Annotated in this window: 85 protein-coding genes and 1 riboswitch (1 of these 86 cut by a window edge); of the genes, 34 read left to right on the forward strand and 51 right to left on the reverse strand. The window is 71.5% G+C overall.

Features of this window, described 5'->3' with window-relative positions:
* From ACWEVP_RS30545 to ACWEVP_RS30560, 4 genes are all read right to left on the reverse strand, one after another.
* Positions 1 to 1,047 carry the 5' portion of a hypothetical protein gene (locus ACWEVP_RS30545; RefSeq protein ID WP_452066016.1) on the reverse strand. It extends 48 nt beyond the left edge of the window, so the window shows 1,047 of its 1,095 coding nt (coding positions 1–1,047); it begins with the start codon at positions 1,045 to 1,047; its stop codon lies off the left edge, out of view.
* Positions 1,031 to 1,252: a Trm112 family protein gene (locus tag ACWEVP_RS30550; protein WP_452066017.1), complete on the reverse strand. Its 222-nt coding sequence runs from the start codon at positions 1,250 to 1,252 to the stop codon at positions 1,031 to 1,033. Before ACWEVP_RS30550 ends, ACWEVP_RS30545 begins: the two co-directional genes overlap by 17 nt.
* 78 nt (positions 1,253 to 1,330) lie before the next feature.
* Positions 1,331 to 2,686 (reverse strand): phosphomannomutase/phosphoglucomutase, encoded by a 1,356-nt coding sequence (locus ACWEVP_RS30555; protein WP_452066018.1) that lies wholly within the window; start codon positions 2,684 to 2,686, stop codon positions 1,331 to 1,333.
* A gap of 80 nt (positions 2,687 to 2,766) precedes the next feature.
* The gene (locus ACWEVP_RS30560) at positions 2,767 to 3,120 is read right to left on the reverse strand and encodes a DUF3499 domain-containing protein (RefSeq protein ID WP_086677666.1); all 354 of its coding nucleotides are present in this window, start codon (positions 3,118 to 3,120) and stop codon (positions 2,767 to 2,769) included.
* Between the two features lie 79 nt (positions 3,121 to 3,199).
* Here ACWEVP_RS30560 and ACWEVP_RS30565 point away from each other — a divergent pair, with 79 nt between their 5' ends.
* Positions 3,200 to 3,664, forward strand: a complete 465-nt coding sequence (locus ACWEVP_RS30565) for a metallopeptidase family protein (RefSeq protein WP_167379605.1) — start codon at positions 3,200 to 3,202, stop codon at positions 3,662 to 3,664.
* A 120-nt stretch (positions 3,665 to 3,784) separates the two neighbouring features.
* On the opposite strand, the gene ACWEVP_RS30570 is transcribed toward ACWEVP_RS30565, so the two are convergent.
* Together ACWEVP_RS30570 and ACWEVP_RS30575 are read right to left on the reverse strand one after the other, a co-directional pair.
* On the reverse strand, positions 3,785 to 7,078 hold the full coding sequence (locus ACWEVP_RS30570; protein WP_452066019.1) for a glycosyltransferase: 3,294 nt from the start codon (positions 7,076 to 7,078) through the stop codon (positions 3,785 to 3,787).
* A gap of 262 nt (positions 7,079 to 7,340) precedes the next feature.
* Positions 7,341 to 7,628, reverse strand: coding sequence for a WhiB family transcriptional regulator (locus ACWEVP_RS30575; protein ID WP_257918562.1), 288 nt, complete (start codon positions 7,626 to 7,628; stop codon positions 7,341 to 7,343).
* A 263-nt stretch (positions 7,629 to 7,891) separates the two neighbouring features.
* Between ACWEVP_RS30575 and ACWEVP_RS30580 the strand changes: the two genes are divergently transcribed.
* Entirely contained in the window at positions 7,892 to 8,653 is a 762-nt protein-coding gene (locus ACWEVP_RS30580) for a site-2 protease family protein (RefSeq protein ID WP_452066095.1), read from the forward strand.
* A gap of 28 nt (positions 8,654 to 8,681) precedes the next feature.
* Here the strand turns inward: ACWEVP_RS30580 and ACWEVP_RS30585 are convergent, their stop codons facing one another.
* From ACWEVP_RS30585 to mshB, 3 genes are read right to left on the reverse strand one after another with little or no spacing between them, the layout of a single operon-like run.
* Positions 8,682 to 9,461, reverse strand: a complete 780-nt coding sequence (locus ACWEVP_RS30585; protein WP_452066020.1) for a hypothetical protein — start codon at positions 9,459 to 9,461, stop codon at positions 8,682 to 8,684.
* Positions 9,454 to 9,846 (reverse strand): hypothetical protein, encoded by a 393-nt coding sequence (locus ACWEVP_RS30590; RefSeq protein WP_452066021.1) that lies wholly within the window; start codon positions 9,844 to 9,846, stop codon positions 9,454 to 9,456. Before ACWEVP_RS30590 ends, ACWEVP_RS30585 begins: the two co-directional genes overlap by 8 nt.
* Positions 9,843 to 10,688, reverse strand: a complete 846-nt coding sequence (gene mshB / locus ACWEVP_RS30595) for an N-acetyl-1-D-myo-inositol-2-amino-2-deoxy-alpha-D-glucopyranoside deacetylase (protein ID WP_452066022.1) — start codon at positions 10,686 to 10,688, stop codon at positions 9,843 to 9,845. Before mshB ends, ACWEVP_RS30590 begins: the two co-directional genes overlap by 4 nt.
* A 113-nt stretch (positions 10,689 to 10,801) precedes the next feature.
* Between mshB and ACWEVP_RS30600 the strand changes: the two genes are divergently transcribed.
* Positions 10,802 to 12,583, forward strand: coding sequence for an ABC transporter ATP-binding protein (locus ACWEVP_RS30600; RefSeq protein WP_452066023.1), 1,782 nt, complete (start codon positions 10,802 to 10,804; stop codon positions 12,581 to 12,583).
* 66 nt (positions 12,584 to 12,649) lie between these two features.
* Here the strand turns inward: ACWEVP_RS30600 and ACWEVP_RS30605 are convergent, their stop codons facing one another.
* Positions 12,650 to 12,832 (reverse strand): hypothetical protein, encoded by a 183-nt coding sequence (locus ACWEVP_RS30605; RefSeq protein ID WP_452066024.1) that lies wholly within the window; start codon positions 12,830 to 12,832, stop codon positions 12,650 to 12,652.
* Positions 12,833 to 12,966: 134 nt separating this feature from the next.
* Here ACWEVP_RS30605 and ACWEVP_RS30610 point away from each other — a divergent pair, with 134 nt between their 5' ends.
* Positions 12,967 to 13,680, forward strand: a complete 714-nt coding sequence (locus ACWEVP_RS30610; protein ID WP_452066025.1) for a helix-turn-helix domain-containing protein — start codon at positions 12,967 to 12,969, stop codon at positions 13,678 to 13,680.
* Between the two features lie 28 nt (positions 13,681 to 13,708).
* On the opposite strand, the gene ACWEVP_RS30615 is transcribed toward ACWEVP_RS30610, so the two are convergent.
* The 6 genes from ACWEVP_RS30615 to typA all read right to left on the reverse strand — a co-directional run bounded on the left by ACWEVP_RS30615 (position 13,709) and on the right by typA (position 23,059).
* On the reverse strand, positions 13,709 to 14,725 hold the full coding sequence (locus ACWEVP_RS30615) for an ABC transporter permease (RefSeq protein ID WP_452066026.1): 1,017 nt from the start codon (positions 14,723 to 14,725) through the stop codon (positions 13,709 to 13,711).
* A gap of 80 nt (positions 14,726 to 14,805) precedes the next feature.
* On the reverse strand, positions 14,806 to 15,735 hold the full coding sequence (locus tag ACWEVP_RS30620) for an ABC transporter permease (RefSeq protein WP_452066027.1): 930 nt from the start codon (positions 15,733 to 15,735) through the stop codon (positions 14,806 to 14,808).
* Positions 15,728 to 16,744, reverse strand: coding sequence for an ABC transporter permease (locus ACWEVP_RS30625; RefSeq protein WP_331662135.1), 1,017 nt, complete (start codon positions 16,742 to 16,744; stop codon positions 15,728 to 15,730). The genes ACWEVP_RS30620 and ACWEVP_RS30625 overlap by 8 nt, the downstream gene beginning before the upstream one ends.
* A 186-nt stretch (positions 16,745 to 16,930) precedes the next feature.
* A complete protein-coding gene (locus ACWEVP_RS30630) occupies positions 16,931 to 18,742 on the reverse strand; it encodes an ABC transporter family substrate-binding protein (RefSeq protein ID WP_452066028.1) in 1,812 nt (603 codons plus the stop codon).
* 285 nt (positions 18,743 to 19,027) lie between these two features.
* Positions 19,028 to 20,764: an ABC transporter family substrate-binding protein gene (locus ACWEVP_RS30635; protein ID WP_452066029.1), complete on the reverse strand. Its 1,737-nt coding sequence runs from the start codon at positions 20,762 to 20,764 to the stop codon at positions 19,028 to 19,030.
* A 369-nt stretch (positions 20,765 to 21,133) separates the two neighbouring features.
* Positions 21,134 to 23,059: a translational GTPase TypA gene (typA, locus tag ACWEVP_RS30640; protein ID WP_364453303.1), complete on the reverse strand. Its 1,926-nt coding sequence runs from the start codon at positions 23,057 to 23,059 to the stop codon at positions 21,134 to 21,136.
* A 194-nt stretch (positions 23,060 to 23,253) separates the two neighbouring features.
* On the opposite strand from typA, the gene ACWEVP_RS30645 reads away from it, so the two are divergent.
* Positions 23,254 to 23,403, forward strand: coding sequence for a hypothetical protein (locus ACWEVP_RS30645; RefSeq protein ID WP_452066030.1), 150 nt, complete (start codon positions 23,254 to 23,256; stop codon positions 23,401 to 23,403).
* On the opposite strand, the gene ACWEVP_RS30650 is transcribed toward ACWEVP_RS30645, so the two are convergent.
* Positions 23,400 to 23,699 carry a YciI family protein gene (locus ACWEVP_RS30650; protein ID WP_086677642.1) on the reverse strand — a complete coding sequence of 100 codons (300 nt, stop codon included), beginning with the start codon at positions 23,697 to 23,699 and terminating at the stop codon, positions 23,400 to 23,402. The two genes, ACWEVP_RS30645 and ACWEVP_RS30650, sit on opposite strands and share 4 nt — an antisense overlap.
* A gap of 180 nt (positions 23,700 to 23,879) precedes the next feature.
* Here ACWEVP_RS30650 and trpS point away from each other — a divergent pair, with 180 nt between their 5' ends.
* Positions 23,880 to 24,845: a tryptophan--tRNA ligase gene (gene trpS / locus ACWEVP_RS30655; protein ID WP_452066031.1), complete on the forward strand. Its 966-nt coding sequence runs from the start codon at positions 23,880 to 23,882 to the stop codon at positions 24,843 to 24,845.
* Here the strand turns inward: trpS and ACWEVP_RS30660 are convergent.
* From ACWEVP_RS30660 to ACWEVP_RS30670, 3 genes are read right to left on the reverse strand one after another with little or no spacing between them, the layout of a single operon-like run.
* On the reverse strand, positions 24,838 to 25,227 hold the full coding sequence (locus ACWEVP_RS30660) for a (deoxy)nucleoside triphosphate pyrophosphohydrolase (protein ID WP_452066032.1): 390 nt from the start codon (positions 25,225 to 25,227) through the stop codon (positions 24,838 to 24,840). The genes trpS and ACWEVP_RS30660 overlap by 8 nt on opposite strands.
* Before the next feature lie 11 nt (positions 25,228 to 25,238).
* Positions 25,239 to 26,579, reverse strand: coding sequence for a sensor histidine kinase (locus tag ACWEVP_RS30665; RefSeq protein ID WP_452066033.1), 1,341 nt, complete (start codon positions 26,577 to 26,579; stop codon positions 25,239 to 25,241).
* A complete protein-coding gene (locus ACWEVP_RS30670; RefSeq protein WP_285476454.1) occupies positions 26,576 to 27,292 on the reverse strand; it encodes a response regulator transcription factor in 717 nt (238 codons plus the stop codon). The genes ACWEVP_RS30665 and ACWEVP_RS30670 overlap by 4 nt, the downstream gene beginning before the upstream one ends.
* Before the next feature lie 148 nt (positions 27,293 to 27,440).
* Between ACWEVP_RS30670 and ACWEVP_RS30675 the strand changes: the two genes are divergently transcribed.
* The 3 genes from ACWEVP_RS30675 to ACWEVP_RS30685 are packed head-to-tail and all read left to right on the forward strand — an operon-like array spanning position 27,441 to position 30,378.
* Positions 27,441 to 28,538: a LolA family protein gene (locus tag ACWEVP_RS30675; protein ID WP_452066034.1), complete on the forward strand. Its 1,098-nt coding sequence runs from the start codon at positions 27,441 to 27,443 to the stop codon at positions 28,536 to 28,538.
* A complete protein-coding gene (locus tag ACWEVP_RS30680) occupies positions 28,535 to 29,509 on the forward strand; it encodes an ABC transporter ATP-binding protein (RefSeq protein ID WP_452066035.1) in 975 nt (324 codons plus the stop codon). The genes ACWEVP_RS30675 and ACWEVP_RS30680 overlap by 4 nt, the downstream gene beginning before the upstream one ends.
* Positions 29,506 to 30,378 (forward strand): ABC transporter permease, encoded by an 873-nt coding sequence (locus ACWEVP_RS30685; RefSeq protein ID WP_452066036.1) that lies wholly within the window; start codon positions 29,506 to 29,508, stop codon positions 30,376 to 30,378. The genes ACWEVP_RS30680 and ACWEVP_RS30685 overlap by 4 nt, the downstream gene beginning before the upstream one ends.
* A 19-nt stretch (positions 30,379 to 30,397) precedes the next feature.
* Here ACWEVP_RS30685 and ACWEVP_RS30690 read toward each other — a convergent pair whose 3' ends face one another.
* The 3 genes from ACWEVP_RS30690 to ACWEVP_RS30700 form a co-directional block, all read right to left on the reverse strand.
* Positions 30,398 to 31,405 (reverse strand): ABC transporter ATP-binding protein, encoded by a 1,008-nt coding sequence (locus ACWEVP_RS30690; protein WP_452066037.1) that lies wholly within the window; start codon positions 31,403 to 31,405, stop codon positions 30,398 to 30,400.
* Positions 31,405 to 32,961 (reverse strand): ABC transporter permease, encoded by a 1,557-nt coding sequence (locus ACWEVP_RS30695; RefSeq protein WP_452066096.1) that lies wholly within the window; start codon positions 32,959 to 32,961, stop codon positions 31,405 to 31,407. The genes ACWEVP_RS30690 and ACWEVP_RS30695 overlap by 1 nt, the downstream gene beginning before the upstream one ends.
* A gap of 107 nt (positions 32,962 to 33,068) precedes the next feature.
* A complete protein-coding gene (locus tag ACWEVP_RS30700) occupies positions 33,069 to 34,121 on the reverse strand; it encodes a thiamine ABC transporter substrate-binding protein (protein ID WP_452066038.1) in 1,053 nt (350 codons plus the stop codon).
* Between the two features lie 21 nt (positions 34,122 to 34,142).
* A riboswitch (TPP riboswitch) is annotated at positions 34,143 to 34,250 on the reverse strand.
* Between the two features lie 32 nt (positions 34,251 to 34,282).
* Between ACWEVP_RS30700 and ACWEVP_RS30705 the strand changes: the two genes are divergently transcribed.
* Together ACWEVP_RS30705 and ACWEVP_RS30710 are read left to right on the forward strand one after the other, a co-directional pair.
* Entirely contained in the window at positions 34,283 to 34,567 is a 285-nt protein-coding gene (locus ACWEVP_RS30705; RefSeq protein WP_452066039.1) for a 4a-hydroxytetrahydrobiopterin dehydratase, read from the forward strand.
* Between the two features lie 76 nt (positions 34,568 to 34,643).
* On the forward strand, positions 34,644 to 34,772 hold the full coding sequence (locus tag ACWEVP_RS30710; protein ID WP_451968128.1) for a hypothetical protein: 129 nt from the start codon (positions 34,644 to 34,646) through the stop codon (positions 34,770 to 34,772).
* Between the two features lie 212 nt (positions 34,773 to 34,984).
* Here the strand turns inward: ACWEVP_RS30710 and ACWEVP_RS30715 are convergent, their stop codons facing one another.
* From ACWEVP_RS30715 to ychF, 3 genes are read right to left on the reverse strand one after another with little or no spacing between them, the layout of a single operon-like run.
* The gene (locus ACWEVP_RS30715) at positions 34,985 to 35,452 is read right to left on the reverse strand and encodes a hypothetical protein (RefSeq protein ID WP_436393416.1); all 468 of its coding nucleotides are present in this window, start codon (positions 35,450 to 35,452) and stop codon (positions 34,985 to 34,987) included.
* On the reverse strand, positions 35,452 to 36,042 hold the full coding sequence (locus ACWEVP_RS30720) for an ArsR family transcriptional regulator (protein ID WP_452066040.1): 591 nt from the start codon (positions 36,040 to 36,042) through the stop codon (positions 35,452 to 35,454). The genes ACWEVP_RS30715 and ACWEVP_RS30720 overlap by 1 nt, the downstream gene beginning before the upstream one ends.
* Before the next feature lie 49 nt (positions 36,043 to 36,091).
* Positions 36,092 to 37,174: a redox-regulated ATPase YchF gene (gene ychF, locus ACWEVP_RS30725; protein WP_004558846.1), complete on the reverse strand. Its 1,083-nt coding sequence runs from the start codon at positions 37,172 to 37,174 to the stop codon at positions 36,092 to 36,094.
* 102 nt (positions 37,175 to 37,276) lie between these two features.
* Here ychF and ACWEVP_RS30730 point away from each other — a divergent pair, with 102 nt between their 5' ends.
* Entirely contained in the window at positions 37,277 to 38,659 is a 1,383-nt protein-coding gene (locus ACWEVP_RS30730) for a bifunctional transcriptional activator/DNA repair enzyme AdaA (protein ID WP_452066041.1), read from the forward strand.
* Here the strand turns inward: ACWEVP_RS30730 and ACWEVP_RS30735 are convergent.
* The 3 genes from ACWEVP_RS30735 to ACWEVP_RS30745 are packed head-to-tail and all read right to left on the reverse strand — an operon-like array spanning position 38,656 to position 42,968.
* A complete protein-coding gene (locus ACWEVP_RS30735) occupies positions 38,656 to 38,847 on the reverse strand; it encodes a DUF1737 domain-containing protein (RefSeq protein WP_452066042.1) in 192 nt (63 codons plus the stop codon). The genes ACWEVP_RS30730 and ACWEVP_RS30735 overlap by 4 nt on opposite strands.
* A gap of 21 nt (positions 38,848 to 38,868) precedes the next feature.
* A complete protein-coding gene (locus ACWEVP_RS30740; RefSeq protein WP_452066043.1) occupies positions 38,869 to 41,820 on the reverse strand; it encodes an AAA family ATPase in 2,952 nt (983 codons plus the stop codon).
* Positions 41,817 to 42,968, reverse strand: a complete 1,152-nt coding sequence (locus ACWEVP_RS30745) for an exonuclease SbcCD subunit D (protein ID WP_452066044.1) — start codon at positions 42,966 to 42,968, stop codon at positions 41,817 to 41,819. The genes ACWEVP_RS30740 and ACWEVP_RS30745 overlap by 4 nt, the downstream gene beginning before the upstream one ends.
* A 227-nt stretch (positions 42,969 to 43,195) precedes the next feature.
* Between ACWEVP_RS30745 and ACWEVP_RS30750 the strand changes: the two genes are divergently transcribed.
* Both ACWEVP_RS30750 and ACWEVP_RS30755 read left to right on the forward strand, forming a co-directional pair.
* The gene (locus ACWEVP_RS30750; RefSeq protein ID WP_452066045.1) at positions 43,196 to 44,110 is read left to right on the forward strand and encodes a DNA recombination protein RmuC; all 915 of its coding nucleotides are present in this window, start codon (positions 43,196 to 43,198) and stop codon (positions 44,108 to 44,110) included.
* Positions 44,111 to 44,515: 405 nt separating this feature from the next.
* Positions 44,516 to 45,433, forward strand: a complete 918-nt coding sequence (locus ACWEVP_RS30755; RefSeq protein WP_452066046.1) for a DUF6542 domain-containing protein — start codon at positions 44,516 to 44,518, stop codon at positions 45,431 to 45,433.
* A gap of 414 nt (positions 45,434 to 45,847) precedes the next feature.
* On the opposite strand, the gene ACWEVP_RS30760 is transcribed toward ACWEVP_RS30755, so the two are convergent.
* Positions 45,848 to 46,843, reverse strand: a complete 996-nt coding sequence (locus ACWEVP_RS30760; protein ID WP_452066047.1) for a 4-hydroxy-3-methylbut-2-enyl diphosphate reductase — start codon at positions 46,841 to 46,843, stop codon at positions 45,848 to 45,850.
* A gap of 142 nt (positions 46,844 to 46,985) precedes the next feature.
* Between ACWEVP_RS30760 and ACWEVP_RS30765 the strand changes: the two genes are divergently transcribed.
* From ACWEVP_RS30765 to ACWEVP_RS30790, 6 genes are all read left to right on the forward strand, one after another.
* The gene (locus tag ACWEVP_RS30765) at positions 46,986 to 47,708 is read left to right on the forward strand and encodes a lipid droplet-associated protein (RefSeq protein WP_452066048.1); all 723 of its coding nucleotides are present in this window, start codon (positions 46,986 to 46,988) and stop codon (positions 47,706 to 47,708) included.
* Positions 47,705 to 48,940 carry an exodeoxyribonuclease VII large subunit gene (xseA, locus tag ACWEVP_RS30770; protein WP_452066049.1) on the forward strand — a complete coding sequence of 412 codons (1,236 nt, stop codon included), beginning with the start codon at positions 47,705 to 47,707 and terminating at the stop codon, positions 48,938 to 48,940. The genes ACWEVP_RS30765 and xseA overlap by 4 nt, the downstream gene beginning before the upstream one ends.
* Positions 48,937 to 49,335 (forward strand): hypothetical protein, encoded by a 399-nt coding sequence (locus ACWEVP_RS30775; RefSeq protein WP_452066050.1) that lies wholly within the window; start codon positions 48,937 to 48,939, stop codon positions 49,333 to 49,335. Before xseA ends, ACWEVP_RS30775 begins: the two co-directional genes overlap by 4 nt.
* The gene (locus ACWEVP_RS30780) at positions 49,332 to 49,559 is read left to right on the forward strand and encodes an exodeoxyribonuclease VII small subunit (RefSeq protein WP_452066051.1); all 228 of its coding nucleotides are present in this window, start codon (positions 49,332 to 49,334) and stop codon (positions 49,557 to 49,559) included. The genes ACWEVP_RS30775 and ACWEVP_RS30780 overlap by 4 nt, the downstream gene beginning before the upstream one ends.
* Positions 49,560 to 49,644: 85 nt before the next feature.
* On the forward strand, positions 49,645 to 50,694 hold the full coding sequence (glpX, locus tag ACWEVP_RS30785; protein ID WP_452066052.1) for a class II fructose-bisphosphatase: 1,050 nt from the start codon (positions 49,645 to 49,647) through the stop codon (positions 50,692 to 50,694).
* 8 nt (positions 50,695 to 50,702) lie between these two features.
* Positions 50,703 to 51,455: a S1 family peptidase gene (locus ACWEVP_RS30790; RefSeq protein ID WP_452066053.1), complete on the forward strand. Its 753-nt coding sequence runs from the start codon at positions 50,703 to 50,705 to the stop codon at positions 51,453 to 51,455.
* Between the two features lies 1 nt (position 51,456).
* Here ACWEVP_RS30790 and ACWEVP_RS30795 read toward each other — a convergent pair whose 3' ends face one another.
* The 3 genes from ACWEVP_RS30795 to ACWEVP_RS30805 form a co-directional block, all read right to left on the reverse strand.
* Entirely contained in the window at positions 51,457 to 52,446 is a 990-nt protein-coding gene (locus tag ACWEVP_RS30795) for an NAD(P)/FAD-dependent oxidoreductase (protein WP_452066054.1), read from the reverse strand.
* 67 nt (positions 52,447 to 52,513) lie between these two features.
* On the reverse strand, positions 52,514 to 53,161 hold the full coding sequence (locus ACWEVP_RS30800; RefSeq protein ID WP_452066055.1) for a TetR/AcrR family transcriptional regulator: 648 nt from the start codon (positions 53,159 to 53,161) through the stop codon (positions 52,514 to 52,516).
* Positions 53,162 to 53,217: 56 nt separating this feature from the next.
* Complete coding sequence (locus tag ACWEVP_RS30805) at positions 53,218 to 54,516, reverse strand: lipase family protein (protein WP_452066056.1); 1,299 nt, start codon at positions 54,514 to 54,516, stop codon at positions 53,218 to 53,220.
* Positions 54,517 to 54,725: 209 nt separating this feature from the next.
* Here ACWEVP_RS30805 and ACWEVP_RS30810 point away from each other — a divergent pair, with 209 nt between their 5' ends.
* Positions 54,726 to 56,123 (forward strand): class II fumarate hydratase, encoded by a 1,398-nt coding sequence (locus ACWEVP_RS30810; protein WP_452066057.1) that lies wholly within the window; start codon positions 54,726 to 54,728, stop codon positions 56,121 to 56,123.
* Positions 56,124 to 56,127: 4 nt separating this feature from the next.
* On the opposite strand, the gene ACWEVP_RS30815 is transcribed toward ACWEVP_RS30810, so the two are convergent.
* A complete protein-coding gene (locus ACWEVP_RS30815; RefSeq protein WP_452066058.1) occupies positions 56,128 to 57,153 on the reverse strand; it encodes an aldo/keto reductase in 1,026 nt (341 codons plus the stop codon).
* 100 nt (positions 57,154 to 57,253) lie between these two features.
* Between ACWEVP_RS30815 and ACWEVP_RS30820 the strand changes: the two genes are divergently transcribed.
* The 3 genes from ACWEVP_RS30820 to ACWEVP_RS30830 all read left to right on the forward strand — a co-directional run bounded on the left by ACWEVP_RS30820 (position 57,254) and on the right by ACWEVP_RS30830 (position 60,343).
* Complete coding sequence (locus ACWEVP_RS30820) at positions 57,254 to 58,117, forward strand: helix-turn-helix transcriptional regulator (protein ID WP_452066059.1); 864 nt, start codon at positions 57,254 to 57,256, stop codon at positions 58,115 to 58,117.
* A 91-nt stretch (positions 58,118 to 58,208) separates the two neighbouring features.
* Positions 58,209 to 59,741, forward strand: a complete 1,533-nt coding sequence (locus ACWEVP_RS30825; protein WP_452066060.1) for an ATP-dependent DNA ligase — start codon at positions 58,209 to 58,211, stop codon at positions 59,739 to 59,741.
* Between the two features lie 161 nt (positions 59,742 to 59,902).
* Positions 59,903 to 60,343: a hypothetical protein gene (locus tag ACWEVP_RS30830; protein ID WP_452066061.1), complete on the forward strand. Its 441-nt coding sequence runs from the start codon at positions 59,903 to 59,905 to the stop codon at positions 60,341 to 60,343.
* Positions 60,344 to 60,388: 45 nt separating this feature from the next.
* Here ACWEVP_RS30830 and ACWEVP_RS30835 read toward each other — a convergent pair whose 3' ends face one another.
* From ACWEVP_RS30835 to ACWEVP_RS30845, 3 genes are all read right to left on the reverse strand, one after another.
* Complete coding sequence (locus ACWEVP_RS30835; protein WP_452066062.1) at positions 60,389 to 60,760, reverse strand: hypothetical protein; 372 nt, start codon at positions 60,758 to 60,760, stop codon at positions 60,389 to 60,391.
* Positions 60,760 to 61,107, reverse strand: a complete 348-nt coding sequence (locus ACWEVP_RS30840) for a hypothetical protein (RefSeq protein ID WP_452066063.1) — start codon at positions 61,105 to 61,107, stop codon at positions 60,760 to 60,762. The genes ACWEVP_RS30835 and ACWEVP_RS30840 overlap by 1 nt, the downstream gene beginning before the upstream one ends.
* Before the next feature lie 169 nt (positions 61,108 to 61,276).
* Positions 61,277 to 62,299, reverse strand: a complete 1,023-nt coding sequence (locus ACWEVP_RS30845; RefSeq protein WP_452066064.1) for an NBR1-Ig-like domain-containing protein — start codon at positions 62,297 to 62,299, stop codon at positions 61,277 to 61,279.
* Positions 62,300 to 62,391: 92 nt separating this feature from the next.
* Here ACWEVP_RS30845 and ACWEVP_RS30850 point away from each other — a divergent pair, with 92 nt between their 5' ends.
* Entirely contained in the window at positions 62,392 to 63,012 is a 621-nt protein-coding gene (locus ACWEVP_RS30850) for a Pr6Pr family membrane protein (RefSeq protein ID WP_452066065.1), read from the forward strand.
* Here ACWEVP_RS30850 and ACWEVP_RS30855 read toward each other — a convergent pair.
* Positions 62,984 to 64,192: an NADH:flavin oxidoreductase/NADH oxidase family protein gene (locus ACWEVP_RS30855; RefSeq protein ID WP_452066066.1), complete on the reverse strand. Its 1,209-nt coding sequence runs from the start codon at positions 64,190 to 64,192 to the stop codon at positions 62,984 to 62,986. The genes ACWEVP_RS30850 and ACWEVP_RS30855 overlap by 29 nt on opposite strands.
* 96 nt (positions 64,193 to 64,288) lie before the next feature.
* On the opposite strand from ACWEVP_RS30855, the gene ACWEVP_RS30860 reads away from it, so the two are divergent.
* Entirely contained in the window at positions 64,289 to 64,912 is a 624-nt protein-coding gene (locus tag ACWEVP_RS30860) for an MBL fold metallo-hydrolase (RefSeq protein WP_452066067.1), read from the forward strand.
* Here the strand turns inward: ACWEVP_RS30860 and ACWEVP_RS30865 are convergent.
* Complete coding sequence (locus ACWEVP_RS30865; RefSeq protein WP_452066068.1) at positions 64,909 to 65,424, reverse strand: hypothetical protein; 516 nt, start codon at positions 65,422 to 65,424, stop codon at positions 64,909 to 64,911. The genes ACWEVP_RS30860 and ACWEVP_RS30865 overlap by 4 nt on opposite strands.
* The gene (locus ACWEVP_RS30870) at positions 65,418 to 65,885 is read right to left on the reverse strand and encodes a DUF309 domain-containing protein (protein WP_452066069.1); all 468 of its coding nucleotides are present in this window, start codon (positions 65,883 to 65,885) and stop codon (positions 65,418 to 65,420) included. Before ACWEVP_RS30870 ends, ACWEVP_RS30865 begins: the two co-directional genes overlap by 7 nt.
* A 43-nt stretch (positions 65,886 to 65,928) precedes the next feature.
* Between ACWEVP_RS30870 and guaB1 the strand changes: the two genes are divergently transcribed.
* The gene (guaB1, locus tag ACWEVP_RS30875; RefSeq protein ID WP_452066070.1) at positions 65,929 to 67,368 is read left to right on the forward strand and encodes a GMP reductase; all 1,440 of its coding nucleotides are present in this window, start codon (positions 65,929 to 65,931) and stop codon (positions 67,366 to 67,368) included.
* Between the two features lie 40 nt (positions 67,369 to 67,408).
* Here guaB1 and ACWEVP_RS30880 read toward each other — a convergent pair whose 3' ends face one another.
* On the reverse strand, positions 67,409 to 68,701 hold the full coding sequence (locus ACWEVP_RS30880) for a PhoH family protein (RefSeq protein WP_452066071.1): 1,293 nt from the start codon (positions 68,699 to 68,701) through the stop codon (positions 67,409 to 67,411).
* A gap of 722 nt (positions 68,702 to 69,423) precedes the next feature.
* Between ACWEVP_RS30880 and ACWEVP_RS30885 the strand changes: the two genes are divergently transcribed.
* Positions 69,424 to 69,672, forward strand: coding sequence for a hypothetical protein (locus ACWEVP_RS30885; protein WP_086683841.1), 249 nt, complete (start codon positions 69,424 to 69,426; stop codon positions 69,670 to 69,672).
* 60 nt (positions 69,673 to 69,732) lie between these two features.
* On the opposite strand, the gene ACWEVP_RS30890 is transcribed toward ACWEVP_RS30885, so the two are convergent.
* Positions 69,733 to 70,509, reverse strand: coding sequence for an isoprenyl transferase (locus ACWEVP_RS30890; protein WP_452066072.1), 777 nt, complete (start codon positions 70,507 to 70,509; stop codon positions 69,733 to 69,735).
* A gap of 113 nt (positions 70,510 to 70,622) precedes the next feature.
* Here ACWEVP_RS30890 and trhA point away from each other — a divergent pair, with 113 nt between their 5' ends.
* Entirely contained in the window at positions 70,623 to 71,264 is a 642-nt protein-coding gene (gene trhA, locus ACWEVP_RS30895) for a PAQR family membrane homeostasis protein TrhA (protein WP_452066097.1), read from the forward strand.
* A 282-nt stretch (positions 71,265 to 71,546) separates the two neighbouring features.
* Here trhA and ACWEVP_RS30900 read toward each other — a convergent pair whose 3' ends face one another.
* From ACWEVP_RS30900 to ACWEVP_RS30915, 4 genes are all read right to left on the reverse strand, one after another.
* Positions 71,547 to 72,887 (reverse strand): M20/M25/M40 family metallo-hydrolase, encoded by a 1,341-nt coding sequence (locus ACWEVP_RS30900; RefSeq protein WP_452066073.1) that lies wholly within the window; start codon positions 72,885 to 72,887, stop codon positions 71,547 to 71,549.
* Positions 72,884 to 73,309 carry a hypothetical protein gene (locus ACWEVP_RS30905; protein ID WP_452066074.1) on the reverse strand — a complete coding sequence of 142 codons (426 nt, stop codon included), beginning with the start codon at positions 73,307 to 73,309 and terminating at the stop codon, positions 72,884 to 72,886. Before ACWEVP_RS30905 ends, ACWEVP_RS30900 begins: the two co-directional genes overlap by 4 nt.
* The gene (locus tag ACWEVP_RS30910) at positions 73,306 to 74,733 is read right to left on the reverse strand and encodes an APC family permease (protein ID WP_452066075.1); all 1,428 of its coding nucleotides are present in this window, start codon (positions 74,731 to 74,733) and stop codon (positions 73,306 to 73,308) included. Before ACWEVP_RS30910 ends, ACWEVP_RS30905 begins: the two co-directional genes overlap by 4 nt.
* 143 nt (positions 74,734 to 74,876) lie before the next feature.
* Positions 74,877 to 75,350, reverse strand: coding sequence for a carboxymuconolactone decarboxylase family protein (locus ACWEVP_RS30915; protein WP_452066076.1), 474 nt, complete (start codon positions 75,348 to 75,350; stop codon positions 74,877 to 74,879).
* A gap of 292 nt (positions 75,351 to 75,642) precedes the next feature.
* On the opposite strand from ACWEVP_RS30915, the gene ACWEVP_RS30920 reads away from it, so the two are divergent.
* Positions 75,643 to 76,428 carry a DUF2382 domain-containing protein gene (locus tag ACWEVP_RS30920; RefSeq protein ID WP_452066077.1) on the forward strand — a complete coding sequence of 262 codons (786 nt, stop codon included), beginning with the start codon at positions 75,643 to 75,645 and terminating at the stop codon, positions 76,426 to 76,428.
* Positions 76,429 to 76,473: 45 nt separating this feature from the next.
* Here ACWEVP_RS30920 and ACWEVP_RS30925 read toward each other — a convergent pair whose 3' ends face one another.
* The 3 genes from ACWEVP_RS30925 to ACWEVP_RS30935 all read right to left on the reverse strand — a co-directional run bounded on the left by ACWEVP_RS30925 (position 76,474) and on the right by ACWEVP_RS30935 (position 80,377).
* Positions 76,474 to 76,932, reverse strand: a complete 459-nt coding sequence (locus tag ACWEVP_RS30925; RefSeq protein ID WP_452066078.1) for a hypothetical protein — start codon at positions 76,930 to 76,932, stop codon at positions 76,474 to 76,476.
* A 104-nt stretch (positions 76,933 to 77,036) separates the two neighbouring features.
* Positions 77,037 to 78,926 carry an acyl-CoA dehydrogenase family protein gene (locus tag ACWEVP_RS30930; protein WP_452066079.1) on the reverse strand — a complete coding sequence of 630 codons (1,890 nt, stop codon included), beginning with the start codon at positions 78,924 to 78,926 and terminating at the stop codon, positions 77,037 to 77,039.
* An 80-nt stretch (positions 78,927 to 79,006) separates the two neighbouring features.
* Positions 79,007 to 80,377: a glycoside hydrolase family 28 protein gene (locus ACWEVP_RS30935; protein ID WP_452066080.1), complete on the reverse strand. Its 1,371-nt coding sequence runs from the start codon at positions 80,375 to 80,377 to the stop codon at positions 79,007 to 79,009.
* A 172-nt stretch (positions 80,378 to 80,549) separates the two neighbouring features.
* On the opposite strand from ACWEVP_RS30935, the gene ACWEVP_RS30940 reads away from it, so the two are divergent.
* Together ACWEVP_RS30940 and ACWEVP_RS30945 are read left to right on the forward strand one after the other, a co-directional pair.
* Positions 80,550 to 81,704 (forward strand): DUF6745 domain-containing protein, encoded by a 1,155-nt coding sequence (locus ACWEVP_RS30940; protein ID WP_452066081.1) that lies wholly within the window; start codon positions 80,550 to 80,552, stop codon positions 81,702 to 81,704.
* Between the two features lie 18 nt (positions 81,705 to 81,722).
* On the forward strand, positions 81,723 to 82,166 hold the full coding sequence (locus ACWEVP_RS30945) for a hypothetical protein (protein WP_452066082.1): 444 nt from the start codon (positions 81,723 to 81,725) through the stop codon (positions 82,164 to 82,166).
* 46 nt (positions 82,167 to 82,212) lie between these two features.
* On the opposite strand, the gene ACWEVP_RS30950 is transcribed toward ACWEVP_RS30945, so the two are convergent.
* Both ACWEVP_RS30950 and ACWEVP_RS30955 read right to left on the reverse strand, forming a co-directional pair.
* Complete coding sequence (locus ACWEVP_RS30950) at positions 82,213 to 82,770, reverse strand: hypothetical protein (RefSeq protein ID WP_452066083.1); 558 nt, start codon at positions 82,768 to 82,770, stop codon at positions 82,213 to 82,215.
* 78 nt (positions 82,771 to 82,848) lie between these two features.
* Positions 82,849 to 84,813: a thioredoxin domain-containing protein gene (locus tag ACWEVP_RS30955; protein WP_452066084.1), complete on the reverse strand. Its 1,965-nt coding sequence runs from the start codon at positions 84,811 to 84,813 to the stop codon at positions 82,849 to 82,851.
* Positions 84,814 to 84,878: 65 nt separating this feature from the next.
* Between ACWEVP_RS30955 and ACWEVP_RS30960 the strand changes: the two genes are divergently transcribed.
* Together ACWEVP_RS30960 and ACWEVP_RS30965 are read left to right on the forward strand one after the other, a co-directional pair.
* Positions 84,879 to 86,246 carry a 3' terminal RNA ribose 2'-O-methyltransferase Hen1 gene (locus ACWEVP_RS30960; protein WP_452066085.1) on the forward strand — a complete coding sequence of 456 codons (1,368 nt, stop codon included), beginning with the start codon at positions 84,879 to 84,881 and terminating at the stop codon, positions 86,244 to 86,246.
* The gene (locus ACWEVP_RS30965; RefSeq protein WP_452066086.1) at positions 86,243 to 88,729 is read left to right on the forward strand and encodes a polynucleotide kinase-phosphatase; all 2,487 of its coding nucleotides are present in this window, start codon (positions 86,243 to 86,245) and stop codon (positions 88,727 to 88,729) included. The genes ACWEVP_RS30960 and ACWEVP_RS30965 overlap by 4 nt, the downstream gene beginning before the upstream one ends.
* The last annotated feature ends 231 nt before the right edge of the window (positions 88,730 to 88,960 follow it).

The raw sequence follows: 88,960 nt of genomic DNA on the forward strand, positions 1-88,960 counted from the left end.
CGCCAGCCCGAGATAGACCGCCGCCAGTTCGAACCGCAGCGCCAGCACCGCGGCTCGCACGATTTCGTCCGCCTCGATCTCCTCGGCGGGTGCGATGACGTCCGCACCGGGCAGCAGATCCTCGGCTTGGTAGCGCGCCGCGTCCGTGGCCGGACCGGTCCGCACCGAGAGGAGCAGCACCCGGGTCGGGATGTCACCTGATGGATCGTCCGGATCGGCGAAGATGTCACGCTCCGCGCCACTCGATTGCGCGGCCCGCCGCAGTGCGGGACGCGCAAGAGCCTGACGATAGTCCTCGACGTCGCACACCGTAGCCGCATGGGCGGCGAACGCGTGCGCAGCGTGTTCACCGACGGCGACCGCGACCGGGTCCAGCCCCCACAGCAGCGGCACGCGGTCGGCGACCCGCAGCGCGAGCGCCTTGGCCGGGTTCGCGAACGACTCCCGGGCCAGGTAGTCCTTCTCGGCTTCCAGGTCGAGCTGGTCGGCCAGCACCTGGACGTCGGAGATCAGCAGGCCCAGCGCGTTCGCGGTGAGCAGCCCGGCGGCCAGGCCGCGCGGGAACGCCAGTTCCGGCGGCACCGGGATCCGCGGCGCCAGCAGCACGCCCTTGCCGGCGACGGCGGCCGCCACCGGGCCTTCCGCCGGCGCCGAGAGCACGACGGAGGCGCCGTAGCGCGCGGCGCGCTCGAGCGACGCGGCGAGCTCGCGGTCGCCGGGGTCGTCGGTGTGCGCGAAGACGACGTCGAGCGCGCCGATCCAGCTCGGCACCACCTCGGCGACGACGACCGGCACCGGGCACGACGGCGTCAGCAGGGCCGCCAGCAGCCGCGTGAGCGTGCGGCTCACGCCCGGCCGGTCGATCAGCACGAGGGCGCGCGGGCGGCCCATGTCGAGCCGCTCGGACAGCTCCAGCTCGGCGGCCAGCTCGGCGGTCGCGCGCACCTGGGCGCCCGCCATCGCCGCGGCTCGGAGCAGCCCCGCGCTGTCGGCCTCGGCCAGCCGCGCGGGGTCGTCCAGCAGGGTGTCGTCAAGCACTGTCGGCATCGGACTTCCCGTTGTCCCCGGGCAGGGTCGCCTCGTCCAGGAGCAGCACCGGGATGCCGTCACGGACCGGGTACACCCGGCCGCACTCCGTGCACGTCAGCGCGTCGGCCTCGGGGTCGCCCGGCGCGCCGGGACGCAGCGGGGCGTGATCGGGCGACGGGCACGCCAGGATCTCGAGGAGCTGGGCGTCGAGCGTGATGGCCATGGTTCCTCCATACCACGCAGAGGGGTGTGGTGAAGGGCACCTTCCGGACACGGTTGCGGCGCCCTCCACCGGGGACGGTCAGTTGCGGATGATCGCGAGTACCTCGTCCACCAGCCCTTGCACGGCCTCGGCGTTCGCGGCTTCGACGTTCAGCCGGAGCAGCGGTTCGGTGTTCGACGGGCGCAGGTTGAACCAGGCGCCGCCCGGCAGCTGCACGGTGAGGCCGTCCAGCTCGTCGACCTCGACGCCGGAGCGGGTGCCGAAGGTGTCCTTGACGGCCATCATCTTGGCGACCTGGTCGTCGACCGTGGAGTTGATCTCCCCCGAAGCCGCGTAGCGCGAGTACGCGCTGGTCAGCTCGGACAGCGGACCGGTCTGCTCGCCGAGCGCGGCGAGGACGTGCAGCGCGGCCAGCATGCCGGTGTCGGCGCGCCAGAAGTCGCGGAAGTAGTAGTGCGCGGAGTGCTCGCCGCCGAAGATGGCGCCGGTGCGGGCCATCTCGGCCTTGATGAACGAGTGGCCGACGCGGGTGCGGACCGGCTTGCCGCCGTGCTCGGCGACGATCTCCGGCACGCCCTTGGACGTGATCAGGTTGTGGATGATCGTGCCGCCCGGGTCCTTCGCCAGCTCGCGCACGGCGACCAGCGCGGTGATCGCGCTCGGCGAAACCGGCTCGCCGCGCTCGTCGACGATGAAGCAGCGGTCGGCGTCGCCGTCGAACGCGACGCCGGCGTCCGCGCCGACCTCGCGCACCTTGGCCTGCAGGTCGACGATGTTCGCCGGGTCCAGCGGGTTGGCCTCGTGGTTGGGGAAGCTGCCGTCGAGCTCGAAGTACATCGGCACGACCTCGATCGGCAGACCGTCGAAGACGGTGGGGACGGTGTGCCCGCCCATGCCGTTGCCGGCGTCGACCACGATCTTCAGCGGCCGGCTGCCCGACAGGTCGACGAGGTTGCGCAGGTAAGCGGCGTAGTCGGCGAGGACGTCCCGCTCGCTGACGGTGCCGCGCTGGCCCTCGAACTCGGGCACGCCCTGCTCGACGGTGTCGCGGATCTCGGCGAGGCCGGTGTCCTGGCCGACCGGCGACGCGCCCGCGCGGCACATCTTGATGCCGTTGTACTTGGCCGGGTTGTGGCTCGCGGTGAACATCGCGCCCGGCAGGTTCAGCGAACCCGAGGCGAAGTACAGCTGGTCGGTGCTGGCCAGCCCGATGCTCACGACGTCGAGGCCCTGCGAGGTGACGCCCTCGGCGAAGGCCGCCGACAGCCCCGGCGACGAGTCCCGCATGTCGTGCCCGATCACCACGGCCGGCGCTTCCGGCTTGATGAGCAGGGCGAACGCGGCGCCGAAGTCGCGGACGAGGTCCGCGTCGAGCTGCTCGCCGACCACGCCGCGAATGTCGTAGGCCTTCACGATGCCCGAAAGGTCTGGCACGCCGTCTCCCCGCGAATAGTCGTCCCGGCGCCCGCTGCGCCGCGCGGAAAGCCTACCGGCGGGGTGGGTGGGTTACGCGTTCAGGCGCGACCGGGGAGGACCCGCAGGTGGCCGCGGCGCCCGGACGGGCCCTCCGGCTCGGGAGCGGGGGCCGGTTTGCCGGGGCGGCCGGCCTCGCGCACGGCTTCGGCCAGCGCCGTCAGCTCGTCGGCCGACGGGTCCGGCGCGGCGAAGGCGCCTTCGTGCCGGACAACTTCCCAGCCCTTGGGGACGGTCAGCCGCAGCGCGTGGGCTTCGCAGAGGTCGTAGGAGTGCGGCTCGGAAGCGGTGGCCAGAGGACCGACGACGGCGGTGGAGTCGCTGTAGGCATACGTCAGCGTGGCCACAGCCGGCTCGAGGCAGCCGGTACGCGAACACTTCCGTACGTTCCGCACGATCGGAAACGATAGCGCGTCGCCGCAAGGTAGGAGGAGCGACACGCGCTGGGACGCGCCGACCGCATAGACTTCCGGGGTGGCGACGGCTCGTGACTACCGACAGCGGCGGCGTTCGCGACGGGACCGGCACGGCCGGGGCCTGCGCGGGACGCTGTACCCGGCGACCCTGCCCGCCGCCGCGAGCCGCGCGGAACGGTTCGACGCGCTGGTGCTCGACGCGCTCGAGCCGATCGAAGCCCGCTGGCGCCACGAGCTGACGAAGCTGGACGTGGCGGTCGACGACGTGCCCGAGGTCCGCGAGAACGGCCGGGCGCCATCGGACGGCGTGCTGCACGACGGCGCGGTGCCGCTGTCGCGCCTGGTCCCGGCGGGGGTGGACCGGACGGGCATGCCGACGCGGGCCCGGATCGTGTTGTACCGGCGGCCGCTGGAGGCGCGGGCGAAGGACCCGTCGGAACTGGCGGACCTGGTGCACGACGTGCTGGTGGAGCAGGTGGCGGGGTATCTCGGCGTGGAGCCGGACGTCATCGAAGGCGAGTAGCGGCGGGCTGAGGCTCGCTGCGCACCGCCGGCCGGCAACGCAAGCTCTGCCGCGGCAGAAGGCAAAGACTGTCCTCGCCGGACGGGCAGGCTCTGGGATGACCCGGGCTTCCGAGTCTCGTCACGTTGTCGAGGTGGGCCGCTGGGGCAAGCGCCGCCGGCCTGGGACCGCCGTCAACAGCGTGAACAGCACCGCCGCCAGCTGGGCCAGCAGCAGCAGGTTCCGTTCCGTGCCCGGGAACTCCACCGTCACCTCCGACGACGCCGGTGGTACCGACACCGCCACCTGGTGCCCCCACGCCGGCACGATCGGCACGCTCTTGCCGCCCACCGAGGCCTTCCAGCCCGCCTCCTGCTCCGCCGCCAGGACCAGCAGCCGCCCGGTCGGGCCGTCGGACACCCGGACCCGCACGTCCGGCAGCCCCGCCTGGACCGGTGCCACGCCCGGTGCGTTCCCCGGCGCCCCGCCGCCCGTCACCGCCGCCTTGGCCTGTTCCGGGGAGATCAGGATCACCTGACCGGCCGGTGGGAGCAGGCGCAGCACGCCGCGGCCGTCGGACGTCGGCGCGGTCACCGAGACCAGGTCCTTCGCCAGCGGCGGGTACGCCTGCGGGTCGACGCCCGCCGGGAGGACCACGAACTGCACTCCCGCGGCCGCCGCGGCGGCGAATGTCCGCTGGACCGCCGCCGCGTCGCCCTGGCCGAGGTCTCGGCGCCAGGTCGCCAGCCGCGTCGGCGTGCCGGGTGTCGGCGCGAGGTCGTCGTCGCCGTAGTGGGGCAGGCGGCCGCCGATCTGGCGGGTCGCGTCGGCCGCCAGGTCCAGCACCGACCGGCCGGACACCGCGAGCTCGGCGGACACCTCCGGCGCGAGCGCGGGCCGTTCGCCCGCCCGGAGCGGACCCTGGCCGCCGACGACGACCGCGCCCGCCGCGAGCGCGAGGAACACCACGACCCCGGCGACCGCGAACACCTTCGGCAGCCACGGCGACGGCACCCCGGCCGAGCCGCCGCGCTGCCACGAACCGAGCACCACCCACAGCAGCCCGGCGCCGACGATCAGCAGCGGCACGCCGGCGTAGCCGTGCGCGGGTGAGCCACCCTGCATCGGCGTCGCCGCCACCAGCCGCACCAGGACCAGCCCGCCCGCGCCCAGCGCGGCCAGCGCGAGCCCGCCCGCGGCGAGCTTCGTCGGGCGGACGACGATCGCGATCAGGGCCGCCGCGATCACCGCGACGCCGATCGGCCACGCGCCGGGGCCGCCGGGGTCGAGGCCGGCCAGGTCGGTGCCGGACACCGTCGCCGCCGCGCCGCCGAGGCCCTGCACCAGCAGCTCCGGGTGCCGCAGCAGCACCGTCGGCCACGGCAGCAGCAGCGCCAGCGGCAGCAGTACGACGATGCCGACCGACGCGATGCGCCGCGCGAGCCCGGTCGGCGCCGGCAGCACGACGAAGCCGATCAGCAGCCCGGCGAGCGCGAGCCCGTGCGCGAGCGGGGAGAACGCGCCGAGTACCGCCACCCCGATCGCCGACAGCGCGGAGACGTGCAGCCAGCGCGTGTCCGCGCGGACCAGCAGCCCGGCGATGCCCGCGGCCACCAGCGGCAGCGCGAGGTGCACCACGACGACGTCGAGCCGGCCCTGCGCGACGCCGGCGGTCGCGGCGGGCAGCAGCGCGTACGTCGCGGCGACGACCGCGCGGACCCAGCGGCGCACACGCAGCCGCCGAGTCGCGACATACGCCGCCATCGCCGACAAGGGGATGTCGCCGAGGAGCAGGATCGCCACGAACGCGGCCGGACCGCCGATCGGGGCGAACACCGCGCCGAGCGCGCCGAGCACCGGGAGCGTCGCCGACGCGGGCGCGCCGGTGCCGCCCGCGATCGCGTGCCACGGCGTCAGGTACGACGACCAGAGCTCGCCCAGGCCGCCGACCGGGAGCAGCTTGCCGCCGAAGAGGTCGAGCCCGAGCCGGGCGCGGTTGACGACCAGGCCCAGCGCGGTCATCACGACGAGCAGCACGACCGGCGGCGCGAAGACCGTCGCCGCGAGCACGCGCCGCCGGTTCACCTCGACGAAGACGATCTCGGGCTCGGGTTCTTCGGCGGGTTCTTCGGTCTCGGCGACCGCTTCGGGCGCCGGGGTTTCCGGCAGCGTGACGGCGACGAGCGTGCCCGGCTTGCGCAGCCCGTTGCCCCGCGAGCTGAGCCCGCGCAACGCGCCCGCCGGCAGCGCGTCCGGCCCGACCGGACGGGTCTCACGCGCGTCGAGCGCCTCCGGCGTCACCCACGCGGACTCGGTTTCGACGGTCTCGGGCACGCGGCCGAGCGCGACGTCTTCCTCGACGCCGCGGCGGACCAGCCCGACGACCCCGGCGCGCACGGCGTTGCGCAGCCGCGTCCCGCGGCCGGTGAAGAGCCCGCGAACCGTGCCCGGCCGCGGATTCCGCCGTCGGCGCGCCCGGGCGGCGCGCAATCCGCCGCGTCCACTGAGGAGGTACGTCGCCGCCGCGAATTCCGCGCGGGCTTCGCCGGTGCGGCGCAGCAGGACGAAGGCGAGCGCGCGCAGCAGGGAGAGCAGCGGGAGCCGGATCATGCCCAGCCAGAAGGAAAACGGCGAGCAGTTCACCAGGAACACGCGCAGCCCGTGGGCGCGGTTCGCGGTCGCGAGCGGGGTGGCGACGGCGTCGGCCGCGCGCTGCCCGGTGGTGACGGCGCGCGCGTGCCGCACCCGCGCGGTCGGCACCGAGAGGACGAGCCCGCCGGCGGCGTTGGCGCGCCAGCCGAAGTCGAGATCCTCGCGCAGCAACGGGAAATCGGGGTCGAAGCCGCCGAGGTCGTCCCAGGCGTCGCGGCGCACGAGCGAGCCGGCGCTGGGCACGGCGAGCACCTCGGCGGGTTCCTCGCCGAGCGCGGCGATCTGCTGGCGGTGGCCGGAGGCGTCGGTGGACAGGCCCGCTTCGACGATCAGCCGCGGGTCGGTCCAGTCGAGGCCCAGCGCGCCGAGCACGGTCGCCGACGGGGTTTTGGTGGCGACGCGCAGGAGTTCGTCGAGGCAGTCGGGCTCGGGGGCGCAGTCGTCGTGGAGCAGCCACAGCCACGAACCGGGGTCGCCCCAGCGTTCGGTGGCGTGCGCGACGGCTTCGGCGACCGCGGCGGCGAAGCCGGTATCGCTCGAAAGTGTGATGACCCCGGAGAGCACGGGCGAAGAATCCGGGCCGGGATCGGCGGCCGCTTCGGCGAGCAAGCGCGGGGTGGCGTCGGTCGATCCGGTGTCGACGGCGAGCACGTGCCGGGGCCGGACGGTGCTGCGGCGCAACGAGGAAAGCGCCAGCGGTAGCCAGTTTTCGCCGTTGTGACAGACCACAATGGCCAGAACGGGCGCGGTGCGCAGGACGGGCGGCGCGGCGGTTCGGGGCAACGAACACTCCGGTTCAGGCGGCGGATCGGTGCGGCCACCCTACGGCCCCGGTCCGTCACCCGGTGGTGAACCCACGCCGTGCGCCCACGCAGTGGTACTGCGTGGGCGCACGATCAAGACAACTGCCGGTCGAAGCCGCACGCTCAACGCGAGCACGGCGGGGGTCCGGGGGCTTGCCCCCGGGCGGGGTCTGGGGGTTGCACCCCCAGAAGACACTGAAACGAGCGATCGTGGTTCGCGCGTTCCGCGAACACACCCCTCCCTAAATCGCTCGTTTCTTCAGCTTCCGGCGCTCCCGCTCGGACAGACCACCCCAGATGCCGAAGCGCTCGTCGTGGGCCAGCGCGTACTCAAGGCACTCGTCCTTGACCTCGCAGCCCAGGCAGATCCGCTTGGCTTCGCGGGTGGAGCCGCCCTTCTCGGGGAAGAACGCCTCCGGGTCCGTCTGCGCGCACAGGGCGCGTTCCTGCCAATCCTGCTCTTCTTCGGTGGCATCGATGAGCTCGGTGAGATCTCCCAGAGCTTGCTCCGGGATCTCGCCCCAACCCATGACGTGCCCCCATTCCTTCCCATCGGCTTCCAACCGCACGTCCGCCTCCTCGCTCCCTAGCACTCCCCAGGCTGGCGGTGGTGAAACGACACCCGCCGTCCCCTCTAGGCGGCGAATGACATCACTGTGATTACACCCGTGTAGTGCGGTCAGGTCAAGCGGAGTAGCGAGTTCGGGGGACGTTCGGGCCCGATCGCGCAAGGGGACACGCCGGTAACTTCACACCGGGCATACGGAAGACTGGAAGCGTGCAGAAGTCAGCAGTGCGCCCCAGCCCGGTCTTCCTCGGCATCCTCGCGCTCACCGTCGCCGGCGGCGCGATGGCCGCGTTCGGCGACGTGAGCAGCATCCTGCTCCGCGATCGCGACCCGCTCTTGATCGCCGGCGTGGTGATCTTCGTCGCCGCCGGCTGGGTGGCGTCGTTGTCGCTGCACGAGTTCGGCCACGCGATGGTCGCTTACCGCGGCGGTGACTACAGCGTCGCCCACAAGGGTTACCTCACGCTCGACGTGCGGAAGTACACCGACCCGGTGCTGTCGATCGTGCTCCCGCTCGTCTTCCTCATCATCGGCGGCATCCCGCTGCCGGGCGGCGCGGTGTGGATCAACCGCGGTGCCCTGCGTTCGCGCGGGACGTCGACGTGGGTGTCGCTGGCCGGGCCGCTGAGCAACCTCGCGGTCGGGGCGGCGCTGGCGTTGGTCGTCGCGCTGGTCCCGATGTCAGGTGGCCTGGTCGCCGCGATGTCCTACCTCGCGCTGCTGCAGGTGGTGACGTTCATCCTCAACATCCTGCCGATCCCCGGCCTCGACGGCTGGGGCGCGATCGAGCCGTACCTGCCGCCCCAGGCGCGTGCCTTCGGCGCGCAGATCCGCCCCTGGGCCCCGATCATCCTGTTCGCGATCTTGTGGTTCTTCAAGCCGGCCAACGCCGCGCTGTGGGACGGCGCCTACTCGATCTTCGACGCTCTCGGCGGCAACAGGTTCGGCGCCAGCGCCGGAGCGAGCCTGTTCCGGTTCTGGGACTGAGGTTTGGACCGGGCGCCGCGCGGGAAGATCACGTGCGGTGCTCGGTCAGCCAGACGTGCGCTCGTTTCCAGACCTCACGCAACCCCGACCGCTCCCCGAGGTAGTCCCCCGCCGCGCCCACGACCGGCAGCATGCCCAGCGCTCGGTGGAAGAAGTTTCCCCGCGGGCGCTTCTCCAGCTCCTCGGTGATCCCGAGCAGTCCGCGCCCCAGCCGCCACAGCGTCCGGCCGGCCGCCTTGATCGTCGCCTTGCCGTGCTTCTTCTCCGACGCCGTCAGGTCCTCGGTCAGGCGAGCCGCTTCGTCGGCCTCCGCCGCTTCGTCGTGCTCCGGGTGCTTGCCCGCCGCCAGGTCCGCGTCGATGGCGCGCTCGAACAGCACCCACGCGATCAGCCGGACCCTCGTACCGACGTCCGTCACGCCGTACTCGCCCGCGATCGCGCACAGCAGCAGCCCCTGCGACGCCGCTCCCAGCGTGTCCTGCACCGGGAGCCGGTCGGCCAGTGCGCCGCCCAGGCCCGGGATCGACGTCAGCAACGCCGTGAAGCGGCCGACGCGGTTCATCCACCAGCTCGACCGGTCGTAGCCCGTCATCCGGGCCCACGCCGCCGTGCCCGGCACCTTCACCGACGTCACGCCGTGGATCAGCTTCGCCTTGAGACCGGACTCGACCTCGGCGAGGTCTTCCTTCGCCCGGGCCTGCAGGCCGAACGGGTCGGACTCGCGCAGGGCGTCGAGCATCGGCCCGCACGCCCGCACGAACGGCCGCAGCACGGCCACGACCTGCTTGTCGGAGATCGCCTCAGCCACGTCCCGGTTTCCTTCCCGCCACCTGGCCCAGCCCGCCGCCCAGCACCAACGCGCCCGGCAGCGCGCTCGCGCCGAGCAGCACCAGCGCTCGCCAGTCCTGGATCAGCACCAGATCGCCGCCCGGGCCCAGCAGGCCGAGCCCGAACACGACGACCACCCACACCGCCAGGGGTACCCACGAAAGCCCGGGCCGCACCAGCTTCGCCGTCGTCGACACCAGCCACGGCGTGGTGACGGCGCCGACGACGACCGTCACCGGCAGCGGCACGACACCGATCCGCAGCGGCAGGAAGAACAGCTCCAGCACGGCCAGCAGCACCGTGTCGAAGACGAGCAGCACCAGGAGCAGCCGCTGGTCCAGGGTGAGGGGCTCCGGCACGGTCACAGCCCGCCGAACAGGTCGTCCGCCGCACCCTCGGCCGGCCCGTGCGCCAGCACGAACGAGTCGCGCGCCGGGATCGGCTGGGCGACTTCGTTCGTCAGCGCGAAGTACGGGACGGCGCCTTCGACCACCGCCAGCTGCGTCGCGTGCGCGCGCAGTGCCGCCAGCTTCGCGGGGACGTACGCGGCGACGTCGAGCGTCGTCGTGATCTCCTCGTCCGGTGTCGCGGGCAGCTCGTCGTCCGGCGGCACCGTGAACGCCGTGTCGCCGAGGGAACGCAGCTCGGCCAGACCGGTGCGGACGGCGTCACGCGAAGTAACGGTGTGGAACACCCGCGCCACCGACTCCGCGCGCGGCGCCGCGGCCATCGTGATCTCGTGGGCGCGGATGTGGTCGGGGTGGCCGTAGCCGCCGAAGGCGTCGTAGGTGACGACGACCTGCGGCCGGACCTCGTCGAGGACCTCCGCCAGCTGCGCGGCCTGCTCTTCGGCGCTGCCGCCGGTGAAGGCCCGCGGGTGCGACGCCGACGGCGTGCCCGCCATGCCCGAATCGCGCCACCGGCCGATGCCGCCCAGATAACGATGTCGTGACACCCCGAGCGCGGCGCACGCGCGCTGCAGCTCCGCGACGCGGTAGCCGCCCAGCTGGTCGGCGGCCCACGCGCCCAGCCCGGCCAGCTCGGGCAGGCCTGCCATGACCTCGCCTTCCTCACCGAGTGTGCAGGTCACCACGGTCACCTCGGCGCCTTCGGCGGCGTATCGTGCGATCGTGGCGCCGGTGGTGATGCTCTCGTCGTCGGGATGGGCGTGGACGAGCAGCAGCCTGCGCGGTACCGGGGAGATCACGGGTTGAGCGTAATTCCCGTGCTCCGACCTTAGTCGGGGACACCCTCGGTTATCCTCGCGCGAGTCGCGACCGCCGCGTCGCGATCGTCTGTACCCCCACGAAGGGCATCTTGGTGAGCACTGAAGCAACTTCGGCGGACGTCGCCGGCGTGTCCGGATCCGTTCTGTCGATCTCCGACCTCAACGTGTCGTTCCGGACCGAAGACGGCATCGTCAACGCCGTCAAGGGCATCGGCTTCGACGTCAAGCCCGGCGAGATCGTCGCCGTGGTCGGGGAGTCGGGATCCGGCAAGTCCGTCACGTCGATGTCGGTGCTGGGCCTGCTGCCCAAGACCAGCAAGATCGCCGGCGAGCTGCGCCTCGGCGAGCGCAACCTGGCGGATCTCAAAGAGAAGGACATGCAGAAGATCCGCGGCAACCAGGTCGCGATGATCTTCCAGGAGCCGATGACGGCCCTGAACCCGGTCTACACGGTGGGCTGGCAGCTGCGCGAGGCCCTGCGCTCGCACCTCGACATCTCCAAGGCCGCCGCGGACAAGCGCGCGGTCGAGCTGCTGGACATGGTCGGCATCCCGAACCCGCCGCTGCGGTTCAAGCAGTACCCGCACCAGCTCTCCGGCGGGCTGCGCCAGCGCGTCGTCATCGCGATGGCGATCGCCTGCGACCCGAAGGTCATCATCGCCGACGAGCCGACCACCGCGCTCGACGTCACCGTGCAGGCCGAGATCCTGGGCCTGCTGCGCAAGCTGCGCGACACCCTCGACACCGCGATCGTGCTGATCACCCACGACATGGGCGTCGTCGCCGACATGGCCGACCGCGTAATCGTGATGTACCAGGGCGAGATCGTCGAAGAGGCGCCGGTGCGCGAGCTGTTCGCCTCGCCCAAGGAGGACTACACCCGGCGGCTGCTCGCCGCGGTGCCGGTGCTCGGCCAGCGCCCCGAGGGCCGTCGCCTGCTCGACGACGCCGGGATCGCCACCGACAGCACCGAGGCGGCCAAGATCGCCGAGGAGATCCGGCTGGCCGACGAGGAGCTCGAGGCGGTGATCGAGGAGACCGCGCCCGCCCTCGAGATCAAGAACCTGGTGCTCGAGTACCCGGGCCGCCGCGGCCAGGGCAAGAACCGCGCGGTCGACGACGTCTCCCTGACCATCGCCAAGGGCGAGATCGTCGGCCTGGTCGGCGAATCCGGCTCGGGCAAGACGACGGTCGGCCGCTGCGCCATCCGCCTGCTCGACCCGACGTCGGGCACGGTGTCGATCGCGGGCAAGGACATCACGAAGATGTCGGCGAAGGAGCTTCGCCCGCTTCGCCGGTACTTCTCGATCGTGTTCCAGGACCCGGCGTCGACGCTGGACCCGAAGATGACGATCGGCGAGTCGATCGCCGAGCCGATGGTGCTGCACAAGGTGCTGTCCGGCAAGGAGCTGTCGGCGCGCGTGCGCTCGCTGCTCGACAAGGTCGAGCTGGGCGGGCACTACATGAACCGCTACCCGCACGAGCTGTCCGGCGGCCAGCGCCAGCGCGTGGCGATCGCCCGCGCCCTGTCGCTCGACCCGGCGCTGCTGATCGCGGACGAGCCGACGTCGGCGCTGGACGTGTCGGTGCAGGCCCGCGTGCTGGACCTGTTCCTGGACCTGCAGCAGTCGCTGCAGTTCGCGTGCCTGTTCATCAGCCACGACCTCGCGGTGGTCGACCTGCTGGCCGACCGCGTCGCGGTGATGCAGCACGGCAAGCTCGTCGAGGTCGGCACGCGTGACCAGGTGCTGCACTCGCCGCAGCAGGACTACACGCGCCGGCTCCTGTCGGCGGCCCCGGTGGCCGACCCGGTGCTGCAAGCCGAGCGCCGCGCGGCCTGGGAGGCCGGCAAGCTGGCCCCGGTCGCCGACTGACCCAGACGCGCCGAAGGGCCCGCACCCGCTCGGGTGTGGGCCCTTCGCCGTTCCCGGACCCGGGCGTCAGTGCCCCAGGACCTGGTACAGGAGGCCACAAACCGCGAGCCCGGTGCCGAGGCCGGCGAGGGGGCCGCCAAGCGACCCAGCGAGAACGCCGACCCCGACCGCGATCGCGAGGATCACGCCCCAGCGCAGCGGAAGGCGTTCATCTCCGTCCGATCCGCCGGTGCCGTTCTTGGTTGCCACGTGACCGCTCTCCTTCGGAAGTGATGCCGCTCCGGGCGGCCTTGACCCCACAGAAGCAGGAGCCGGAGCCGCGTTCAATCGGCACGCTACAAAGCGCTACTATGTTCACATTGCGCGCTACAAAGGAGGACGGGATGCCTCGCAGGCCTCGCCCGCTCAGTCCCGATGACGGCCCGCTGGCCGTCTTCGCCATCGAACTCAGGGCCCTGCGAGACAGCTGCGGACCGACGGCGCCCACCCCGGACGATATCGCCGGCAAGGAGAACATCCACCGCACGACGGTCTATGCCGCCTTGTCCGGCAAACGCGTCCCGAGTCGCGACGTGCTCGCCGCGATCGTCAAGCACTGGCGGGGTGACCAACCCGAATGGGCCGCCAAGCGCACCGCGCTCGAAAACGCGCTCAGCACGGCACGCCAACTCCAGGACCGAGGCGACCGTTCGACCGGAACGCCACGTCCCTCCGGCACCCCGGTCACCTGGGGCGACCTCGAGCGAACCGGAGTCACCTGGGGTGAACTGTCGAGCGGGCGCCCCACGCGCTCGACCGAAGACACCTCGGCTCTGCTCAGAGACTTCCAGGACGCCCTGAGGAAACTACGATATGCCTCTGGCATGACGATCCGTGAGATCGAGCGTGTGACCGCGCAGAATCACCACCCGGTACCGAAAAGCACCATTGCGCACCTGCTGAGCGGCAACGGTGTTCCACGCTGGGAAACCGTCGCCCAAGTGCTCAAGGCCCTGGGAGCCGAAGACGAGTTGGCCGAATGGCAGAGGCGGTGGGTCGATCTTCGGGGCTACAGCGATCCCGCGCGCCGGCTACGCGAGCTGCGCGACTCGTTCTGACCGAAACCGGACGAGGACCTCGGCGACCTCAGCCCACGCGGATGCGGGGGTCCAGGATGCCGTACATCAGGTCGGCCACCAGGTTCGCGATCACCACGCTCGCCGCGATCACCACCAGCCAGCCCATCAGCACCTGCGGGTCGTTCTTGTTGACCGCCTCCACCAGCAGCGTGCCCATGCCGTGCCAGTTGAACACCGTCTCGGTGATGATCGCGCCCGTCACCGTGGCGCCGAAGTTGACCGAGAACAGCGTCATCACCGGGATCAGCGCGTTGCGGAACGCGTGCCGCCAGATCACGCGGCTGTTCGAGACGCCCTTCGCCCGCGCTGTGCGGACGTAGTCGGCGCCCAGGACCTCCAGCATCGACGCCCGCTGGAAGCGGCTGTACGCGGCGAACGTGATGGCCATGATCGACAGCGTCGGCAGCAGGAACGCGCCGACGTACTTCGCGAGCGCGTCACCCACTCCGGTCGCCGAGAGGCTCTCCGGGCTCGTCGTGCGCAGCCACGGGTCGCCGAGGACGTCGGACAGGCCCAGGTCCCGCACCCAGCCGTTCAGGCGGATCGCGTAGCCCTTCAGGACGATCGCGATGCAGAAGATCGGCATCGAGAACATCAGGAACGCCAGCGTCGTCGCCAGGTAGTCCCAGATCGAGTACTGCTTGACCGCCGCGAGCACCCCGACCAGCACGCCGAAGACCAACGCCAGGATCGACGCGGCCAGCACCAGCTCGAGCGTCACGCGGAATGCCGCCATCACCTTGGGCGCCACCGGCTGGAACGCGTTGCCCTGCGCGATGGAGATGCCCCAGTCGCCGGTGAGGAAGTGGCCGAGCCAGGTGAAGTACCGCGCGACCACGCCCTGGTCCAGGCCGAGCTTGTGCTCGGTGTCGGCGATCGCCTGGAGGTTGATCCCCGGCTTGCTGCGCAGCTCGCCGAGCGGGTCGCCGGTGTTGGCCACCATGACGAAGCAGAGGAACGTGCCGACCAGCAGGACCGGAACGGAGATCGCCAGCCTGCGGAGCACGTAGAGCACGAGATTCATCCGAAACCCCCAGTTCCGGCGATCGTCGCGCGAAAACGGACGCGGGGGCGACCGGAACCCGGTCACCCCCGCGTCGGCGTTCAGGCCTTCATTCTCCGCTGCCGCGGGTCGAAGGCGTCGCGAAGACCGTCACCGATGAAGTTGATCGTCAGTGAAATCAGCACGAGCACGATGAACGGCCCGAAGAACAGCGCCGGCCGCGTCTGCAGCTGGGCGTAGTTCTCCAGGATGACGCGGCCGAGCGAGGTGTCCGGCAGCTGCACACCGAGGCCGATGAACGACAGCGCGGCTTCCGCCAGCACGGCCTGCGCGACCGCGAGGGTCGCGTTGACCGTGATGCTGCCGACCATGTTCGGCACCAGGTGCTTGAAGATGATCCGGAACGTGCCGGCACCCGAAGCGCGAGCCGCGTCGACGAACTCGCGCTGGGACAGCGACATCGCTTCGGCGCGGGTGATCCGGGCGATCTGCATCCAGCCGAACGCCGCCAGCACCAGCGCGACGATGTACCAGGAGCCGCTCCCGAACACCTTCGCCAGGATGGCCGCCGCGGCGATCTGCGGGATGATCAGGAACAGGTCCGTCACCCGCGAGACCGCGGAGTCGGTGAACCGGCGCAGGTAGCCCGCGAGCGCGCCGAGCACGACACCGACCACGGTCGACAGGATCGACACCGTGAGCGCGATGAGCAGCGAGAACTGGGTGCCGCGCAGGATCTGCGACACCATGTCCTTGCCGACCTGCGTGGTGCCCAGCGGGAAGTCGGCGCTCGGCTTCGCGAAGGACGGGAAGGAGCTGTCCTCGTAGCTGTGCTTCCAGAAGAGCGGCAGGATGATGCTGAGCAGCACGATCAGCACCAGCACCGCGGTCGACGCCATGGCCAGCTTGTGGTGCAGGAACTTCCGGAGCACCAGCTTGCCCTGGCTCCGGGGTTCGGGCAGCGCTTCCGGCGGGAGCGTGCCGTCCTTGGTCGCGGTTTCGCTCGCCAGGAGGGAGTTCAAGTCAGCCAACGCGAATCCTCGGGTCCAGGATGCCGTACACCAGGTCGGCGATCAGGTTGGCGACGATCACGCTGGTGGCGATGACCACGAGCCAGCCCATCATCACCTGAGTGTCGTTCTTCGAGACGGCTTCCACCAGCAATGTGCCCATACCGTGCCAGTTGAACACCGTTTCGGTGATGATGGCGCCGGCGAGGACCGAGCCGAAGTTCACCGAGAACAGCGTCGTCACCGGGATCAGGGCGTTGCGGAACGCGTGCCGGAAGATGACCCGGCCGTTGCCGAGGCCCTTGGCGCGCGCGGTGCGGACGTAGTCCGAGCCCATCACCTCGAGCATCGACGCCCGTTGGAACCGGCTGTACGCGGCGAAGCTGATCGCCATGATCGACAGCGTCGGGAGCAGGTAGGCGCCGATGGTGCTGGTTATGAAGTCGCCGACGCCGTCCGTTTTCAGCTGTTCCGGGCTGGTCGTGCGTAGCCACGGGTTGCCGAGGACGTCTTGCAGGCCGAGGTCGCGGACCCAGCCGTTGATCTCGATGGCGTAGTTCTTCAGCACGATCGCGACGCAGAAGATCGGCATGGAGAACAGCAGGAAGGCCAGCGTGGTGGCCAGGTAGTCGATGATCGAGTACTGCTTCACCGCGGCGAGCACGCCGACGATGATGCCGATGACCAGCGCGAGGATCTCGGCTCCGACGACCAGCTTGAACGTGACACCGAACGCGGCCATCACCTTCGGCGCGACCGGCTGCAGCGCGTTGCCCTGCGCGATGGACGTGCCCCAGTCACCCGACAGGAAGTCGCCGAGCCAGTTGAAGTACCGCGGGACGACGCCCTGGTCCAGGCCCAGCTTGTGGGAGAGCGCGTCGATCGCGTCCTTGCTCAGCTGCGGGTTGTTGCGGAGCTCGCCGAGCGGGTCACCGGTGGCGGCGACCATCACGAACGACAAAAAGGTCCCGACCAGCAGGACGGGAATCGATATCGCCAGACGGCGAAGGATGTAGATCACCAGGTTCAACGAACTGCTCCTCATCCGGGCCTGGTCGTCAGAAGTGCGCTGGACCGCTACCCGGTTGTCTACCGTAGTGGGGGTAACCCTACGGTCAACAGCTACTTCCGGTGGGTACCGGGGCCCGGCTCGTGGCCGGACCCCGGTACCTCCCAGGTCATCTGGAACGAGGGGAAAGAAGAGGCGGGACGAGCCCTACTTCTTCTGCTCCCACTCGCCGGCGTTCCACAGGACACCGTTGTAGGACTGCATGTACACGCGGTCGATGCCCTTGAACGCCCACATGCTCGGCGTCTGGAACAGCGGGAGCGTCGCGTACTTGTCCGCGATGGCCTTGTCGGCGGCCTGGTAGCTCTGGAGCTTGACCTGCTCGTCCGTCGCCTTCACGGCCTCGGTGAAGGCCGCGTCGATCTTCGGGTCGCACAGGTTCTGGTAGTTCTGGTCGCCGCCGTTGTCCTTGCAGACGTAGATGGAACGCGACTGCGACTTGAACGGAGCCGACGACCAGCCGAACAGCGCGATGTCGTAGTCACCGGTCGAAACGCGGCCACCCTTGAGGAAGTTGGCGTCGGTCTCGTCCTTGACCTCGATACCGGCCGCCTTGGCCTGCGAGATGATGATCTCGACGGTCTGGCTGCGGCGGGCGTTCTGGTTGTGCGTGATCTTGAACGAAGCCCGCTGGCCGCCCTTGGCGAAGATGCCGTCGGCACCCTTCGCCCAGCCCGCGTCGGTCAGCGTCTTCGCCGCCGCCTCGGCGCCCAGGCCGGCCTTGCTGCCGTACAGGTCGGTGTAGCCCTCTTCACCCTGGAAGAACACGATCGAGTTCAGCGGGGCCGCGTCGGCCTGGACTTCCTTGAGCAGCTTGTCGGTGATCGCCTTGCGGTCGACGACCTCGAAGAACGCCTTGCGGAGCGCGTCGTCCTTGAACATGCGGTTGAACTGCAGGTCAAGGTGCTCGTAGGTCAGCTGCGGGGCCGAACCGTAGGTCACGCCCTGCGCCGCGAGGCCCTTCATCGTGTTGGCCGCGGTGGCGTCCGGCTGGGTCGACGCCGCGACGTCGATCTCACCGTTCTGCAGCGCGGTCGCCATGGCCTTGGTGTCTTCCATGGCGCGGACCACGATCTTGGCCGGGCCGCCCTTGCCGCCCGCCCAGTTCGGGTTCTTCACCAGCGTGACGGACTTCTGGTTCGCGTCGAACGCGTCGATCATGTACGGCCCGGAAGCCGGCATGAGGGCCTTGTCGAAGCCCTTCCACTTGTTCGTCCAGAAGTCACCGGCCTTGGACAGCAGAGCCGGGTCGCCGGTCGGCGCCAGCTTGGTGATGTCCGGGATGCCGGTCTGCTTCTCGAGGATGTGCGCCGGGAGGATCGAGACGCCGGAGAACAGGCCCTTGTAGTCGAGGTACGGCTCGCTGTAGTCCGTCTCGAAGGTCAGGTTGTCCTTGCAGGTGGCGGTCTTGATCTTGTCGTAGCCCGTGGTCGAAGCGGCGTTGAACGGGTTCTTGCCGTCCGTGCCCTTCGCCTGGCCGCTCTGCGACAGCCAGTTCAGGTACAGGTCCTTGCAGTCGAAGGCCTCGTTGTCCGACCACTTGAGGTTCGGCCGGATCTTGTAGGTGACGACCTGCGGGTCCTTGGAGGTCACGTCGACCGAGTCGAACATGTCCTTGTTGAGCAGGATCTTGTTGTTGCCGTCGAGGACGAAGGAGTCTTCGAGGACGGCGGTCAAGATGTAGGTGTTGTACGAGCTGTTGGTGTCCGGGGTGTTGTTGTTGTACCCGGAGTACCCGTCGTCGATCCCGACCGTGACCGTGCCGTCCCAGCCCTTGACGTCCGCGAGCTTGAACGTGTCACCCTGCTCGGCCTTGCCGACCGCCATCGCCTTGACGTCGGTCGACGACCCGTTCTGGTCGGTGCTGCCCGAGCCCGAGTCGCCACCGCTGCAGGCGCTCAGCAGCAGCGAGGCGCCTGCGACGAGCGACAAGGCGGAGACTGCTTTGGTTCTCCTCATGAAGTGTGCCCTCCTAGCACTGAGCCCTTGAATTGTGACAAGGACCCACACCGCTCCGGTTTGGTGCCGGAGCCTACGACACGCCAAGCGACACTCAACTGGCGCACTGCGGGAGCACGCTAGAAAGGAAAAGCACCGACAGTCACCAGTTCAGGGTCGATCGTGACCAAAGGGTGACTTCCAGCCGACATCCAGAAATACGACGGTTACCTCACGGATTCACGGAGTCCCACTCGAAGGCGTGCGTCAAGATCACCCGGTAGTACTGAATGCGTAGCCGAGCGATTACTTCGGGCCGCGAGTCCAGTTCACGGCGGACCCGAACGGGCCCACCATCGGAGGACCCGGCGTTACGCCGGAGATGCCCGAACCGATCGCCAGGGTGTCAGCCGATTGGAACAGCGGAATCACCACGTTCTGCCGCCAAAGTTCAGGCTCAAGGGTGGTCAGCGCTTCGGTGATCGGCGTCGATCCGGACAGCGCCGCGTCGATCGACGGCTGCAGCGCCGGATCGCAGAAGCCCGCCGAATTGCCCGGAACGACGGGTTTCGTCCGGTCGGCACCGGTGGCCGTCTGCTCGGGGCGGCAGCCGAAGGTCGAGGCGAGGACCGACGCCGTGTCGCCGCCGACCGCCTGCGGCACGACCGCGATGTCGACACCCACGTTGCCCGCCGAGTCGCCGGTCGGCTGCTGGACCCCGGAGACGACCGGCATCGCGAGCAGGCCGGCGAACAGGTCGCGCGGCTGCGGCGTGATCGCGTTGACCTCGATGCCCTGCGCGGCCAGCTGGCCGGTGAGCTCCTTGGCGATCGTCGCGTACGGCTCCTGGGTGCCCGGCGAGGCGATGACCAGCGAGAGCGCCTTGCCGTTCTTGCGCCAGGTGCCCGCGGTCTTGGTGTAGCCGGCCGCCTTCAGCGACTCCTCGGCCTTCGCCACGTCGGGCGCGGTGGGCGGGCCGGGCGGGATGGTCGCGGCGTAGCCCTTCACCGACGGCGCCGTCACCTGCGCGTCGGCGTGCAGCTGCGACGACGGGCCGCCGTTGACGCCTTCGGTGATCAGCTTGGCCCGGTCGATCAGCGCGGCGATCCCGGCCCGCACCTGGGTGTCCTGCAGGGTGGCGCTGACCGGGCGCAGGAGCACGTCGGCCACCAGCGGCCGGGCCACGGTGTGCAGCTTGACGGCCGGGCCGAGGTCGCCGAGCCGCTTGAGCTGGTCGCCGGTGGTCCTGGCCAGCGCGAACTGGTCGTTGCCGCTCTGCAGCGCGGCCAGCAGGGTCTGCGGGTCCGACCGGCGCAGCACGATCCGGTCGATCGCGGCGGGCTTCTCCCAGTAGCGCTCGTTGCGCTCGAGGATGACCTCGCCGCGGGCGGTGTCGAGGCTCTTGATCGAGAACGGGCCGGCGATGGCCGGGAAGTTCGAGGCCAGCGCCCCGCGCCAGCCGTCGGGCGCGTCCTTGAGCAGGTGGGCGGGCAGCAGGTCGGAGAAGAGCGTCTGCCAGCCGGGGTAGGGCTTGGCGAAGGTGACCTCGACGCGCTTGCCGCCTTCGCGGGACTGCAGGTCGGTGATCTGCCGGTAGCCGGCGGGCTCGATCACGCCGGGCTGGTCGCGCAGCTGGGTGCGCAGGTAGTCGAAGTCCTCGGCGGCGATGGGCGCGCCGTCGGACCAGGACGCGTCCGGCCGGATCTCGTAGGCGACCACGAACGGCTGCTGCGAGACGACCTCGGCGGACTTCATCAGGTTCTTGTCGAGCTGGACGCTGCCGTCGTCCTTCTGGCGGAACACCGAGGGCAGCAGCAGCTGCGACAGCGCCGAGGTGACCTGCGAGGAGTCGGCGAGGTTGTGCGGGTTGTACCCGCCGAGCACGTCGTCGACGCCGACGACGATCTGCGACGGCGTCTTCCCGGTGGTCGAGGCGGGCGGCACCGACGACGACACCACCGGTGGCGGCGGGGTGTTCGAGCAGGCGGTGACCAGCACGGTCGCGAGCGCCAGTACCGGCACCGCCTTGCGATTCACCCGCACGCCCCGTTCCTCCCCAGATTCCGCCGATCGGGTCAGCCATGCTCCCACGGCCGCGTCCGCGGCCGGAACCGAGATTCCCACACCCGGATCGGCCGGGTCCGGCACCCCTGGGTGCCGCTATGGGAAAGGACGCGCGGAGAGCCGTCCGGGTTCCCGGACCGTTCCGGAACGGCGGAACGAACACGCGCCGGACACGGTGCGGTATTCACGCGGTGGTGAACACCAGCCATCGACCCCTATAAAGATATAAGGAGAAGAACGGCGGAATTCGTGACGTCCCGTCGGCCTATTCTCCACCCAGGGTGACGGATGGGCAACGCAAAAACCTCCCGGCGCGGAACGCCGGGAGGTTTTTGCGCTATTCGCCGATCAGGCGTTGTCGCGGCTCTTCGCGCGCGAACGCTCCTTCGCGCGGGTATTGACGTCCAAAGTCACCTTCCGGACGCGGACGACATCGGGCGCGACTTCGACGCACTCGTCGACCGAGCAGAACTCCAGCGCCTCTTCCAGGCCCATCTTGCGCGGCCGGGCCAGCGTCTCCATCACGTCGGCGGAGGACTGACGCATGTTCGTCAGCTTCTTCTCCTTGGTGATGTTGATGTCGAGGTCCTCGAAGCGCGGGTTCTCGCCCACGACCATGCCCTCGTACACCTCGGCGCCCGGCTCGACGAAGAACGTGCCGCGGTCGGCCAGCTGGATCATCGCGTACGCGGTGACCGGGCCGGTGCGGTCGGCGACCAGCGAGCCGCTGTGGCGGGTGCGGATCTCGCCCGCCCACGGGAAGTAGCCCTCGAACACGTGGTTCGCGATGCCGGTGCCGCGGGTCTCGGTGAGGAAGTCGGTGCGGAAGCTGATCAGGCCGCGCGACGGGAGCACGTACTCCAGCTTGATCCGGCCGGTGCCGTTGCCGCTCATGTCCTCCATGCGGCCCTTGCGGGCGGCCAGGAGCTGGGTGATCGCGCCGAGGTGCTCCTCCGGCGAGTCGATGTAGAGGCGCTCGAACGGCTCGTGCAGCTTGCCGTCGATCGTGCGCAGGACCACCTGCGGCTTGCCGACGGTCAGCTCGAAGCCCTCGCGGCGCATCTGCTCGACCAGGATGGCCAGCGCCAGCTCGCCACGGCCCTGGACCTCCCAGGTGTCCGGGCGCTCGGTCGGCAGGACGCGGATCGAGACGTTACCGATCAGCTCCTGGTCCAGGCGGGCCTTGACCAGGCGCGCGGTGACCTTGTCGCCGCCGTTGCGCCCCGCCAGCGGCGAGGTGTTGACGCCGATGGTCATCGAGATCGCGGGCTCGTCGACGGTGATCCGGGGCAGCGCCACCGGGTTGTCGACGTCGGCGAGCGTGTCGCCGATCGTGATGTCCGGGATGCCCGCGATGGCGACGAGCTCGCCCGCGCTGGCCTCGGTCGCCGGGACGCGGGTGAGCGCCTCGGTGACCAGCAGCTCGGAGATGCGGACGTTCTGCGTCGTGCCGTCCTCGCGCATCCAGGCCACGGTCTGGCCCTTGCGCAGCTTGCCGGCGTGGATGCGGATCAGCGCGATGCGGCCGAGGAAGTTGGACGCGTCGAGGTTGGTGACCAGCGCCTGCAGCGGCGCGTCGAGGTCGGCGGCCGGCGGCGGCACGTGGCGCAGCAGCGTGTCGAACAGCGGGTCGAGGTTCTCGCTCTCGGGGATCTCCCCGTCGGCGGGCTGCTCCAGGCTCGCCTTGCCGGCGCGCGCGGAGGCGTAGACGACCGGGAGGTCGAGGATCGCGTCGTGGTCGGCGTCCTCGATGTCGCTGGCCAGCTCGAGCAGCAGGTCGTGGGTCTCCTCGACGACCTCGGCGATCCGGGCGTCCGGCCGGTCGGTCTTGTTGACCAGCAGGATCACCGGCAGGCCGGCTTCGAGGGTCTTGCGCAGCACGAACCGGGTCTGCGGCAGCGGGCCCTCGGACGCGTCGACCAGCAGCACGACGCCGTCGACCATGGCCAGGCCGCGCTCGACCTCGCCGCCGAAGTCGGCGTGGCCGGGGGTGTCGATGACGTTGATCGTCACCTGGCCCTCGGGCGTCTGGCGGTGGATCGAGGTGTTCTTCGCGAGGATGGTGATGCCCTTTTCGCGCTCCAGCTCCCCGGAGTCCATGACGCGGTCGACGACCTCGGCGCGCTCGGCGAAGGCGCCGGACTGGCGCAGCATCGCGTCGACGAGGGTGGTCTTGCCGTGGTCGACGTGGGCGACGATCGCGACGTTGCGCAGGTCGGGCCGGGTCTTACCGGTCGGCCGGCCGGTTTCGACGGTAGCGCTGGCTGCGGGCACGCGAGAACTCCTGAACTTCAAGGGGTGGGTGGCCGCGCAAGCCGTTCAGGCATCCCGTGACCGGCTCTGGTCACACGCGGACCTCACCCAGGATACCTGCCACCCCATTGTGAGCGGCCCCACGCCCCCGTGACGGTTAGGCTGACCTAACGTGGAAACCCGGTGAAGGTCGCCGATCCGGAAGGTGCGTGCGCGTGGGCAAGAAGCCGAAAGACCCGCGGAAGGTCGTGCGCAAGCTCATGAAGGCCGGCAAGGTCAAGAAGAAGTGCTGCCGGTCGAAGCCGCGCTGCAAGAAGTGCCCGGTATTGGCTCTGAAGAGGGCGAAGGAAGACCTGGCCGCCTAATGCGGTACCGCCTCGTTGAGCAAGCGCAGCTCCGGGGCGGTCTTGGTCGGCGAGAACTCGATCACCTCGTACTGCGCCAGGTGCTTCACGCAGAAGGGGTCGGACGCCAGGATCGCGTCCAGCTTCCCGCGGGACATGGGGCGCGTGATGATCACGCCGCCGGTGCGCGGGTTCCGCCGTCCCGACGCCAGGAAGTGGCCGTGCTCGTACTGCTTGTTCAGCCACTCGGCGTGGTCCGGGAGCGCGTAGTCGATTTCCTCGATGGGTGCTGTGTAGTTCAGCAGGACGACATACATGGTTAGACGGTAGACCCGCACGCCGCTTCGCGCCTATGCTCGCCGTATGCGCATGCAGACGTCCAGCTGGTGGCCGCCCTCGGCGGCCGTCCCAGTCCTGCGCTGATCACCAGCGGCCGCCCCGGACGGGCGGCCTTTTTCGTGCCTTCTCCGGGGTGGCCCCACCTCGGAGGGAATCCCATGAGCAAGCTGTCCGGCATCACCCCGTCCGGCCACGTCCACCTCGGCAACTACCTCGGCGCGGTGCGCCGCTGGGCTCGCGAGGGCGGCGCGGACGACCTGTACTTCGTCGCCGACCTGCACGGCATGACGACGCCGCACAACCCGGCGAAACTCCGATCACTGGCGCGCGAACAGCTGGCGGTGCTGATCGCCGCCGGCATCGATCCCGAGCGGGTGTTCGTCCAATCCGACCTGGCCCGCGAGCTGGGCGCGCTGACCTGGGTCCTGGAGTGCACCTGCAACTACGGCGAAGCCGCGCGCATGATCCAGTTCAAGGAGAAGTCGAAGGGACAGGCGGGCGTCCGGCTGTCGCTGCTGACGTACCCGGCGCTGATGGCCGCGGACATCCTGCTGCAGGGCGCGGACGAGGTGCCGGTCGGCGAGGACCAGCGCCAGCACGTCGAGCTGACGCGCACGCTGGCCAAGCGCTTCAACGGCACGTACGGCGACGTGTTCACCATCCCGCGGGCGGTGCTGCCGCCGGCGGGCGCGCGGGTGAAGGACCTGGCCGACCCGACGCGCAAGATGTCGAAGTCGGCGCGGGACGCGGCGGGCGTGGTGTTCGCGCTGGACGAGCCCGACCAGATCCGCCGCAAGATCCGCCGTGCCGTCACCGACGGCGGGACGGTGCCGGTGCACGCGCCGGACACCCGGCCCGGGATGGCGAACCTGCTGGAGATCCTGGCCGCGTGCCGGGGCGGCTCGCCTGCCGACCTGGCCGAGGAGTTCACCTCGTACGGAGCGGTGAAGGACGCGGTCGCGGACGCGGTGATCGAGGAGCTGCGCCCGCTGCGTTCGCGGGCGGTGACGCTGCTGGAGGACGTCGCGGAGCTGGACCGGGTCCGCAAGGCGGGCGCGGAGCGGGCTCGCGAGCGCGGCTCCCACCGGCTCGACGCGGCCCTGCGGATGATCGGGGCTAACTGAGGAGCGCGCGCAGGGCCGGGAGCAGGATCCGGTCGGCGGGCAGCCAGTCGACGTCGTCGAGGTCGTCGGGCCCGAGCCACCGCACGGCGGTGTGCTCGACGGCCCGCGGCTCCTCGCCGGGCGAAACCAGCGTCGCGGCGTAGATGCGCAGGACCTTCTCGCCGGGCAGCGGGACGTCTTCCCCGACGCGCTCGCCGACCTCGATGACGACGTCGAGCTCCTCGCTGCACTCGCGGGCCAGTGCGAAGGCTTCGGACTCGCCGTCCTCGACCCGGCCACCGGGCAGTTCCCACTGCCCGGTGTGCTTCGGCGGCCAGGCCCGCTGCTGGGCGAGCAGCTTGCCGTCCCGCACCAGGGCGGCACCCACGATCACACCGTTCACAGCCCCGGAATCTACCCGGAAGCCCCGCGGCGGGCCGTCTCGCCGCCGCCGTCCGCGCGCCAGACGACGACGAACCGCGCGCCGCCGTCCGGGGACTCGCCCACCTGGACCCGGCCCCCGCGGCGCCGGACCGTCTCCGCCACCATCGCCAGCCCCAGACCCGTCCCGCCGGAGGACCGGGCCCGGTCGTCGGCGATCCGGTAGAACCGGTCGAACACCTTCTCGCGGTGCTCCGGCGCGATGCCCGGGCCGTCGTCGTCGACCACCACCCGGACCGACGACCGCGACGCCAGCACCGACACCACGATCTCCCCGCGCGCGTAGCGGCACGCGTTGCGCAGCAGGTTGTCCAGCACCAGCTCCACCTCGGCGTGCGCCGCCGACGCCCAGGCCTGCGCGACCGCGTTGCTCACCCGCGTCTCCGGCGCCCCCGCCGGCAGCCGCGCGACCGCCGCACGCACCTCGCTGACCAGCTCGACCGGCTCCGCCGCGGGCACCTCCCCCGCGTCCGAACGGGCCAGTGACAACAGCCCGTCCAGCAGCGACGACAGCCGTTCGGCCTCGGTCAGGATGTCCGACAGCGTCTCCTGGGCCAGCTCGGGATCCGGGTTGGTCACCGCGACCTCGGCCTGCACGCGGATCGACGCGACCGGCGACCGCAGTTCGTGCGCCGCGTCGCCGGTGAACCGCCGGAGCCGGTCGCTCGCCTGCTCCTGCCGCTCCAGCAGCGCGTTGAACTCCTCCGCCAGCGCGCGCAGCTCGTCGTGCGAGTCCGGCAGCGCCAGCCTCGCCCCCGGCGGCAGCGCGCGCACCGAACCCCGCATGCGCGCGACCGGCCGCAGTGACAGCCGCACCACCAGCCACGTCGCGAACCCGGCGACCAGCGCCCCCACCGACGCGACGACCACCAGCCACACCCCGCCGTAGTGCACCGCCGCGGAGAACCCGACCAGCCCGGCCCCGGCGACGACCAGCCGCTGCGACCCGTCGGGCGCGCTGACGACCGTGCCCAGGAACCGCGCCCCGTCGCGCTGCACCGGCTGCCCCGCCTTGAGCGTCGAGATGTCGGGCGACGCGAGACCGGTCGGATTGCCGCCGTCGACCGGCGTGCCCGCGATGTCGAGCACCCGCAGCGTCACCGGCGCCGCGCCGGACAGCGGGCGGCCCGCGCTCACCTCCGCGCTCGCCGGGCCGAGCGCGGCCGAAAGCTCGCGGTCGACCGAGCCGATGAGCAGCGGGGAGAGGTTCGACGCGGCCAGCGCGGCCAGCCCGAGCAGGCAGGCCAGGGTGATCGTCGCGGCCAGCAGGGTGATCCGGACCTGCAGGGACCGGCCCCGCCACCAGGAGTTCACGGGGTGATGACCTCGTCGAGCTGCGCGTCGGAGGCCAGGTAGCCGTGCCCGCGCACGGTCCGCAGCAGCGCGCCCGCGCCGACGGCGTCCAGCTTGCGTCGCACGTATCCGACGTACACCTCGACGAGGTTGCGGGTGACGGCCTGCTCCTCGCCCCAGACCGCGCGCAGCAGCTCGTCCTTCGTGACGACCGTGCCGGCGCGACCGACGAGCACCTCGAGCAGCGCGAACTCGCGCGGGCTGAGCCCGACCTCTTCGCCGTTCCAGTGCACCTGCCGCAGCCCGCGGTCGACCTCCAGCGCGCCCAGCCGCAGCGTGCCGCGGCCCGCTTCCGGCCCGGCGCGGCGCAGGGTCGCGCGGACCTGCGCGACCAGCACGACGAAGGAGAACGGCTTGACGAGGTAGCCGTCGGCGCCGAGGTCCAGGCCGTCGGCCTGGTCGATCTCGCCGTCCTTGGCCGAGACGAGCAGCACCGGCGTCATCACGCCGTCCTTGCGCAGGCGCTCCAGCACGCGGTAGCCGGACAGGCCCGGCAGCATGATGTCGAGCAGGATGACGTCGAACGAGCCCGTGCTCGCCAGCTGCAGGCCGGTGGGGCCGTCCGCGGCGGTGACCACGTCCATGTCCTCCGCCCGCAGCCCGCGTTGCAGTGCTTTCCGCACGCCCGGTTCGTCGTCGACCACCAGCACCCGAGGTTTCACGAGGTTCATCATGGCCGGTTTCCGCAGGTCGTGCGTCAGCTCTCAGCACGATCTCAGCCGGAGAGGGAGAACCTTCAGGGGTATCTCAGTCTCGAGAGGGAAGCGTCGGTGCCGGGAAGCCGGGCACACTCGAGCCCGGGAACACCACAGGGAGAGACGCATGAAACCGAAGACGAAGGGCATCACCGCCGCGGTCGTCGGCACCGCGCTCGGTGCGGGCGGGCTCGCGTTCATCGCGATGCCGGCCAGCGCCGACGACAAGCCGGCGCTGCCGCAGGTGAGCGCCGAGGACCTGGTGCAGTCGGTCATGACGGCCAAGCCGGGCGCGTTCGACGGCACGGTGAAGATCAGCAACGACCTGGGGCTGCCGTCGGTGGGGAGCGCGCTGCCGGGGGCGTCGGCGCTGAACATCGACTCGGCGCACATCTTCAGCGACGGCGCCGGCAAGAGCCGCCTGGCCGCCACGCAGGGCGCGAGCCAGGAGACCGTGGTCCACGACGGCACGACGGTCTGGGACTACAGCTCCAAGACGAACACCGCGACGAAGGTGACCATCCCGGCCGACGTGGCCAAGCAGAAGGGCGCGGGCAGCGAGAAGCTGGCCGACCCGGTCGCGGCGTCGACCGAGCTGCTGGCGAAGGTCCGCGAGAGCAGCACGGTGTCGGTCGACGGCACCGCCACCGTCGCCGACCGCCCGGCCTACGAGCTGGTCCTGACGCCGAAGCCGAGCGAGCGGACGCTGCTGCGCGAGATCCGCGTCGCGGTCGACTCGCAGACGCGGATGCCGCTGCGGGTGTCGGTGCTGAGCAACGGCACGTCGACGCCGGCGCTCGAGGTCGCCTTCAGCGAGATCCAGTTCACGCAGCAGCCGGCCGACCTCTTCACCTTCACCCCGCCGAAGGGCGCCAAGGTGCAGGAGAAGACGCCGACGGTCGACCAGGAGCACAAGGACCTGGCCGAGCAGGCCAAGCAGGACACCAAGATCGTCGGTGACGGCTGGGACACCGTCGTCACCGGCAAGGTCCCGGCGGACGCGCTGAACGCGGCGCCGAAGCAGCAGTCCGGCCGTGAAGGCCGGGGCGGCAACGCCGACCCGAAGGCGCTGCTCGAGCGGTTCGCCAAGAAGGTCAACGGTGCGTGGGGCAGCGGCTACCTCGTCACCACGAAGGTGGGCAGCGCGGTGCTGACCGACGACGGCCGCTTCGCCGCCGGCGCGGTGCCGGAGCAGGTCCTGTACGAAGCGCTGGGTCAGAAGTGACCAGCACGGCCATCGAGTCCGGGGCGGACGTCTCTTCGGAGGCGTCCGCCCCGGCGGTCCCGCTGGCCGCGCGCACGCGGGGGTTGCGCAAGGTCTACGGCAGCACCGTCGCGGTCGACCACGTCGACCTCGACATCCCGGAGGGCGCGGTCGTCGGGATGCTCGGGCCGAACGGCTCGGGCAAGACGACCACCATCCGGATGCTGCTCGGCCTGGTCCGGCCGACCGAGGGCGAGGTCGAGCTGCTCGGCCGGCCGATGCCGGACGCGGCGGCGCACGCGCTGCCGGACGTCGGCGCGCTGGTCGAGGGGCCGGGCTTCCACCCGTTCCTGTCCGGGCGCGACAACCTGCTGCGCTTCGCCGCGGCGGAACCGCGGCTGACGTCGGCGGGGATCCCGGCGGCGGTGGACGCCGCGCTGGAGCGCGTCGGGCTGACCGGCGCGGCGCGGCGCCGCTACAAGGGCTATTCGCTCGGCATGAAGCAGCGGCTCGGGCTCGCTTCGGCGTTGCTCGTGCCGCGGAAGATGGTCGTGCTCGACGAGCCGACCAACGGCCTCGATCCTGCGGGTACCAGGGAGATCCGCAGGATCGTGGCCGAGCTGCACGCGGCCGGCGTCACGGTGCTGGTGTCGTCGCACCTGCTGGCCGAGGTGGAGGCGACGTGCACGCACGTGGCCGTGCTGCAGGCCGGCAACGTCGTCGCGCAGGGCGAGCTGGCCGAGCTGCTGGAGTCCGGCAACGCGGCGCTGCTGGTCCGCACGCCGGACGCGGAGCAGGCGGTGGAGGTGCTGCGGGAGCAGCGGATCGGCGTCCGGCTGACCCCGGACGGCGTCCGCGCGGACCTGACGGCGACCGAGGCACCGCGCGTGCTGCAGGTCCTGGTGGGCGCGGGGGTCGCGGTCCACGAGGCGACGCGGGCCCGCACCGGGCTCGAAGACCTGTTCGCGCGGCTGACGGAGGGGGCGGAATGACAGCGGTCCTCGAGGCACCGGCGGCCCGCACGGGGCACGACACGGTGCCGTTGCCGCGGCTGCTGGCCGCGGAACTGCGCTGGATCTTCCGGCGGCCGCGCACGCTGGCCGTGCTGGGGCTGCTGGCGCTGATCCCGGTGGTGATCGGCATCGGCCTGACGCTGGTCAGCGGGACGCCCGACGCCGGTGGCCCGAACCCCGACGGAGCGCTGCTGGCGTCCGCGGTGAACAACGCGTTCGTGCTGCCGATCGCGGCGATCGTGATGTCCCTGGCGTTGCTGCTGCCCTTGGCGTCGGCGATGGCGGGCGCGGACGCGATCGCGGGCGAGACGGCGCACGGAACCCTGCGCGGCTGGCTGATCGCCCCGGTCGGGCGAGGCCGCCTGCTGGCGGTCAAGGCGTTCGGCGTCGCGACGGTGTCGGTGGTCTCGGTGCTGGCGATGTGCGTGACGGGCGTGGTGACCGGCCTGATCATCAACGGGACGGATTCGCTGTTCACGCTGTCGGGCACGACGCTGTCCCTGGGCGGCGCGCTGGCCCGCATCCTGCTGGTGGCGGGCTGGGTGGTGCTGCAGCTGTGGGCGGTCGGCGCGGTGGCGCTGGCGATCTCCAGCTGGACGGAGCACCCGATGCTGGTGGTGGCGTCGGTGCTGGCGGGCGACATCGTGTTCACGATCCTCGGGTTCCTGACGTCGCTGGACTGGCTGCACCCGTTCCTGCTGACGCAGAACTGGTCGATGGCCCCGGCGGAGGTGCTGCAGGACCCGATGGGCGGGCAGCTGCTGGGCGAAGGCGCGCTGCGCGCGGCGTGCTACATCGTGATCGGGCTGTCGCTGGCCTACGCCCGGCTGTCCACCCGCGACGGCTGAGGGTTCTTCCCGGACGGCGTCAGCCGACCAGCGCGACGCCGTCCGGGTCGAACTCCAGCTTCACCGCGTCACCGGCCCGAAGGTCCGACGCCGCCGGGGCGACCGCGTCCACAGTGGACTCCTCGAGTTTCACGACGAGCCGCACGTGCTCCCGGCGGTGCACGGCCGCCACGACCTCGCCCGGCACCCCTTCGGCCGCCACCCGCAGCGCGTGCGGCCGCAATCCCAGCCGCACCGGGCCGTCCTTCACCTCCGGCAAGACGACGTCGCCCAGCGCCGTGTGCGCGACGCCGCCGGCCGCGGTACCCGCCACGAACGTCGTCACCCCCAGGAAGCGGGCCACGTCGTCGTCCGCCGGGTTGCGCCACACCCGCCGGACCGCGCCCTCCTGGCGCACTTCGCCCGCGTCGAGCACCGCGACCCGGTCGGCCAGCGTGAACGCCTCTTCCTGGTCGTGCGTCACCAGCAGTGCCGTGATCTTGCTGCGCCGCAACAGGTCCGCCAGGTCGATCGCCAGCTGCTCGCGCAACCCCGCGTCCAAACCGGACAGTGGCTCGTCCAGCAGCAGCAACCGCGGCTTCGGCGCCAACGCGCGCGCCAACGCCACTCGCTGGGCCTGCCCGCCGGACAGCTCCGTCACCCGCCGCTTCTCGAAACCCGCCAGGCCGACCAGTTCCAGCAGCTCGGCGACGCGCGGGGCCCACTGCGCCCGCGGCACACCGTGCATCCGCAGGCCGAACGCGATGTTCGCCGCGACGTCCCGGTGGGTGAACAGCTGGCCGTCCTGGAACACCAGGCCGAAGCCGCGTTTGTGCACCGGGACCGCGCCGAGGTCGTCGCCGTCCCAGCTCACCGTGCCGCGCGCCGACGGCTCCAGCCCGGTGATCGCGCGCAGCAGCGTCGACTTCCCCGAGCCCGACGGGCCGAGCAGCGCCAGCACTTCGCCGTCGGCGATGTCCAGCCGGACGTCGCGGACGGCCGCGAAGTCTCCGTAGTGGACAGTCAGGTCCCGCACCGACAGCGCCATCAGAACTCCCCCACCCGGCCGCGCCCGAGCCGGTCGATCAGCGCGACCGCCAGCACCGTCACGAGCATCAGCAGCGCGCACGCGGCGTACGCCATCTGGTTGTTCAGCTCCCCCGGGCGGCCCATCAGGGACGCGATCGCGACCGGCAGCGTCGGCGCGGTCGGCCGGGCGAGGAAGCTCGTCGCGCCGAACTCGCCGAGCGCGACGACGAACCCGAAGCCCGCGGCCGCGACCAGCGGCCGCAGCGCCAGCGGCAGGTCGATCTCCCGCCACACGCGCAGCGGGCTCGCGCCGAGGGTCGACGCGGCCTGCCGCAACCGGACGTCGACCGAGCGCAGCACCGGCAGCACTATCCGCACGATCAGCGGGATGATCACCAGCGCCTGCGCGAGCGGCACGAGGTAGGGCGACGTCCGGAGGTCGCCGGGCAGCGCGTCGAGCGTCACCAGGTAGCCGAACCCGACCGTCACCGCGGACACGCCGAGCGGCAGCATCAGGACGGCGTCCATGGTCTCGCCGAGCCCCCGCGCGGCTTTCGCGGGCGAGCGGCGCAGCGCCACCAGCACGACGGACGCGAGCACGCCGACGACCATCGCGAGCAGCGTCGCGTCGATCGCCACCTTCAGCGAGTTCACCGCGGCGTCCCAGCCGGACACCTGGAGTGCGCCCTTCTCGCCGGTCCCGCTCAGCGCGCGGTACCCGGCCAGGCTCCAGCCGTCCTCAGTGGACACCGATTCGGCGAGCAGCGCGACGATCGGCGTCACGAGCAACGCCAGGACGACCCCCGCGGCGCCGGCGACCCACCATTCGCCGCCCCGCGGCCGCCGTGGCCCGCCGGCCCCGATCCGCGCGCCGTCCCTGCGCCGGCGCGCCAGGCCGCCGAGCACCAGCGCGGCGACCACGGCCGCGAACTGGATCAGGGAAAGCGCCGCCGCGCCCGAAAGATCCAGGAGGTCCACCGTCCGCAGGTAGATCTCGGTTTCCAGGGTCCGGTAGCGCGCCCCGCCCAGGATCAGGACGACGCCGAAACTGGTGGCGCAGAACAGGAACACGACGGCCGCGGCGGACGCGATCGCCGGCGCCAGCGCGGGCAGCGTCACCGAGCGGAACGCGCGCCACGGCGACGCGCCGAGCGCGCGGGCGGCGTCGGTCGTCCGGGAGTCGAGCCGCGCCCACAGCCCGGCGACGGTCCGCGCGACGACGGCGACGTTGAAGAACGCGTTGGCCAGCACGATCGGCAGCACGCCGCCGTCCGGCCAGAGCGCCCGGAACGCCAGGCCGACGACGACGGTCGGCAGCACGAACGGCACCAGCACGAGCGTCCGCGCGAGGCCGACACCGGGCAGCCGCACCCGCGCGAGCAGGAACGCCACCGGCAGCCCGGCGACCACCGCGACCACGGTCGACGCGGCCGCGCTGGCGACGGTGAACCCGGCCAGCTGCCAGGTCCGCGCGTCGCCGAGGACGACGTCGAGCCCGCCCGCGGCGAACCCCCGGCCGATGATCGCCAGCACCGGCCAGGCGAAGAAGACGACCAGGAAGCCGATCGGGGCCAGGCCGAGCAGGGCCAGGCCGAAGCCGCGGGTTGTACTCGGCGGGGTTACGGCTTTCTTTTGGGGGCTCCGGGTGGCGAAGCCCCCGGCCCGAGGCGGAGCCTCGGATGTCACTGCTGCACGAGCGTGCGCCATTCGCCGATCCACTTCTCGCGCCCGGCCTGCACCTGGTCCGCCGTGAGCGACTGCGGCTTCTGCGGCAGCGGCGCGACCTGCGCCCAGCCCGCCGGCAGGTCGACACCCTGGCGCGCCGGGTACACGTACATGTTCGCCGCGACCGTCGCCTGGAACTGCTGCGACAGCAGGAAGTCGACGACCTTGCGCGCGCTCTCGGTCTGCTTGCCGTTCGCCAGCACGCCGGCGTACTCCACCTGCCGGTAGCAGGTGTCGAGCAGTGCCTTGGTGCGCGGCTTGCCGTCGTCGCCGACCTCGGCGGCGGGCGAAGACGCGTACGAGACGACGATCGGGCGCGGTCCCTTGCCGGACGAGCCGGAGAAGTCCTTGGTGTAGGCCTCTTCCCAGCCGCTGACGACCTTGAGCCCGTTGGCCTTCAGCTTCGTCCAGTAGTCCTTCCAGCCGGCTTCGCCGTACTTCGCGATGGTGCCGAGGAGGAACGCCAGCCCGGGCGAGGCCGTCGCCGGGTCCTCGGCGACCAGCAGGTCCTTGTACTTCGGGTCGGCGAGGTCGTCGTAGGACTCCGGCGCCGGGATGCCCTTGCTCGTGAAGTAGTTCGTGTCGACGTTGACGCAGACGTCGCCGACGTCGACCGCGGAGAGCCGGTGCTCGGGGTCGACGGCGTAGCGCTGCGGCCCGCGGTCGGCCTCCGGGCTGGTGTAGGGCTCGAAGACGCCCTCCTGCAGGGCGCGGGAGGCGAAGGTCGAGTCGACGCCGTACGCGACGTCGCCGATCGGGTTGGCCTTGGTCAGCACGAGCTTGTTGGTCAGCGAACCGGCGTCGCCCTGCTTGAGCACGGAGATCTTGATGCCCGACTGCTTCTGGAAGGCGTCGAGCACCTCCTGCGGTGCCAGGAAGGAGTCGTGCGTCACGAGGGTGACGGTGGGCGTCTGCTGCGTGCCACCGTCACCGTCGGACAGCGAGCACCCCGCGGCGACGACGCTGACGGCGACGACGGCCGTCGCGGCGCGAACAGCCCTGTGTTTCATCTACCCTCCTGCACTTCGCCGGACGAGGAGGGGAAGCCCTCCCTTCGCCGGCATGATCCGGTCAGGTGCGAACGGTCGCGGGGTGACCCGCCTCTCAGCCCGGCTGACCGGACTCCCGTGGCAACCGTGCAGCGTAGTCCAGGACGTACGACCATGGAGGCATGACGGAAATCTTGAGCGACGCCGAGGCCGACGAACGGCTGGGCGCCGGCTGGACGCGGTCCGGCGCGGTGATCTCGCGCGAGGCCGAGCTGGCGAGCTTCCCGCAGGCGATCGAGGTGGTGGACCGCGTCGCGGTGCTGGCCGAAGCGGCCGACCACCACCCGGACATCGACATCCGCTGGCGCACGCTGACGTTCCGGCTCTCGACCCATTCGGCGGGCGGCCTGACGGCGAAGGACTTCGACCTGGCGGCGCAGATCGACTCGGTGCTCGGCTCGGTGTGATCTCGGTTACTCAGAGTGCACTTTCTCGCGGGTTCGACGTCTCTCGGTAAACGGCTTCTGCTAACGGAGGGATGGCATGACCCAGGCGATCGTGGTCGGTACGGCGGCATTCGCGGCGATGGTGGCAGCGGCGGGCGGCGTGCTCTGGTTCACCGCGCGGGGACGTCGTCACCCGGATGCCGGTGAATTCGATCACAGCCGCTAACGAAGGACATGATCAGCGCGCTGAGCAGGGCGGAAGCATCGATTTCGGCCCTAGGAAACGCCATGAACAGCACCGCCGCTCTCACCCCCGCCCAGCGCGCCTGGATCAACGCCCTCGCCCCCGCGGTGGTGCTGATCGCGATCGCCCTGATGGGCCTGCTCGGCTGAGCCGGCCGCCGGCCTGGCTTCCGGGCCGGGCCGGCTCCCCGCCGCTCAGTAACGCGGCATGTTCGGAATGGCTTTTTCGGCCACCTCGATGAGCGCGAGCACCTTCGGCACGTCGGCCGCGACGTCCTCGGCGGTCATCGACGGAGCCTCGGAAGACCGGTAGGCGACTTCGTTGCGCCGGGCCCGCATCCGGTTGAAGGGCCGCAAGACCGGCCCCAGCGGCGGATCCAGCTGGGCGAGGACCGCCTCGTAGACGGTCACGTGCCCACCCCGGCTCGTCACCCGCAGGCCCTGGTTCTGCAGGACGGCCGCCAGTGCCCGGCGAGCGCTGTCGTAGGCCAGCGTGTAGGCGCCTTCCGGATCCGTGTCCTGCAGCTGCCGCGCCGAAGCTAGGTGGGTGCGGGCCCGGACCAGTTCGGCCTCGGCGGCCTCCCGCGACGCGGGAACGTGCTCGATGGCACCGCGCGCGATGAAGGCGTCGATCCGCTCCCGCCCTTGGTTCCACTGGGGCATCAGGACTCCTGGTCGAGGTTCAGCCGGGCCAGCGGACGGTCGCGAACGCTGGTGAGGAACGGATCCGCCGTGTCCGCGGTCGCCCACGCCTCGGGCGAAATCCGGTGCACGTTGACCTCGCGGCCCAGCCGCCGCGACACGCGCTCGGCCCGGTCGAAGAGCTCGTCCGGATCGGGCGAACCGACGACGAGGACGTCGACGTCACCGGGCGGCGGCCCTGGTTCGCCGCTGTAGCGCGCGGCCCAGGACCCGTAGATGTAGGCCTCGCGCACGCCCGCCAGCCCGGCCAGGGCTTCGGCGAGCAGGGACATCGGCCCGAACGTGACCGCGATGACGTCGCTCAGCGGGCGGTAGAGCGGGGTGTCGGTGCGGGCTTTGACGAGCCGGCTCCGGCCCACCCGCCGGTCTTCCAGGATGCCGCCACCGACGAGCCGCTCGGCTTCGCGCAGCACGGTCGTCGCCGAGACGCCGAACGACTCGGCGAGCTCGGTGATGCTGTACTCGCGCTCCGGGTGCAGCAGGACCAGCGCGAGCAGCTCGCCCTGCAGGCGCGAACGCAGCAGGGGCAGCAAGCTCGGCGAAGCTTTCATTGGACGCAGCATATCCTGCGTCCAATGAAAGTAACAACCAGTAGCCGACTCAGACGTTGAAGCGAAACTCGACCACGTCGCCGTCGGCCATGACGTAGTCCTTGCCCTCCATGCGGACCTTGCCCGCCGCCCGGGCCGCGGCCATCGTGCCCGCCTCCATCAGGTCGTCGTAGGAGACGATCTCCGCCTTGATGAAGCCGCGCTCGAAGTCCGTGTGGATCACGCCCGCCGCCTGGGGGGCCGTCGCGCCCTGGGGGATCGTCCAGGCGCGGGACTCCTTCGGGCCCGCCGTCAGGTACGTCTGCAGCCCGAGGGTGTGGAAGCCCGCGCGGGCCAGCGAGTACAGCCCCGGCTCCGGCTGGCCCACCGACTCGAGCAGCTCGCGCACCGACTCCTCGTCGTCCAGCTCGAGCAGCTCCGCCTCGACCTTCGCGTCGAGGAACACCGCGTCCGCCGGCGCGACCAGCTTGGTCAGCTCCTCGCGGCGGGCCTCGTCGGTGAGCACCGACTCGTCGGCGTTGAAGACGTACAGGAACGGCTTCGTCGTCAGCAGGCTCAGCTCGCGCAGCGCGTCGAAGTCGACTTCCTTCTGCGCCTGGAAGAGCGTGCGCCCGGCGTCGAGGATCTCCTTCGCCTTCTGCGCGTTGTCGAGCGCGGGCTTGTTCTCCTTCTTCGTCCGCGCTTCCTTCTCCAGCCGCGGCAGCGCCTTGTCCAGGGTCTGCAGGTCGGCGAGGATCAGCTCGGTGTTGATCGTCTCGATGTCGCTCGACGGGTCGATCCGGCCGTCGACGTGCACCACGTCGGGGTCGTCGAACACGCGGATGACCTGGCAGATCGCGTTGGCCTCGCGGATGTTCGCGAGGAACTTGTTGCCCAGCCCGGCACCCTCGGACGCGCCCTTCACGATGCCCGCGATGTCCACAAAGGACACCACGGCGGGGACGGTCTTCTCCGACTTGTACAGCTCGGCCAGCTTGTCCAGCCGGGGGTCCGGCAGCGGCACGACGCCGACGTTCGGCTCGATCGTGGCGAACGGGTAGTTCGCGGCGAGCACGTCGTTGCGGGTCAGCGCGTTGAACAGGGTGGACTTGCCGACGTTGGGCAGGCCGACGATACCGAGGGTGAGACTCACGATCCCGCAGTCTACGTGGGCCGCCCGGCCGGGGCCCACGCGCCCAACGCGGCGTCGGATTCTTGCCAGCGACGGCTCTGACCTGCTGGCATGCTCGGATCCATGGTCACATCGACGGAGGCACCGGCGCTCTGGCGCGACGCCGAGCGCTGCTACCGCGTGGTCACCGCCCGCGATTCGCGCTTCGACGGCCAGTTCATCATGGCGGTCCGCACCACCGGCATCTACTGCCGGCCGTCGTGCCCGGCGTCGACACCGAAGGAGCGCAACGTCCGCTTCTTCCCGACGTCGGCGGCCGCGCAGGCCAACGGCTTCCGCGCCTGCCGCCGCTGCCTGCCCGACGCGGTGCCCGGCTCGCCGGACTGGAACGTGCGCGCCGACCTCGCCGCGCGGGCGATGCGGCTGATCTCCGACGGGACGGTGGAGCGTGAAGGCGTCCCCGGCCTGGCGCGCCGGCTCGGCTATTCGGAACGCCAGCTCGGCCGGGTGCTCACCGCCGAGCTGGGCGCGGGCCCGCTCGCGCTGGCCCGGGCGCACCGCGCGCACTCGGCGCGGCTGCTGATCGAGATGTCGGGGCTGCCGCTGACGGACGTCGCGTTCGCGGCGGGCTTCTCCAGCGTGCGGCAGTTCAACGAGACGATCCGCGAAGTCTTCGCGACGACCCCGTCACAGCTTCGCGCCTTCGCCGCGTCACGACGTCGGCACGACGTGAGCGGAACCCGGCTCAGTCTCCGGTTGCCGTTGAGGCCGCCTTTCGACGCTCTCGGGCTGCTTCGCTTCTTCGCGGCGCATGCGGTTCCGGGGGTCGAGGAAGTCACCTCGGAGTCTTACGCCCGGACGCTGCGGCTCGCGCACGGCACCGGCGTCGTCCGGCTGACGCCCTCGTCCGACCATGTGCGCTGCGAGCTGCTGCTCACCGACCTGCGCGACCTCGGCAGCGCGGTCAGCCGGGTGCGCCGGGTGCTCGACCTGGACGCCGACCCGGCGGCGGTCACCCGGGTGCTCGGCGCCGACCCGGTGCTGGCCCCGGTGGTGGCGGCCGTGCCGGGGATCCGGGTGCCGGGCGCGGTGGACGGCGAGGAGCTGCTGCTGCGGGCGTTGCCCGACGTTGCGCTGCCGCCCGGCGAGGAGGTGCCGGGCGAGTGGGGTGTGAGGCAGCTGTTCCCGACGGCGGCCCAGGTCGCCGCGGCCGTGCCGGGCCACGCCGGGGTCCTCGCGCTGGCGGAGGGCCGGCTGGACGTGCACGTCGGCCGGGACGCGGCGGAACTGCGGGCGGAGCTGCTGGCGTACGTCGACCTGCCGACCGCGGACCACGTGGTGATGCGAGTCCTCGGCGCCCCGGACGTGCTGCTGGCCGACGACGCGGGTGTCCGCCGCGGTGCCGAGGTGCTGGGCATCCCGCCGGATTCGCTCGGCGAACGGGCCCGCGCCTGGACGCCGTGGTGTTCCTACGCCGGGATGTACCTCCGGCGCGCCGCTGCTTAGCCTTGCTCGCCGTGCCAGAGGAGCGCCTGCGCGACGATCACCTGGTTGCCGTCGAACGTCGCCGCCGGCGAGCCGTGGAGCCGGTAGCCCAGCTCGAGCGCCTCGCTGACCCGGTGGCAGAACTTCGCGTCGTCCGGGCCGGTCAGCAGGCGGTAGCGGGGCAGGCCGTTCGGCGGTTGGTCCGTCATGGCTTCATCTTGTCCGCATCGTCAACCGGCGCGCACCTCCACTGTCGAGCCCGTGCGGGACTTCCGGACCCGCAGCCTCGTCGGGATGCGCTGCCGCAGTTCCTCCACGTGGGACACCAGGCCGACCACCCGGCCGCCCGCGCGGAGCTCGTCGAGGATGTTCATCACCACGTCGAGGGTTTCGGCGTCCAGCGTGCCGAACCCTTCGTCGACGAACAGCGTGTCCAGCAGCGCGCCGCCCGTCTCGCCCGCCACCACGTCGGCCAGCCCGAGCGCCAGGGCCAGCGACGCCAGGAACGACTCGCCCCCGGACAGCGTCTTCGCCGGGCGGATCGTGCCCGAGTAGTCGTCCAGCACGTCGATGCCCAGCCCGCCGCGGGTGCCGCGCGCCCCGGCCGCGTCCGAGTGCACGAACGAGTACCGCCCCTGGCTCATCGTGCGCAGCCGGTGGGTGGCGGCGACCGCCACCTCTTCGAGCCGCGCCGCCAGCACGTACGAGCGCAACGACATCTTCCGGCTGTTCTGCCCGCGTCCGTTGACGACGTCCGCGAGCGCACGTAGCTCCGCATACGCCGCTTCGGCCGGGGCGAGGCCGGCAAGCGCTTCGCGCAGCAAGACGGCCAGCCGCGTCAGCTCTTCGTGCTGGGCGGTCGCCACCCGAAGCGCCGCGTACGCGGAGTCGGCCCTTGCCCGCGCCAGCTGGGCCGCGTCGGCCGCGCGGTCGACGTCCGCGACGTCGTCCGGCGAGATCCCGAACAGATCCGGCTCGGACAGCAGTGCCCGCGCTCCGGCCGCGGCGGCTTCGGCCTCGGCGATGCCCTGTTCCAGCTTGTCGATCTGCTCGTCCGGCAGCATCGCGGCCCGCGCCTTCTTCAGCGACGTGAACCCCTTCGCCTTGACCGCGGCCTCGACCAGCGCGCGCTGCTGGGCGACGCGCTCCCGGGCGCCCGCGACGGCCGTCCGCGCCTCGGCGACCCCTTCCAGCGCCTCCGCCAGCCCGACCAGGTGCTCCCGCCGGGCCGTGACGTCCGCGAACTCGCCCCGCCCGGCGACGAGCCGGCGTTCGCGCTCGGCCAGCCGTTCCTCGATGGCCCGGACGTCGGTCGTGGCCTCGGTCGCCGCCTGTTCGGCCTGGCGGCGACGTTCGGTCCGCACCTCCAGATCGCGTTCCAGGAGGACGACCTGCTCGCCGAGCTTCGCCTTCGCGGCGGCTCGTTCGGTCAGGCCGGCGACCGCGGACCGGGCTTCCGCCAGCTCCGCCGTGATCGACTCGGCCGTGCGCCCGGCCAGCCGTTCGAGCAGCCCGGCCAGCCGCGCCTTCGCCTCTTCCAGCGCAACGACCACCCGCTGCCGCACCGCGTCCGCCGCCTGCTCGGCTTCCTCGGCGGCGCGTTCCTCGGCCGGGTCGACCAGTTCGGCGTCCCGGTTCGCCGGCGCCGGGTGCTCGGCCGAACCGCAGACCGGGCAGGGCGCGCCGGCCGGCAGCGCGGCGGCCAGCTCGGCCGCCATCCCATCGAGCCGCCGCTCGCGCAGATCGAGCCGCCGTTGCCGGGCCGCCTGGTGCGCGTCGACGACCTCGCGCAGTTTCGCTTCGCCTCGCGCGACTTTCGCCTGCGCTTCGGGGAGTTCCGCGGCGTCACGCGCGAACCCCCGCAGCTCGTCCACCCTGGCGCGCGCGCCGTCGAGCTTCGCCTCGGCTTCGGCCGCCGCGAGGGCGTCCGCCCGCAGCTTGGCCAGCTGCCCCGGGATGGCGGCCAGCTCGGTGGTCAGCGCTTCGGCCTGTTGCTGTGCCGTGACGGCGGCCAGCTTCCGGTCGTCCCGCCGCATGACGTCGAGCTGCTGCTGCTCGGCCTCGGCGACGAGTTCCGCGACGGCGCCGGCTTCCTCCCGGGCGGTGGCGGCCCGTGCCTTGAGGTCGCCGGTCGCCCGCGTGCCGTACTCCCGCAGGCGGGCGCCGCGCTCCTTCTCCGCCTGCTCGGCTTCGGTCAGTTCCGCGGTCCGCCGGTCCAGCAGGTCCGCCTCCATCGCGACCCCGGCCGCCCGCCGCGCGGCCGCGACCTCCCGCGCCCACTCGGCGCGTTGCGGCGCCTGCTCGGTGATCTCGACCAGCCGCAGGTGCGCCGTGCGGACCCGGCGGATCTTCTCCGCGCCGGACCGTTCCTCCTGCAGGTAGACATCGGCGCGCTGGGCGGCCGACCGCGCTCGCAGCTCCTCCGCGGTGACCTGCCCGACGCGGTCGGCGGACGCCGCCAGCACGGCGTCGACCCACTCCGCGACGTCGTTCTCGGGCGGGTCCTCCTGGGCTTCCTGCGCGTACCGGGCCAGCAGCTCGCGCACTTTCCCTTGCCGCTGCTCGAGTGCCCGGCCGCGCTCGGCCCGCAGGTCGGCGAACCAGCGTTCGACGTCGGCGAAGCGTTCGGTGCCGAACAGCCTCTCCAGCAGCTTCTCGCGCTCGGCGGTGTCGGACCGCAGGAACCGCGCGAACTCGCCCTGCGGCAGCAGCACCACCTGGAAGAACTGGGCCGCGGTCATCCCGAGCAGCCGCTCGACGGTGCGCGCGACCTCCTCGATCCGGATCAGGCCCTCCGGCGGCAACCCGGCGGGCGCGGCGCCGACCCAGCTCAGCGACACCTTCGCCTGCTGGGTCGTCGTGCCCTCGCCGCGCCGCTTGGGCCGCTGGTACTCCGGGTTGCGCAGAATCTTCAGCCGGTGGCCCTGCACGGTCAGCTCCAGCGCGACCTCGGTGACCTGGTCGGGCTCGGCCAGGTCGCAGCGCAGCCGCTTGGCCTCGTTGCGCGCCCCGGGAACCACGCCGAACAGGGCGAACGCGATCGCGTCGAGCAACGTGGTCTTGCCCGCGCCGGTTTCGCCGTGCAGGAGGAAGAGACCGTCGGCGCCGAGCACGTCGAAGTCGACCACTTCGCGGGCGCAGTACGGCCCGAAGGCTTCGACCTCCAGCCTGTGCAGCCTCATTTCGCGAGTGCCCCCCGGTCGGCCGCCTCGAGGGCCCGGAACAGGAGCTGTTCTTCGCTCTTGGTGGGCGGCGCACCGCGGCAGTCGTCGAGGAAGCTGCGCGAGACCTCGATGTCCGACCGGCCGCGGACGGCGTCGGAGTACCGCAGCGGGGCACCGCTGTACCCGCCTTCGGGTTCCCACTCCAGGTGCACCGCGAACGGGAACCGCTCGCGCAGCCGCCGCATCGCGTCCACCGGGCGGACCGGGTCGGTGACCGTGACCGACAGGAAGTGGTCGAGGAACCGGTCGTGTTCCGGCGCCACCAGCAGCTCTTCGAGTTCGCCGCGCAGGGTGGCGAGCGCTCTCGGTACCGGCAGCTCGTGCCGGCGGACGTCGCCGAGCCCGCCCGCGTCGAAGTCGACCAGCCAGACCGATTTGCGTTGCCGCGCTTCGGAAAACGAGTACGCCAGCGGGCTGCCGGAATACCGCAGGTGCTCGGCGAGCGTCTGTGGCCCGTGGAGATGGCCGAGCGCCACGTAGTCGACGCCGTCGAAGACCGAGCCGGGCACCTGCTCGACACCGCCGACCGCGATCGTGCGCTCGGAATCGGCAGGCTCCCCGCCGGTGACGAACGCGTGCGCCAGCACGACCGAGCGGACCCCGGGCCGGGCTTCGAGATCCGCGCGGATCCGGCGCATGGCCTCGGTGAGCACGCCGGTGTGGCCGCGCGCCTCCGGCACGCCCAGCGCGTGGCGCGCCGGTTCCGGCTCCAGGTAAGGGATTCCGTAGACGGCGACCGGGCCGTGGTCGTCTTCGAGGAGCACCGGCTCGGCCAGCCCGCCGACGGTGGTGCGCAGGTGCAGCCCGCCCGCCGCGGCGAACTCCGCGAACGCGCCGAGCCGCGGCGCGGAGTCGTGGTTCCCCGGCGTGACAACGAGTTGCGCGCCCGCCGCGCGGATCCGCGCGACCGCGGCGGTGGCCACCCGGACGGCCTCGGCCGACGGCACCGCGCGGTCGTAGATGTCGCCTGCCACCAGGACGGCGTCGATCGCCTCACCGGCCACGAGGTCGGCGAGGTGCCCGAGCACCGCTTCTTGTTCCGCGAGCAGGTCGGCACCGTGGAAGGTGCGGCCGACGTGCCAGTCGGAGGTGTGCAGGAATCTCACGGGGGCCAAGGTACGACCCGGCCCCGACGAAAAGGCGCAGGCTCGCCGACTCCTCACTCGAACGTGTGTACTAACACGAGCGTGCCGGACCGGACACGCCCTGCGTGGATTCGATTTGTTCGCAGGTCAGCTACCCAGAGCGACGGATCGGGCGCGGTTTTTGTCGGTGGGGTCCGCCATGATGTCTGCGCGGTCCGAACCAGGCGGCCCGGAGGGAGGAGGCGGAAGTGGCGACAGTGCTGACCACCGCGGCGATCGTGCTCGCGGTCCTGCTGCTGTTCGCCGTCGCGGTGCTGTGGCGGCTGTACAACGACGGGATGCGCCGGGCGGACGCGGCGACCCGGCAGGTGGCGGCCGAGCGGGCGAAGTCGGACCAGCAGCAGCTGGCGTTGCGGCGCTACGAGGTCGCGTTCGCCTCGATCAGCGGTCGCGGCGAACTGGGCGAGCAGGTGTTGGTGGAAACCGCGCGGGCACTGGGGCTGCGCGAGAACCTGCACTTCACGCTGCAGACGGACGTGGGCGGCGGCGGTTCGGCGAAGCCGGACATGGTGCTGCGGGTGGGCGGCGACCGCACGGTGCCGGTGGACGCGAAGGCGAGCATGGCGATCTGGGCGGAGGCGGTGGAGACCGACGACCCGGAGGAGCGGATCGACGCGTTGCGCGCGCACGTCCGGCAGATCCGGTCGCGGGCGGCGGAGCTGGCGGGCAAGGGCTACCAGCGCTGGGCCGACGCGATCTACGGCACGATCATGTTCGTCCCGTCCGACGCGGCCGTGGTCGCGGCGCTGGACACCGACCCGGAGCTGCTGCGCTGGCTCATCGACCGGCGGGTGTTCCTGTGCGGCCCGACCGGGTTCGGGGTGCTGGCGTCGGCGGCGTTGTTCGCGGCGAGCGACCGGACGCTGGAAGCCGACGTCGAGCAGGTGCGCGCCGGGGCGGCGGCCGCGCACCGGGCGGCGGGCGGCGCGGTGGACGCGCTGAACCTGTCGAGCACGCACCTGCAGCGGTTCCTGTCGGCGCGACGGCGGGAACTGGAGGCGCTCGAAGCCTTCCGGGCGACGGTCGCACCGCTGACGGACGCGGCGGGGAGCCCGGCTCCGGTTCCCCAGGTGCGGAAGGGGGACGAGCTGGCGGCCAGCTGAGCGAACCGGGTCGCGGCGGTGGCGAGCCGGCGCGCTGCCGGAGCCGAGATGACTGAACGTCGACAAGACGGGTACCCCAGTCCGTCGACGGCCTCGACCGAGACGGCTTCGCGAGTTGGCGCACACCGAGCGTCGTCTGTCGTCGGAGCCAGTTGTCCGATATGTCCTGTCGGCCGGCTGACCCGCCCGCACCGGGCGCCTGCCTTGACCGCAGGCCTCTCACCTGCGACGACCTGAAACGCACGGCCACGGAAAGGAGACAAACCGGCAGCGCGAGCGAGGGACCGGGCCGCAGCACAGCAGCACCCGGCGGGGCCACTCGGCTCACGCCGCCGGGTGGCGATACACCCACGTCGGCGGCGGTGCTGGCAAGATCTTCACAACCACGAGATACGGTGTTGTCTCGTGACCGCGATTCGCGATCGCCAGAGCGATCCAGATGCCGACGACGCCTCCGTACCGTGGGACGAGCGTCCTGTCGTCGGTTCGAGGCGCGGGCTGCCGTGGTGGGCGGCGGTGCTCGTCGGCTTCGGCCTGGCGATCGTAGGCGCTCTCATCGGCAAACCCAGCCAGGGCAGCATCCCGGTGATCTTCACCGTCTGCTACATCGCCGGGGCCGTCATCGCGGTCTGCGCGGTGCGGCGGCGAGGGCTGTTCGGGCCGATGGTGATGCCGCCGCTGGTGCTGGCCGTCGTCGTGCCCGGCGTGATCCTGCTGACCTCGGGGTCCCAGGGCGACGACATGCTGTCCAAGGCCCTGAACATCGGCACGCCGCTGATCAACGGCTTCCCGACCATGGCGATCACCACCGGCATCACGCTGCTGATCGGGTTCGTCCGGATCTTCCGCGAACGCGACCCCGACGCCCCGAAGAAGGGCAAGGCGGCCGACCGCCGCCGGGCGGACGAAGACGACGAGAAGCCGTCGGCGCGCGCCGCGGCGACCTCGGCCGGGGGCCGTCCGCGGCCGCCCGGGTCGAGCCGCACCGGCCAGACTCCGGTGCCCCCGCGACGCGGCCGTGACGGCGAACCACCGCGGCGGCCCCGCCCGCCCGCGGACGGCGAACGCCGAGCCTCGGGCGACGCCGAGCGCCGGACGTCGCGCGGTGGCGCCCCCGCCGAACGTGACCGGGGCGCGCGCAAGCCGCCGCCGGCCGGCCGGCGGACCCCACCCCCGGCGGACAGGCGTGGCGACGCGGCTCCCCGCCGGCGCCCGCGCCCGCCGGCGGAAGACGGCCGTGACACGCCGCCGCCCCGCCGCCCGTCCGGAGGACGGGGTGCGCCCCCGCGCCGCAACCGTCCCTGGGACGACGAGGAGCGCTGACGACCAGCCGAAAGGGCCGGTCACCTTCCGCGGAGGGTGACCGGCCTTTCGCATGAGCGGCTCGGCCCTGGCTCGGCTCGGCCCTGGCTCGGCTCGGCCCTGGCTCGGCTCGGCCCTGGCTCGGCCCGGCTCGGCTCGGCCCTGGCTCGGCTCGGCTCGGCCCTGGCTCGGCTCGGCTCGGCTCGGCCCTGGCTTGGCTCGGCTCGGCTCGGCTCGGCTCGGCTCGGCTCGGCTCGGCTCGGCTCGGCTCGGCTCGGCTCGGCTCGGCTCGGCTCGGCTCGGCTCGGCAAACCGAACCACTCCGCGGCGCCTGGGCGCACCGCCCGCTCAGTGCCGCGGCACGCGAACCGCTCCCGCCCCGCAACGCAAGCCGGCGGCGGGCCGCGAACGCGACCCGCCGCCGGACGGACCCGCTCAGACCTTCCGCAGCTCCTTGGGCGGCGCGAAGGTGATCTTCTCGTTGGCCGTCGTCACCTCGTTGACATCGCCGTAGCCGCGCTCGGCCAGCCAGTCCAGCAGCTGCATGACCAGCTCGTCCGGGACCGACGCACCCGAGGTCACCCCGACCGTCGTCACGCCGGAGAGCCACGCCTCGTCGACCTCGTGCGCGAAGTCGACCAGGTACGACGCCCGCGCGCCCGCCTTCAGGGCCACCTCCACCAGGCGCTTCGAGTTGGACGAGTTCGTCGACCCGACCACCAGCACCAGGTCGCACTCCGCGGCCATCGCCTTGACCGCCACCTGGCGGTTCGTCGTCGCGTAGCAGATGTCGTCGCTCGGCGGGTCCGCCAGACCCGGGAAGCGCTCGCGGAGCTGGTCGACGCGCTCCATCGTCTCGTCGACCGACAGCGTCGTCTGGGACAGCCAGATCACCTTCGACGGGTCGCGGACCTCGACCTTGTCGACGTCCTCGGCCTTGTCGACCAGCTGGACCTTGTCCGGCGCCTCGCCGGCCGTGCCCTCGACCTCCTCGTGGCCTTCGTGGCCGATCAGCAGGATGTCGTAGTCGTCCTTCGCGAACCGGTTGACCTCCTTGTGCACCTTCGTCACCAGGGGGCAGGTCGCGTCGATCGTGCGCAGGTTCCGGTCCGCGGCCTCCTGGTGCACCATCGGCGAGACGCCGTGGGCGGAGAACACCACCAGCGCGCCCTCGGGCACCTCGGACGTCTCGTCGACGAAGATCGCGCCGCGCTCGCGCAGCGTCTCGACCACGTGCTTGTTGTGGACGATCTCCTTGCGGACGTACACCGGGGCGCCGTAGACCTCGAGGGCCTTCTCGACGGCGATCACCGCGCGGTCGACGCCCGCGCAGTAACCACGGGGTTTGGCGAGCAGGACCCGCTTGCCGGAAGCGGTTCCGGTGATCGTCGGGGTACCCGCGGGCTCGATTCCGGGACTCGCTGAACTCATGGCACCCAGGGTACGGGCAGGTCCGAGACGAACTCGAAGTCCCTTTCGGGTGAGCTTCGTCCCGCCACGGGAGTGTGCCGGCGGTCACGCACCGCGCACTTCCGGTTGGGCACGGACGGCGGTCATGCGGCAGGCTGGACGCATGAAGCCATTCCCGCTCCCCCTCCGGGTCGCCGCGGGCCTCGCCGTCTCCACCGCCGAGCGGGTTCGTGAGCTTCCCCGGCAGCTCGCCGGGCTTCCGGTGACCGTGGTCAGCCAGGTGCTGCAGGCCTCCATGCGCGTCCAGCAGCACGTCACCGAGCTGGCGATCAAGGGCGACAACGCCCTCTCCGGCCTGCGGCCCGTCGAGGACGCGCCCAGCTGGGCGACCTTCGACGAAGACCTCGACGTCCCGCCCGCGCGGCCGAACCTTTCGACGGTCGCCGAAGTGCCCGAGCCCCGTTCGGAGACCAACGGTCACGTTCCGTCAGCGGCCGAACTCGAAGCGGAGCTGGGCGACCCCTGGGCCGACGAGGAGCGCGCGCTCGCCGAGGACCACGCCGACGGCGAGAACGACGCCCCGGACGAGGGCACCAAGCCCAAGCCCGGCACGCCCGCGATCGACAAGAAGACCAAGAGCGAGACGCCGCGGACCAGCGCCGCCGGATACGAGGGTCCCGCCGGGCTGACCGGCTACGACCAGCTCACCCTCCCGCAGCTGCGCGCCCGGCTGCGCCAGCTGTCGATCCCGCAGCTCGAGACGATCCTCGAGTACGAGCGCGCGCACGCCGACCGCTCGTCGTTCACCGGGATGCTCTCGCGCCGGATCGCCAACGCCCGCAAGGCCGAACGGGCCGGCGAAGACGGCCAAGAGAACGGCCAGTGACCGAAACCGAACCGAGTACCGCCGAGAAGCCCTGGCCGGTCCGCACGGTCGCGCGCAAGATCGGCGACTGGATCCACCGGCTCGGCGCCGTCTGGGTCGAAGGCCAGGTCACCCAGGTCAGTTCGCGGCCGAACACGCAGACCGCGTTCCTGACGCTGCGCGACCCCTCCGCCGACGTCTCGATGTCGGTGACCTGCCCGAACTGGCTGATCCGCGAGATGGAACCGCCGCTGCGCGAGGGCGCCAGCGTCGTCGTGCACGCGAAGCCGTCGTTCTTCTTCGGCCGCGGCACGATCAGCCTGCGCGCCGACCAGATCCGCGCCGTCGGCATCGGTGAGCTGCTGGCCCGGATCGAGCGCCTCAAGAAGCTGCTGACCGCCGAAGGCCTCTTCTCGGCCCAGCGCAAGCGGCCGATCCCGTTCCTGCCGAAGGGCGTCGGGCTGATCACCGGCCGCGCGTCGGCGGCCGAGCGGGACGTGCTGGCGAACGCGCAGGGGCGGTGGCCGCACGTCCGGATCAAGGTGCTCAACACGGCCGTGCAGGGTTCGCAGGCGGTGCCGCAGGTCATGCGCGCGCTGCGGATCTTCGACGCCGACCCCGACATCGACGTCATCGTCATCGCCCGCGGCGGCGGCAGCGTCGAGGATCTGCTGCCGTTCTCCGACGAGGCGCTCTGCCGCGCCGTCTCGGCCGCCGGGACGCCCGTGGTCAGCGCCATCGGGCACGAGCCGGACACCCCGCTGCTCGACTACGTGGCCGACCTGCGCTGCTCGACGCCGACCGACGCGGGCAAGCGGATCGTCCCGGACCTGCGCGAGGAGACCGAGCGCGTCCGGCAGATGCGCGACCGCGGGCGCCGGGCGCTGCACGGCTGGGTCGACACCCAGGCGCGGCTGCTGACGCAGCTCCGCAGCCGCCCGTCGCTGGCCGACCCGCTCGGCCCCATCCAGCGCCGCCAGGACGACGTCGAGGTCCACCGCGAACGCGGGCGCCGCGCCATGCTGACGCTGCTCGCCAAGGACCAGGCCGAACTCGCGAGCGCGCGGGCCCGGCTGACCGCGCTCGGCCCGGCCGCGACGCTGGCCCGCGGGTACGCGGTCGTGCAGTTCCTCGATCCCGAAGGCAACCTCCAGGTACTCCGCTCCGTCTCCGAAGTCGAGGCCGGTGCCCAGCTGCGCGTGCGCGTGGGCGACGGCGCGATCGGCGCGGTGGCGGAAGGAGAGCAGGGGTGAGAGCGACGTTCCTCCCGCTCACCGTGGACGCGGCCAGGAGACTGGGCGCGCGCCCGCTGCTGGACCAGGCGGTGCGCACCGACCGCGCGGCCGCCGAGTGCTGGACGGCACTGCTCGCCGGCTGCGGTGGCGCGGCGCGCCGCGACCTGGGTCCGCAGCTGCGGCGGCTGTCCGAGGCGACGTCGATGCAGGTCGGCTCACGCTGGTGGTTCGCCGAAGGGGCCGGGCACCGCAAGCGGGTCGCCGGGGCGCAGGAGAACCTCGAAGAGGCGATCGCGGACGGTGACGGGCAGGAGTTCGCCCTCGCCTTCGTCGGGTACGACCACGCGATGGCCAGCGCGGTAGTGTGCGCGAACAGCGTGGAAGCCCGGAAGGTCGGAGAACACCGAGCGTGAGTGAAGCAGCCGCCGAGGAACTCGGTTACGAGCAGGCCCGCGACCGCCTCGTCGAGGTCGTGCGCGAGCTCGAAGCCGGAGGTCTGTCCCTCGAGCAGTCGCTCGCGTTGTGGGAGAAGGGCGAGAAGCTCGCGAAGGTCTGTGAGCGCCATCTCGAAGGCGCCCGTGAGCGCATCGAGGCTGCTCTGGCCTCCGTGGAGGACGAACCCGGCGACAGCCAGTGACGTTTGCCATGTCTTCGGCATCGGGAAACCGGACAGGGATCTGACAGACTGTTGATCCGCCAGTTCCACGATCCGGGAGGCCGAGATGTCCGCCGCTGAGAGTCGTCGTGAAGCGCCCGACCGCAACCTCGCGATGGAGCTGGTCCGGGTCACCGAAGCCGCCGCGATGGCCGCCGGCCGCTGGGTCGGCCGCGGCGACAAGATCGGCGGGGACGGCGCGGCCGTCGACGCGATGCGCCAGCTCGTCTCGACGGTGTCGATGCGCGGGGTCGTGGTGATCGGCGAGGGCGAGAAGGACGAAGCGCCCATGCTGTTCAACGGCGAAGAGGTCGGCAACGGCGACGGGCCGGACTGCGACGTCGCGGTCGACCCGGTCGACGGCACCACCCTGATGGCGAAGGGCATGCCGAACGCCCTCGCGGTGCTCGCGGTCGCCGAGCGCGGCGCGATGTTCGACCCGTCGGCGGTGTTCTACATGGAGAAGCTGGCCGTCGGGCCGGAGGCGGCGGGCAAGGTGGAGCTCGGCGCGCCGATCGCGGAGAACATCCGCCGGGTCGCCAAGGCGAAGAACAGCAGCGTCGGTGACGTCACCGTGTGCATCCTCGACCGCCCGCGCCACGAGCAGCTCATCAAGGAGGTCCGCGAGGCCGGCGCGCGGATCCGGTTCATCTCCGACGGCGACGTCGCGGGCGCGATCGCCGCGGCCCGCCCGACCACCGGCGTGGACATGCTGATCGGCATCGGCGGTACCCCCGAGGGCATCATCGCGGCCTGCGCGATGAAGTGCCTCGGCGGCGAGCTGCAGGGCCGCCTGTGGCCGAAGGACGACGCCGAGCGCGAGAAGGCCCTCGCCGCCGGTCACGACCTCGACCGCGTCCTGCTGAACGACGACCTCGTCCGCGGCGACAACGTCTTCTTCTGCGCCACCGGCGTGACCGACGGCGACCTGCTGCGCGGCGTCCACTACCGCGAGGGCGGCGCGACGACGCAGTCCATCGTGATGCGGTCCAAGTCCGGGACCGTCAGAATGATCGACGGCTACCACCGGCTCACCAAGCTGCGGGCGTACTCCTCGGTCAACTTCGACGGCCACCTGGACGCGCCCGACGACGACGTCGTACCCCCGCTGCCGTAAGGAGTTCCGTGCCCAGGCGACTGCCGGCCCTGCTGATCGCTTGCTTGTTCGCCCTGGTCCCCGGCACCGCGTCGGCCCACCCCGTGATCGTCGGGGGTGGGGACGCGGACCAGCCGTACCCGTTCGCGGTGTCGCTGCACACGTCGACGGGCAAGCTCTTCTGCGCCGGTGCGCTGATCGCCCCCACCTGGGTCGTCACCGCGGCGCACTGCGCGTTCGACAAGACCCCGCCCGCGATCTCCGCGCGGGCGGGGACCAACGACGTCGGCCAGGGCGGTGAGGTCGCCCAGGTCGCCGGCATCGTCGTGAACCCGGCCTTCAACACGCAGAGCCCGGCGGGCGACATCGCGCTGCTGCGGCTGGCGACGCCGGTCAAGGCGGCCCCGATCGCGCTCGCGACGGCCGCGTCGCCCGGCACCGCGACCCGGATCCTCGGCTGGGGCCAGACCTGCCCGAAGGTCAACTGCGGGCAGGTCCCAACGACGCTGCAGCAGCTCGACACGCACATCGTCGAGGGCGCGAAGTGCACGTCCGTCTTCGACGGCACCGCCGAGCTGTGCACGGACAACCCCGGTGGCAAGTCGGGAGCGTGCTTCGGCGACTCCGGCGGCCCCGAGATCGTCCGCGACGGCGACCACTGGCTGCTCGCCGGCGTCACGAGCCGGCCCGGCAACAACGACCCGCAGTGTGCGACGGCGCCGTCGATCTACACGTCCGTCGTCGCGTACGCGCCGTGGATCGCGGAGAAGACCAAGGCTTGATCTACTCGGCGTTGCTCGAGTGGCCGGGGAACAGGTGCGCGTCCGGGTCGAGCGCGACGGCGATGTTGTTGACGGCCGTCGCCGCCTCGCCGAAGCCGGTCGCGATCAGCTTCACCTTCCCCGGGTACGCGGCGACGTCGCCGGCGGCGTAGACGCGCTCGCGGGCCGTCGCCATCGTCGAGTCCACGGCGATCGCGCGGTGGTCGATCTCCAGGCCCCAGCTCTCGATCGGCCCGAGGTCGGCGGTGAACCCGAGCGCCGCGACGACGGCGTTGGCGGGCAGCCGCTCGTCGCCGGCACCCTTGATCGAGACGTCGACCGCTTCGAGCGAGCCGTCGGCCGCTTCGACGAACCGCGTGACTTCGGCGTCGGTGATGATCCGGGTGCCGAGCTCCCGCGCCTGCCGCACGATCGACTCCGCGGCGCGGAACTTGGCGCGGCGGTGCACGAGCGTCACGCTCGCCGCGACCGGGTGCAGGGCGAGGATCCAGTCGAACGCCGAGTCGCCGCCGCCGACGACCACGACGTGCTGGCCCGCGTGCGCCTGCAGCGACGGGACGAAGTGGACCATGCCGCGGCCGAGCCAGCCGTCACCGGCGGGCAGCGGGCGCGGGGTGAACTCGCCGATGCCCGCGGTGATCAGCACCGCGCCCGCGCGCAGGGTCTCCCCGCCGTCGAGGGTCAGTTCGACCCCTTCGCCCACGCTCTCGAGCTTCTCGGCCTTGCGCCCCAGCAGGTAGGTCGGCGCGAACGGCGCGGCCTGCTTGACCAGGCCGTCGACGAGGTCGCGGCCGCGGACCTCGGCGAACCCGCCGACGTCGTAGATCATCTTCTCGGGGTACATCGCGGTGACCTGCCCGCCGGGCTCGGGCAGCGAGTCGACCACCGCCATCGAAAGGCCGCGGAACCCGGCGTAGTAGGCGGCGAACAGGCCGGTCGGGCCCGCGCCGATGATGACGAGGTCGTACGAATCCCCAGGAACTTCAGTCATGCTCGCTCCAGCCAGTGGTGGATGGCGGTGATCGAGAACACAGCCGATCCTAGCCCGGCCGGGCGGCTCAGGCGGGGATGTTCCGGTGCCCGAACAGGCCGAGCAGCCACGTGTGCCGGATGGCTTCGCGGGCGCGGTCGTAGGCCTCGGCGGTGTCCAGCCAGATGGCCTGGGTGAGCAGCTCGATCGTCGCGGCGACGACGGCGCGCGCGGTGAACGGCGGCGGGAGCGCAAAGCCTGGTTCGGTCGTGCGCAGCCACGCCGCCGTCCGGTCGAACACGGCTTCACTCGCGCGCAGCACCTCTTCACGCGCTTCGAGACCCGCGTCGCCGAGGGCGTAGATCTCCAGGAGGACCGCGCGGGTCACCACCGGACGGCGGCGCGCGTAGCCGACGACGAAGTCGCCGCACGCCGCGACCGCGTCCAGCGGGGCCGGCGCCCCGGCCGCGACCGCGACGCCCTGGCCGAGGAACTCCGCCGTCACCGACCGGTAGGCGGCCAGGAACGCGGCCTGCTTGCCGGCGAACTGCTCGTAGAACGACGTGCGCGAGACACCCGCGGCCGCCGTGACGTGGCCGACGGTCGTGGCCGCGTACCCGCGTTCGCCGACGTTGACCAGCACCGCTTCGATCAGCCGGGCACGTTGCGCCCCGGCCACTTCCGCCCGGCTCAGGCTGTGCGGTCCCTTGGGGAGACGGCGGTCCTGGGTCCTCATCCGCGGCACCGTACCCGGCGGACCGGTCGCGACGACCGGTCCGCCGGGGGGGGTGCTCAGGCCGGCTGTTCCGGGTCCAGCGAGTTGCCCGCCGGCATGTGCCCGCAGCTCGACGGCGGCGTCCGGCCGGCGAACCGGTCGGCCAGCCAGCCGATCGCCGCGGGCGCCCACGCCACCAGGCCGCCGACGTGGCTGAGCGCGTCGTACTGCTGGTACTCGATCGACTTGTTGCCGGTGGCGCAGTACTGGCGGGCCAGCGCCCGTACGTCGCCGGCCACCATCACGCCGTCGCCGGTGCCGATGCCCGGGAGGTTGCTCGTGGTGCCTTCGAGGAACCCGGCGTTGCCCTGAGAGATGAAACCGGGGACCGACGGGGTCGGCGCGGAGCCGATGTTGACCTTGTTCACGGCCTCGACGAAGGGCGGCACCGAGTTCGGGTTCGCGTACTCGGGCTTCGCGATTTTCTGCCACGTCAGCCCTGGGTACCGGCCGAGGGCGCTGATGATCGACGCGTGCTCCAGCTCGTCGAGCACCTTCAGCCCGTACTCGCTCGCGTACGGCCGCAAGTCGATGCCGAAGCCGCGGGCAACGCCGATCAGCGCCATCGGGATGACACCGGCCCACACCGGGCTGCCGCTGACGTACTTCAGGTTGTGCGCCGGATCGACGAGCACGCCGCCTTCGGTGAAGCCGACGAGGTTCGCGTTGACGTCCGGGGCGTAGCTCGGCGCCAGCGCGGCCGCCCAGCCGGTCCCGATCGCCCCGCCCGAGTAGCCCAGGAGACCGAACTTTGTGCTCTTGGTCATCCCGGTCGCGGCCGAGCTCGTCGCGGCGCGGATCGAGTCGAGGGTGGTCGTGCCGTACTCCGGTCCGGCGGCGAAGTCGGCGGTCTGCCCTTCGGTGTCGGGGACGACGACGTTGTAGCCCTGCAGGATTGACGGCAGGAGCAACAGCGATTCGGCGTTGGGCAGGAGCCCGCCGAGGGTGACGTCGCCGGCGATCGCCCGCGACGGCGCGTCGGCGGGGTCGAGCGAGTCGTAGGCCGACTGGTAGGACACGGCTTTCGTGCTGTCGCCGGTGATGCTCCGGACGACCGAGGTGACGTTGGCGGCCGGGCGGCCCTGCGCGTCGGTGGTCCGGTAGAGCAGCTGGACGGCTTTCACCGGCGTCGCGAGCCCGACGACGTGGTAGTTCAGCGTCCGGGTCTTGAGGACCGTTCCGGGGGCGTAGGACGACAGCGGTGCGCTGCCGTCGTAGCTGTAGAAGGAATCGGCTGACGCGGCGGCCGGGCTCGCCGGCGCGGCGGCGAGGGTGAGCGCGAGTGCGGCGGCGAGCGCTGCAAAACGACGGATCATGACTCCCCTTTGAATCATGAAGTGGATCACGCGGATCGCCGTAACCTACCAGCGAGTAGGTGTGGTGTACAGCCGCGTACACGATCGGCGGGCTACCGCACCGGGTGCGGCTGACGCCGAGCCGGTCGCGCAGCTCCTGCTCCGTGACCGCCGGACGGGTGCGCAACGCCACCACGCGCGCGCCGTCGAAGAGGGCCAGAATCGGGGGTATGGCTGACCAGGAATACCGGATCGAACACGACACGATGGGCGAGGTCCGCGTGCCGGCCGACGCGCTCTACCGCGCGCAGACCCAGCGGGCCGTCGAGAACTTCCCGATCTCCGGCCGGGGCCTGGAGCGGGCCCAGATCCGCGCGCTCGGCCTGCTCAAGGCCGCCGCCGCGCGCGTGAACCTGAAGCTCGGCGTGCTCGACGCCGACGTCGCGAACGCCATCGCGGCCGCCGCCGACGAGGTCGCCGAGGGCGCCCACGACGCGCACTTCCCCATCGACGTCTTCCAGACCGGGTCCGGGACGTCGTCGAACATGAACGCCAACGAGGTCATCGCCACCCTGGCTTCGCGCGCCCTCGGCCGGGACGTGCACCCGAACGACCACGTCAACGCGTCGCAGTCGTCGAACGACACCTTCCCGACCACCATCCACGTCGCCGCGACCGAGGCCGTGATCAAGGACGTCATCCCGGCGCTCGAGTACCTCGCCGGTGCCATCGAGGTGCGCGCCGCGGAGTGGGCCGACGTCGTGAAGTCCGGCCGCACGCACCTGATGGACGCCGTGCCGATCACGCTCGGCCAGGAGGCCGGCGCGTGGGCGTCGCAGGTCCGGTTCGGCGTCGAACGGCTGAAGTCGGGCCTGCCGCGCCTGGGCGAGCTGCCGATCGGCGGCACCGCGGTCGGCTCGGGCCTGAACGCGCCGGACGGCTTCGGCTCGTCGGTCGCGGCGGAACTCGCGACGGTGACCGGACTGCCGCTGACCGAGGCCCGCGACCACTTCGAGGCGCAGGCGACGCAGGACAGCGTCGTCGAGACGTCCGGGCACCTGCGCACGATCGCCGTTTCGCTCAACAAGATCGCGAACGACCTGCGCTGGCTCGGTTCCGGCCCGCGCACCGGCTTGGCCGAGCTGGCGCTGCCGGACCTGCAGCCCGGCTCGTCGATCATGCCGGGCAAGGTGAACCCGGTGATCCCGGAGGCGACGCTGCAGGTCGTGGCGCAGGTGATCGGCAACGACGCGGCCGTCGCCTTCGCCGGTGCCGCCGGCAACTTCCAGCTCAACGTCAACCTGCCGGTGATCGCGCGGAACGTCCTGGAGTCCGCGCGCCTGCTCGCCGCCGTGTCGCGCCTGCTGGCGGACAAGGTGTTCGCGGGGATCACCGTGAACACCGAGCGCACGCGCACCTACGCCGAGGGCTCGCCGTCGATCGTGACGCCGTTGAACAAGTACATCGGCTACGAAGAAGCGGCGGCGGTCGCGAAGCAGGCGCTGAAGGAGCTGAAGACGATCCGCGAGGTCGTGCTCGAGCGCGGGTACGTCCGCGACGGAAAGCTGACGGAGGAGCAGCTGGACGAGGCACTCGACGTCCTCCGCATGGCCCGCGGCGGCAAGTGACCCGCTACCGCCGGCGCAGGCGCTTGTCCGCCAGCGCCGGCGGGGTGTAGTCCTTTTCGGCCGGGTTCAGGTCCGTGCCCGGTGGGACGATCTCGTCGATCCGGTCCAGCACGTCGTCGTCCAGCACCAGGTCCGCGCCCGCCAGCAGGTCGTCGAGCTGGGCGGGGGTGCGCGGGCCGACGATCGCCGACGTCACGCCCGGGTGCGCGCGGACGAACGCCGTCGCGAGGTGGGTCAGCGGCCGGCCCAGGTCGTCCGCGATCTCCTTCAGCCGCGCGATGGCCTCGAACTTGACCGCGTTCTCCGGCCGCGCCGGGTCGAACTTGTGCGCCTGCAGGGTCCTGCGCCCCTCCGAAAGGTCCACATCGGACGGTTTCGTGTAGCGACCCGACAGCCAGCCGCTGGCCAGCGGGCTCCAGGTCAGCACGCCCATGCCGTACTTCCGCGCGGTCGGCAGCACGGCCGCCTCGATCGCCCGGTTGAAGATCGAGTACGGCGGCTGCTCGGCGCGGAACCGGGCCAGACCACGCTTTTCGGCCACCCACTGGGCCTCCACGATCTGCTCGGCCGGGAAGTCCGACGACCCGATCGCGCGGACCTTGCCGGCGCGCACGAAGTCCGTGAGCACCGAAAGCGTTTCCTCGATGTCGGTCGTCGGATCGGGCCGGTGGACCTGGTAGAGGTCGATGTAGTCGGTGTCGAGGCGGCGGAGGCTGTCGTCCAGCGCGCGGGTCAGCCAGCGCCGCGAAAGGCCGCCCTGGTTCGGGTCCGCACCCATCCGGAAGAAGCCCTTGGTGGCCAGCACGACGTCGTCGCGGCGCCCCTTCAGCGCCTTGCCGACGATCCGCTCGTTCTCGCCGTCGCTGTACATGTCGGCGGTGTCCCAGAAGTTGACGCCCGCGTCGAGCGCGGTGTGCAGCATCCGGATGCCCTCTTCGTGATCGGGGTTGCCCCACTTGCCCAGCATCATCGCGCCGAACGCGTACTCGCTGACCGAGATGCCCGTACCGCCCAGAATTCGTCGTTCCATGCCACCGACTTTGCGGGCCGCGCCGACACCGGACCAGGTCACGCTCGACCTGGGTCCGGCAGTACCAGGCGGGGAGCGCCGAGCCGGGGATACTGGAGGCATGAGTGACGCAGCCGAGCTGGGCGCCTTCCTGAAGGCGCGCCGCGCCGCACTGGACCCCGCCGACCTGGGCCTGCCGCCCGGGATCACGCAGCGGCGGGTGAAGGGGCTGCGCCGCGAGGAGATCGCGCAGCTGTCCGGGATCAGCGTCGACTACTACACGCGGCTGGAACAGGGCCGCGCGAAGAACGTGTCGGACGCGATCCTCGACGCGCTGGCCCGCTCGCTGCGCCTCGACCCCGGCGAGGAGGCCTACCTGCGCAACCTCGCCGCGCCGAAGCGCCGGGACGACCACGCGCCGCAGCGGGTGCGGCCCGAGCTGCAGCAGCTGCTCGACGCCATCCAGGCGCCGGCGTTCGTCTTCGGGCGGTACATGGACGTGCTCGCCTGGAACGCCCTCGGCGGCGCGGTCGCGTTCGCCTTCGCCGACCTCGAAGAGCGCAACATGCCGAAGCTCGTCTTCACCGACGAACGCGCGAAGGAGCTGCATCCGGAGTACGACGCCGTCTGCCGCGAGCTCGTCGCGAACCTGCGCGCGGAGAGCGGCCGGCGCCACGGCGATCCGAAGTTCGCCCAGCTCATCGGCGAGCTGTCACTGGCGAGCGAGCAGTTCCGGACGCTGTGGGCCGAGCACGCCGTCCAGGAGAAGGCGCACGGCCGGAAGGTGCTGCACAACCCCGTCGTCGGTGAGCTGCGGCTGCGCTACGAGACGTTGCGGCTGCCCCAGGACCCCGACCAGGGCATGGTCGTCTACCACGCCGAACCGGGGTCCGAGACCGAACGCGCGCTCGGCCTGCTGGCCAGCTGGATCGCCGCCGATGAACGGCCGGTGAGCACGCGGTCGTCCCAGCCCCACGCCGGGTGAGGCCGACGTTCCGGCGGCGAAAACCCCCTCTGTACCAGGCCGGACATCTGGCCGTCCTGAAATTGTCGGTGGTCCGGGTCATGATGTCCGGGTGTTGCTGAGCGAGTTGGTCCGGGCGTCCGCCGAGCTGGCGGCGACGAGGTCCAGGAAGGCGAAGATCGCCCTCCTGGCCGCGGTGCTGCGCGCCGCCGAGGTCGGTGAGCTGCCCGTGGTGATCGCGTACCTGACCGGGCAGACGGCACAGGACAGGCTGGGTGCGGGCTGGCGCACCCTGGCCGGGCTGGGCGCCGGGTCGGTGCCGGACCCGGTCGTCACGGTGGCCGAGGTCGACGCGGCGCTCACCGCGGCGGCCGGCGTCGCGGCTGGCACGGGGTCCGCGACGCGGCGGCAGGAGGTCCTGCGTGCGCTGTTCGAGCGGCTGACGAAGGACGAGCAGCAGTTCCTGTTCCGGCTGGTCACCGGCGAGCTGCGGCAGGGCGCGCTGGAAGGCGTGATGGTCGACGCGGTCGCGGCGGCGGCCGAGGTGCCCGCCGAGGACGTGCGGCGGGCCTTCATGCTGTCCGGCAAGCTGGGCGTCACCGGGGTCGCGGCGATCACCGGCGGGCAGGCGGCGCTGACGGAGTTCCGGCTGACGCTGGGCACACCGATCAAGCCGATGCTGGCGTCGCCGGCGGAGTCGCTGGACGAGGCGGTCGCCGAGCACGCCGAGGCGATCGTCGAGTACAAGATGGACGGTGCCCGGATCCAGGTGCACCGGCAGGGTGACGAGGTGCACGTCTGGACGCGGACGCTGCGCGAGATCACCGGGAGCGTCCAGGAGCTGGTCGAGCTGGTGCGGGCGCTGCCGTGCGAGTCGGTGGTGCTGGACGGCGAAACGCTCGCCCTGACCGACGCGGGGCGGCCGCGGCCGTTCCAGGACACGATGAGCCGGTTCGGCAGCACGCGCGAGGAGCAGGTCAAGGCGCTGCTGCTGCGGCCGTACTTCTTCGACTGCCTGCACCTCGACGGCGTCGACCTGCTGGACGCGCCGCTGTCCGAGCGCAACGCGGCGCTGCGCAAGGTCGCCGGGGCGCACGTGATCCCCGGTGAAGTGGGGGTGGCGGGGGCGGCCGCCGTGCTGGAGGCGGCGATGGAAGCCGGCCACGAAGGCGTGATGGTCAAGGACCTGGCGGCGCCGTACGCGGCCGGGCGGCGCGGGCGGGCGTGGCTCAAGGTCAAGCCGGTGCACACGATCGACCTGGTGGTGCTCGCGGCGGAGTGGGGACACGGCAGGCGCACGGGCACGCTGTCGAACCTGCACCTGGGGGCCCGCGACCCGGACGGCGGCCCGCCGATCATGGTGGGCAAGACGTTCAAGGGCATGACCGACGAGCTGCTGGCGTGGCAGACGAGGACGTTCCAGGAGATCGAGACCCACCGCGACGACTGGACGGTGTACGTCCGGCCGGAGGTCGTCGTCGAGATCGAGCTGGACAGCGCCCAGGTTTCGACCCGCTACCCGGGCGGCCTGGCGCTGCGGTTCGCACGGGTGGTCCGCTACCGCCCGGACAAGGACCCGGCGGAGGCGGACACGATCGACACGGTCCGCGGCCTCCTGCACGGCGACCGTTCGGAGGGGAACTGAAAGCGCTTCGCTGACAATTTACCGAAAACGGCGGAGTTCGGTTTGTTCGACGCATGATCATGTCGAGATTTTTCCCCACAGCAGGGGAAGCGCACCGCCGCTACGATGCTGCTCCTCGCAAAGTCCCGCTCACCTCCCCGAGCGGTCATGGAGGAGTACAAGTGGCAAGCAAGGAACAGCTGAAAGCGGCGATCCACGCCGCTTTCGACGCGGCCGTCGCCGACGGGACGAGCTACACGAAGGTGTACGCCGCGGAAATCAAGCAAAAGAACTTCATCGTTTTCCGCACCACCACCGTCAGCAATTTCGCGGTGGGTTTCCGGCCGGGGCAGACCGACCTCGTCATCGTCCCGCTCGACGAAAAGAACGGCGCGATCACCGCGGGCACCCCGCTGACGATCACGGACGCCAACCGCGCGTCGGTCAAGAAGCGCGACCTGCAGGGCCGGTTCGTCATCAAGACGACGGACGGCCGGACCTTCCGGCTCAGCATCATCCCCTCCGTGCCGAAGCTGCTCGCCGCCAGTTACCAGCTGCCGGTCGACCAGAAGGAGGAGTACGAGGCGTTCACCACCCTCCGGGACGCCCTCGTCTCGGCTTGACGACCGCGCGCCCCGGTGCCGTCCGGCATCGGGGCGCCGCCGGCGTCAGTAGCAGCGGTCGGACTTGATCGCGTACGTGTAGTTGTTGGAGAGGTTGGACGTCACCTCGAAGCGGATCTTGTGGTAGACGGGCGGGTCGCCGAGCACGCCGTGCGACACCGTGTGCTCCTTGCCCGGGGCGATCGCGCCGCTCCACAGTCCCTTGTCGAAGACGTCCTCGACGATCTGGACGAGCAGGCCGCGGTAGTCGTGGTTGTGCACGGTGATGTCGATCTTCTGCCCGGCGCTGACCTCGACGACCTTCGTCGCGCCGCCCATCAGGGGGCCGCCGGCGCACACCTTCGTCGCGGCGGCCGCGGACGGTACGGCCACCAGCGCCGCGGCCAGGGCCACCACCGGAACGATCACCTTGCGCATCAGCGGTTCCCCACCTTCGTCTTGACCACAGTGGACGTCTCGGCGATGTCGATGCCGAACTTCATCGAGCCGCCGCAGTAGGCGTGCTTGCCGTTCTTGAAGTAGAGCGTCAGGTCGCCGGCGCACTCGAAGACGCGGATGTCCCAGGTGCGCTCGCCCGGCCACAGGCAGATGGCGTCCTTGCCGGCCCGGCGCATCCAGCCGTGGTACCCGGATTCGCACGTGATGATCGGATCACTCGCGACGGTCCTCGCCGACGGAACCGACGCCGAAGCCGCGCCGGCCGGCAGCAGGCCCGCGACGAGCGCGGCTCCCGTGACGGCCGCGACCCTCAGATACGGACGCATGGATTTCCTTCCCCTGCACGATGGATTCGCCCGGGAGATCCGGACACCGAAGACGTTAGGGACACCCGCGGCCGCGGCGGAAGCCCTTCACCGGCCACACCGGAGCGAAAGCCAAAGGAAGATCGTTTGCGCAGGTCAGCGCAATGACCAGGGGGCCTGGAAAGCCAATTCAGGCGGTGATCCGCACCGAGAAGAAGACGGCCCGGTCGTCCGGCAGCAGGAGGTGCCCCTCGGAGTCGGCCATCTTCCAGTAGACCTGGCAGTGCCCGGCCGAGGGTGGCGCCTGCACGTCGACGGAGATCCGCACGTGCTCACCGGGCGCGGTGTAGGGCACCGGCACGCGGTCGGGCGTGCGGCACTGCTCCGGGCTGCCGAACGAGCCCGAGCGGATGAGGTACCGCCCGATCCATCCGACCGATCCGGCGTTGCGGAGCTCCCACGTCTTGGTGAACCGGCTCCCTGCGGGCACGGCGCTGCCGTCGGGAACGGTGACGTCGGCGACGAACTCGGACACATCACCGGCGGCGGGTTCTTCGGCCGAGAACGCACCGCCGAAGACGAGGAAGAGAGCGAAGACGAGCACCGCGGCGACGGCCCCGGCGAGGCCATAAGCGGCCCACCGGCGACGCGGCAGGGGATCCGGCTCGGCGCCGAGGGGTGATCCGCGCGCGAACAACCGGCGGCGGCCCGGCTCCGGCGCGGGCGCCCGCTCGGCTCCCAGCGACTCCGGCTCTGGCCCCGGCTCCGGCTCCGGCTCCGGCTGTGGCCGCGGCCCCGGCTCCGGCTCTGGCCCCGGCCCCGACTGCGGCCCCGACTGCGGCCGCGGCCCCGGCTCCGGCTCCGGCGCGAGCGCTTCCGGCTCGGCTCCTTCCGGCTCCCGCGCCTTCTCCCAGCACCCGCGCCACTCGAGCAGCACCGCGGGTTCGTCCTGGCCGAGCACCCCCACCGCCAGCACCCGCACGAATTCCCACGTCGTCTCCCAGCTGGGCAGCTGCCGCCCCCGCGCCGCCGCCGACAGGGCCGATTTGGACGCCAGCGCCCCCAGCTCGTCGCGCATCCGGTCGTACGACGGGTCGCCCGCCGCGCGCTTCAGCTCCCACAGCCGGCGCGCGAACGCGGCGACCGGCCCGCTTTCCCCCGCGGGGCCGAGCGCGACCCTCCCGCGGCGCCCGGGCGTGCGTTCGACGTCCATCTCCGCCGAGGATAGGACGCGGACCGGGTGACCGGCGCGCCTCGATCGAGTGATACCGGCCGGATCGTCCACAGTGGAGCTAAGCTCCGGAAATGCGCAGCGAGACACTCACCCGCGCCTGGTTCGCGGTCACCGCCGTGGTCGCGGTGACCGGCCTCGTCAGCCAGGTCGTCGCCACCGCGACCGACGCGAACGGCCGCGTCGCGAACCTGCTCTGCTTCTTCACCATCGACTCGAACCTGCTGGTCGCGGTCACGTCCGCGCTGGTCGCGCTGGGCTCGGCCCGCGGCAGGCTGTTCACCGTGCTCTGGCTCGACGCGCTCGTCGGCATCATCGTGACCGGCATCGTCTACCAGGTCGCCCTCGCCGGCCTGTACGAGCTGCACGGCCTCTCGCTGTTCTCCGACACCATGCTGCACAAGGTCACGCCGATCCTGTTCGTGCTCGGCTGGCTCCTCGCGGCACCGCGCGGCGTGCTGACCTGGTCCACGGTCGGGTGGTCGCTGCTCTACCCGCTGGCCTGGCTCGCCTTCACCCTGCCGCGCGGCGCGCTCACCGGCTTCTACCCGTACCCGTTCGTCGACGCCGGCGCGCTCGGCTACGGCCAGGTCGCGCTCAACTGCGTCTTCATCGGGCTGTTCTTCACGGCGCTCGCCGCGGGCGCGTTCCTCTACGACCGCCGGCTCACGCCCGCACCCGACGGAACGCGTTGAGCCCGTCGCTCAGCCCGGCCTGGACCAGCGTCGGCAGCGCGCCGCGCCGGTCGACCGGCTTGCCCGCCGCGATCCGGTGCATCTGCCGGGTATGCCACTGGATCTCGAGGAGACTGTCGGCCAGCCGGACGCCGGTCTTCGGGCAGCGCCGTTCCGCGCGGACGTCTTCGCCGTCGAGCAGCCGCGCCGGCAACCCCGGGTCGACGATCAGCGGCCGGCCGAGTCCGACGACGTCCAGCGCGCCCGAGCGCAGGGCCTCTTCCATCCCGTCTCGCGTCGCGAAGCCGCCGGTGACCATCAACGCCACTTCGGACACTGAACGCGCCTTCGCCGCGTAGTCCAGGAAGTACGCCTCGCGCGCCTGCGTGCTCGCCCGGCCGGAGCCCATCATCGCGGCCTTCTCGTACGTGCCGCCGGACACTTCCAGCAGGTCGACGCCGGTTTCGCCGAGTTCGCGCACGACCTCCAGGGACTCCTCCTCGGTGAAGCCGCCGCGCTGGAAGTCCGCGCTGTTCAGCTTGACCGCCACCGGGACGTCGTCCCCGACGGCCGACCGCACCCGCCGCACGACCTCCAGCAGGAACCGCCGGCGGCGCACCGCGTCGCCGCCCCAGGCGTCCGTGCGCAGGTTCGTCAGCGGCGACAGGAACTGGGACACGAGGTAGCCGTGGGCACCGTGGATCTGGACACCGTGGAAGCCGGCGTCGACGAACGTCCGCGCCGCGACGGCGAAGCGCTCGATGATCGCTTCGATCTCTTCGCCGGTCAACGCGCGCGGAGCGGCGAAGGCGGTGCGGATGCCGCGGTTGCCGAAGGGCACGGCGGACGGCGCCACCGGCTCGCGCGAGAGGTACCGCGGGCTCTGGCGCCCGGGGTGGTTGAGCTGCACCCACAGGCGCGTGTCCGTGTCCTCGACCGCGCGCGCCCACGCCCGGAAGCCGGCCGGGTCGGCGGTCGCCGTCACGTTGCGCGGCTCGCCGAGCGCGGCCGGGTCGACCATCACGTTGCCGGTGATCAGCGTCCCGGCGCCGCCGCGGGCCCAGGTGCGGTACAGCTCGTGCAGCTCCCGCGTCGGGGCGTTGCGCCGGTCGCCGAGCTGCTCGCTCAGGGCCGACTTGGCCAGGCGGTTCGGCAGCACGGCGCCGCAGCGCAGCTTCAGCGGTTCGGCCAGGAGCGTCATCGCGTCCCCTCTCGAACTTACTCGAAGTAAGGTGACGCGAGAGTAGCATACCGTCGGTATGTCATCTACCCGCCGAATGACCGTTAGGGTCGCCCCATGACGGCGATCGTGCAAAACCTGGTGACGTCCGGAACCTTCCAGCTCGACGGGGGTAGCTGGGACGTCGACAACAACGTGTGGATCGTGGGCGACGACGCGGAAGTGATCGTGATCGACGCGGCGCACGACGCGAAGGCGATCGAAAACGTCATCGGCGACCGGAAACTGGCCGCGATCGTCTGCACCCACGCGCACAACGACCACGTCAACGCCGCCCCGGAGCTCGCCGCGGCCACCGGCGCGCCGATCTTCCTGCACCCGGACGACCGGGTGCTCTGGGACCAGACCCACCCCGACCGCGCGCCGGACGGCGAACTGAAGGACGGCCAGACGATCACGATCGCGGGCACGGCGCTGCGGGTCGTGCACACACCGGGACACGCGCCGGGCGCGGTGTGCCTGTACGCCGAAGAGCTGGGCGTGCTGTTCACCGGCGACACCCTGTTCCACGGCGGCCCGGGCGCCACCGGACGGTCCTATTCGGACTACCCGACCATCGTGAAGTCCATCCGCGAGAAGCTGTTCACCCTCCCGGAGGCGACGAAGGTGCACACCGGCCACGGCGAGGGCACGACGCTCGGCGCGGAGAAGTCGGCGTCGAGCGGCTGGGACGCGGCTTAGGAAGTGTGCTTCCGGGCGACGAGGGCGAACTCCTCGATCGCCCGGTCGAAGGCGGAGCTGGCTTCCCGGACCGGCGTGGGCAGGAACCTCCGGTCGAACTTCTTGTCGTCGTCGAGCTCCCACCGGGTGCGGTGGAGTGCCATCTCCTTCGTGCGCAGCAGGTTCGCCTGCTCGACCAGCTCGTCCGGCCCGCTCATCACGAGCAGCCCGTAGAACGCGCGCATGTCCGTGCGCGCCGTGTAGTAAGCGTCGTCGAACTCGATCTCGCGCTGCGCGTCGGTTTCGAGCTCCTCGCCGAGCGCCCGGCGGCGGTGGATCACGTTGATGTCGATGATGTGCTTGCGCGCCCGGGTCGCGGCTTCGATCAGGCCCGCGCAGCGGTCGGCGCGGTCCTGCCGCAGCTTCGCCCGCCGGGCGGCGTTGAGCTTCAACGGCTCGAGCAGCGCGCCGAGCGTCACCCCGATCAGCGACGCCACCGCGGCGATGCCCGCGGCGCCGACCGCGGTCAGCACGTCAGCCGCGGGGCGCTCGGCGACACCCGTACGCGCTGCTTCGCCTCTTCGGCCAGCGCGAGCGCCCACTGCTGCAGGCCGGCGACGTCGATCCCGTGCGGTGGCTCGCCCCGGAACGGCTCGATGTTCGCCGCCCCGCGCTCCAGCAAGGACACCGCGCCGACGTTGTTGCCGCGGGCCGCGTGCGTCATCCCCACCGCGAGCTGGGCCAGTCCCCGCCACAGCTCGCGGTCCGGGCCGTCCGTCGTCTTCCACGCGTCTTCGAAGACCTCGTGCGCGTGGAACGGCTTGCCGTCGTCGAGCAGCCGCTGCGCCTCCGCAAGCGTTTGCGCCGGGGTTCGCTCGATGCCTTCGGGCTGGCGCTCGACGCCGTCGGCGCCGTACGGCAGCGGCCGCCCGAGACCGTCGCGCGGCCGTGCGTTGCGTGCCCGTCCCTCGGCGTCCCGGTCGCGGCGGCTCATGCCCTCGATCCTGCCACGGGCCCGGCAGGTAGTCTGGTGACTCGTGCGTTTCCTCGACGGCCACCGGCCCGCCCACGACCTGACCTACGACGACGTGTTCCTGCTGCCGAACCGTTCGGACGTGGAGTCCCGCTTCGACGTCGACCTCGCCACCGCGGACGGCACCGGCGCCACCATCCCGATCGTCGTCGCCAACATGACCGCGGTCGCCGGCCGCCGGATGGCCGAGACCGTCGCCCGCCGCGGCGGGCTGGTCGTGCTCCCCCAAGATGTCGACACCGAAGCCGTCGCGGAGATCATCGGCTGGGTGAAGAGCCGGCACACGGTGTGGGACACGCCGCTGGTGCTGACCGGCGGTGACGCCGTCGCCGACGCGCTCAACCTGGTCCACAAGCGCGCCCACGGCGCCGTCGTGGTCGTCGACGGCGAAGGCCGCCCGGTCGGCATCGTCGACGAAGCGGCCTGCGCGGGCGTCGACCGCTTCGCGCGGCTCGCCGATGTCGCGCAGCCCGCGGCCGTCGCGGTGCCGCTGACCACGCCGTCGCGCGAGGTCTTCGAGCAGCTGCACAGCGCCGGCGCTCAGCTCGCGCTCGGCCTGGACGCCGATGGCCGCCTCGCGGGCGTGCTGACCGCCGTCGGCGCGCTGCGCGCGGACATCTACACCCCGGCCGTCGACGGCGACGGCAAGCTGCGCGTCGCCGCCGCGATCGGCGTCAACGGCGATGTCGCGGCGAAGGCCGACGCGGTCCTGAAGGCGGGCGTCGACGTGCTGGTCGTCGACACCGCGCACGGCCACCAGGAGAAGATGATCGCCGCGCTGAAGGCCGTCCGGTCGGTGTCGCCGAAGGTCCCGGTCGTCGCGGGGAACGTCGTCACGGCGGAGGGCACGCGGGATTTGATCCAGGCCGGCGCCGACGTCGTCAAGGTCGGCGTGGGGCCGGGCGCGATGTGCACGACCCGGATGATGACCGGCGTCGGCCGCCCGCAGTTCTCCGCGGTCGCCGACTGCGCGGCCGCCGCGCGCGAGCTGGGCAAGCACGTCTGGGCCGACGGCGGCGTCCGCCACCCGCGCGACGTCGCGCTGGCGCTGGCCGCCGGCGCGTCGGCGGCGATGGTCGGCTCGTGGTTCGCCGGCACGTACGAATCCCCCGGCGACCTGCGGTTCGACGAGCAGGGCCGGCCGTACAAGGAGTCGTTCGGGATGGCGTCGAAGCGCGCGGTGGGCGCGCGGACGCGCACGGACAACGTCTTCGACCGCGCCCGGAAGGCGCTGTTCGAAGAGGGCATCTCGTCGTCGCGGATGTCGCTCGACCCGCAGCGCCCGGGCGTCGAGGACCTGCTGGACTCGATCGGCTCCGGCGTCCGCTCGTCCTGCACCTACGCGGGCGCGCGCACCTTGGAAGAGTTCCACGAGCGCGCGCTGCTGGGCGTCCAGTCGGCCGCCGGGTTCGCCGAGGGCCGCCCGCTTCCTTCGGGCTGGTGACGAGCCGGGAGCGGCGCTCGCACGCCGCTCCCGGAGTCCGTCAGCCGTGGTCCTCCAGCATCTCGGTGACCAGGGCCGCGATCGGCGAGCGTTCCGAGCGCGTCAGCGTGACGTGCGCGAACAGCGGGTGGCCCTTCAGCTTCTCGATCACCGCCGAGACGCCGTCGTGCCGTCCGACGCGCAGGTTGTCGCGCTGGGCGACGTCGTGCGTGAGCACCACCCGGGACGCCGTGCCGAGCCGCGAAAGCACCGTGAGCAGGACGTTGCGCTCCAGTGACTGCGCCTCGTCCACGATGACGAACGTGTCGTGCAGCGAGCGCCCCCGGATGTGGGTCAGCGGGAGCACCTCGAGCATGCCGCGGTCGAAGACCTCGTCGAGGACGTCCTGGCTGACCAGCGCGCCGAGGGTGTCGAACACCGCCTGCGCCCAGGGCTGCATCTTCTCGCTCTCGGACCCGGGCAGGTAGCCGAGGTCCTGGCCGCCGACCGCGTAGACCGGCCGGAACACCACGACCTTGCGGTGCTGACGGCGTTCCATCACCGCCTCGAGGCCGGCGCACAGCGCCAGCGCCGACTTGCCGGTGCCGGCCCGGCCGCCCAGCGACACGATGCCGACGTCGGAGTCGAGCAGCAGGTCGAGCGCGACGCGCTGCTCGGCGCTGCGGCCGTGCAGGCCGAACGCCTCGCGGTCGCCCCGGACGAGCCGGATGCGCTTGTCCGCCGTGATCCGCCCGAGCGCGCTGGAAGTGCCCGCGAGCAGCCGCAGCCCGGTGTGGCAGGGCAGCTCGGCGAGCTCGTCCATGCCCCACTCGACGGGGTCGACGGTGCTGCCGCCGAACAGCGTGTCCAGCACCTCCTGCTGGACGTCGACGTCCGCCATGCCGGTCCAGCCGGACGGCGTCACCTCCTGCGCGCGGTACTCGTCCGCCTCGAGGCCGACGGCCCCCGCCTTGACCCGCAGCGGGATGTCCTTCGTCACCAGCGTGACCGCCTGGTTCTCGGCCGCGAGGTTGAGCGCGCAGGCGAGGATGCGGTGGTCGTTGGAGTCGGTCCGGAACCCGGACGGGAGCACCGACGGGTCCGAGTGGTTCAGCTCCACCTGCAGCGTGCCGCCGTGGTCCCCGATGGGGAGCGGCGCGTCGAGCCTGCCGTACTGCCGGCGCAGGTCGTCGAGCATGCGCAGGGATTCCCGGGCGAACCAGCCGAGTTCCGGGTGGTGGCGCTTCGCCTCCAGTTCACTGATGACGACCAGCGGAAGCACGACAGCATGCTCGGCGAAGCGGGTGACCGCCCACGGGTCCGACAAGAGGACCGATGTGTCGAGCACGTACATGTGCTGCTGGGATTCGGGCGAGGTCGAGGCTTTCCCCGGGCCGGGAACGGCACCGGTCGAAGAGTGGCCAGAGGCCTTACGGGGCAAACGCTGCGCAGTCACGACGGCATCTCCCTCGAGGGCGTGTGCACCTCACGCCCGCACTCGCTGGGCCGGGCACCTCCCTGGCTGGACCACTCCTCCTGACCTGGGTCAGGTGGCGCGGCCACGAGGGCCGGGTGCCGGCCCCCTCGTGCGTCTCGTGGGCGGCTGCGCCGCCCCCTCGATCACCGTCACGACCAGGGCCTCCCGCGAGGACCCGCACGGAACGCGCGTCCTCTCCTCGGAAGGTACCCACGAATGCCGGATCGCGCAGGGAGCCAACACGGTGATTCGCCAGATCGTCACCTCACTGTCGGTCGTCCGACATCGACGGCTCGTGACGGTGACTCTGTGTCATCGGCCTCTCGATCGATGCACACTCGTCGGAATGATCTTGAGGAAATTGCTGACCCGCGGTATTCAGAAAAGTGATTTTTCGGGTTCTACCACGTTCGGTTGCGGCGCGCATTTCCCGGCGACAGGAGAGAACCGGTCCGGGTGAAAGCGCCTGCGTCAGGCTCACACAATGGGCGTACAAGCCACACAAGACGCCTGATCGACGGGTAATTTTCTCACTGCGGGACACACCACCGGACCCCCGGTGCCCCGGATCCCAACAGTTCTACCTAGGAGTGTGCGAAGTGCTGAAGAAGGCTGGTTTCGTCGCCGCCACCGCTGCGGGTCTCATGATGATCGGCAGCACCGCGTTCGCCGCGACGGGCGACACGACGGGCACCCCGGACCCGACGTTCGGCGACGCCTACGCCACGTTCATCGAGGGCGGCGGCGCCCTGGGCTACGGTGCGGCCTCCCTGGTCGCGGGTGCCTACACGGGCATCGCCACCACCCCGGCGCTGATCCTCCACTCGCTGGAGCACCACCACCACTGAGTGTGGCTTGCGAAGGGCCCCGGAGTTCGCTCCGGGGCCCTTCGGCGTTCCAGCGAAGCCTCAGGAACCGAACCGGCGGTGCCGCCAGGCGTAGTCACGGATGGCGCGCAGGAAGTCGACGCGGCGGAATGCCGGCCAATACGCTTCGGTGAACCAGAATTCCGAATGCGCGGACTGCCAGAGCAGGAATCCGGAAAGCCGTTGTTCGCCGGATGTTCGGATGATGAGGTCCGGATCCGGCTGCCCCGACGTGTAGAGGTGCTCGGAGATGTGGTCGACGTCGAGGATCTTCGCGAGTTCGTGAATGGTCCGGCCCTCGTCGGCGTGCTGGAGCAGCAGCTTGCGCACGGCGTCCGCGATTTCCTGGCGCCCGCCGTAACCGACCGCGACGTTGACCTCCATCCCGGTCCGCCCCTCGGTGCGCGCGGCGGCTTCGCTGAGTCGCTTGGCGACATCGCTGGGTAACAGGTCGAGCGCGCCGACGATCCGCAGCTGCCAGCTCTTGCCGGGCGCGGCCAGCTCGTCGGTGACGTCGGTGATGATCTTCAGCAGCGGGGTGAGCTCGTCCGGGTCGCGGTTGAGGTTGTCGGTCGAGAGCAGCCACATGGTGACGACCTCGACTTCGGCCTCCTGGCACCAGCTCAGGAAGTCCGCGATCTTCTTCGCCCCGGCGCGGTGGCCGTCCGAAACGTCCGTGAAGCCCGCTTCGCGGGCCCAACGGCGGTTGCCGTCGAGCATGATGGCGATGTGCCGGGGATGCCGGCCGGCGGCCTGCTGGATGAGGCGCCTGCCGTAGGCGCTGTACACGACGTCGGACAAGAACGAGCGAACACTCACGTCGAGGAAGCCTACGCACCCGGTGTGAGGCGCGTGACTCGACCGCTGCCGGGCAACCTACGGTCCCGTAACCTGGAAGGGTGAGCCTGACGACGGAACCACCCGAGCCCGTAGTGGACCTCCGCCCGCGGTTGCGGGGTCACATCCACTTTTGGACGTTCTTCGGCGCCCTCGCGGCGGCGGCGGCGCTGATCAGCTTGGCGGCGTCCACAGTGTCCCCGATCGCGGCGCTGTCGACGTCGGTCTACGGGTTGACGATCCTCGGGCTGTTCGGTGTCAGCGCGCTGTACCACCGGCGCTTGTGGAGCCCGCGCGCGTACAAGTGGATGAAGCGCGCGGACCACTCGATGATCTTCTTGTTCATCGCGGGGACGTACACGCCGTTCACGCTGCTGGCGATGTCGAAGCCGACCGGGTACGTGATCCTGTCGATCGTCTGGGGCGGGGCGGTTCTCGGGGTCGCCCTGAAGATGCTGTGGCCGCATGCCCCGCGGTGGGTCGGGGTGCCGATCTACATCGCTTTGGGGTGGGTGGCCGTTTTCGTCTTCCCTGAGCTGCTGACGCACGCCGGGGTGGCGGCTTTGGTGCTGCTTTGCGTCGGGGGGCTGTTCTACACCCTCGGGGCGGTCTTCTACGCCGTCAAGTGGCCCAACCACTGGCCGGAGACCTTCGGGTACCACGAGTACTTCCACGCCTGCACCGTGTTGGCCGCCGTTTCGCACTACATCGCGATCTGGCTGGCCATGTACGCCTAGTACGGCGGCTGCGCCAGCGCGCTGGAACCGTCGAGGCCCAGCGGCCACGCCGTCGCGATCGCCGTCGGCAGAAACGCGGCGTTGTCGCGGCCAGCAGGTGCAGCAGCGCCGTTGCCACCAGGGCCGCTCCGGCCGTAGACAGTGCGTACGTCGTCCCTGCTCGCAGCCGGGGCCTCATTCGTCCTTCTTCGGCGCCGGCAGGACTCTGCGCTCCAGCCTTTCCATGAGCAGGGGGCCGAGCAGGAGGAGCACCAGCACCACGGGCACCGTGTACACCGGGCCTCACCGGCCCGCGTACCGGCGCAGGAAGACCGCCTCGGCGAGGGCCATCGCGGCCAGCTCGTTCGGGTCCACGCTTTCGTTCGGCGCGTGGATCCTCGCCTGCGGCTCCTCGACGCCCAGCAGGATCAGCTCGGCGGCCGGGAACGTCTCCGCGAGAACCGTGCACAGCGGGATCGATCCGCCCTGGCCGAGGGTGGTCATCGGGACGCCGTACGCCTCGCGCATCGCTTCGGACATCGCGCGGTAAGCCGGACCGTCGGTCGTGGCTCGGAAGGGTGCTCCCGACGCTTCGGTCTCCACTTGGACGCGGACGCCCCACGGGGCCGCCGAGTGGAGGTGGTCCTTCAGCGCCTCTTCGGCGTCCCCGATCGCCGTGCCCGGGGGGACGCGCAGGTTGAGCCGGGCCGACGCCCGGGGCGTGACCGCCGCGGCCGAGCCGAGGATCGGGGGGCAGTCGATGCCCAGGATCGTCAGCGCCGGACGCGCCCACACCATGTCCGCGACGCTGCCGTCGCCCAGCAACGCCACGTCGTCGAGGACGCCGGCGTCCTCGCGGAAGCGGTCTGCCGGGTACTGCTCCCCCAGCCAGGTTCCGTCGTGGTCCAGGCCGAGCACGGCGGTGTTCCCGCGGGCGTCGCGCAGGGTGGCCAGGATCGCGACCAGCGCCGCCAGCGCGTCCGGGGCCGCGCCGCCGAACATGCCCGAATGCACCGCGCCGGCCAACGCCTCCACCGTCACGACGACGTTCACCATGCCGCGCAGGCTCACCGTGACCGCCGGGCGGCCCACCGCCGCGTTCCCGGTGTCCGCCACGAGGATCGCGTCGGCGCGGAACAGCTCCGGGTGCCGGGGCACGAACCGCTCGAGCCCGCCCGTGCCCTGCTCCTCCGAGCCCTCGACCACCACCTTGAGGTGCACGGGGACGTCGGCACCGAGCGCGCGCAACGCCGTGAGGTGCACCAGGACGTTCCCCTTGCAGTCGGCCGTTCCGCGGCCGTGCCAGCGTCCGTCCACTTCGGTCAGTGTGAACGGGTCCGTGCGCCACGCGGATTCGCCGAGCGCGGGCTGCACGTCGTAGTGGGCGTACAGCAGGACAGTCGGCGCCGCCGGATCCTGGCACGTCCTCGAGCCCACGACGGCCTTGCTGCCGTCGGGGGTTTCCGCCAGGCGGACGTCGAACCCCAGCTCGGCGAACTTCGCGACGATCCAGCCGGCCGCGCGGTCGCATTCCGCCACCGGGGCCTGCCGCGGGTCGGCGATGGACCGGAACGCGACCAGCTCGGCCAGCTCCGCTTTCGCGCGGGGCATCAGGCCCGCGATCCGGGTGCGCAGCCGCATCATCCACCTCCGAGGTCGCCGGCCTCGAGGCCGGCGACGAAGTGCTGGAACCCGGGCAGTTCGGCCGGGCAGTAGATCGAGATGACCAGCAGTTCGCCCTTCAGCAGCCGGCCGTCGGCGACGCCCGGCCTCGCCCCGGGCCCGCCGCTGCCGTTCGCCGACCCCGCGAGCGCCGCCGCCCTGACCAGGGCCTCGTTCGGCGAGGCGCACACCGGCCCACCGTCGTTCCCGAGGACCCTGGCCACGTCGGCGGGGTCCGGCGTCCGGGCGCCGGCTACGGACAACGCGGACACGAGCTGCTCCGCTTTCCGCTGCGCTTCCCGGTCCGCCGCGGTCGATCGCCACGCGGCGAGGGCGACGACGACGAGGATCAGCAGGACGGCGGCAGCCACCCCGTACAGGACGAACCGGTGGCGGGTGGTCACGCGGTCACCTCCGCCTGCTTCCAGGACGGCTTGCGGAACCGGTAGAACAGGATCGGCACGACGACGCCCAGCCCCAGCGCGCCGACGGCCACCACCACGACGTAGCCGCCGGCGTTGCCGGACTCGAACTGGGACGGCGGGACGAACCCGACGACCAGCGCCGCCAGTGACGCCGTGAAACCGATACCGCACAACGACTTCAGCATCGGCGCGCGGAAGCCCCGCGCGTGGCCGGGGCTGGTGCGGCGCAACCGCACCGCGGCCACGAACATCAGCAGGTACGTGATCAGGTACACCTGGGTCGTGATCACCGAGAAGATCCAGTAGGCGCTGGAGACGTCCGGGATGAACGCGTACAGCAGCGCGATCCCGGTGGTGATCAGGCCCTGCACCACCAGGATGTTCTGCTGGACGCCGTGCTTGTTGAGCCGCTGCAGGAACGGCGGCAGGTAGCCCTCCTGGCGGGAGATCAGCAGCAGGCCCTTCGACGGGCCGGCCAGCCAGGTGAGCATGCCGCCGAGCGACGCGGCCACGAGCATGATCCCGACGACCGGGGTGAGCGCCTGCCAGCCGAACTCGGCGAACACCGCGTCGAACGCCTGCATCACACCGGCGGTCAGCGACAGCTCTTCGCCCGGCACGACCCAGCTGATCGCGAGCGCCGGCAGGATGAAGATGACCAGGACCAGGGCCATCGCGAGGAACATCGCGCGCGGGAACTCCCGGCCGGGCTTGCGCAGGAACGACACGTGCACCGCGTTCATCTCCATGCCCGAGTACGACAGGAAGTTGTTGACGATCAGCACCAGGCTCGCCAGTCCCGTCCACGCGGGCAGGAGGTGGCCGGCGGTCATCGGCGCCGCGGACGGGTTCCCCCGGCCCAGGAACACGATCCCGAGCACGACCAGCAGCGCGCCGGGGACGAGCGTCCCGACGATCAGCCCGCCGCTCGCGAGACCGGCGACGCCTTTCGTGCCGCGGGAGGAGACCCACACCCCGGACCAGTAGGCCACGACGATCACCACGGCGGTCCACACGCCGTTGCCCGCCAGCGACGGGTCGAAGACGTAGGCGAGGGTGCTCGCGACGTACCCGAGCAGGCTCGGGTAGTAGAAGATCGTCATGGCGAACTGGCACCAGACGGCCAGGAACCCGAGTGGTTTGGACAGGCCCTGGGCCACCCAGTTGTAGACGCCGCCCTGCCAGCCCGACGCGAGCTCGGCGGAGACCAGCGAGGTCGGCAGCAGGAACACGACCGCCGGGATGAGGTACAGCAGGACGCAGGCCAGGCCGTACACGGCCATCGTCGGCGACGGCCGCAGGCTGGCCACCGAGCTCGTGGTCATCAAGGCCAGTGCCACCCAGGAGATCCAGGTGGGGGCCGGGCTCGCCGGCCGGCCGGGTCGGTGCTGCGCAGAGCTCATGGGCGTCGCCCCCAGGCAGGAGTTTCCGATGGCGCCCACAGGCTTCCGGCCCGGCGGGCGGTTCCGGCTCGCCCGTCGGGGGTGAGATCAGCACGCGAAGAGGGGCTTCGCGAATTCAGCGAAGCCCCTCCCGCGCGAAACCCTCAGCCGAACATCCCGGGCTGGTATTCGCCTGCCGGGTTCTTCGCGATCACGTTCAGCCGGTTCCAGGCGTTGATCATCGCGATCAGGCACGTCAGGGCCGCGATCTGCTCCTCGTCGTAGTGCTTGCGGACCTGGGCCCAGGTCTCGTCGCCGACGCCGGTGTGGGCGTCCGCCAGGCGGGTTCCTTCTTCCGTCAGCGCCAATGCCGCGCGCTCCGCCTCCGTGAACACGACCGCTTCGCGCCACGCCGCGACCATCGCCAGGCGGACCGGGGTCTCGCCCGCCGCGGCCGCGTCCTTCGTGTGCATGTCCAGGCACATGCCGCAGCCGTTGATCTGGCTCGCGCGGATCTTCACCAGCTCCTGCGTCGCGTGCGGGAGCGACGATTCCTCGACCGGGCGCGCGGCCGCGATCAGGCGCTTCACGAACTTGCCGGCGAGCTCGTTCTCGAACATGTTGAACCGCGGTTCCATGACCGTTCCCTTCGTCGGTGTCACCCCCTTGACGAGGTCCGCGACGGCGGTGTGACAGCACCGGAAGTGGCGCCGGTCACATCCACACCTTCGCGTCATCACCCACGGACTTGATCACCGCTCACACACCCCGGCGGACCTGCGAAGACCCGGCGGACTTCGCCGGCCGGACGCGCTTCAAACCACCACTTTCCGGGGTCACCCACCGGGACACCACGGCGGTTGCCGTGATCACCGGCGCGTTCCACGGTGGCTCCCACAGACACCCACGCGCGAAAGGAGCAGCACCGCGATGGCCAAGACCATGCAGCCCCAGGAGCTCATCGACAGTGCCGTGGTCGACCCGGCCGGGAACAAGCTCGGGAAGGTCGGCAACGTCTACCTCGCCGACGCCACGCACCAGCCGGAGTGGATCACCGTCAAGACCGGTCTGTTCGGCACCAAGGAAAGCTTCGTGCCGCTCTCCGGGGCGCACACCGACAAGGACGGCGTGCACGTCCGGGTCGACAAGGACGCCGTCTCCGACGCACCGCGCATCGACGCCGACGGGCACCTTTCCCCCGAGGAGAGCAGCCGGCTCTACCAGCACTACGGCCTGCCCGTGCCGCGGACGTCGCCGGACGGCCGGATGGGCGACCGGTCCCAGGGGCGGGACTCCGCCATGGGCGGCCGCGGTGGCATGGACGCCGGGACGCGCGGGAAGTCCGAAAAGGACACCATGACGCGGTCCGAGGAACGGCTCAACGTCGGCACCGAGCAGGTCGAAACCGGGCACGTGCGGCTGCGCAAGTACGTCGTCACCGAAGAACAGCAGGTCACCGTCCCGGTGCGGCACGAAGAGGTGCGGCTCGAGCGCGAGCCGATCAAGGACGGGCAGCGTGGGGCCGACATCGGCGAGGCCGAGCAGGACGTCGTCCTCCACGCCGAGAAACCGGTCGTGCGCAAGGAGACCGTGCCGGTCGAACGGGCGCGCCTGCGCAAGGAGACGGTGACCGACGAGCAGACCGTCTCCGGCAAGGTCCGCAAGGAACAGTTCGAAATGACCGACGACGAGGGCAAGAAGCACCGCCGGTCCTGACGAACGCGCGGGGGTGGCCGGTTCCCGACACCGGCCACCCCTTCGTCACGCCACCGCGGCCGCCACGCGCGGCAGGCCGGCGATCAGCCGCAGGCCCTTCTTGCGCAGCGACGGCGGGATCGGCGGCATCGACAGCGTCATGGCCTGGTCCCAGCCGTGGACGTAAAGCTCGAACTTCACCAGGAAGCCCCGCTTGGGCTCGGAGATCGCGACGTGCGTGCGCGGTACACCGAACAGGGCCTTGCCGGGGCCGCCGGTGTACGCGTCGGCCTCGAAGAACAGCAGCTGGCGATCGGTGAGCAGCAGGTAGAGCTCACGCTGGGTGGTGAGGGAGAACATCGTTCCGCCGCTCAGCACCGCGGTCGCGATGCTGAGCGCGAAGTGCTCGCCCAGCACCTTCCGCAGCGACCCGACCTTGGCCATGGCGACCACTTCGGGCGTTTCGCCCGGTTGCATCAACGGTGCGGCGGTTTCGAGCAAACGTCTTTCGCGGCGTGCGCCCATCAGGGGTCCTTCGGGGAGTTCGGAGAAGCGGGACGCGCAAGGGTAAGTGACCCGCGCGGCCCGCTTTCCGTTGCCTCACCGAAGAAATCCGGCAAAACGCCCGATCACGACCGCAGCATCGGCGCCGCCAGGAACTGCTCCGGGATGGCGAACGCGTCCACCAGCGCCCGCGCGTGGGGACGCAGCTGCGCGCACAGGCCGTTCACCGCCGCGGTCACGGCCTTCCCGCGTGACGCCGTCAGGCGGCCGTGGCCCAGGAACCAGGCGAGATCCTCCTCGATCGCGGACAGGGCGTACAGGTCGCAGACGCGCTCCAGCAGTGCGCGGGCGTCCGGGTCTTCGCAGCGCTCGACCGCCGCGGCGAACGCCTCCAGCACCAGGCGCTCGACGTGGACGCGGCCCGCGCGCAGCACGTGGTCCTGCGCGGAGTTGAACACCCCGAACGGGTCCTCGGCCGCCTTGCGCAGGCGCTTCGCCACCCCTTCGACCACGTGCTCCTCGCGGTCCTCGAACAGCTTCAGCTGCCATTCGCGGCGGAAGAAGACGTCCGAGTCGGACCCTTCGGTGAGCGACTCGAGCGCCTTGCGCACCGAAGTCCGCTCCAGGATCGCGCTGACCACCTGGTCGGTGAAGAACCGGGCCGTGGCCAGCGGGGAGAGGTCCTGGAAGTCCTGCTTGTAGCTGGTCAGCAGGCCCTTCGCCACCAGCTGCAGCAGCACCGTGTTGTCGCCTTCGAAGGTCGTGAAGACGTCCGTGTCGGCCTTCAGGCCCGGGAGGATGTTCTCCGCGAGGTACCCGGAGCCGCCGCACGCCTCGCGCGCCGCCTGGATCGTGGCCGTCGCGTGCCACGTGTTCAGCGCCTTCAACCCGGCCGCGCGCGACTCCAGCTCGCGCTGCTCCTCCTCCGGCGCCGACGAGTCGATGTCGTGCAGCTTCGACACGAGCTCTTCCTGCGCGAAGTGCAACGCGTACGTCTTCGCCAGCGCCGGCAGCAGCTTCCGCTGGTGCCCGAGGTAGTCGAGGATGACGACCTCGTCGCCGTCCGGCGTCATGAACTGGCGACGCTGCTCGCCGTAGCGGATGGCCAGGGCCAGCGCGCGCTTCGTCGCGCTCCCCGCGCTGCCGCCGACGCTCACCCGGCCGCGGATCAGCGTGCCCAGCATCGTGAAGAACCGGCGGCTGTCGCTCTCGATCGGGCTCGAATACGACCCGTCTTCGGCGACGTCGCCGAAGCGGTTCAGCAGCGCCTCGCGAGGCACCCGGACGTTTTCGAAGCTCAACCGTCCATTGTCGACACCGTTCAGGCCGGCCTTCGGGCCGCAGTCCTCGATGGACACCCCCGGCATCGGCGCGCCCGACTCGTCCCGGATCGGCACCATGAACGCGTGCACGCCGCGGGATTCACCGCCGGTGACCAGCTGGGCGAACACCACGGCCATCCGGCCGTCGCGGGCCGCGTTGCCGATGTATTCCTTCTGCGCCATGGCATCCGGCGTGTGGACGACGAAGCCGCCGTCGGTGAAGGTCGCCGTGGTGCGCAGGTGCTGGACGTCGGAACCGTGGCCGTGCTCGGTCATCGCGAAGCAGCCGAGCAAGCGGAGGTCCATGACCTCGCGCAGGTACCGCGCGTGGTGGCGTTCGGTGCCGAGAAGCTGGACCGCGCCGCCGAACAGTCCCCATTGGACACCGGCCTTCACCATCAGCGACAGGTCGCCGTAGCCGAGCAGCTCGAACGACGTCACCGAGCCGCCGACGTCGCCACCGCCGCCGTACGCCGGGTCGAAACCCAGGCCGGGCCGGTCGGTTTCGGCGAGCGCGCGCAGCTGGTCGAGCACCTGGGCGCGGTGGGCTTCGACACCGAGGTCCACCGGGTCCTTGAACTCCGCGTCGGCCATCTGCGCGCGGACCCCGCGGCGCAGCTCGGCCCAGCGGCCGTCGAGGACGGTGGTCAGCGCGTCCGGATCCACCTTCGAGGGCACTTCGGGAACGTCCACGGCTACCTCCGTAAAGGACTGACGGCAGGCTTCCTACTCGTTGGTAGTAAGCCTGCCGCAGCCGCGCCGATCGCGCAGGATCAGATCGGCTTGCCGTTGACCGTCACACCGGTGAACTTGGCGTTGTCCACGTACTTGAGCGTGTTCGAGGTGTCGGACACGCCCTCAAACGTGGAGTTCGCCACGGAGAACCCGTGCACGTGGGCGGTCGAGAGCCCGCTGACGTCGAACGTCTTGCCCGCGATCTTCGTGCTCGCGCAGTTGCTCATCGTGAACGGCCCGAACGACGGGACGTAGCCGCCGGTCTGGCTGTTGTAGGTGGACGTCACGTACACGAAGTTCCGCGCGAAGGTGCCCGAAACACTGTCGAGGTTGATGTTCTCCGAGAACCCGCCACGCAACGTGTTCGACTTGACGTACAGCGCGAACTTCGTGTCACCCTTAACGGTGAGCCGGTACGCGTAGACGTTGCGGATCCCGCCGGTCTGTTCGCTGCCGCAGGTGATCGCGCCCCAGTTGCCGTTCATCACGCAGTTCACGACGACGAGGTTCTGGCACGGGACGTTCACCCGCCGCCCGTCGGCGTCGCGGCCGGACTTGATCGCGATGTTGTCGTCGTGCGCGCCGAGGGCGCAGTTCGCGATGACGACGTGGTCGCACGACTCGGGGTCGCAGCCGTCGGTGTTGGAGTGCGCGGTGCTGGGGTCGGTGCTGACGCCGTCGACGGTGACGTTGCGGCACAGCGTCGGGTGCAGCTGCCAGAACATGGAGTTCTTCAGCGTGATGCCCTGGATCAGCACGTTTTCGCAGGCGTACGGTTCGACGAACGCCGAGCGCATGTTGTGGCCGGACCCCGGCACGACGCGCTTCTCCGGCGGGGTTCCCTTGGCCACCAGCGTTTCCAGGTAGGCGCGGTCGCTGCCCTTGTTCCACGACGACGTGGCGGCGGCGTCGAGCGTGCCGCTGCCGGTCAGGCCGATGTTCTTCGCCCCGTGGGCGTAGATCATCGGCGACCGGTTGACGCACTCGATGCCTTCGTACCGCGTCAGCACGTTCGGGAACTTCGAGGCGTCGCCGCTGAACTTGAGCACCGCGCCCTTTTCCAGGTGGAGGTCGACGTTGCTCTTCAGGTGGATTGCGCCGGTCAGGAACGTGCCGCTCGGCACGACCACGTGTCCGCCGCCGGCCGCGGTGCACGCTTCGACCGCCTTCTCGATCGCCGCGGTGTTGTCGGTCTTGCCGTCGTTCTTCGCGCCGTAGCCGGTGATCGGGAAGCCGCGGTCCGGGAACGTGGGGATGGTGGTGTTCGCGACGATGTCGTTCGCCGCCGGCCACGGGAGCGCGGGGACGTCGACGCGGTACCGGCGCGCGGGCGCCGCCGGGAGACCGGGTACGAGTGAGACCGCGAGCGTGCCCTTGATCAGCTGCCGCCGGGTGAACCTGCCGTCCATGGACGCCTTCCTCCTCGGGAAAGACCACTGCGACGGCGGAACCACGGCACGGACCGTGGGCACGACGAACTCTAGGCGCCGACGCGGGTCCGGGTCCAGGCTTGCGCGGCCGGCGAAAGTGCTGTCATGATCGGCGCATGTCGATTCGAAAGGGCGTGCGCGCCCTCGCGCGTTGAGCGCCTCGCGACGGCCGGGCCGTCGCTTCCCCGGACCCGATCCGTGGTCCCGAGCTCTCGAAATCCGCGATGCCTGGCTGAGCTTCGCGCTGAGCACCGAACCGGCGGACCGGCCCGCCGCGGAAACGGCGATCAGCCTGCTCTACGAACTGGCCGGCGCGGCACCACCGGCGTTCTCGTGGGCGGGTTCCCCGGCCGCCGCGGTCGAACTGGTGACACCTGGGCAAGCGCTTTCCCTGGACGGCGACCAGCCGGTCGAAGCGCGGCTGGCGACGCGGGTCCGCTCCCTGCGGCAGCGGCTCGACCAGCGGACCGGCGGCCGGCGCGACCGGTACCGGGTGCCGGACCGGCCGCCCCCGGACCCGCTGCGCGTCCCGCTGCGGGCGTTGCTGAACAACGGGCTGGGTGCCGCGCTGGAGCGGTCGATCCGGGATTCCGTCGCCGGCGTCCTGCGGGGTGCGCTGCCGACGGGGGCCGGATTGCACTGGTACGGCCAGCAGGAAGCCCATTGGATCGCGCTGTACGACCTGCACCGCCGGGTCGGCGGCGCCGGGTTCGCTCCGGAAGACGCGTTCGAACTGGATCTGTGGGCCACGCTCGCGCGGTCCTGCGGCTGGTGGTGGCCGCGCGAAGGCAGGTGCGTCGTCGCCGAACGGCCGCTCGTCATGCGCACCGAGCGCGTGGACGACGACTACGGCGGGATCCGGCCGCACCACGCGAGCGGCCCCGCGATCGCGTTCCCCGACGGCTGGGCCGTGCACGCGTGGCACGGGACGCGGGTGCCGTCCTGGGTGATCGACGCGCCGACGGCCGACCGGATCATGGTGGAGCGCAACGTCGAAGTACGCCGGTGCGCGATCGAGCGGGTCGGCTGGCCGGCGTTCGTCGAGGAGGCAGGGCTCGCGTTGCTCGACCGCGCGGCCGATCCCGGCAACCCCGGCTGCGAACTGCGGCTCTACGACGGGTCGGCCCAGCCGTGGCGCGCTCCGGCCCGCTTGCTGCTGGTGGTCAACGGCTCCGTCGAACGCGATGGCACGCGCCGGCACTACGGGCTGCGCGTGCCAACGGAGATCGACCATCCCCTCGACGCCGCCGGCTGGACGTACGGGCTCACCGGAGCCCAGTACGCGCGGCTGCGGCGCCGGACCTGAACTCCTTGAGGTGAAAGCATGTTTCTCGCAGAACTGCTCGACCGGACCGGCCTCGACGTCCTGGCGCACCTGGACCGGCAGGTCGACGTCCCGGTGATCGACGGCCCGCAGGCCCAAGGCGACTTGATCGTCGTCCCGGCAGCGATGGCCGATGCCGTGCGCAGCCGCGCCGGCTGGCATTCCCTGCCCGCGGAAGGCGCCGAACTCGTCCGCGGTGGTGACGGGACCAACCCGCACACGCTGGTCGGCGTGTGTCAGCTGACGGTCCAGGTCGCCGATCCCGCAGGGCTCGCGGTCGCGATGCTGCACAACACCGCGCCGGTGTACCTGGTGCACCCGGAGCACGGGGCGACGGGCATCGCGCCGGGCCGCTGGATCGTGCGGCGGCAGCGGGAGCACGGCGGCTTCCGCAAGGTCGGCGCGCGCTGGTACGAGGGCGGGCCGGTGCTGGTCGCCGACTGACGGGTCCGTGGGGTGCCACCGAGGGGGCGGCACCCCACGGCTCGGGTCAGGCCAGGTCGGGGCCCTTCGAGCGCAGGTCGTCGACCTTGCTCATCGCTTCCCGCAGCTCGCCCAGCCAGCTGTCGGCATGCTCGCCCACCAGGCGGACCGCCCACGCCAGCGCGTCCGAGCGCGACCGGGCCACGCCCGCGTCCACCAGCGTGTCCAGGATCAGCCGCTCCGGCTGCCTCAGCCTGGTCATCACCGGCGCCGAATGCGTCGTGAACAGCGCCTTCGTGCCGCCCAGCTTCGCGCCCCACGCCACCTTGCGCTGGTAGCGGTGTTCCGCCTGCCTGGCGATCTCGATGCGCTCGTCGCGCGTCTCCTCGCGGTGGCGGCTGATGCGGCCCTCCTCGGCCGCCGCGCGGGCCGCGTCGTCCGCGTATTCCTCCGTCAGCGCCGGGAGCTCGCCGACCACGATGATCTCCTCGCGGTCGACCGACACCTCCGGGGCGCCGGTGAACCAGCCGTCGGGCAGGCGCCCGCCGAACCAGGCCGCCGCGTCGTCCGCCGGGGGCACTTCGGTCTGCTGCCAGCCCCGGCTGCCCTTCCAGCCTCGTCCCATGTTCGCCACCTCCGCGATTACATGATTACAACGCTACTGACGCTACGCCGAATACAGGTGAAAGAGCGGGTCGTTCACTCAGAGCTGAGCCGTCAGCTCCCCGGCGGAGGTGACCGGCCGGTCGCACACGTACCCCCGGCAGACGTAGGCCGCGGGCGAGCCGTCCACCAGCGGGCGGTCCGCCAGCAGCGGGACACCCGGCGCGTCCGGCTCCCCGGCCAGCACGATGCCGCCGCCGTGCACACCCCGCGCCGCGGCCAGCCGCAACGCCGGGTCCGCGCCGACCACCGCCACCTGCACCGGGCCGGCGTGGGCCGCCTCGGCCACCGACAGCCAGTGCCCGGCGAACCGCGGCACCCGCGCGGCCAGCACGCCGACCCGCCGCAGCGCCTGCTCGGCCGCCTCGCGGTACCGCGACGAGTCGTGCCCGGCCAGCGCCGACGCCGTCAGCAGCGCCCCGGCCAGCGCGGACGCTCCCGCCGGGCTCGCGTTGTCGCCCGGGTCGGCCGGCCGCTGGACCAGCGTCTCGGCGTCGTCGGCGGTGTCGAAGTACGCGCCGGGCACGTCCGGCGACGCGAAGTGCGCCAGCGCCAGGTCCAGCAGCCGGGTCGCCTCGGTGAGCCACTTCGCGTCGCCGGTCGCCTGGTGCAGGGCCAGGAAGCCGTCGGCGACGCAGGCGTAGTCCTCCAGCACCCCGGCCGACTCGCCCACGACGCCGTCACGCGAGCTGCGCCGCAACCGGCCGTCGACGACGTGGACGTCGAGCAGCAACCCGGCCGCGGCGGCCGCCCACTCGATCCACTGTGGACGATCCAGGGCGACGCCCGCCTCCGCCAGCGCCGTGATCGCCAGTCCGTTCCAGGACGCGATCACCTTGTCGTCACGCCCCGGCTGCGGCCGCTTCGCGCGCGCCTCCAGGAGCTGGACGCGCAGGGGTTCCGGCAGGTCACCGAACAGGCGCAACGTCGAGGCGCCTTCTTCGAACGTCCCCTCCTCGGTGACGCCGAACAACGACGCCGCGGAGTCGTCACCGACCACTTCACGCAGCTGCGACGGCGTCCAGACGTACGTCAGGCCTTCGACGCCGTCGGTGTCGGCGTCCAGTGAGGACGCGAAGCCGCCCTCGGGCGTCCGCAACGCGTCGAAGAGAAACTGCGCGGTCCCGGAGGCGACGCGCAACGCCGTCGCCGAACCGGTCCGCCGCCACAGGTGGGCGTAGAACCGCAGGAGCAACGCGTTGTCGTACAACATCTTCTCGAAGTGCGGCACGATCCACTCGGCGTCCACGGAGTACCGCGCGAAGCCACCCGCCAGCTGGTCGTACAGCCCGCCGCGGGCCATGGCCTCGGCCGTCTGGTCCATCAGGGACAGCGCGACCTCGGAACCGGTGCGCTCGTGGTGGCGCAGCAGGAACTCCAGCACCATCGACGGCGGGAACTTCGGCGCGCGGCCGAAGCCGCCGTTGACCGGGTCCGCCTCCTGCTGCAGCTTCGCGACCGCGCCGGCGAGCGCGGCTTCGTCCACAACGGACTCCTTGAGCGGGCCGGTCTGCTCGGCGATGTGCGCGACGATCTGCTTCGCGCCGTCCAGGAGCTCCTCCGGCCGCTCGCGCCACGCCTCGGCGACGGCGGCCAGGAGCTGCCGGAACGACGGCATGCCCGGCCGCGGCGACGGCGGGTAGTAGGTGCCGCAGTGGAACGGCTCGCCCTCCGGCGTCAGGAAGCACGTCATCGGCCAGCCGCCCTGGCCGGTCATCGCCTGCGTGGCGGCCATGTAGACGGCGTCGATGTCCGGCCGCTCTTCGCGGTCGACCTTGATGTTGACGAAGTGCTCGTTCATCACGGCGGCGGTTTCGGTGTCTTCGAACGACTCGTGCGCCATGACGTGGCACCAGTGGCACGCGGCGTACCCCACGGAAAGCAGGATCGGCACGTTCCGCCGGCGCGCCTCGGCCAGCGCGTCCGGACCCCACTGCCACCACTCGACCGGGTTGTCCGCGTGCTGGAGCAGGTACGGGCTGGTCGCGCTCGCGAGACGGTTCATGCGTCCAGGGTGGCACCCGGGAAAACCGGGCGCGCGGTCACAGTCCTCTCCGTCACACTGGCCCGGTGCTGCTGACGATCACGACCACCCGGACACCCGCGACCGACCTGGGCTTTCTCCTCCACAAGCATCCGGAGAAGGCCCAGTCGGTCGCGCTTTCGGCCGGGACCGCGCACGTCTTCTACCCGGAGGCGGCCGAAGACCGTTGCACCGTCGCGTTGTTCGTCGAGATCGATCCGGTCGGGCTCGTCCGCGGTGGCGGGACTTCGCTGACCCAGTACGTCAACGACCGGCCGTACGCGGGTGGCTCGTACCTCGCGGTCGCGCTGCGCGCCGCGTTCACCACCGCGCTCGCGGGCCGCTGCTCGGCGCGTCCGGAGCTCGTCGACGAACTCTTCGACTTGGAGATCCGCGTGCCGTCGCTGTCCGCGCGTGGCGGGGCCGAAGTCGTGCACAAGCTGTTCGAGCCGCTCGGCTGGCGCGTTTCCACCGCGCCGATCCCGCTCGACCCGGAATTTCCGGAGTGGGGCGAGAGCCGCTATGTCGACTTGACGCTCACCGGCACCCACCGGGTCGTCGACGCGCTGCGGCACCTCTACGTCCTGCTGCCCGCGCTCGACGGCGGCAAGCACTACTGGGTCGGCCAGGACGAGGCCGACAAGCTGCTGCGCGCCGGCGACGGCTGGCTCGCCGAGCACCCCGAGCGGACGCTCATCACGAACCGCTACCTCGACCGGCGGCGGCCGGTGGTGCGCTACGCGCTTTCGCGGCTGGCCGAAGCGGACGACGTCCCCGCGGACGCCGAGGCGCTCGTCACCGAGGTCCCGGACCGCCCGGAGCCGCTGGCGACGCAGCGCCACGGCAGCGTGCTCGCCGCGTTGCGGGCGGCGGGCGCGCGGCGCGTGCTCGACCTCGGCTGCGGGAGCGGCGCGCTGCTGCGCGTCCTCGAGAAGGACCGGACGTTCACCGAGATCGTCGGCGTCGACGTCTCCGCGAGCGCTCTCGACGTCGCCGAGAAGCGAATCAAGGACAGTGCCCGTGTCACGCTCCGGCAGTCCGCGCTCACCTACGCCGACCCGGCGCTGGCCGGCTACGACGCCGCCGTGCTGATGGAGGTCGTCGAACACGTCGACCCGGAGCGGCTGCCGGCGCTCGAACACGCCGTGTTCGGGGTCGCGGCGCCGCGCACGGTGCTCGTCACGACGCCGAACGCGGAGTACAACCGGCTGTTCGAGTTCCTGCCGATGGGGCATTTCCGGCACGCCGACCACCGGTTCGAATGGACGCGAGCCGAGTTCCGCGCCTGGGCGGACGGCGTCGCGACCCGGCGTGGCTACGAGGTCCGGTACGTGCCGATCGGACCGGTGGACCAGGAATCGGGACCGCCGACCCAGATGGCGGTCTTTTCGACCAGTGAGGAGGTGGCCGCGTGAAGCTGACCGTCCCCGACATGGCGCTCGTCGTGCTCGTCGGCGCTTCCGGCTCCGGCAAGTCGACCTTCGCGCGCACGCACTTCGCGCCCACGCAGGTGCTCTCCAGCGACTTCTTCCGCGGGCTCGTCGCCGACGACGAGAACGACCAGTCCGCGTCGGCAGAGGCCTTCGACGCACTGCACTACGTCGCGGGCAAGCGGCTCGCGGCCGGCCGGATGACCGTGATCGACGCGACGAACGTCCAGCGCGCTTCGCGGGCGAGCCTGGTGAAGCTGGCGAAGGAGCACGACGTGCTCCCGACGGCGATCGTGCTCGACCTGCCGTTGTCCGTGTGCGTCGCGCGCAACGCCGGCCGGCCCGACCGCGACTTCGGCGACCACGTCGTCCGGCGGCAGCGCGGCGAGCTGCAACGTTCGCTGAAGTCGTTGGAGCGCGAGGGTTTCCGGCGCGTGCACGTGCTGCGCGGCGAGGCCGAGGTGGCCGCGGCGGAGATCGTCGTCGAGCCGCTGCGCAACGACAAGCGGTCGCTGACCGGGCCGTTCGACGTGATCGGCGACGTCCACGGCTGCGCGGCCGAGCTCGAGGAGCTGCTGGCCGAGCTGGGCTACGTCGACGGCATCCACCCGGACGGCCGGACGGCGGTGTTCGTCGGCGACCTCGTCGACCGCGGCCCGGACACGCCGGGGGTGCTGCGGCGCGTGATGGGCATGGCCGCGGCGGGGAGCGCGCTGGTCGTGTGCGGGAACCACGAGCAGAAGCTGGTGCGCGCGCTGCACGGGCGGAAGGTCAACGTCGCGCACGGCCTGGCGGAGTCGCTGGAGCAGCTCGGCGCGGAGAGCGAGGAGTTCCGCCGGGCCGCGCACGAGTTCTGCGACGGGCTGATCGCGCACTACGTCCTCGACGGTGGTGACCTCGTCGTCGCGCACGCGGGGCTGCCCGAGCGCTACCACGGGCGCGCGTCCGGCCGGGTGCGGAGCATGGCGCTCTACGGCGACACGACCGGCGAGACCGACGAGTACGGCCTGCCGGTGCGGCTGCCGTGGGCCCGCGACTACCGCGGGTCCGCGATGGTCCTCTACGGGCACACGCCGACGCTGGAGCCGGAGTGGGTCAACAACACGATGTGCCTCGACACCGGGTGCGTGTTCGGCGGGAAGCTGACCGCGCTGCGCTACCCGGAGCGCGAGGTCGTCTCGGTGAAGGCACACCAGGTCTGGTACGAGCCTTCGCGGCCGCTGGACGCCGCACGGCCGTTGGGCGGGCGCGAGCCGGCGGTGCTGGAGCTGGCCGACGTCACCGGGAAGCGGATCGTGCAGACCGCGCACCACGGCCGAGTCGGTGTCTCGGCGGAGCAGTCGGCGGCGGCGCTGGAGGTGATGAGCCGGTTCGCGGTCGACCCGCGGTGGCTGGCCTACCTGCCGCCGACGATGGCGCCGTGTTCGACGTCCGCGCGCGAGGACTATCTGGAGCACCCGGAGGAGGCGTTCGCCGAGTATCGGGCGGCCGGGGTGCAGTCGGTGGTGTGCCAGGAGAAGCACATGGGCTCGCGAGCCGTCGTGCTGGTGTGCCGGGACAGCGGTGTCTCCCGCTTCGGCATCGAGGGCGGCGGCGCGGTGTACACGCGCACCGGGCGGCCGTTCTTCACGGCGGCGCAGAACGCTTCGCTCCTGGACGACGTGCGGGCGGCGGCCGGCGAACTGTTCGACGAGCTGAAGTCGGACTGGCTGCTGCTGGACGCCGAGCTGCTGCCGTGGAGCGCCAAGGCGGGCGGGCTGATCGCGGACCAGTACGCGTCGGTCGGCGCGGCGGCCCAGGCGGTGCTGCCGGCGGCGGTCTCGGCGCTGACGACGGCGTCCGCACGCGGCATCGACGTCTCTGACCTGGTGCGGCGCACGGCGTCCCGGGCGTCCACAGTGGACTCCTACCGGGCGGCGTACCGGCGGTACTGCTGGCCGACGTCGGGTCTGGACGGCGTGCGGCTGGCCCCGTTCCAGCTGCTGGCGTCGGAAGGCACGGCCTACCACGACCGGCCGCACTCGTGGCACCTGTCGGTGCTGGACCGGCTCGCGGGCCCGCGGTTCCAGCGGACCCGGACGCTGACGGTGGACGTGCTGGACGAGGCGTCCGTCGCGCGTGGGGTCGCGTGGTGGGAGGAGCTGACGGGGGCGGGCGGCGAGGGCATGGTGGTCAAGCCGTCGGCGAACCTGACCCGCGGCATGCGCGGGCTGGTCCAGCCGGGGGTGAAGGTCCGCGGGCGCGAGTACCTGCGGATCATCTACGGCCCGGACTACACGCTGCCGGAGAACCTCGAGCGGCTGCGCAAGCGCGGGCTGAACCGGAAGCGGATGCTGGCGCTGCGCGAGTACGCGCTGGGCCTGGAGGCGTTGGAGCGCGTGGCACGGGGCGAGCCGCTGTGGCGCGTCCACGAGTGCGTGTTCGCGGTGCTGGCCCTGGAGTCGGACCCGGTGGACCCGCGCCTCTGACCAGCGCCCCGCCAGGGCCTCAACGCGAGGGGAATAGCCCAACAGGCCCAGAGACCAACCCAGACCCCCCGCAACCCCGATCCGAAGCCAGAACACGGCCGGCGGCACCGGGTCAAGGCATCTTTCCCGCAGGGCTCTACCTGGTGGCCGTCATCATCGGCTTCACGTCGTGGGCGTGGGGCGCGCGAGTCCTTCGAGCGCAGACGCTTTCGTTGCGCGGCCGCGAATACG

Source organism: Amycolatopsis sp. NPDC003865 (assembly GCF_053605345.1).

Excerpts from the sequence above, each read along its gene's own strand:
- ACWEVP_RS30550 (WP_452066017.1), bottom strand. The coding sequence starts at position 1,252 with ATGGCCATCACGCTCGACGCCCAGCTCCTCGAGATCCTGGCGTGCCCG.
- ACWEVP_RS30575 (WP_257918562.1), bottom strand. The coding sequence starts at position 7,628 with ATGGGTTGGGGCGAGATCCCGGAGCAAGCTCTGGGAGATCTCACCGAG.
- ACWEVP_RS30610 (WP_452066025.1), top strand. The coding sequence starts at position 12,967 with ATGCCTCGCAGGCCTCGCCCGCTCAGTCCCGATGACGGCCCGCTGGCC.
- ACWEVP_RS30615 (WP_452066026.1), bottom strand. The coding sequence starts at position 14,725 with ATGAATCTCGTGCTCTACGTGCTCCGCAGGCTGGCGATCTCCGTTCCG.
- ACWEVP_RS30630 (WP_452066028.1), bottom strand. The coding sequence starts at position 18,742 with ATGAGGAGAACCAAAGCAGTCTCCGCCTTGTCGCTCGTCGCAGGCGCC.
- ACWEVP_RS30650 (WP_086677642.1), bottom strand. The coding sequence starts at position 23,699 with ATGTATGTCGTCCTGCTGAACTACACAGCACCCATCGAGGAAATCGAC.
- trpS (WP_452066031.1), top strand. The coding sequence starts at position 23,880 with ATGAGCAAGCTGTCCGGCATCACCCCGTCCGGCCACGTCCACCTCGGC.
- ACWEVP_RS30670 (WP_285476454.1), bottom strand. The coding sequence starts at position 27,292 with ATGATGAACCTCGTGAAACCTCGGGTGCTGGTGGTCGACGACGAACCG.
- ACWEVP_RS30675 (WP_452066034.1), top strand. The coding sequence starts at position 27,441 with ATGAAACCGAAGACGAAGGGCATCACCGCCGCGGTCGTCGGCACCGCG.
- ACWEVP_RS30685 (WP_452066036.1), top strand. The coding sequence starts at position 29,506 with ATGACAGCGGTCCTCGAGGCACCGGCGGCCCGCACGGGGCACGACACG.
- ACWEVP_RS30690 (WP_452066037.1), bottom strand. The coding sequence starts at position 31,405 with ATGGCGCTGTCGGTGCGGGACCTGACTGTCCACTACGGAGACTTCGCG.
- ACWEVP_RS30700 (WP_452066038.1), bottom strand. The coding sequence starts at position 34,121 with ATGAAACACAGGGCTGTTCGCGCCGCGACGGCCGTCGTCGCCGTCAGC.
- ACWEVP_RS30705 (WP_452066039.1), top strand. The coding sequence starts at position 34,283 with ATGACGGAAATCTTGAGCGACGCCGAGGCCGACGAACGGCTGGGCGCC.
- ACWEVP_RS30710 (WP_451968128.1), top strand. The coding sequence starts at position 34,644 with ATGACCCAGGCGATCGTGGTCGGTACGGCGGCATTCGCGGCGATGGTG.
- ACWEVP_RS30715 (WP_436393416.1), bottom strand. The coding sequence starts at position 35,452 with ATGCCCCAGTGGAACCAAGGGCGGGAGCGGATCGACGCCTTCATCGCG.
- ACWEVP_RS30720 (WP_452066040.1), bottom strand. The coding sequence starts at position 36,042 with ATGAAAGCTTCGCCGAGCTTGCTGCCCCTGCTGCGTTCGCGCCTGCAG.
- ACWEVP_RS30730 (WP_452066041.1), top strand. The coding sequence starts at position 37,277 with ATGGTCACATCGACGGAGGCACCGGCGCTCTGGCGCGACGCCGAGCGC.
- ACWEVP_RS30735 (WP_452066042.1), bottom strand. The coding sequence starts at position 38,847 with ATGACGGACCAACCGCCGAACGGCCTGCCCCGCTACCGCCTGCTGACC.
- ACWEVP_RS30740 (WP_452066043.1), bottom strand. The coding sequence starts at position 41,820 with ATGAGGCTGCACAGGCTGGAGGTCGAAGCCTTCGGGCCGTACTGCGCC.
- ACWEVP_RS30760 (WP_452066047.1), bottom strand. The coding sequence starts at position 46,843 with ATGAGTTCAGCGAGTCCCGGAATCGAGCCCGCGGGTACCCCGACGATC.
- ACWEVP_RS30765 (WP_452066048.1), top strand. The coding sequence starts at position 46,986 with ATGAAGCCATTCCCGCTCCCCCTCCGGGTCGCCGCGGGCCTCGCCGTC.
- glpX (WP_452066052.1), top strand. The coding sequence starts at position 49,645 with ATGTCCGCCGCTGAGAGTCGTCGTGAAGCGCCCGACCGCAACCTCGCG.
- ACWEVP_RS30795 (WP_452066054.1), bottom strand. The coding sequence starts at position 52,446 with ATGACTGAAGTTCCTGGGGATTCGTACGACCTCGTCATCATCGGCGCG.
- ACWEVP_RS30800 (WP_452066055.1), bottom strand. The coding sequence starts at position 53,161 with ATGAGGACCCAGGACCGCCGTCTCCCCAAGGGACCGCACAGCCTGAGC.
- ACWEVP_RS30805 (WP_452066056.1), bottom strand. The coding sequence starts at position 54,516 with ATGATCCGTCGTTTTGCAGCGCTCGCCGCCGCACTCGCGCTCACCCTC.
- ACWEVP_RS30810 (WP_452066057.1), top strand. The coding sequence starts at position 54,726 with ATGGCTGACCAGGAATACCGGATCGAACACGACACGATGGGCGAGGTC.
- ACWEVP_RS30815 (WP_452066058.1), bottom strand. The coding sequence starts at position 57,153 with ATGGAACGACGAATTCTGGGCGGTACGGGCATCTCGGTCAGCGAGTAC.
- ACWEVP_RS30820 (WP_452066059.1), top strand. The coding sequence starts at position 57,254 with ATGAGTGACGCAGCCGAGCTGGGCGCCTTCCTGAAGGCGCGCCGCGCC.
- ACWEVP_RS30835 (WP_452066062.1), bottom strand. The coding sequence starts at position 60,760 with ATGCGCAAGGTGATCGTTCCGGTGGTGGCCCTGGCCGCGGCGCTGGTG.
- ACWEVP_RS30840 (WP_452066063.1), bottom strand. The coding sequence starts at position 61,107 with ATGCGTCCGTATCTGAGGGTCGCGGCCGTCACGGGAGCCGCGCTCGTC.
- ACWEVP_RS30845 (WP_452066064.1), bottom strand. The coding sequence starts at position 62,299 with ATGGACGTCGAACGCACGCCCGGGCGCCGCGGGAGGGTCGCGCTCGGC.
- ACWEVP_RS30850 (WP_452066065.1), top strand. The coding sequence starts at position 62,392 with ATGCGCAGCGAGACACTCACCCGCGCCTGGTTCGCGGTCACCGCCGTG.
- ACWEVP_RS30855 (WP_452066066.1), bottom strand. The coding sequence starts at position 64,192 with ATGACGCTCCTGGCCGAACCGCTGAAGCTGCGCTGCGGCGCCGTGCTG.
- ACWEVP_RS30860 (WP_452066067.1), top strand. The coding sequence starts at position 64,289 with ATGACGGCGATCGTGCAAAACCTGGTGACGTCCGGAACCTTCCAGCTC.
- ACWEVP_RS30870 (WP_452066069.1), bottom strand. The coding sequence starts at position 65,885 with ATGAGCCGCCGCGACCGGGACGCCGAGGGACGGGCACGCAACGCACGG.
- ACWEVP_RS30880 (WP_452066071.1), bottom strand. The coding sequence starts at position 68,701 with ATGTACGTGCTCGACACATCGGTCCTCTTGTCGGACCCGTGGGCGGTC.
- ACWEVP_RS30900 (WP_452066073.1), bottom strand. The coding sequence starts at position 72,887 with ATGATGCGGCTGCGCACCCGGATCGCGGGCCTGATGCCCCGCGCGAAA.
- ACWEVP_RS30910 (WP_452066075.1), bottom strand. The coding sequence starts at position 74,733 with ATGAGCTCTGCGCAGCACCGACCCGGCCGGCCGGCGAGCCCGGCCCCC.
- ACWEVP_RS30915 (WP_452066076.1), bottom strand. The coding sequence starts at position 75,350 with ATGGAACCGCGGTTCAACATGTTCGAGAACGAGCTCGCCGGCAAGTTC.
- ACWEVP_RS30920 (WP_452066077.1), top strand. The coding sequence starts at position 75,643 with ATGGCCAAGACCATGCAGCCCCAGGAGCTCATCGACAGTGCCGTGGTC.
- ACWEVP_RS30925 (WP_452066078.1), bottom strand. The coding sequence starts at position 76,932 with ATGGGCGCACGCCGCGAAAGACGTTTGCTCGAAACCGCCGCACCGTTG.
- ACWEVP_RS30935 (WP_452066080.1), bottom strand. The coding sequence starts at position 80,377 with ATGGACGGCAGGTTCACCCGGCGGCAGCTGATCAAGGGCACGCTCGCG.
- ACWEVP_RS30945 (WP_452066082.1), top strand. The coding sequence starts at position 81,723 with ATGTTTCTCGCAGAACTGCTCGACCGGACCGGCCTCGACGTCCTGGCG.
- ACWEVP_RS30950 (WP_452066083.1), bottom strand. The coding sequence starts at position 82,770 with ATGGGACGAGGCTGGAAGGGCAGCCGGGGCTGGCAGCAGACCGAAGTG.
- ACWEVP_RS30955 (WP_452066084.1), bottom strand. The coding sequence starts at position 84,813 with ATGAACCGTCTCGCGAGCGCGACCAGCCCGTACCTGCTCCAGCACGCG.